Raw genomic sequence first — 115,343 nt, 5'->3', positions numbered from 1 at the left:
GAACTCAAAGTTTTGGTGAACGCAGGCGTCACAGTTAAAGACGTTATCGTTGAGCATCCCGTTTACGGCGAACTAACCGCTGGCATCCACGTTTCAAACGAACGCGAAGTGGAAGCATTTATGCAACGCGTCCGGGACACGGGGGCTAGCTACTTGCTTGAATTGACCGGCGGCTACCACCTCCATACCATTACCGCACCAAACGTTGCCACACTCGAACAAGCCGTATCCGCGATGCGCGCGCATGGTTTCCTATTGGAAGAAACGGAATAAAAGAAGACCAGAATCCGGCTAGCGGGTTCTGGTTTTATTTTCGCAGCAGTGATTTACGTGCACTTACCTAAATTTAAGTTCGTTATTTGTATTTTGTGTGTGATATTTTATATTTATGTGCGAAATTATAAATTTCTGTGTGTAATTACATTTTTTTGTTCATTCCCCTTATTTTAATTAGGTTCCTCATGATTTGCTTGCGCCTCGCCAAATTCACACATTATAAAAGCCCTTCCGCAAAATTCACGGAAGGGCTGCCTTCATTTATACGTATAGTACGAGCCGAGCGTTTTCACGCTGCAGCCGATTGCGCTAAGTTCTTCGAATGCGCCTTTCATCATTGGGACATTTTCGTCTGCCAACACGTCAACGATGAAAAAGTAATTGCCGAGACCCGTTTTAAGCGGCCGAGATTCGATTTTGCTCAAATTGAGCTTGCGCCACGCAAACACCGACAACACTTGGTGAAGAACTCCCGAACGGTCGTCTTCCGGCAAGGAAATCATCAATGTGGTTTTGATTTCTTCATCATGCCCCGCCACGTTCAATTTGTGGTTTGCTTTCGACAGCACAAAAAAGCGCGTGTGGTTAAAATGGAAATCGTGGATATCGCGGTGCAAAATATCAAGCCCGTATTTCTCCGCCGAAAATTCATTGCCGATTGCGGCAATCGGGCGTTCTGGCAGCTCGCTGACCATTTTGGCGGCAGCGGATGTGGAACTGAACTGCTCGAGCGGCGTGCTTCTGTACGTATAAAACAAAAATTTATGGCATTGTGCCAATGCATGAGGATGCGAATAAATTGCTTCAAACGATTCGGCGCCCCGGTTTTCCGGGTGCACCAATAAATGCTGTTCGATCGGCGACAGCACTTCTGCCGTCACGTAAAGCTGCGCTTCATGGAATAAATAATCGATCGTCAGCGGCACTGACCCTTCCAATGCATTTTCCAGCGGCACGACCGCGTAATCAACGCGGTCTTCAGCCACTGCTTCTATGCATTCTGGAATGGTAGTAAACGGAAGCAAGGAGCTTTCTGGAAACACTTTTAAAGCAGCCAAATGCGTAAATGACGCTTCCGGCCCTAAGAAAGAAATTCGGGTTTGCCTTGATTGTTCTGCCATACTACCCCACCTTTATCCTGTTTTAACGGTCACTGGCTCCCCCTTCTGCAAGCGAAAAAACACTGGCCGGTAATCCTTGTTGAAAACGGACATCCAGCAGAGGTAGCGCCCCCACTGAATGTCCGTTTTCTTTTATTAAAATGAGCCACTTGAAACAACGTCTGCCGATTCGACAAAATCGAGTTTTTTCAGCTGCTGCAAAAATGCTTCCAAGTCAATCTCCATCGCCGTTACGTCCAACGACAGCGTGACATTTGCCCGTCCTTGGATCGGAATCGTCTGATGGATCGTCAAAATGTTGCAGCGTGCTTCTGCGACAGACTGAAGGAGGGTCGCAAGCGTCCCTGCCCGGTCCTCCAATTGAAGAAAAATGGTTAAAATCCGCTCTTTAACAATTGAATGGAACGGAAATACCGCATCCCGATATTTGTAAAAAGCACTGCGCGAAAGGCCGGTTTTTGCCACTGCCTCCAGAATCGATAAGTGATCCCGTTGCAGCAGCTTCTTCACTTCAAGCGTTTTTTGCATCGCTTCGGTCAAGACGTCCTCGCGTACTAAATAATACCGTTGTTCCGAGATATCCTTCATTCAAGCAACCTCCAGATCGAGAAAACCTTTGCTAAGCGGATGCTTAGTCCATAAATTCGAATTCAAATTCAAGTAAACGGACCGTGTCGCCGTTTTCAGCTCCGCGTTCACGAAGAGCATCATCAATTCCCATGCCGCGCATTTGGCGGGCAAATCGGCGAATCGCATCTTCATGTGAAAAGTCCGTCATTTTGAACAAACGTTCAATCGCATAACCGCTCAAGACGAATGAACCATCTGGATCGCGTGTAATCGTAAAGCCATCTGCATCGGTTTCGTGCTTGTAAAGAACCGTGCTTTTCGACTCGTCAACTTCTTCGCCGATCAACGGGAATTCCGGTGTCACTTCAATAACATCGGCAATCGCGAACAATAGGTTGCTCAGCCCTTTACGGGATAATGCGGAAATTGGGAAAATGCGGGCATCTTCCGGCAACTTTTTGCGGAATTCTTCCAAGTTTTCTTCCGAATCCGGCATATCCATTTTGTTCGCCACAATCAATTGTGGTCGTTCAGTCAAACGCATATTGTATTGTTTTAATTCTTCATTGATTGTTACGTAATCTTCGTAAGGATCGCGGCCTTCAACGCCAGACATGTCGATGACGTGGATAATAACACGCGTCCGTTCAATATGGCGCAAGAATTGATGGCCAAGCCCAACACCTTGGTGTGCGCCTTCAATCAATCCTGGCAAATCGGCCATAACGAAGCTGCGCTGATCTTCCGTTTCCACCATGCCGAGGTTCGGCACGATCGTCGTGAAATGGTATTCAGCAATTTTCGGTTTCGCAGCCGACACAACCGACAGCAAAGTCGATTTTCCGACACTCGGGAATCCGACAAGGCCGGCATCCGCTAACACTTTCAGTTCCAAAACGACGTTGCGCTCAAAGCCCGGTTCGCCTTTTTCCGATAATTCCGGAGCGGGATTGGCTGGCGTTGCAAAACGTGAGTTTCCGCGTCCGCCGCGCCCGCCTTTAGCGATGATGGCTGTTTGGCCATGTTCAACCAAATCAGCAACCGTTTCGCCGGTATCGGCATCTTTTACAACAGTGCCCGGCGGAACTTTGATGAATGTATCTTCCGCCTTGGCACCGTGCTGGTTTTTGCTCATGCCGTGTGTTCCACGGTCTGCTTTAAAGATCCGCTTGTAACGGAAATCCATCAGCGTGCGCAAGCCTTCTTCAACGATAAAGACGATATTGCCGCCTTTGCCGCCATCTCCGCCGGCAGGTCCGCCGTTCGGTACATATTTTTCGCGGCGGAATGCTACCATGCCATCCCCGCCGTCGCCACCTTTAACATAAACTTTTACGTGATCGACAAACATAATTATCCCTCCATCTGTGCACGGACAGAAAAAATTGTTCTGCCCGACTTACACTCTTTTCCTACATGCAGCTGTGAAAATACCGGCAATTCCATATCCGGCCACTTTCCATCCACTTCTAACTCTATCTTAAACCACGAGCTGTCAGCCGAAACCATCAATTGGCTTTGGTGCTTTTCCCACGGATCCATCTGTTTTATAAGCAATTGGACAACCGCTTCCAGCGCTTCAGCCATTTCAGCATCCCGCTGGACTGGAGCTTTTCGGGCATCGCATGCCAGTTCAAAATGCAATTCTGGGAACCGCCATTTTGAAACCAATAGCCATTCTTCCGTCTTCGGCAGTTTCAATGCCGATAAGCGGCTCAACTGCACAGCCGCTTCAGCATGCGAACGAATTATTGCTTGTGCCTGCTCAATGCGGCCAAGGTCCAAATTCATGTTGATTAATTGCAACTCATTTAAAAAATCATGGCGCGCATGCCGAAGCGATTGTGCCATTGTCAGCGTATTTTCCATACGTCACTTCCTATGCCAGCTTCTCTTCCCAGTATACCAATTTTCGGTTAAAAATTCCTAAAAGAAAAAATAAAAAGGGCTGCCAAAAGCAGCCCCCTTCGTTGTTTATTAAGCTTCTTGTGCTACTGGGTATACGCTAACTTTTTTCTTGTCGCGTCCGTAACGTTCGAAACGTACGATTCCGTCGATTTTAGCAAAAAGTGTATCGTCTCCGCCGCGTCCAACGTTTTCTCCTGGATAAATTTTAGTACCGCGTTGACGGTATAAAATTGAGCCACCAGTAACTTCTTGGCCGTCTGCACGTTTTGCGCCAAGGCGTTTAGATTCTGAGTCACGTCCGTTTCTCGTTGAACCTACACCTTTTTTGGATGCAAAAAACTGAAGATCTAATCTTAACATTCTGTTCCACCTCCTAAGCTGTGAAGGTTATTTTTATATATTTCCCATAATCTTGCTCAATCGTTTTCAATGAAACAATCATCGCGCGCACAAGCAGTTGAACTTGTTCGTCTGTTTTTTCATCCAAGCCTTTCGGAAAAGTGACTTTTAAAAAGCCGCTGTCCGCCTGCTCAATTTCGGGTTCGATTTTCGTCAGCTCCATAATGGCGTTCACCGCTCCAAAAGAGACAGCAGACGCTCCAGCACATACGAGATCTTGTCCGTGTTCAGCAAAGTCGGCATGGCCCGACATTTCAAAAGATGAAATGCGGTTTGACGATTCGATAACGTTGACTCGTATCATTTCTTACAGGTTGATTGCATCAACAGTCAATTTTGTGTATGGCTGACGATGACCTTGTTTTTTACGGTAGTTCTTTTTCGCTTTGTATTTGAAAACAGTAATCTTTTTAGCGCGGCCGTTTTTAACAACAGTTGCCGACACAGTAGCTCCTTCAACAAAAGGAACACCTACTTTAGAATCGTCTCCACCTACAAATAGAACTTTGTCAAATGTGATTACGTCACCAGCTTCTCCGTTCAATTTCTCAACGTAGATCTCTTGGCCCGCTTCAACTTTGATTTGTTTACCACCAGTTTCAATAATTGCGTACATATCCTTGCACCTCCTCTTAGACTAAGACTCGCCTATTCAGGTGATCCGCATCCGCGAACGCTTAATGACCTGATTCGAGCGGTTGTAGCACGGGTGCGCTACAAACATAACATTTGAATAATATCACGTAGACGCACGCGAGTCAACAGTTTTCTTAAGAAGCCCTGTCCCTGGCCATCATGTATGCCGCTCTACTAGCAACAGACCCCTTTTGCTTTTAGATTTCCCGAAATGTCTTGAAGAAAACCTGGTATCTTGAGTACACCGTCAATCTTTCTTCAAAGTAAAAACCTCCGTTTTTCAACGGAGGCTCTTGTTTTATTTCGAGAAAATCGCTTTTATTTTAGAAAACACGCCTTGGTTCTGTTTTTCCATGGTCATCAACGGAACCGATTCGCCAAGCAAGCGGCGCGCGATGTTGCGGTAGCCGAGTGCTGCGCGGTTAGACGGATCCATCACGACAGGCTCTCCGCGGTTTGAGCTCGAGATGACACTTTCGTCATCTGCGATGATTCCCAGCAGATCAATCGACAAATGCGTCGTGATTTCATTGACATCAAGCGCTTCGCCCGCTTTCATCAAATGCGGGCGGATGCGGTTGATGATCAGTTTTGGCGGTTCGATGTTTTCTTCAAGTTCAAGAAGCCCGATGATGCGGTCGGCATCTCGTACAGCGGAAATTTCCGGAGTGGTGACGACGATGGCACGGTCTGCACCCGCTACGGCATTTTTATAACCTTGCTCAATGCCGGCCGGGCAGTCGATGATGACAAAATCATAATCTTCTTTCAGCTCGGACACCAAGGCTTTCATTTGTTCCGGATTGATGGCATTTTTGTCGGTAGTTTGCGCAGCCGGCAATAAATACAGCATGTCTTCAAAGCGTTTGTCTTTGACAAGCGCCTGGTGGACTTTGCAGCGGCCTTCTAGGACGTCTACCAAATCGTAAATGATCCGGTTTTCGAGGCCTAGAATAACATCTAAATTCCGTAAACCTATATCTGTATCGATTAAGCATACTTTTTTTCCTTGAAGAGCCAATGCAGTGCCGAGATTGGCAGTTGTCGTCGTTTTACCGACGCCTCCCTTGCCTGATGTAATAACTATTGCTTCTCCCACATTAGCTTCCTCCTTTAAACGTTGAAATTTCTGGCCGTATATATCGCAATTCCTGCAAACGGTCAATAATGATATGGCCATTTGTATGTAAATAAGCGCATTCCATTTCCGGCTGTTCGGATAATACGGTCAACTCGTCGGTCATAGTCTCCAGCACGTCATCAATTTTGATGTGGGTCGCTTCCAGCCAGGAAGCGGCAATGACCGCTTCCCGGTTGCCATTGGCTCCGGCATGCGCTTGCCCTTTTAATCGGCCCAGCACATAAATATTGCCGCCGGCCACTACTTTGGCGTTCGGGTTCACATCCCCTACAACGACGAGATCGCCTTCTGCTTTTACCACTTGGCCAGAACGCACAATTCCGACATACGTCTCGGATTGGCGCTCCTGGATGCGGCGGTTGCATTCTTCAATGGTGATCACGTCGCTTCTCATCATCGATACGCGCAAATGAGAGTTGCTTTGAATGACCGAGACGAGTTCTTTAAACTGGGCTTCGGTGCAATACCTGTAGCCCAGATTGACTTGTACTTCCGCACTGCCATCAAGCGCAGGGTCTGACACCTTTGCCTGCAGCTCAGCCAACAGATCGGTGTAAGAACACTGGTCATCCAGCTGCAGAACAAGCCCTTGTTTCGTCCCTCTGATATAAACAAGATTCTTCAAAAATGTGACACCTGCGCTTTCATTAAGATAACCTTGGGTTTTTTTCCCGCTCGATTAAACGAGCATCGATAACTGTTTTAAACACCCATCCGAGCAACAGCAAAAACAACGAATTTGCAATCATCGTCGGAAGCAAACGGGTGCTCAAAAATTCATCCAACGGCATTGAGACGAGTGATATAAATCTAAAAAACTGATAAAGTACGAATTCGAACAATGCCGTCAGAACAAGCGTCAGGACCGTAGTCACCAACAAATGGCGGTGTATCGACTTTACGATATACCCTGCGATCAAACAGATGGCAGGATACAAAAAAGAATATAATCCAATAATATCAATGAAAAACACATCATACAAGAGCCCGAAAAATAATCCGTAATAGACTGCATGCTTCATGTCGTAATAAACGGCCACAAAAATCAAAAACATGATAAGGAAACGGGGAACGATGTAATAATAGCCGCCATCAAGCTGCAGCGGCGAAAACAACCCAAAAATCGGCTCCATGAAAAATAAGGCGATGCTGATCAACGGAATCAGGAGACGAATCATGATCCATCATCTCCCGCTTCTTCCGTTTTCCCATTGTCTTCCCCGTTCGCATCAGGCATCACCCGGTCAGCGATCATGACGTGGTTCAGCAATGAAAATTCAGCGGCCGGTTTGATATACGCGAGTTTCGTCAATCCAAACTCATCAATTTCGATTTCGGTAATTTCCCCAATCAGCAAACCTTTCGGGAAAATTCCTCCGAGTCCACTCGAAACGACTTGCTGGCCTTCTTTTAAATCAATGTCAGCATCGATGCGTTTCAATAGAAGTTCCCGGCGTTCCGGATCGTAGCCTTCTATCAATCCGTAAACATCTTGCTTGCCGCCGAGCACCATCGCAGAAACCCGGTAATTCGGGTTTTGCGTGGAAATCAACTCGACGGTCGACGTGAATGACGTCGTTAACGTGACTTTGCCGATCAGTCCTTGCGCAGTCATCACGGCCATGTCTTTTTTAACGCCGCTCGATGTGCCTTTATTCAATATAATTTTTTCTTCCCATTGATCGGGATTGCGGGCGATGACCGTTGCTTGGATTGGATTAAAGTCCCGAAGGTCTTCTTGTTTGCCGACAAGTTCTTTTAGCTCGCTATTTTCTGAGCGCAAATCCGTCACTTCGGCTTGCACGCCGGCAAACTCTTCCAAGCGCGCCTTTAAGTGCTGATTTTCCTCATATGTATTTAAGAGTGAATCAACGTTATCAAAAATTCCAGTTACAAAATGGGATGGGCCCGAAAAAATCGATTGCCCGACGCCCACTGCATCTTTTATGACTTGCTCCGGCAGCGACACATTGTCGCGGTCTCGAAGAGAATACGAAATCAAGGCAACGAGCAGGATGACGCCCAAAAGCAGCAAGATAAGCCGCTTGTTCGAAAAAAACGATGGCATTACGGCAATCCTCCTTATTTCTGTGATTGCAGGCGACGAATTTGATCAATGTTGTCTAACGCTTTGCCAGTACCAATTGCAACACAGTCTAACGGATCATCCGCGATGATAACAGGCATCATCGTTTCTTGAGCGATCACTTTGTCCAAGTTTTTCAGCAGCGCTCCGCCTCCGGTAAGGACGATGCCGCGTTCCATGACATCTGCCGACAATTCCGGCGGTGTCGTTTCAAGCGTCTTTTTCACGCCTTCAACAATCGCAGCTACTGCTTCTTTCAACGCATCTGCAATTTCTTCAGATGAAATTTCAATGGTTTTCGGCAGCCCCGTCAACAAATCGCGGCCGCGAATGTCCATTTTCATGTTTTTCTCAGCGTCCGTTGAAACTTTAGCTGAACCGATTTCAATTTTAATCGCTTCGGCTGTGCGCTCGCCAATCGTTAAGTTATACGTTTTGCGAATGTATTGGCTAATGGCAACATCCATCGCATCGCCTGCCACTCGGATTGATTCGCTAGTTACGATTCCTCCAAGTGAAATGACTGCTACTTCTGTAGTTCCGCCACCAATATCGACGACCATGCTGCCCATAGGTTCCCAAACAGGCAAATTAGCGCCGATTGCCGCCGCAAACGGTTCTTCAATGGTGAATGCTTCGCGTGCGCCGGCTTGGCGTGACGCATCAATAATAGCACGCTGTTCGACAGAAGTAATGCCAAAAGGAACACAAACCATAACACTTGGTTTTTTCCAAGCGCCGCCTGCTGCTTTCATTGCTTCTTTCAAATAGTATTGGATCATTGCAGTGGTCGTATCGTAATCTGCGATAACGCCATCTCTCATCGGACGGATCGCCACGATCGATCCTGGAGTACGGCCGATCATATTGCGCGCATCGTTTCCGACAGCTACAATTTCACCCGTATGTGTGTTTTTTGCTACAACGGACGGTTCGCGAAGAACGATCCCCTTATTTTTAATAAAAACCAGTGTATTTGCAGTACCTAAGTCAATTCCTACATCTTTTGATCCAATTCCAAACACGTGAATTCTTCCCTTCTGTATATGCCTATAAGCCATAGAGTTTGCACAATACTTTTTATTATAGACGATACGAAGAGAAATAAACAGTACTACATATATCCCTTTTCTTTCAAAGATGTGAACTGATGGTCCCCTATGATCACATGGTCCAAAAGTTCAATGCCTATGATGCTTCCTGCTTCCATTAAACGCTTGGTCACGTCAATGTCTTCTGGAGATGGGGCCGGGTTCCCAGACGGATGGTTGTGCGCGCAGACAATCGAAGCGGCCGACCTCCTGACGGCTTCCCTGAAAATTTCCCGTGGATGAACGATTGAGGCATTTAAACTGCCGACAAAAATCGTCTGCCGGTGCATCACTTGATTTTTAATATTTAAAAACAACACGACGAAATGTTCCTGTTTGAGTGAAGTCATGTCCGCCATCAAATAAGAGGCGGCATCTTTTGGAGAACGGATTGTGAACTTGACATCGGTTTGCTTCGAGGATAAGCGCCGCCCAAGTTCTACGGCGGCCAAGAGTTGGACCGCCTTAGCTTGGCCGATGCCTTTGATGGCTGTCATTTCTTCAATGGTCGCGTCTTTCAGCTGCTGAATTTGCTCGAAATGCGTCAGTAAGCGATTGGCTAACAGCAGCACGGACTCTTGCTTCGTGCCCGTACGCAATAAAATCGCGAGCAGCTCTTGGTTTGAAAGGCTAGTAGCTCCTTGGTTGACTAGCCGTTCACGCGGCCGGTCGGCAACATGGACATCCCGGATCATCAGTGTCTGCTCCGTCAGCATTGGACTTGGCTCTTTTCCAGTGAAATATAGCCTGCTTGCGCTAGTTTTTGCGCAAGGCTTGCAATCGGCAAGCCGACGACTGTGTTGTAATCTCCATTTATTTTTTCTACGAATAACTTGGAAGCCGTTTGGATGCCGTATGCGCCTGCTTTATCGTACGGATCGCTTGTATCGGTGTAGGCTTCAATCCACTCTTCCGAAAGCTCAAAAAATGTCACTTTGGCAAGTTCATAGAACGACATTTCTTCTTTGCCATACAGCACTGTAATCGCCGTAATCACGTCATGGCTTCTCCCTGACAACTTGTGTAAAAATTGCATGGCTTGCGCTTTGTCTTTCGGCTTCAGCAAAATTTCGCCATCCAATACAACGATCGTATCCGATCCAATGACCACAGCACTGCGATGCTTTTTCGCCACTTCTTTCGCTTTTTGCGCCGCGCATTCGATTACGTAGCCCATCGCCGTTTTAAAGCCCGCTGGGTCCGGTTCGTCCTTTGTGCTTGGCACCGTTTGAAACGCAAGGCCGAGCGTCTGTAAGAGCTCTTTACGGCGTGGTGATTGAGATGCGAGAACAATTTCGTGGTTAGCGGTAAATTTCATTATGTATTCCTCCTTTTTATTGCATCATACCCAATTCGCTGCAGATTGAAAATTGTCTCTGAAACGCGAAAAATGATTTTTGGCGGATTATCTCCGGACCAAAAATCATTTTTGATGTGGCAATTTTTATAGAAAGCGATGGCGGCGGCTTTTAAAAAAATATTTAAACTTATGGATCAGATGCCTGTAGAAGCAAACGGCAAAGAATTTATTTAGGCATAGGAAAGCAGAGCTGCCTGTTGAAAATTCAGCAACTCAAATAAACAGGAAAAAACCAATAGTTCATCCCAAAATATTAAAATACCAATCCAATACAGCATTTCCGTAAAAATAGACGATCAACGAACCGAGCGCAATCGACGGCCCGAACGGCACAGGCGTCTTTCGCCCTTGTTTCTTGATGCGCATTTGGACAATTCCAGCAATCGCGCCGATAAGCGAAGCAAAAAACAACGTCAGGAGCGAGCCGCTCGCACCGAGTACGAGGCCGATGGCAAAGAACAATTTGATGTCGCCGCCGCCCATGCCGCCTTTTGAAATAATCGCGATTAAAAACAACAGCGAGAAACCAACGACCGCACCAAGCAAACTATTCCACCACGGATCGAGCGGAATAAAAAAACGCAGCACTAATAACACTGCAGCAAACGGCAGCAGCACTTTATCCGGTATCAGCATGTACGCAATGTCCGAAACGGTGATGATGACGAGCAGTGAGACAAAAAGAATCGCGATGATCAATTCCGGCGTAAACCCGAAATGCAAAAACGACAGCGCAAACAAACTCCCCGTGATAAATTCCATCAACGGATAGACCCAGTGAATTTTCGAACCGCAAGTGCGGCATTTACCTCTTAAAAATAAAAACGACAAAACTGGCACCAAATCAAGCGCCGTCAACTGGCGGTTGCAATTTGTGCAATGGGACGGAGGATAAGCGATCGACTCTTTTTTAGGTACACGGAGGCCTACCACATTAAAGAATGAACCGAAAACAAGCCCGAATATAAAAAAGAAAACAGCGTATGTAATAGTCATAGTGACCCCTTTATATAGTAATACAAACCAAAGAATATTAAGAAAGCGCAGGAATAATCAAATCAGTGCCCGCTAAAATTAGCGAGCTGTCCTCCAGGTTGTTCGCTTCTTGGAGAAGCGCCACATACCCGTCATTGCCAAAATACTCAACCGAAATAGCAGAAAGCGTGTCGCCTGCTGCTATTTGATGAATTTTTTCAGTAGAAACGCCCGCAACTTGCGCTTCGGTTTCCTGTTCGACCGAAGAAACTTCATCTTGAGTGGCTTTATCTTCTTCTGTTTCCACTTCTGTTTCAGGAGCCACTGGTGCCGTAGTTGCCCCTTCTGCAGGTGTTGCTGTAGTTGTTCCTGCTTCCGGCGTTGCCGTAGTAGTGGTTGTTTCTGATGAAGGTGTTACGGTTGTTGTTTCCACTTCTTCTTCCTCATCTTCACCAGAAACCACAAGATCCGTGCCATCGTTTTGCGGCAGCGGGTTCTGCTTTTTCGCAGGCGACGGAGAATCGACTTTTGGCAAAGTATCTTGCAATTGAATCAGGTCAGGGCGGAAAAAGGCGGAAAATTGGACCGAAACGGTCAATGGTTCATTTTCTTGAACTTCTTCCGTCACTTCCGGATTTGCTGCAAAATCGATCGAATCGACGATCATGATGCGTTTCATCGCTTCGATTTCTTTAATAAAGGCAGTGATGCCTTTGTAATCTTTCGCATTGAATTCAACAGTCGTCAACACTTCCTGCAGGTTTTCCAAGCCTTCAACCGGCTGCAAAAGCTGCATCGGGCCTTCCGCAAAATTAATCGCAGTCACAAGCGTTCCCGAAATCAACTCCGCTTGCTCGATTTGAAGCAAGATTAAATCGGTCAACGGCTCAACGGAAACTTTTTGCTGCAGCGTGCTCGTGCTGATTTTTTCAGTTGGCGGCGTTGATTTTTGCTGGGCTTGAAGTGCAATCAACACTTCTTTTTCAGAACTTAAAAGCTGCTCAGATTGAACGCGCGCATCCCGTGCTGGTGCATAAAGCGAGAAATACGAATAAGCCGCACTTCCCAACAGTAAAAGAACCGTCAGTACCACTAAGCCAATTTCTTTTTGGCGTTTTGTTAAATTGCTCATTGCGCGGCACCTTCCGTTTCTGTTGGAGCAGCAGCGTCAACTGCTGGCGGCTCTTCTGCTGGTGTTTCTGTTGCTGGAGCTTCTGTTGGTGCATCAGCCGCAGGCACTTCTGTAGTTGGCGTTTCCACAACTTCACCTTCTGCTGTACCTTCTGCAGGGATGCGGTTATCCACATATACCAAGCTATACGTCGCTAAATAACGCGGATTTTCGATGATTTTTTCTTCATCAGTATCCAAATCTTCATCCGTTTCATCTTCAGCTAAAGTTAATTCTTCATTTGTAACAGAATCTAATTTTACAGATGCCAATAATTCCGAAGCTTTTAATTGCGTTAAGTAATAAGCTGCTTCCCGAGCTGTATCGAATTGGATCGTCAAAACGCCTTCATTTGGTTTCGTAAATGAGAACGAATCGAAAAATCCGCGTTCCGGAAGCCGTGAAACCAAATCTTTCAATAAAGGAATGGTATCAAATTGATAGCCTTCCGCCCAATCAACAGTCGCTTTCAATTGCTGTTCCTCGTTCATGCCGACAGACGCTTCCAATTGTTCGCGTATTGCGGCTTGTTCTACTGCCACTTGAGAAGCTTCCGCATTGATTTTCGTTTGTTCGTTAGTTTGAGATTGTGACATAAAGAAAAAGATAGCCCATATGAGAATAGCAACCACTAAAATTCCAAGCGCCGCAAAAAGCATAACAGGACGGTCCCGTTCTTTCTGCGGCAATAAGTTAATATCTACTAACATTGGGTTACACCTCTTTCAGGGCTAAACCGATGGCACGGTTGAAACGCGCGGGCACGTTTGCCGATTGTTCGGAAGGAATGGGTTTTAAAGCGATAGGCAAAACTGGGACAGAAAAACGGGACTCCATGCGAGCTTGAAACACTTTCCACTCGTCAAACGTGCCGTTAACAACAACTTGGGTAATGCCAAAATCGCCGGCATTCATATTATAGCGGTAGAAGTTCCCCAGCTTTTCAGCTTCGGTTTCAATCATTTCCATAATCTCTTCTGGATCGGAAGCAATATCCAATCCTAAATCAAGATCAACTGAACGCATAAATAACGGATGGTGTTCATGGAAAATGGATACCGTCATTTTTTTCGCCTGCAAATCAAGCATCATAATATGTTCGTCTTCTGAAAAATTATGCTGCGCGTAAGCCAGGCGATACAAAGCAAGCGGGGTAATATCAGCAACAGCCGCTTTTAGTTTGGCGTGGTCAAACAATCGTTCGTACGACTGGATTACCGATTCTTTTGAAGCGATGATGATCGCTTCCGTATCAGCGTTGTATGGTACAACATCGAAAACCGGGTCTTCGAATGGCAAATAAAGCGTCGAGCCGATTTCAATGAAGAAATGGCCTTTCAGTTCATCGGCTTTTACATCTTGAGGGAATGGTACTTTGCGGATGATAACGAATTCGTCAGGGGCGAGGAATCGGACTGACTTCTTAGAGAGACCCCACTGATTGACAGCCTCATCGAGTATCGATTCAAGCGCTTCCGCCTTGACAATTTCGCCATCTACAATGATGCCTGACGGAAGAGCAATCTCTTCCGCACGGCTTAATTGAAGCGGTTCTGTAGTTTTTAGCTCTACATACCGGATAGCATCTTCTTCTATTGTAATTGTCACGACACGCGCTTTTTTCGACAAAAACGACAAGGCCATTTTTTCAGCTCCTATAAAAATTATTAAAATCCTTTAAACTTTATGAACCGATAACTTTGGTGGTTACGACTGCACTACCTTTAGTTGGATCGTTATTAATTAATTCAACTGTAGCATTCTTAAACTCAATTGTTTTTTCGCCAGAAAATTTAAAAGGGCCAGCTGTTAAAGTTAATGCTCCAGTAGATCCGGCGGTTGCAGGTTTAGCGACAGTCCCAGAAGCAATTTTTCCTGTTGTTTCTAAAAAGCCAGCTGTTTTCAAGTCGGCAACTGTAACTGTAGCTTTATCAGCATTTTCTGTGTAATACATTTGTGCAGCAGCGATTACATTCAATCCATCTGACTTAACTGCACTATAACGGCTATTTTCAATAATATTCCCAATCGCTGGAATTGCAATTGCAGCAATGATCGCTAAAATTACGATTACTGCTAAAAGCTCGATCAACGTCATCCCTTTTTGTTCTTTTAATTTTTTCTGCATAAACTTCTTCATCTTTATTCCTCCTGTATTTTCCATAAATTTAGAACTTCTTTAGTACAGCTTAATTATATCAATAGTCTTAGATTAATCAATAGAAGAATCTTTGATTTTTAATATTTATTTTTATTGTTTTAGTTATAAATTATCTACATTGTTGAACATTTCGAACATAGGAAGCATTATCGATAAGACAATAGTCCCAACCAAAGCAGCTAACACAACAATCATCAGTGGTTCTATCAACGCTTTCATTCGATCTGTTTCCGCTTCCACTTCTTGCTCATAAAACTCCGCAACTTTAAGCAGCATATGATCCAAAGATCCAGTTTGTTCTCCAATCGAAATCATATGTGGTATGAGCGGTGGAAATGCCCAATGATTTTTCATTGGTTCTGTTAAAGAGCCGCCTCGTTCCAAAGAATCTCTGGAAGCAAGGATGACTTTGGACATGACGGCATTGTCTACTACTTTTTCCACCATAGTCATTGCCTGCAAGATTGGGACAGAACTTGAAAACAATGAACTTAACGTTCTAGTAAGTCTTGCCAACGCTGATTTTTTAATGATTTTTCCGAAGATTGGCATACGCAAAAGCAACGTATCCAATATCATCCTGCCTTTTTCATTCCGCTTCATTACCCAGATTACACCCATAATCAGGAGAACTGATAAAACAATTAAATACCAATAGTCCAAAGTTAAATCACTTCCCATCATGACCAACTGCGTAAGTAATGGAAGTTCTCCACCAAAGCCTTCAAACATTTCAACAAACATCGGGACAATCGTTGCTAAAAGAAAAATAACAACGCCGATTGCTAATACCCCAACAACTACTGGATATGAAAGTGCTGAAACTACTTTTTGCCTCGTTTGATATGCTTTATCGTAATGCGTTGCTAGCCGGTCCAAGGACTCATCAATATTCCCGGACATTTCTCCAGCCTTGATCAAGTTGATCGTCAACGGTTCAAAAATCTTCGGATATTTTGCCAATGAATTGGAAAGCGAATTCCCTTTTCTTAATTCATCCTCAACTGTCGCCAATGCTTTGCTTAACGCCTTAGACTCAACTTGCTGCGAAAGAATGCGTACGGTATCGACAATTGTCACCCCTGCCCGCATCAATGTCGAAAATTGGCGCAAGAACATGATGAAATGATCGCGTTTTACCGGATTCCCGATGTTGATGTCTTTTTGGAGCGTTGTTGTTTCAATTTCTTTTATATCAATGACTTTAATGCCTTCATCGCGCAGCTTAATAATGGCTTCACGCCTATTGCCTGCGGTCATGACGCCCGTTCTTATACTTTTCGTATCGCGCCCTTCGTATTTAAAACGGCCCAAATTATCCTTCCCCTTTCAAATAAGGGTGAGCTGTTTGGCGTGTGATTTTCCCGCTGGTCAAAAGTTCCTGGACCGACGTCGACATCATATGCATCCCTTGCGCACGGTTTGTCAATATCACGTTTGGAATTTGGTGCACTTTTTCGGTGCGGATTAAATTGGCAATGGCGGTGTTGTTAATCATGATTTCCGTCGCAGCTACACGGCCTTTGCCGTCAGATGTCGGCAATAAGCGCTGAGATACTACCGCTTTTAATACACCGCCAAGCTGTGTGCGGACTTGAGCTTGTTGGCCAGCAGGAAACACATCAATGATCCGTTCTATCGTAGAAGCGGCACTGGATGTATGGAGCGTTGCCATAACCAAGTGGCCCGTTTCAGCTGCAGTAATAGCGGTTGTGATCGTTTCCAAGTCCCGCATTTCCCCAACTAATATGACATCGGGATCTTGCCGCAACGCCGCACGCAATCCATTTGCAAAGGAATTGGTGTCAAATCCGATTTCACGTTGGTTGATAATTGAATTTCCGTGCTTATGCAGATATTCAATCGGATCTTCTAACGTGATGATATGTCGAGACATTTCTTCATTAATATGACGGATCATGGCCGCAAGCGTCGTCGATTTCCCGGAACCTGTCGGGCCAGTAACCAAAATCAACCCTTGATGCGTTTCAGCCAGTTCTTTTAAAATAGCAGGCATTTTTAACTGGTTAATAGTAGGAACGCCAGCAGAAATGGTCCGGAAGGCATGCGATACCGAACCGCGCTGCTGAAACGAGTTGACCCGGAAACGAGCGACTCCTGGGAGCGAATAGGAGTAATCCATCTCGCCTTTTAAAACAAAGGCTTCCCAGGCTTTTTCAGGAATCAGCGCTTTGCTGATTTCTTTCGTTTGGTCCGGAGTGACGATTTGGTCTCCATAGCGGCGCAATTCGCCATTCATTCGGAAAACTGGAGGAATTCCGGCAGTTAAATGAATATCCGAAACGCCTAATTTATTGGCTGCTGTTAAAACTTCATCGATAAAAGTTGTCGATATCATAGGTTTAATCTGTCATGGCAACGCGCAACACTTCTTCGGTCGTTGTCATGCCCTCCTTCACTTTTAATAGCCCATCGTCAATGAGGAAAATCGTCTTGTTTTGAACAGCAATTTCGCGAATTTCAGCTGCTGTGCCGTTTCGGTTAATGATGTCTTTGATCGCTTCATCCACAACCAGCACTTCGTGGATTGCCATACGGCCCCGGTAGCCCGTCATATTGCATTGCGAGCAGCCTTTTCCGCGAGAAATTTTCTCTATCGTTAAACCGCGTTTTGCGAAAATTTCTTGTTCGCGCTGAGTCGGTTCTTGGATTTCCCGGCAATCCCGGCACACTTTACGGATTAATCGCTGCGCGACTACGGCATTTAAAGACGCTGTGACTAAGAATGGTTCAATTCCCATATCCATTAATCGCGTAACAGAAGCAATCGAGTCATTCGTGTGAATAGTGCTCAAAACTAAATGTCCGGTTAAGGAAGCACGGATCGAGATATCGGCCGTTTCTTTATCCCGGATTTCCCCTACCATAACGATATCGGGATCCTGCCGAAGGATTGAACGAAGCCCTGCCGCAAACGTCAATCCGACGTTTGTATTCACTTGGATTTGGTTGATGCCTTCGAGCTGGTATTCAACCGGATCTTCAACAGTAATGATGTTGACTTCTTCATTGTTTAATTTGTTGAGAGCTGCGTATAAAGTTGACGACTTTCCGGAACCGGTCGGGCCAGAAATCAGAATAATTCCGTTCGGCTTGTCGATTTCGTTCATAAATCGTTTCATGTTCAAATCGTTAAAGCCGAGTTTTGAAATATCCGTCAAGTTTGCGCTCAAGTCCAAAATCCGCATAACGATTTTCTCGCCGTATACGGTTGGCAAGGATGAAACTCGCAAGTCAATCGCGCGCGTATCAACGTGTGTCTTGATCCGGCCATCTTGCGGAATCCGATTTTCGGTAATGTCCAAGTTTGCTAAGATTTTAATCCGCGCGGTAATCATGCCTTGCATCGCTTTTGGCAAGATTTTCTCGGTTCTCAAAGAGCCATCAATGCGGTAGCGGACAAGAACCCGGTTTTCTTGAGGGTCGAAATGGACGTCGCTTGCCTTTAAAGAAACAGCATTCGAAAGAATTTGATTGACCAAACGGACGATTGGTGCGTCCAAGTCCCCCATCTCTTCCTGCTGTTCTTGCTGCGTTTGGGGCATTTCCCCAATCAAATCGTCAAACGACTCTTCGTCGTAATATTTCGCAATTGTTTTCATGACATCTTCTTTAGAAGCGATGGCCGGCTGAATGTGGAATCCCGTCATCAGCCTAAGATCGTCGATGGTTATAAAGTCCATCGGGTTGGTCATGGCGATGAATAATTTATCGCCTTCTATTTTCAAGGGAACCAATTGATTCCGCTTCGCGATTTCTTTCGGCACCATGTTAAATAAGTTGCGGTCAAATGGATAACGGAAAAGCGAAACGTGGGGTATGCCTAACTGAACTTCCAACGTTTCAATCAATTGCTGCTCAGTGATCAGCCCTTTTTCAAGAAGGGCATCCCCTATTTTTTGTTCCGGCTTTTTGGTTTGCAACGCTTCTAACAAATCATTTTCTGTCAATAAACCATGCTCTACTAGAATATCTCCTAGCCGTTTACGTATTTTCGCCAATCTTTTTTCCTCCTCAAAACCGATCAAGGGGTAATTAAATTTCCGCCTTTATCGTACTCGGGTTCACTTGGCTCCGGTTTGTTATCTGAGTTAGGAGTAGTACCGCCTTTATCTTTATCTGCAGTTCCTGTGTCTGTTCCCGTCGGATCCGTTGCCGTGTCCGTGTCTGGTGTAGTTGTGTCTGGATTTGTTGTTCCTGGAATTACAGTATTTGGGTTGGTCGGGTCAGTTGTACCTGGAACCGCCGGAGTAGTTGAAGTTTGGCCATCTCCAGTTACTGTCCCACCTGTTGTTGTACTGCCCGGGGCAACAGGAGCTGTTTCGTCTGCCGCAGCAGTTAATGGGTAAACTTCAATTCGATGTACCGGTGGATAAAAGTCAGTGGAGACCGTTTCAACTTTCAATTCTTCCCCATCAGCAACAACCGTACGAAGCACTTTCACTCGCACTCCTTCGCTGCCTTCTTCTTGAACCGTAGTTCCACTTGATGCAAACGCACTAAATTGTTTCACTAAGCGCGGCTTCACCTTTTCTTCGCTTCCCACTTTTACGTCATATGCGTATACGAATGGAAACCCGCTAAGCGAAGCTTTCAATGAATCTCCTTGCTTATCAATATTTAATGTAAACGAACTTGAATTTGGATTGGTAAAAACCAAATCCACACCTAAAGCACGATTGATGACTGCTTCTTGCCCAAGCGGAATGGACTTTGGCGCCGATGTTCCAATACTGCGTTCGTCAATTGAGAAATTCGTTTGCAGAACCGAGGAATAGATCGTTGAAGCGATTTCGGTCAGTTCCTGATCGGTAATTTCTCCAAGATTCATCTCCGCAATAAAATCCAAAAATGAGAATTTAGATTCCGGAGCAATTTGCAATTCGTTTAAAGCATCAAGCAAATCATTTACTCCGGCACTTTTTAATTGATAGTCAATCGATGTTTCCGAAACTACCTCCCGATTGACCGACAGCGAATCGTCACTGATAGTTACGTGGGTTTTTTCCAGATTTGATTGAAGCGCTTGTTCCAGTTTCGTTGTCACAGAGTCAACTTCTGCAGCCGAGAATTCCGTTACAGGGAATTGTTCTATTAAAAACGCTTCGGTTGTTTCATTCGACAATTGGTAGATCAAATTGTTTTGCGAACCCGATACGGCTTGTGCTGCCGTATCTTCCGTTAAAATTTCTGCATTATCTAAAGGATAGCTCGCTGTAGCATCTTGGTAAGTTACCAGCAATTCGGCCGTTTGCTTCCATGCTTCTGCATTTCCGGAAAACTGAGCCATCGCACTGGCCACTTCCATATTGGAAACGTCTGTCGTGCCGATATATGTATGCTCGCCGAAGGTTTCAGTCGGAAATAGCCATTTATCAACTGCAGCTGCTCCGGCGTTTGCGACTCCAAAAAACAAGAGTGCTGAAGACATTATTGCCAAAAAAATCAGTCCAAAAACTTTATTATCCAACTTCTTGTTCCTCCTTGACCACAGTGATTGTTTGCATGCCTGTCGTTTTAATCATTGGCTTTTCTTCCACAAGTTCAGCAGCCGCTTCGGGTTGGCTAGGATTCCTCACTTGCTTGCGTGCTCTTTTCTCTTCAAGCAAACGCTGATTTTCCAGCTCTTCTTTTTCCAAAACCTTCATATATACAAGTGCACCTAAAAGCGACACGGCGACGATTGCCAAGAGCGATAAATACAGCGGAAAAGAAAATTGCATAAAAACAGCAATTACTGCTGCGGCAGCCCCGCTTCCCAGGACAATCGTTTTTCTTTTTTGTGGAATGGCTTTTAAAACTAACATTGCTACTGCAAATACGACTGCCACGGCAATGATTAAAATTAGGATTCGGATCATTTGTTTAGCCTCCTGTTTTCTATAGATAGTTTTCTAGACAATTACTTTATTTTCTTAAAATCTCAAGTTCCCTGTATTTCCTTAAAAAATGTTAAATAAAGGATTCATATTAGTAGTTCCCAACTAATCTTTTATAGTTATAATACAAGATAAATGGTATAAATAATAGCAGGTTTGAAAAAATATTAATTAATCCTTATTTACTAGGTCCATTTGAGTTAATATTAAGGATAATATAGTCATCATACTAGGAAAATGGTATAAATAACAGTAAGTTTTAATAATTAAAGTTTTAAACCATTACTTTATACATATTCCTAATTAAAAGATATAAGAGGTGTCATATGAAGAATGAGCAAGGATTTACGTTAGTTGAGGTGTTGGCTTCTCTTGTAATTATTTCAATTTTGCTGATGAGTTTTATGGCGGTATTTGCGAATACGAACAAGGCGGCCGTACATAATAGTGAGAAATTAGTAGTTATTAATTTGGCAGATGCTTATTTAGAGAGAATTCAAGCCTCGCCGAGTGAATTTTTAGGGGCTCTTCCACCTACTCTTACAACATCCGCATGCCAACCATTAGAATCAGGAAAAAAGTGCAAGGTTATTCCAGTAACTCCTGCACCCACTCCAATCAATGGCAAATCATACAATGTCATAGTGAAAGTAAAACAAAGTGATCCGGATAAAACTTTGTCTTTATTAGAAGTGGTGGTAACAGTTGAAGCAGTAAAATCAAAAGTTTCAAGTTCCGTGGAAGGATATGTTTCATATGGCAAATAAAATGAAAGAGGAAAAAGGTATTACGCTAGTTGAATTATTAGCTACTATAGTAATTTTCAGCATCATAGCTGCGCTTGCTTATTCTGTTCTGTTTCAAGGCTATTCGAATTATCAAAGAACCAAAGTTGAAACTGAATTAAGGGATGAGGCTGACCTTATTATGGCAAGTTTGATTTCGGAATTGTTTATAGCTAAAAAATCCGAGGCTGTATTTTCACAATCCTGTAAAAACGGAGTAGTTGAGTCTTATATCAGTAAGAAGAATATTCCGTTATCTCAAACTGGTTTTATTAACAAACAAGTTCAAATCAAAGGAAATGCTATTCAACTGACGAACAATAGCATTTCCCTAGTGACGAATAGCTGCACCGGCAGCGCTTCTGAGACATTAAAGCCAAATATTTCATCTACTGATGGGGTTCATTACAATATAAATTTCTCACTTAAGACCCTTAAAGGGAAACAAAATCACAGTCTCGAATTCAATAATACAATTTCAATCATTAATGACTAATTAGTTCTTTTTTCTTTAAAGTAAATTTAACTATAAAAATGGAGGAAGACTAATGAAGTATATAAAAAACGAAAAAGGATATGCTCTTTTATTAACGCTAGTATTGTTGATCCTATTTAGCATTTTAGGTACCAGCCTTATTGTGATGTCCAGTAATGGGACTGCAAAAAACGAAGTCCGGCAAGATATCACCCAGTCATCCGATTTGTCCCAAAAAGGAATCGATTTAGTCACTACCCAAGTCAATAGTGAACTTACTGCTTTTCTTGGTGCAAACGGAAAACCGCGGACCGAATTTATTTTCCAGCTTGAACGAATATTGGATAGCTATCGTTGTATCGGAGGAACCGCTACATTGCCTGTCAATAACGAAACTGGTACTTATAAGGCTTGTATAGAATCTTATGTAAATACGATCGATAAAGATAATAATCCAAATCCCTTAAAAAAACTTGTTACATTTAAAAGTGTAGGAAAAGCAGGCAATTCGAACAAAACCTTAACAAGCAAGATTGAGATTGGTGCCGCTACAGCTCCAGAGGCATTGCGGTATGCAATCGGAACGAATATGGACACTACAGATGGCACTTCACCCGGAGAGGGCAATCTTCTTATGCACGGAGGCGTTGACATAAAGGGCGACATTAAAGTAGATGGAGATATTGTGACAAGCACGAATGGCTATGCCTATCTTGGAGGAGATAAATGGATTCCCAGCGTTGCACCTTCCGCTATTCCATTGGACGGCACCCCTTCCGCCCGGCTTTTTTTAGGAAAAAAAGCATATGCGATGAATAATAGCATCACTTATTCATCTCACATAACCCGTTCAAATTTTACGGGCAATAGTAATTATGGGGAAAAAAGTAAAATTGAAGATTTGTTTAGGACGGGTTTCGCTCCTACATTGGTCTCGAGAGAACCAGTTCAAAATCCGATTGCTATAAATGCACAAAAAAGCAGTTTTGAATATTACAGCAATGCTGCAGGCGTCAGTTTAGTAAATGCTGGATCTAACTTAACAATCAGTGGACAAAACCTTCCAACTTCTAAAGTATATTTTCATCATGATTACATCAATAGGGTATGCAGCTGGTGGAGTTGCACAGATCAGCGTGTAAATGGAGAAAGCGAAACTTACACGTTAAGTGGTATCAATTCATTTAAACAAGCTTCCACTAAAGGCAGTGTTAACTTAATCAATACCAATACTACATTCAAAACAGGCATGTACGTTAACGGGAACCTTGATATTGGGAATGGCAGCACTTCTTATGACGTTACAAAATATTCCGATGTGACGTTGGATGGTCCAATTTATGTAAATGGAAATTTGACTATCCAGGGCGCAGACTTAAAAAGCAATGCACTGATTTATGTGAATGGAACCGTCAATATTCTCCACTCAAGAATTAACGGCAAATCGCTTGCAAGTTCTAAAACCGGGTCTTTGATTATTTTCTCTAAAGGCAATATAAAAATTTCAAATAACTCGGTCAACTATGACGACCCAAGTTATATTAAAGGATTCTTTTATTCCGAACAAGATTTTGAAATGTTCGGCGTTGGATCGAATATGAAAATTGAAGGTGGAATTTCAGCGAGACGAATTGTATTAAATGCGATTCGGGGCCGTGCGAAAGACTATTCTTTTAGTGGAGCTACAAGAATTTCAAATACGGATTATTTTGAAGGTGTAGCCGTACAGAACAAACCAGAAACACAATCTCGGCTTCAAGTGATTTACGATTTAGACATCATCTCCACCTATTCCGATTTAAAACAGCAGGAACCAGTCATTTATGCTGTCGATACTCCTACCGAAAAAGATAGAGGCTATTAAAAAAGAGTGTATAGCGGAGGCGATTGCCTCTACTATACACTCTTTTTTATTTCGCATAAGCCGCAACCTTATTCCTGCCCGCCTGCTTCGCTCCGATATACAGCGCCCGGTCCGCATTGCGGATTAACGCCATGCCGTCGTCGCTGTCGTCTGGCGCGGTGGAGACGCCGATGCTTAAGGTGATGTTGATGTTCAATGTTTCGCGTGCGTCATCCAAGTCGTTTTGGATTTGGAAGTCGTGTTTTTCGATGCGTTTTCGCAGCGTTTCGGCGAATAGCAGCGCCAAATCTTTTCCGTAGTTCGGCATGAGGACGACGAACTCTTCGCCGCCGTAGCGGGCAACCGTGCCTTCTTCTCCGACTTCTTCTTCAATGAGCCTGGCGAGCTGGATCAAGATGTCATTGCCGCTTTGATGGCCGTATTGGTCGTTGATGCCTTTAAAGCGGTCGATGTCCATCATGACGAGCGACAAGGTTTCCAGTTCCCCTGCATTCACTTTGATCATGCATTTTGCAAGTGCGTTGTCCAAATAGCGGTAGTTGTAGAGCTTGGTTAAGCCGCAGCGTTCGCTGATTTCAATCGCCCGCTGAACGTAGCCCGCTTTTTCAAGCGATACCGCAAAATATGTACTCAAAATATCGAGAATCTGCAGCTGGTGGCTGGCAAATGCGTATTTGTTGCGGGATGCCAGAATCAGCACGCCTTCTGTTTTGTTGTTACGGGCAATAGGAGCTGCCATGATGCTTTCTGAATCGATTGGAATATGTCCGGTAACAATGTCTTTCCACTGGGACTTTTTGTCGTAAATTATTGGCCTATTGTTCAAAATGACTTTGCCGCCGACTCCTGCATTATAGCTCATCGGGGGAACGGTCAGCTGTTGAAATTCTTCATTTTCATACATCCTCAGCATCTGCAGCTGATTATCTCGATAGTCGACCACATAGGCATAATCGACTTTGAACAGCGTCGCCACTTGCATGACAAATTGGTCAAGCACTTCGTCCTGCGAAAGCCTCGCCGCGAGCTGATGGCCAATCTCACCGGCTTTTTTCAAATCGTAATTAATTTTTTCCGAGCTGTTATACATTTTCATTATGGCACTCATAATAAAGAACGGGATGCCGAGCAAAATCAATGCGGAATAGCCGATATAGGATTCGGCGATGTAGATGGCGAGCGCATAAGGGAAAACAAGGAACGTAATGGAAAAATCCCATATGGCATCGATTGAAAAGAACTTGCTGTGTTCGCCGTTAAAATGGTCGTACAAGTAAAAAATAATTTGATTTGTTAATACAGAAGTAAACTGGAAAACAAATCCGAACATGAAGATATGCCAAATGTTTAACGATCCGGTTTGCCCGCCTATTGCGAAAAAGGCCAAGCCGGCCAACGTCGATGTCGTGAAAAACATCATGGAGTTAAACGGTATCCTAAATGACAGCGGTTCTGACGTTCGGCTCCGGAGTACTACTATAAGCATTGCTAATTGAGAGAATACAATTTCTACAAAAATTCCGTATTTAAAAAAGATAGCGATGGTTGCCCATTGAACTAAGTAGGTCGAAGCGCCATTGATATTCATTGGCATCAAACAACTTAAAAAGAAAAAAAGACCATATGCAAATATATTCCAAAAATCCATTTCTGGAGGCGGAAAATTCAGATAAATTAATGTTAAGCCAGGTGGAACGGTTGCCGCCCACAAAGCCCATAGAACTATTTTTCTTTTAGTAGTGATCGGCATGGCATCTTCTCCCCAAATAAAAAACCATATTTACCCTATCATAACTCCTTGCTTGCAGTCGAATAATTTTGAAAGAGTTTATAATTGGAATTGCGAATTGCTGTCAATAAATAAAGTGATCCCGTGACTATTGTCACTTCATTTTCATCTTGTACAGGTAATATATCATACAAAGTTCGAATTGTCTTTATTTTACTTTTACTTTCACTAAATAAACTTTCGGCAGGCAAGGCCCGCTCGAACGGGAAATCAACAAACGTAAAACGGCCAGAAACTTCTTCAAATCGCCGTAAAATTTGTACATAATTTTTGTCTTTCAGCACGCCCATGATGATATGTATCGACCGGTTTGGGTATTCTTCTTTGATGGCAGCTGCTAAGGCATCAATGCTCGCCTCGTTATGTGCGCCGTCAAAAATCACGTTTGGAAAAACTTCTTCAAAACGGTTTGGAATGGCTGCTTTTTCAAGCCCTTTTTCGGCTTTTTGCGCATTATACTCCAGCTGCAAAAGTTCTTGAGCCGCTTCTATCGCAAGTCCGGCGTTTTGGAGCTGGTGCTTCCCTTTCAGCTTCAAGACAGCATTAATCCGCTGGCGGGCTTCGATCACTTCCGCATGCAATTCATCGGCCGTTGCGTGAATAATGTCTCGGGCTTCTGCTGGAAGGTCTCCGATGATGACTGGCTTCCATTTTTTGATAATGCCAGCCTTGTGCCAGGTGATGTCTTCGATGGTTTCGCCTAAAAAATTTGTATGGTCATAGGAGATGGACGGGATAATGGAAATGATTGGATCAATGACATTTGTACTGTCGAATCTCCCTCCCATTCCCGCTTCGATAATGGCTACATCCGGTGCAAATTTATTGAACACTAAAAAAGCTGCTGCTGTGAGCAGTTCAAAATCAGTGAGCGGCGTTTGCAGGTTTGCTAACTGCTTCATCGCTTCATCGAGCTGTTGAGGAGTTACCGGCGTACCGTTCAGCTGGATTTGGTCGTGTATATCGAAAATAGCTGGCGAATAGAAATTGCCGACCGAAAGACCATGCTCTCGTAAAATCGACTTCAGCATGGCTGCGGTCGACCCTTTGCCGTTGGTGCCCGCCAAATGGACAAACTGGCCTTTTTTATGCGGGTCGCCGAGTTCCTCGAGTGCCGCTGTAATGGCGTCTAAACCGGGTTTGATGGATGCGTCTGTCTGGATGTTCCATTTTGCTTTATAGGAGTCTAGCCCGTTTATCATTTCAAGCCTCTTTTCTACTGTAAACATGGTACACTTTATACCATAATTATAACACGAAGGTGGAACCGAAATGACAACTTGTTGGGTTATTTATAACGGCAGCCTGGTATCCGATAAATTTGCTGACCAAGCGAATCTTGTCGCTGAAGCAGCAGAACGGGCAGGCGTTAGAGCGGCAATCAAAAAAAATTACGAAGTGATGATGGATTTATCGGAGGCGTTGGCACTGCCTGACTTTGCGGTCATGCTCGACAAAGACATTTTGCTCGGCTATTTCCTGAAAAGCCGCGGTGTGCCTGTTTACAACGACCCGGCCATCATCGATTTGTGCGATAACAAAGCCACGCAATATATCCGCCTGGCGGAATATGGCTTGCCGATGCCGAAAACCATTATCGCCCCGAAAGTCTACCCGAATTTCTCCATCCGAGACAGCGGCTATTTCGAACGCGTGATTGCACATATCGGTTTGCCAATGATCATCAAAGAAGGCCATGGCTCGTTCGGCATGAAAGTGTATTTGATTGAAGACGAAGCGGCCTTTTACAAGAAAGTTGAAGAACTCAGCGGCGTCGATTTTGTGTTCCAGGAATTTATCGCTTCAAGCCGCGGCCGCGACATCCGGGTCAACGTCGTGGGCGAGAGAATCGTCGCGGCGATGTATCGCCATTCGGAAACGGATTTCCGGGCGAACATCACAAATGGCGGCAAAGCCTCCCCAATTGAACTGACCGATGCGCAACAAAAGATGGCGCTCGATGCTGCGAAAGCGGTCGGTGCTGTTTTCGCGGGCGTTGATTTGTTGTACGGTCACAACGAAGAGCCACTCGTCTGCGAAGTGAATGCCGCAGCGCACATCCGCAATATTTTGAACGTCACCGGCGTCAATGTGGCGGATGCGATGATCGCTTATATTTTGGAGGAATTGCAATGATCTTGTTATACGAATCAAAAGATGCACAGCGCAATAGTGGGTTTATTCAAGAATTGCAGGCGTTTGGCGATTTTGAGCTTGTGGAATGGGACGATTGGTCCCAAGAAGGAATGCTTCAGTTGAGTGAGAAATTGACGGGTTCGCTTGTTTTATTCCGCGCACGGCGTCCCGCAGCGGCGCGTTTTTTGGAAGACCGAGGCATTTATATGGTCAACCGAGCTGAAGTGAACCGCGTGGCGAATGACAAATGGCAAACGCATCAATTGTTTTTGCTGCTCGGTGTGCCGGTGATTCCAACATATCGAGAGGCGCAGAACTTTCCGTGCATTGTGAAGTCGATTGATGGCCATGGCGGCGAACAAGTAGTGAAAATTGAGTCGCAGGACGAAATGCCGGATTTCGGCGCGAACGTCATTTTTCAACCAGTTATCGGTCATGTTGCCGATGTCCGGGCTTATGTCATTGGCAATGAAATCGTCGGCGCCGTAAAACGCAGTTCGGCGGATGGCTTCAAAGCCAATTATTCACTTGGCGCATCAGTTGAAAAATTTGTGGTGACAGCCGCTCAAGCGAAAGACGTGCTGCGCATTGCCCGTGCGTTAAATTGCGATTATGTCGGCATCGATTTTTTATTGCTGCCAGATGGGCAACATGTCTTCAATGAAATCGAAGATCCGGTCGGTGCTCGGTCATTTTATGAGACGCACGATGAAAATATTGCCGAAATAGTGGTCAATCATTTGAAACAGCTTGAAAAACTGGCGCCGTTTCGGAAAAAGGAATAAAGCGGTTTGCTTCGGCAAGCTGCTTTTTTGTGTTATCCGGTAGAAGTGCTGAAACTTCTTGTAGAAAGTTGGATTTTGCAGGTAGAAAATTCAAAAGTGCGTGTAGAGATGTGATGAATGCAGGTAAGAACCGCAAAACTTCATGAAGCAAATATTTCCAGCTCCACACGGTGTACACTCCCTTCTGAATTTATTCACATCAACCGATGCTTACTCCCTTTCTAATCCGGGTAGTTGAGTATAATGAAACCAAATTAGGAGGGATTCGATGAAAATCAAAGCAGCAGTGACGCACGGATTGGGTGAGGACTTCACGTTTGAGGAAGTGGAACTCGCGGAGCCGAATGCCCATGAAGTGCTCGTGAAGATCGTGGCATCGGGCGTTTGCCATACGGACGCTGTCGCGCGTGATTTAGGGCTTTCCCCTTTTCCGGTAGTCCTTGGCCATGAAGGCTCAGGAATTGTCGAAAAAGTGGGATCGGCGGTAACGTCGATCGAAGAAGGAGACCATGTCGTATTGTCGTTTGCTTATTGCGGCCATTGCGAAAATTGCTTGACCGGGCATCCGACCGTTTGCTTAAACTTTAACGATTTGAATTTTGGCGGCCAAATGCAAGACGGCACGAACCGGATTCATCAGCACGACCATGCCGTTTCTACGTTTTTTGGCCAGTCGTCGTTTGGCACCTTTGCCGTGACGAATGAGCGGAATGTCGTAAAAGTCGACAAAGAAGTGGATTTGGCGCTGCTCGGACCGCTTGGATGCGGCATACAAACCGGAGCTGGTACCGTATTGAATCGCCTCAAACCGGAGTTTGGTTCGTCGATTGCGGTATTCGGCAGCGGCGCGGTCGGCCTTAGCGCCATTATGGCCGCGAAGATTGCCGGCTGCTTGAATATCATTGCCGTCGACATCCACGAAAACCGATTGGAGCTGGCAAAAGAACTCGGCGCCACCCATACGTTAAACGGCAAAGAAGTTGATGTCGTAAAAGAAATCAAAGCGATTACGGGCGGCGGCACGCATTTTGCTGTGGAGACAACGGGTGTTCCGCCGGTTGTCAAACAAGCCATCCATTCTCTTCGTCCGCTCGGAAGCTGTGCGATTGTTGGCGTGACGCCCGAAATTACATTTGATGTCCACAACGACATCATGGCGGAAGGGAAAACGATCATGGGCGTCATCGAAGGCGATTCGATTCCGCAAGTGTTCATCCCGCAGCTGGTGAATTATTTCAAACGCGGCATGTTCCCTTTTGATAAATTGATCAAAGTATATGATTTTGAACAAATCAACGAGGCGTTTGAGGATTCGAAAAAAGGCACGGCCATCAAGCCGATTGTGAAAATCGCTGAATAATGAGGAATGCAGCTTGCCAGGAGCAAGCTGCTTTTTTGTTTTGTTCGGTAGAACCGTCGCTAGTGCGTGTAGAGATCCACTTAGTGCAGGTAAGGACTCTAAAAATTCATGAAGCAAATATTTCCAGGCACCAATAAACCCCGCTCTCCAATAAAGGATAGCAGGGTTTATTCTTATAATGCTTTTAATTCTTCGATGCGCTTCTCTACTGTGGAATGCTTCTCCAAGTAGTCGGCTTCTTTTTTGCGTTCTTCGGCGACAACCGCTTCCGGCGCTTTGGACACAAAGCGTTCGTTCGACAATTTGCCTTGAACAAGTTTGACTTCTTTTGCCCATTTTTCGAGTTCTTTATTCAAACGTGCAAGTTCCGCATCGATGTCGATCAAGCCTTCAAGCGGCATGAACAATTCAGCGCCTGACACAACTGCGGACATTGATTTTTCCGGCGCTTCGATGTTTTGGCCAATCGTCAGCGTTTCCGGGTTGCAAAAACGTTCGATGTACGCAGCGTTTGCTTCCAAAATCGCGTGCGTGTTGGCGTCTTTCGCCGAAATCGTCAACGGCACTTTTTTGCTCATTGGCGACTGCACTTCTGCGCGGATCGTGCGAACCGAACGGATAATGTCGACCAACAGCTTCATGCTTGTCGATTCTGCTTCATTCGACAACGACTCGTCCACTGTCGGCCAAGCGGCAATGGTGATCGATTCGCCTTCATGCGGCAAGTTCTGCCAAATTTCTTCTGTAATGAACGGCATGAATGGGTGCAACAAGCGCATTGTGTTATCTAGTACGTACGCTAGAACAGAGCGCGTCATTTTCTTCGCTTCTTCGTCTTCGCCGTATAATGGCAATTTCGCCATCTCGATATACCAGTCACAGAAATCGTCCCAGATGAAGTTGTATAAAAGACGTCCAACTTCGCCGAACTCGTAACGCTCAGCTAAGTTGGTCACTTGCTCGATTGTTTCATTGAGGCGGGTCAAAATCCATGAATCGGCTACCGAGCGTTTGCCGGAAAGGTCGATTTGGTCGTATGTCATGCCTTCCATGTTCATCAACGCAAAGCGTGAGGCATTCCAGATTTTATTGGCAAAGTTCCAAACGCTTTCGACTTTCTCCATTGAGAAGCGCAGGTCCTGCCCTGGAGATGATGCAGTGGCCAGGAAATAGCGCAGCGAATCCGCTCCGTACTGCTCGATGACATCCATCGGGTCAACGCCGTTGCCGAGCGATTTCGACATCTTGCGCCCTTCCGCGTCGCGAACCAGGCCGTGGATCAACACGTCGTCGAACGGTTTTTCACCGGTAAATTCAAGCGCTTGGAAAATCATGCGCGATACCCAGAAGTTGATGATGTCATAACCCGTTACAAGCGCGTCTGTCGGGTAATAGCGTTTCAGCTCTTCGTTGTCCGCATCTGGCCAGCCAAGCGTTGAGAACGGCCATAGAGCCGACGAAAACCACGTATCGAGAACGTCTTCGTCCTGAGTCCAGTTTTCAGCGTCTTCCGGTGCAGTGCGGCCTACGTAAATTTCACCTGTTTCGTTGTGATACCAAGCCGGAATCTGATGTCCCCACCACAATTGGCGCGAAATGCACCAGTCGCGAATGTTTTCCATCCAGTGCAGATAGGTTTTTTCGAAGCGTTCCGGCACAAAGTTGACGCCGTCTTCGCCTTTTTGCAATTTTACCGATTCAGCGGCTAACGGCTGCATGTCGACGAACCATTGCGTTGACAAATACGGTTCAACTACGGCCCCGCTGCGTTCCGAGTGCCCAACCGAATGCAGATGCTCTTCAATTTTGAATAAAACACCTATGTCCTGCAAGTCTTTAACGATCGCTTTGCGGCATTCGAAGCGGTCTAGCCCTTCGTATTTGCCGGCATTTTCGTTCATCGTGCCGTCTTCGTGCATAACCAATACGCGCTCCAAGTTGTGGCGATTGCCGATTTCAAAGTCATTCGGGTCATGTGCCGGCGTAATTTTCACCGCACCGCTTCCGAATTCCATGTCCACGTAATCATCCGCAACGATTTCGATTTCGCGGCCAACGATCGGCAAGGTCACCGTCTTGCCGATCAGGTGCTGATAGCGCTCGTCTTTCGGGTGAACCGCAACAGCTGTATCGCCAAGCATCGTTTCTGGGCGAGTCGTTGCAACTTCGATGTGCCCTGAGCCATCCGTCAGCGGGTAGCGCATATGGTAAAAGCCGCCTTGCACGTCTTTGTAAATTACTTCAATATCGGAAATCGCGGTTTTCGTTGCCGGATCCCAGTTGATGATGTATTTGCCGCGGTAGATAAGTTTTTTCTCGTAAAGCCGGACGAATACTTCCTGCACCGCATCCGATAAGCCTTTATCCAGCGTAAAACGCTCGCGGGAGTAATCGAGGCCAAGGCCCAATTTCGACCATTGCTTGCGAATAAATTCAGCGTATTCTTCTTTCCATTTCCATGATTCCTCAAGGAACGCTTCGCGCCCTAAATCATAGCGCGACTTGCCTTCTTCGCGCAGCTTGCCTTCTACTTTCGCTTGCGTGGCAATGCCGGCATGGTCCATGCCCGGCAGCCACAATGCGTCATAGCCTTGCATGCGCTTCATGCGCGTGAGGATGTCTTGCAGTGTCGTATCCCAAGCATGCCCTAAGTGTAGCTTGCCGGTAACGTTCGGCGGCGGAATCACAATGGTATACGGCTTTTTTCCGCTTTCCGGCTTCGCTTCAAAAAACTTGCCATCTAACCACCACTCATAGCGGCCTTTTTCAATTGCTTGCGGATCGTACTTGGTCGACATTTGTTCAGTCATTGAAATTCCTCCTTTTTTCTTCGTGGACCTCGGGTTCATTAGGTAAATTGGACTAATAAAACCAAATAAAAAAACTCCTGTCGTCTTTAAAGGACGAAGGAGTTGTTCGCGGTACCACCTTTATACACAGACCTTAACAAGCGTCTGGCTCTCAAGTTCGATAACGGATTTCGCATCCGGCTTCCGCTACTGGCATTTCACGGGAACTGCTCAGAGGTGACATTCAAATGCTTGTCCATGAAAGCCTTTCACCAAGCGGCTTTCTCTCTACAATGTACGCACATTCTACTATCCTCTTCAACGCATCTGTATAGAATTACATCCATTGTACTCAATTTCCGGTTTTTGCGTCAAGTTTTTTTACAATGATTGCGACAATCGGCGAAGCAACCAAGAGAATGAAGAACAGCCGGAACAAATGGAACCCCGTAATCAGTGCCACGTCTCCCCCAGATGCCAATGCGGTAATGGCCATTTCCGCCATGCCGCCCGGAGCTGCACTCAAGAAGAAATCCAAAAAGATGTATTCCGGCAGCAAGACCGCGAGCAAATACGCAATTAACACGGAAAAGCCAATCAATAAAACGTTGTTGACAAGAATCGCGATGCCGATGCGCAGATTCATTTTATCCCGCACTTGCTCCATCTGAAGCCCAAGATTGGCGCCTATGAATATTTGAGCGAGTGCAATCAGCCAAAACGGCATATGGAGCAATTGGCTGCCGGTTACCGTCTGGACAGCCGCCATCGTCAAAATCGGCGCCAGCACTTCAGCTGCGGGGAATCTAACTTTTTTCATGAGCCAAAACACAAATATGCCAAGGGCGATGGCACCGATAAATGGCAGCCAACTGAAGGTGAAGGCGTGTTTCGCGATTTCACTTGCGTCTCTGCCGACAAGAAAAACAGCAAGAAACGGCACGATGGAAACCACCATAAAAATGCGGATCGTCTGCATCATGGTCACGACCGTGACATTGGCCGATTTAACGTCTTCCGCAATGACGACCATTTGCGACAAGCCGCCAGGAATCGAACCCAGAAGACTGGTCGCCAAGCTTTCATTCGCCATTCGCTGGAACAACAAGCCGAGAAGCAGCGAAAGCCCGACAATCGCCGCCGTCATGAAAATCATATACGGCAAATCAAACCACATCAGTGCGACCGCTTCTTTCGTAAACGACGACCCGATTTGGACGCCAAGCAAAATCAACCCGGTCGTCCGCAAAATTTTCGGCCAGTATAACGTGATTTTGGTGAATTGATTTAACAAGAGCAGAACGAACATCGGCCCGAGCAGCCACGGCAAAAACATGCCGAATTCTGAAAAAAGCCAGCCCGATGCAAACGCAATCGCTGCGGTTTTTAAAAATAGCATCAAGTGAATTCCAACTTTCGTTTTACGAAATAAATACCTATCATTATTTTACATGAATCGCCTGATGATATCAGCAATTTCGTCAGGTGCAGCAACAAAAAAAGCTGTCACTCCTAAAATCTTTAGGAGTGACAGCTTTAGAGGTTTTATTAACGTGCCAATTTAGCAAACACGGTGTGGAATGCTTCCACGGTTTTTGCGATGTGTTCTTCGGTATGGGCTGTTGACAAGAACATGCCCTCGAACTGGGACGGCGGCAAGAAAATGCCTTCTTCCGCCATCAAGCGGTAGTAATCCGCGAACAATTCCGTATCGGACGTTTTCGCAGTTTCAAAATTAATGACCGGTTCGTTCGTGAAGAAAAAGCCGATCATCGAACCTGCACGGTTGACCGTGTGCGGAATGTTGTATTTTTCTGCTGCTGCACGGAATCCAGCTTCCAGCTGGTCGCCGCGTTCAACAAACGTTTCGTACGAACTTTCATCTAGTCGTGATAAAGTTTCAAATCCAGCCGTCATGGCAAGTGGATTACCCGAAAGCGTACCCGCTTGGTAGATCGAGCCGCTTGGTGCGACTTGCTGCATGATTTCGCGCTTTCCGCCGAATGCGCCAACTGGCAGTCCCCCGCCAATCACTTTGCCGAGACACGTCATGTCCGGCGTTACGCCGAAATAGCCTTGTGCGCAGTTGTAGCCGACGCGGAATCCGGTCATAACTTCATCAAAAATCAAAATCGTGCCGTTTTCAGTCGTCAAGTTGCGCAGTTCTTGCAAGAAGCCTGGCTGAGGCGGAACAACCCCCATGTTGCCGGCAACCGGTTCAACGATGACAGCTGCAATGTCGTCTCCGAATTCCTGAAAGACTAACCGTACGCTTTCAAGGTCGTTGTACGGAACGGTGATCGTGTTTTTCGCAACTGATTCCGGTACTCCCGGAGAATCCGGCAAACCAAGCGTTGCAACGCCTGAACCCGCTTTGATCAACAAGCTGTCCGCGTGTCCGTGGTAGCAGCCTTCGAATTTCAAAATTTTGTTGCGGCCGGTATAGCCGCGTGCCACGCGAAGCGCACTCATTGTCGCTTCGGTGCCTGATGATACCATGCGGACCATTTCGATCGATGGCACGCGTTCTTGAACCAGTTTCGCAAGTTCCGTCTCAAGCAAAGTCGGAGCGCCGAAACTTGTTCCAGATACCGCCACTTCCTGAATGGCTTTGACCACTTCTGGATGCGAGTGGCCCAAAATCAGCGGCCCCCAAGACAAAACATAATCGATATACGTGTTGCCATCGATGTCTGTGATGGTAGCGCCGCTTCCGGAAGCCATGAAAATTGGATCCATATTGACCGATTTAAAAGCGCGGACGGGCGAGTTGACGCCGCCGGGCATTAATTTTTTCGCTTCAGTGAATGCTGCAATCGATTTTTCGTAGCCCATTATTTCTCCTCCAACCAGCGCGCTGCATCTTTCGCATGGTACGTCATCAAGATATCGGCGCCTGCACGTTTCATGCTTAATAATGTTTCAAGAACCATTTTCTTCTCGTCTACCCAGCCGTTGATTGCTGCGGCTTTGACCATTGCGTATTCGCCGGATACGTTGTAAGCGACGATTGGCAAGTCAAAGTTGTCGCGCACTTCACGGATGATGTCCAAATAAGAAAGAGCTGGTTTGACGATCATGAAGTCTGCGCCTTCTTCAACGTCCGATGCTGCTTCGCGCAGCGCTTCCAAGCGGTTTGCCGGGTCCATTTGGTAGGTTTTCCGGTCGCCGAACTGCGGAGTCGAATGAGCCGCTTCACGGAACGGTCCGTAATAAGCCGATGCGTATTTCACGCCATACGACATGATCGGCACGTTTTCAAATCCTGCTTGGTCCAGTCCGAAACGGATTGCTGCAACAAAACCGTCCATCATGTTTGATGGTGCGATGATGTCCGCTCCCGCTTTCGCTTGGGAAACCGCCGTACGGGCCAACAAATCCAACGATTCGTCGTTCAAGATCACGCCGTTTTCGATAACGCCGCAATGGCCGTGGTCGGTGTATTGGCAAAGGCACGTATCTGCAATTACCACTAAATCCGGATGGCGGTCTTTTGCAAAACGGATCGCTTCTTGTGTAATGCCGTGGTCGTGGTAAGCTTGCGAGCCGACTGCGTCTTTTTCATTCGGAACGCCGAAGAAAATGATCGACGGAATGCCGAGCGATACCACTTCATCCAATTCTTCGCCTAAGCGGTCCAATGAAAAATGGAATACGCCCGGCATTGATGAAATTTCTTCTTTTACGTTTTCGCCTTCAACAACAAAAATCGGGTAAATAAAATCCTCTTTTTGCAGGCTTGTTTCGCGGACCATCGAGCGGAGATTAGCAGACCCGCGCAAACGGCGGTGGCGGTTAAATTTCAAATCATTCATTCATACAACTTCCTTTCGCTATTTCGTTTAGCACATTCATTAACGTATATTTTTCGGGAACAAAATCAACATGGCCGGCTTGATCGAGAATCGCTTTTTGCGTGACGTGGCCGATTGCTGCAACACGTATTCCTTGCCAAGCTCCCCCTGCTTTCCGGTACGCCGAAACCGCAGAAGGGCTGGCAAAAATGACCGTCGCGTCTTTTATTGCCAATAGTTTTTTAGCATTTTCGAGCCTTAAAGCCGTTTCGTATAAGACCCACTCGTCTACCGGCATCGGCATGGAAGCGATGGTGTTTTTCGCAAGCGCCCCTTTGACAAACAAACAGCGCGCATTTCCTGCAATCGCCGGAAACTCCTTGACAAACACATCAGCGCTGTAAACACTTGGCATAAAGTCAACCGTGAAGCCGTGAGTTGTCAGCACTTCTGCTGTTTTTTCCCCAACGGCTGCAATTTTACTCTTGACTTCTGCATCAAGCAAACAAAATGCTTCTGCTGAAGTTCGGCTCGTAAAAATAAGCCATTCATAGCGCCCGAAATCCGGCACATCCGACTGGCGGATGGCGGTTTCAATCAGCGGCATATAAATGGCTTGGCCGCCGAGCGCTTCTACTTGACCCATTTCGCCGATGGGCTCAGTCGAACCGGTAAAGACAATCGTTTGGCCTTTTAGCGGCAAGCTTGTCTCACACATTGTTCTCGGCTTTTACTTTTTGAATCAATTCAAAACCGCCTTGTGCAGAAATGCGCTCGGCTACAATGCGCCCAGCTTCCAACGGGTCACGGCTGACGATGGATTCTTTGAATACTTGATCAGCATCGGGTGAAGAAATCAGGCCGGTAAACGAAATCTCGCCATCGTTCACGGTTGCATATCCGGCAATCGGCACTTGGCAGCTGCCGTCCATATCGCGGAGGAATTTGCGTTCAGCCGTTACAGCCAAAGCAGTTTTTTCATCATGGACTTTTGCAAGTTCTGCCAGCAATTCCGCATCATCTTCGCGGCATTCAATGGCAAGAGATCCTTGGCCAATTGCAGGCAGGCAATCTTCGACTTCAAGGAATTCAGTAACCGTTTCTTCGCTCCAGCCCATCCGTTTCAAACCGGCTGCAGCTAGAATGATCGCGTCAAATTCGCCTGACTCCAATTTACCAAGACGCGTGTCGATGTTTCCGCGGATCCACTGAATATCAAGGTCCGGGCGCATCAACAATAACTGCGAGCTGCGGCGCAGCGAGCTTGTGCCGACGACCGCACCAACAGGAAGGTCCATGAATTTCACGTGGCCTTTTGAAATAAATGCATCACGCGGGTCTTCTCGTTCAGGGATGCAGCCGATCACAAAGCCTTCTGGCAAAACAGATGGCACGTCTTTCATGCTGTGGACCGCAAAATCGATTTCTTTATCAAACAATGCTTGCTCGATTTCTTTGACGAACAACCCTTTGCCGCCGACTTTCGACAACATGACATCTACGATGCGATCGCCTTTTGTCACGATTTCTTTGATCTCAAATTCAAACGGCGCTCCTGCCGCTTTTAAAGTTTCGATAAATTGGTTGGTTTGTGTCAACGCCAGTTTACTTCTTCTCGAACCTACAATAATTTTTCTCAAATGAATCCTACCCTTCTTTAATACCAAAAATGAAATTCAGATAGCCGGCTTCCTAAAAAGAAATTGACCAGCAGCAGCAAAAATGCATATATGTGCATCATTGCGTAATTCATGCCATTCAACGAACCTTTGCGGTGCAAGTACAAAATGACGCTGTACACGACAAGCAAAACGAACGAGCCGACAATTTTCAAGTCGAGCAGCGAAAACTCATCGAGTGAAATAACCGCCCATTGAAATCCGAGCACTAACGAAACAAACAACAGCGAAATCCCGACCAAAATTGAAATCGTCATGCCGAGTTCAGTTTGCCCAAGCGATGGCATATTGCTCAGCTGCTTTGTCCATTTTTTCTTTTTCAGCAGCCTGTACAACAAGACGTGCAAAGCCGAAAAGACAAACGACAGCGAAAAAGCGGCATATGACAAAATCGCGAATGTGATATGGATCAACAACAATTCCGACACGAGCGCTTCGCCGACAGGAGAGCGTTCGATCTGCACAGGCGCAAACGTGTGGATTGTCATGAATATAAAACCGATAATGTTAATAAAAAAGACCGCAAAATCAAAACGGTAAAAAATCCTCAAAACAAGCGAAAGCGTCACTAGCAGCCAGGCATAAAAGTAAATGCCTTCAAACAGCGTCAAAATTGGAAAGCGCTGTGTTTCTACAATGTACAACACCAAAAAGACAGTTTGCAGGATCCAAACGAAACCTAGCAGCGCCATCGCAATATGGCTCGCCCGCTTTTCTTTGTATAAATAGTCAAAAAAATAAAAAACAAGGCTGACTGCATATAGAACAACCATAGCTTCGTGCAGCCTTGCCATTGTTATATCAGCCATCCCATTCCCCTTCATTTCCATAATTAAAGGCGCTTCGCCTCTACATTTTAACATATAGATTCGAAAACGCCTCTGTCTGAAAGATTAAAATGAATATCTAGGAGCTTCTTGTTTAGATTGTTTTTTTTCGGCAGCTGCTTTTTCAGCTTTTAGTTGAACTGCTTTTGTTTGGTGTTCGATCTCTACTCCCACTTCGTCTTCAATGCCGAAGATCTGCTGGAACAATTCCAGCTGCTCGCGGGATTTTGGCGCACCGGCCATTTCCTTCGCTTGCAAGATTGGCTCTTTCAACAATTGGTTGATGATCGACTTCGTGTGTTTGTTCAAGATTTTCTTTTCACGGTCCGTCAAATCCGGCATTTTATTTTCAATGCTCGCCATTGTTTCTTCCTGGATCGTCAATGCTTTTTTGCGCAGCGCTGAAATAACCGGAACCACGCCAAGCGTCGTCAGCCAATCGTTAAACTGATGCGCTTCGCGGTCGATCATCGCCATGATTTCACCGGCTGCGCGTTCGCGTTCTGCCAAGTTTGCTTCCACGATTCCTTGCATATCGTCGATGTCGTAAAGGAACACATTCGCCAAATCACCGACCCGTGGATCAATGTCGCGCGGCACGGCAATGTCCACCATGAACAGCGGCTTGCCTTTGCGGAGTTTTTCGATAAACTGCATCAATTCGAGGTCAATGACGAAATCAGTAGCCCCTGTAGAAGAAATCAGGATGTCCGCATCCAATAGCGCGCATTGCAGCTCGCTCATCGGCTTGGCGTTTCCGTCGAATTTCTCTGCCAGAACTTCCGCTTTTTCATATGTACGATTGATGACCGTTACTTGATCGGCTCCGCTGCCTTGCAAATTCTTAATGGCCAATTCGCCCATTTTCCCGGCACCTAGAATAACCACATGCTTGTTTTTCAACGTCCCGAAAATTTTCTTCCCAAGTTCAACTGCCGCATACGAAACCGAAACGGCGTTCTCGCCGATTGCTGTTTCCGAATGCGCTTTTTTTGCCAGCGTAATCGCTTGCTTGAACAACTGATTAAAGACAGTCCCGGTCGTGCCGAATTCCTGGCCAGCAAGAAAACTGTTTCTCACCTGTCCAAGAATTTGCGTTTCGCCCAATACCATCGAGTCGATCCCAGCCGTTACACGGAATAAATGCTCAACCGCTTCATCTTTTTCATGGACAAATAAATATTGCGAAAATGCTTCTTGCGGAATGTCAAAATAATTCGCCAAGAATTGCTTTACGTAATAGCGCCCTGTATGAAGCTGATCGACCACCGCGTAAATTTCCGTCCGGTTGCACGTAGAAACGATCACATTTTCCAATATACTTTTTTGTTCTTTTAACGCTTGCATCGCATTCGGAAGTTCGGTTTCAATAAATGAAAGCTTTTCCCGGATCTCAACGGGTGCAGAGCGATGGTTTACCCCGACTACTAGTGTATGCATGGGTTCAAAACACCTTTCACGTTCCATATTTCATATCTATAAGTATACCACTTATGTTGGTATATAAGCTTTTTAAATGTGAACAAGCCATGAAAATCTACTTGTTTAGAATAATTATAATGTAAGTTTAACAAAGCGTTTTCCGAACAACAAGGATATTGCTCTTATTCGAAGTAGTAAGATAATTAATCGAGTATTACATGTTTTCTACGCGCTAATAGGCAGCTCGGGGGAACTTTTTGCGCGGATATGGCCACGGGATGAGTTTGTATGGAAGAATCCCTGCTTTATTTGTGGAATTTCGGCTTGATTTTCGGGAAAAAGCAATTTGTTTGCGGAATATAAGAGTTTGTTTGCAGAATACGGGGATTTATTTGCGGAATATCAGAGTTTATTTGCAGAATACGAGGGTTTATTTGCAGAAAGCATTCGCCAATAAAAAAAGCGCAGCCGAGGCTGCGCTTTTTCCAACTTACATTCTTTTCTCGATTTCCTGCCATGCAGCGTCTTTGCCGAGGCCGGTTTCGGACGAGAAGACGATTAGTGGATCGTTTTTATCCATATCCAGCGTGTCGCGGACGATTTTCTTGTGCTTGTCCCATTTGCCTTTCGGAATTTTATCCGCTTTGGTCGCAATGATGATGCACGGAATATCGAAATGCTTCATGAAATTGTACATCGCCACATCGTCGCGGCTCGGTGCGTGGCGCAGATCGACGATTTGGATGACCGCTTTTAACGGCTCGCGGCCGGTGATATAGCGTTCGATCATTTTGCCCCATGCTTCGCGTTCCGTCTTCGCCACTTTGGCATAGCCATAGCCCGGCACATCGACGTAAAATAATTTTTCTTCTATTTTATAAAAGTTCAGCGTCTGCGTTTTTCCGGGTTTGGAAGAAATGCGCGCCATGCTTTTGCGTCCGATCATTTTGTTGATGAACGACGATTTTCCGACGTTCGAGCGGCCAGCAAGTGCAAATTCAGGCAAGCCATCTTCCGGGTATTGCTCGGGGCGGACAGCGCTTATGACAAGTTCTACGTTATGGACAATCATTGTGTTTCTCCTTCTATTGCGATTTCTAGTGCTTCATCCGCTTGCGAAACGAGTTTGAATGTCAACTCTTCACGGACCGTTTCCGGAATGTCTTCGATATCCCGTTCGTTATCGATCGGCAAAATGATCGTCGTCAACCCTGCACGGTGCGCACTGAGCGTTTTTTCTTTCACGCCGCCGATTGGCAAGACGCGTCCACGAAGCGTGATTTCACCGGTCATGCCGACTTCCCGGCGGATCGGGCGCTTCGTCAATGCCGAAACAAGCGCCGTCGCAATCGTAATCCCTGCGGATGGGCCGTCTTTTGGAACAGCGCCTTCTGGAACGTGGATATGGATATCTTGCGATTCATGGAAATTCGGATCGATGCCTAGCGACTCTGCTTTAGCACGAACAAACGACAACGCCGTCTGCGCCGATTCTTTCATGACGTCGCCCAGTTTCCCAGTCAACTGCAATTTCCCTGAACCTGGCGATAATGATACTTCAATTTGAAGCGTATCGCCGCCGACGGTTGTGTAGGCAAGGCCGGTTGCCACACCGACTTGGTTGACCGTTTCAGCCATGCCATAGCGGAATTTGCGCTTGCCAAGATATTCTTCCACTTGCTCTGAAGTCACCAATACGCTTTCCTGTTCACCGGAAACGATTTGTTTGGTCACTTTGCGGCAAATAGAAGCGATTTGGCGTTCTAGGCCGCGGACACCCGCTTCACGCGTGTAATAGCGGACAAGAGTTAATAACGCATCTTCATCAAAGTCCAATTGCTCGTCCGTTAAGCCGTGTTCTTTTATCTGCTTTGGAGCCAAATGATTTTTTGCGATTTTTTGTTTTTCGGCTTCGGTATAGCCGGCGATCGTAATCACTTCCATGCGGTCGCGGAGCGGTCCCGGAATGGTGCTTAAATCGTTCGCTGTGGCAATAAAAAGCACATTCGACAAGTCATAGGCTTCTTCGATGTAATGGTCGCTGAACGTGTTGTTTTGTTCCGGATCCAGCACTTCAAGCATCGCGGAAGACGGATCTCCGCGGAAATCATTCGACATTTTGTCAATTTCATCAAGCAAGAAGACGGGATTAACGGTTCCCGCTTTTTTCATTCCTTGAATGATGCGTCCTGGCATTGCGCCGATATACGTACGGCGATGGCCGCGGATTTCGGATTCGTCGCGCACCCCGCCAAGGGAAACACGGACGAAATTGCGGTCAAGCGATTCGGCGATGGATTTGGCAAGCGAGGTTTTCCCGACTCCTGGAGGCCCAACCAAGCAAAGAATCGGCCCTCTCAATGAATTGGTCATTTGCTGCACGGCCAAATATTCCAGTACGCGTTCTTTGACGCTTTCCAAGCCGTCGTGGTCGCGGTCGAGCACTTCTTCGGCATATTTGATGTCCAATCGGTCGTCAGTTGATTCCGACCAAGGAATCGTCACGAGCCATTCGATATATGTGCGGATGATGCCGCTTTCCGCTGACGCAGCAGGCAATTTTTCGTAGCGGTCCAATTCTTTTAACGCTGCTTTTTCGGTCGACTCGGGCATGCCCGCTTCTTCGATGCGTTTTTTCAAATCAACGACTTCGGCTGATTTGCCGTCTTTGTCGCCCAGTTCGGTTTGGATCGCTTTCATTTGCTCGCGCAAATAAAATTCCTTTTGCGTTTGCTCCATCGCTTTTTTGACGCGTTCGTTGATGCGTTTTTCCAAATCGATGACTTCTTGCTCGTTATGCAAACGCATCAACAGCATTTCCAGCCGCTGCGTCACGTTGAACGTTTCAAGCACTTCTTGTTTGCCAGCCAATTTCAACGGCAAATGAGAAGCGACCATATCCGCCAAGCGGCCTGGCTCTTCAATGTCAGCTACGGTGTTGAATGTTTCCGTCGTTACTTTTTTCGATGCTTTCGCATAGGTTTCAAAATGCTCGAGCAGCATGCGCATCAGCGCATCTTGTTCGGCGTCGCGTTCGGTATCGTCTGGGAACGAAGTCACTTCGACAACCGTGAAATTCTCATCTTCTTCGTAATTTTTCCACTGCCCGCGCTCCAAGCCTTCCACCAATACACGAATCGTGCCGTTTGGCAGTTTTAGCATTTGTTTCACGTAAGCCATTGTCCCGATTTTTTGCAAATCGTCTTTGCCGGGTTGTTCTGTGCTCATTTCTTTTTGCGTTGCCAAGAAAACGATATTGTCTTCCAGCAAAGCTTGTTCAAGCGCCGCAACCGACCGTTCACGGCCTACATCAATATGCAAGACCATAGTCGGAAATACGAGCAGCCCGCGCAACGGCAAAAGCGGCACGCGTTTGGATACTTTTTTCTTCGTCATTCAGGAAGACACCTCCGGGTAAAATTGCACTTCTGCTTTTTCATCAAAAAAAGCTGACTTCTGAACGCGCGGATGTGCACGATCAGAGTCAGCCCGTATCATCCATTTTCTCCCGCCTAAACGGTCAACTTCACTTTCTGAAAGCCGAGCTTCCATAAGTTTCAGTTTATGCGGATGTTTTCTCGTTATTGTCTCCAACGTATTCCGTACCATCTTTTAAGATGAGTTTTGGCAGTACGTTATCGGTTACAGTTTCTTTCGTAATGACGCATTCGACGATGTCTTCGCGAGATGGCAAGTCGAACATCACTTCAAGCATGATGTTTTCGATGATCGAACGAAGTCCGCGGGCACCAGTTTTGCGTTCAATTGCCAATTTCGCAATTTCCACCAATGCTGCGTCTTCGAATGACAATTCCACATCATCCAATTCCATCATTTTTTGGTATTGTTTGATCAACGCGTTTTTCGGTTCAGTCAAAATCTGAACGAGCGCGTTTTCATCCAATTGCTCAAGGCTCGCCAATACTGGCAAACGGCCGATAAATTCAGGGATCAAGCCGAATTTCAATAAATCCTCAGGGATCAATTGGCTAAGCAATGATTTTTCATCCAACTCTTCTTTGTTCGGATCTGCGCCGAAACCGATGATTTTATTGCCCAAACGGCGTTTGATGATTTGGTCAACGCCATCAAAAGCGCCGCCTACGATAAACAAGACGTTTGTCGTATCGATTTGAATAAATTCTTGGTGAGGATGCTTGCGTCCACCTTGTGGCGGCACACTTGCAGTCGTACCTTCCAAGATTTTAAGCAAGGCTTGCTGAACGCCTTCACCAGAAACATCGCGGGTAATCGACGGGTTCTCGGATTTACGGGCCACTTTATCGATTTCATCGATATAGATAATGCCTTTTTCCGCACGTTCCACATCGTAGTCCGCTGCCTGGATCAGTTTCAACAAGATGTTTTCAACGTCTTCGCCGACATAACCAGCTTCAGTTAGTGAAGTGGCATCTGCAATAGCGAACGGCACATTAAGAATGCGAGCCAAAGTCTGAGCCAGCAACGTTTTCCCGCTGCCTGTTGGTCCGATTAACACAATATTAGACTTCGACAACTCAACGTCGTCGATTTTGCTGTTTGAGTTCACGCGTTTATAGTGGTTGTAAACCGCAACAGCAAGCGATTTTTTCGCTTTTTCCTGTCCGATTACATATCCGTTGAGAATGTTTAAAATCTCTTTTGGCTTAGGCACTTCTTTAAATTCTACTTCTTCTTCTGTACCAAGCTCTTCTTCTACGATTTCCGTACAAAGCTCAATACATTCGTCACAAATATAAACACCTGGTCCTGCAACCAGTTTACGAACCTGCTCCTGTGGCTTGCCACAAAACGAACATTTTAAATGGTCTTTTTCGTCATTGAATTTGAACAATGTATTCACCCCTATTCAAGCCATTATCTTACAAGATTATATTAATTTGAGCAACTAATAAGATTCAAACTAGTTTCTTCAGTTATGTATGTGCGTCATTGTATTTAACGGTTCTCTTCTTATTGGAAGAAATCCTTAATTATCTTCTATGTAGAGTAAAACAAGGCACGTCTCCGCGCCTTGTTTTATTTAATCCTTATGTCGGTCGATTATTCAGCGTCTTCTGCGTTAGCAACTTCAGTCGTGATGTTGGCGTTTTCCACTAGGAATTCAACCGTGTTTTGCATGCGGATATCGTTTTCAAGCATTTCAGTACCGCCTAAAGCAGTTTTGATTGCTTCGATATCCATGTTGAATTGATCAGCCATTTTCTGAAGTTCTTTGTTGATGTCTTCGCTTGTTACTTCAATGTTCTCAGCAGCAGCGATTGCTTCAAGCGTCAACGAAATGCGGACGCGCGTTTCTGCATCGCCGTGCATTTGGCCGCGAAGAGCTTCTTCGTTTTGGCCAGAGAATTGATAGTAAAGATCAAGGTTCATGCCTTGTTGAGTCAAGCGCTGTTCGAAATCTTGCATCATGCGGTCCATTTCAGTGTGGATCATTGCATGCGGAAGATCGATTGTTGCGTTAGCCGCAGCTTTTTGCACTAGCTCATCGCGTAGTGTCGACTCAGAAGATGTCGCTTTTTCAGCAGCCAAGTTTTCTTTCATTTTTGTGCGAAGTTCTTCAAGAGTTGCAACTTCAGGATCGATTTCTTTTGCAAAATCGTCATCAAGTTCAGGAAGTTCTTTGCCTTTTACTTCGTTGATTTTCACTTTGAATGTTGCAGCTTTTCCTGCAAGTTCAGCAGCGTGGTATTCTTCTGGGAATGTTACTTCTACTTCTTTTTCTTCTCCAGATTTCGCGCCAACTAGTTGGTCTTCAAAGCCAGGGATGAACGAGTTAGATCCGATTTCCAAAGAATAATCGTTTCCTTGTCCGCCTTCGAACGCTTCGCCATCAACAAATCCTTCGAAGTCGATTACAGCAGTATCGCCTGCAACGATTGCTTCGTCTTCTTTGACAACAAGTTCAGCAAAACGGTCTTGGTTCTGTTTCAACGTTTCTTCGATTTCTTCATCCGTTACGTTTGTATCTTGTTTCGATACTTCAAGACCTTTGTATTCGCCAAGCTGAACTTCCGGTTTAACCGTTACTTTAGCTGTGAATACAAGCGGTTGGCCTTTTTCCAACGTTTCGATGTCGATTTCAGGACGGTCAACAGGGTTGAGGCCTGCTTCTTCAACTGCATTCGCATAAGCGTCTGGCAAGATGAAATCCAAAGCGTCTTGGTAAAGTGATTCGACGCCAAAGCGTTTTTCGAACATTTGGCGAGGCATTTTCCCTTTGCGGAAGCCAGGCACGTTAATTTCTTTTACAACTTTTTTGAAAGCTTTGTCTAGTCCTGCATTTACTTCTTCAGCAGACACTTCAACTGTTAATGTTCCAGTGTTACCTTCTTGCTTTTCCCATTTTGCTGACATATATAAGCCCTCCAAACATTTTCTACAGAGTCATACCACGTTTTCTACGGTTTTTGACAACTCCCATATTATATCACACATAGCGGTTTGTTCAACTATTTCTATCCATTGCGCCATTCAAACCATTGTTCGGCGGTAATTACCAGGTTCATTAAGTTTTCGTCGCCGGAAAATGATTCTTCTCCAGTGAACAATAAATCCAAATAACTCATATACGCTTCCGCTACTTCAACCGGTTCAAAGTCATCCCACTGAAACGGATACATCAAGTAGATGTGGCGTTCAAACAGCTCGAGAATCATATCCAAGCGAGTTGGATCTTTCGACAGTGCCTCTTCCATCAAGCTTTTGATTTCATCAAGCCGCTTGCTTTTGATCGGATCCGGAAGCGCGCCAATTGAAAACTCTGCTTCGTAGTTAAACTTCTCGACGCGGACCTTGCCTCTGACTTTTTCTTGGTGGAGCATAAACAATATGTATGTTTTAGTCAGCAAGTCTACATCCGGATGCTCGACAATTTTAATCAATGAGCTTTTCATCGCGTTATAGGAATCTATCGGCAAATCCATAATCAGCCGCTCTTGTTCTACCGGCGACAACGTCAAGAAATGATCCAGCGCAAAAAGCGAAGGTGCGGCTTTTTCAATGGAGGCGTTGGTCACGATGCGTTCATTTAAATCTCGAAGCTGCCGGAACTGCTCGAGCCGCTCCTCAGGCAGCACTTTTTCTTCTATTAAAATTTCAATCATTTGTTCCGCTTCCTGGTATTCGCGGACTTGCATGAGAATGCTTATGTATAATTCCATTGTTTCCAGGTAATGAATCGGCCCGACTTTCAATAGCTCTCGGCACACTTCCAAGGCTTCGTCGTAATCGCCGAGTTCAAACAAACTGTATGCATACGCTCCAAGCGCCGCCGCATTATCCGGTTCATAGGACAACACTTGATACAATTTATCTCTTGCTTCTTCGTATTGTTCGTTCTTTAAAAAATTCATGCCGTCTGTCAGCAGGCGAGTGATCGTAGTCGGGAACACAATCACATTGCCTTTACGCTTTAACTCCCGGTATTTTTTCCGCATCTGCCCACCCCATTTGTACTGATATCATATCACAACGACTTTTTGCGGGAAAATAAAAAAGTGTGAAACAGAAGATTCCTTCTTGAATAATAGAAGAAACACATTTTGCCAACTATAAAGCTTTCCAGATTCGTCCTTTTGTTGTATTAAGAAAAAAACGATCCACAGTAAAAACCGGAATCGTTTGGCCTATGCATTATTTCGTGGGAATTTCACAGCCATTTTCGTCGCAAACGACGCCATCTTGGCCGTGTAAAACCACGATTTCATCTTCAGCGATAATTTTCGTCAACGCCTCGACAAATACATCCGTCGGCTGTGCGCCGGTAAGGGCGTATTTTTTATTGATCAAGTAGAACGGAACTCCGGTTACGCCGTACTGGGCAGCTGTTTGTTCATCACTGCGCACTTCGTCAGCCAGGTCATCGCCCGCAAGCATTTTTTCAACTGCTGGACGGTCAAGCCCGACTTCTGCGGCTAATTCCGTCAATGTTTCGTGATCGCCAATATGTTTCGATTCGGTAAAATAAGCGCGCAAAATTCGCTCGGTCATTTCAGCCATCAAGCCGTGCGCTTTTGCAAATAAAGTCAAACGGTGTGCATCAAACGTATTGGTCAAGATCAAATTGTCCAACTGATAGTCAAGCCCGAGCTCTTTAGCCATCTGCACCATATTTGCCGTATTTGATTTTGCCTGCGCAAGCGTCATGCCGTATTTTTTTGCGAGCATTTCATACATGTTTTCTTTAATGTCCCGCTTCATTGTCGGGTCCAGTTCAAAGCTTCTATACGTCACTTCAATTGGATGGTCAATCTTCTGAATGGCGTCTTCCAGACGCCGTTTGCCAATATAGCAAAATGGTCAAGCAAAATCGGTCCACATTTCAATGTGCATCGGTATCCCTCCAGTTTCTCATGTCACTCTTAGATTAAGCGAAATTCTTGGATTTTTCACGTGATCTGTTTTGCAAACACACAAACTGAATAATGATTCTTCATTTTTTAAGGGCAATAACCGAAGACAAAAAGAAAAACTCCCGATCGGCTAAGATCAGGAGTTCCTTCTATAGTAATATTCCAAAATGTCCCAGGAGGGATTCGAACCCCCGACCGACTAAAAAATACAAAACGCAAACATCATTACTGACGCTTACATATAACTGTATTTTCTTAGTTGGGGAGATTAGAACAATTGTCGAACCATGACCGAAACTACTTTCTAAGGTTAATTATATAGGAAGAAAATGGGTTGTCAACGATTAATAAGGTGCTTCTTTACCAGTTTTAACGAACAATAAACCAAGCAATCCATCTTGCGAAAGGTCTTGTAAATTAACTGCTACGTCCATTCCATTAATCTTATAGACATTGTTGATTTTAAATTGTTCTCTATTCTTGGGATTATCTTGAACGTCTACAAAAAATGAAACGTCCATCATTGTAACAGCAAAAGCATCATTTAAACTACGTTCCCATTGCTTCATAGCGCCCTCAATATAATAAGGATCGGAATAAATATCTTCATAAATTGGTCTACCCATACCATCAGTACCGACTTTAACCCGTTCTATTAAATCACGTACTTCTATTGTTATATTGCAACTTGTCATAGTGGCACGATATTTATTCTGTCTAGGCGTTTTAACTTCCTCAGAAACAATATACATATGCCCTTTGTGTTCTACATAATCCCCACGTTTAATAGGTTCTAGCGTATTGATATGACGATTTTCTACTACTCCTAGATAAGCCATACCAATGATTGCCTGTCTAGGTTCACCATTGATAAGGACTATCTCAGAGAGAGATTTAAAAGTATCGTTTAACAGCGTGTAGTTATCTAATAGATTCATCTAATCTCTCCTTATCTAAATAGCATGAAAAAATCAGATTGGTTAGCATCTGTTCTCATACCACGAATTTTCTTTTCTAGTTGATCTATACGATCAGTTAAATTCTCATGAAATTCTGATACTGTCATATCGTCCATTTTCACATTACGCATCATTTCAGGATTATTAGCTACTGATTCTAATGTAGATAATGCCGTTTGATAGATAGCTTTCTTAGATGATGGAGATTGAGCGTTATATTCATCATGTGGATTTAAACCGTTCTCCTGTAGATAAATTATTAGTTCTTGTTGGGATAAGTCGATCCCCTTTGTTTCCATTTCTAAGCGTTGAATATTCTTCATTTTATCTTTCCTCTCTATTGTCGATATTGAAAGTTTCTACATTTATATTTTCTATATTGATTTGTTCCTTTCATGGTATAAATTCGGATAAAAGAAAACACTCTACAGTAGTAGCACTGTAGAGTGTTTTAAATTCTTCCATATAAAAGCTAAATTCCTTTTCCTTCTAGTATCCTTTTTAGTTTTTCATTTTCAACTTTTAGAGTTTCCACTTTAGAATTAAGTTCTGTCAATTTATCATCTGTCACATTTAACAAACTTCCATATTTATTAATCAGTTCAACAGAATCAATAGAAACTTTTTCAAAGGTAGCAATTTTAGCCCTGTTGGACTTTATGTTAAATATTATTAAAACAATACCTAAAGCTATAATGGTGTATGAGTCACTATGTTTCTTTAACAAGTCGAAGAGTTCAGGAAATACTAAAAAATATACTGGTAAAGCTGTAAAAGAAAACACCCCTAAAAACAAAAGCAATGAGTGTACCATTTTTAATTTCTTCATATTTTCATTAGCTATTTCAACAAAATCTGCATATACGAAAAAGAACCCTGCAAACGAAATACTAACAATGTATTCAACTGGAATTTTGTAAGCTATATTCATCAGTCCTATTAAAGAAAACGATATGCCTATAAAGAAAACTAAAAAATCATGATTAATTGAGTATCTAAATGTTTTAAGATTTTTTTCTTCCTGCAAACTAATCCCTCTCTCAGTGCATAATGACTTCTGAATAATTTTACCATTATTATCTATTTAGGTAACCTGTTTCATGTCGAATTAAATATAAAAAACACCCTCTTATTTTAGAGAGTGTTTAAATTAATTATTTTCGTTGAAAATTAATAGTGTGAGATTGAGCGATTAAAATTAAATTGTCATGGTTGTCGAGGATTCGTTCTTTTATCTCATAGTAAGTACCGGTGCAAAAAGTATTCATTTCATGAGAGGTATTTAGAACAATACTATTAACTGTCTCTAATTCTTTTCTTTCGAATTCCTCCGTTATATCTTTTGGACTGATTAAACTTTCATTTAAATCCACAATGAAAATTTTTCCACCACTTCTTTTCATTTGATTCCAATTTAATTTTTCTAAAAAGGATAAATCTTTTTCCATTTTTATACACACCTCCTATATATACAATACTATATAAGGTATATTAAAATCTCTAAAAAATTTTTAAAAAGCTATAAACTTTTATTCTATTTTAATTGGAAGTCATTTAATATAATTTGATCTCCACAGCTCTTACATGTGAAGCATAAATCGAAATCAGAAGTATCAGCATAAATGTTTTTAGTAATATCATTTACAAGAACCTCAGTAGTTCTTTCTATTGTAGAGGATTCAGTTAGATCAGTCAGGAAATCTTCATTAATATTATCTTTAATTTCATTATCCCAATCTACTCCAACGAGAAATTTATCTTCTATTGTATAAACGCCTACTTCATACATTTCATGTTCTGGTTTATATTCTGCTGCTTGATTACAAGCTTCACACATTACTATGATTTTCATTTCGCACCTTTTTCAGATGTTGGAATACTTACACCTTGTTTCTTTTCCTTCATAATAAAACGGTGATTGTTCAATTCATATACATCATCCATAATTTTTTCAAGAATTTTAATCATGTTATTAAGATTTACAAAATGAGGAATATCAATATCATGAAGTGCGTTATTACCAACTTTTTTTATTTCCAATAATATTAAAGCGTTGGGAAATAAAATATGACCTTTCTCATATAACCCAAAGATTCTTCCACCTAAACTATTTGTATGAATTTCATTATTGTTGTCGTCTAGTTTCCTAGTTTTATCTATCTCATATAAATAGCCATTCTTAATTTTCAGTTCAGAACAAATTCCTTCAATTAAAGCTCTCAATCCAAACGTGGCTAATATATAATGTTGATTATTAAAAGCTTCCACGATTTGTTTATATAGTTCCTTAATGTTTGCTGGTGCATAATGAAAATACTTAGCTTTAATTTCCTTAAAATTACTGAATGGATCATGGGGATCTTCTGCCTTTGGTTCTTCGGGATATACAGTGTATTCGTCATACCATACAGGTTGATTTTCTATAAATTGAACATTATCTTCATCTCCATATTTACGTACAAAAGCTACATAATCACACCCAGCACATTTCACTATATAAAAAGTAGCACGCCAATAGAAATCAGAACGTGGTTCAGCTTCTTCCTCATGACATAAAACAATATAGTGATTTCTTTTGCCCTCACAAAATGAACAATAAACTTGTCTATCCAATTTTTCTAATCTCTCTGTTTCTTTCTGCATAATACACCCCTCGTAAATAACTTTTATATTCACTTTACCATATAAAGGTTATTACGCTTGGTTACTGTTTAAAATTTTCTGTGTGTGAAAAATCGTATGTGGTGGGCGCACCTATTTTGAAGTTAAGGTAACGTGGTGAATAGAATTTGAATAGGAATTTCCTAACTTCCGATAACTTACCTTATGTCAACTTGATTATTCGCTCAATCCCTTGCGGCTCTAAGGTTTGCATATATCGACGTATTTAACGCTTCAAAATGGTTTGTATATATGCCTTTATTAATTCATTAACTTGTATATATCCCATGATTCTTATACATTCCATACATCTAACTCTAAAAGCTAAATTTCAATGAAAATCACGGTACTATAATAAGCATTATGTTACTTTAGACAATTTGACGTTGATATAGCAGCATCTTTGAACGTATAGCGATCATCATTAAAACTTTAAAAATAGAGCTACAATTTCCTCATAAACTCTATTTTTAAAATTTCATCAAAAAAAATTTACTTTTTTAAGCCATGTGCCTATATATAATGAAGAATTTCAACGGTATAACAGTGAAAAAAATTTGATATTATCTCTATCCCGTTTACGCCTTATTTTCCCACTATTTTCAGAATTATTTTCATTATATTTTCAGGATATTTCCCCTACTATTTCCAACCCTTTACGCTAAACACTTCACTCAACTAAAGCGTTAACTTCCTTAACAACTTCATTCACATCAGATACAGGTTTAATCTGTTCATCAATTACAACTGGCTTACTTGCTTCCTCTGCTTTCAATCTAGCTAACTCCATCAATGGATCAGTTGAATAAGGTGACTGTTCAAGCAATGACTCCATAGAGATAGCGTTCATCTCTCTAAGCTCCTTCAAGTTCTTAACCGTCTCTGACTCATTAGAAGGTCTGTTGTATCTAAACAATAGCTCTAGTGAAGCATACTCATCATCAGTGATAGCGATACCTCTATAGCTTAATAGTTTACGAATCTTATCATAACGCTCATATAATCCCTCTTTAAGATAACCCTCATTCTCAGATGCTTTAACCTCAGCCAATCCGAATAGCATTGTAATAGATACCTCAGATAGATTAGATATATCGCTCTTATTCATAGATACGGCAGGAGTACCAGATACATCTAATAAGCTTTGATTCAATTGGTTATACAATGCTTCAAACGCTTTAATATCTAACTGATTGCTCTTGAAATCAAAGGTACTACCATCATCTAAATGTAGTCCACCGTTGACTAATTCTTTCGGCATACCCCCATTATTTAAGCGTTGACCAGTGATAACAGGAATACCTTGAAAATGAGTATAAGTAGCGTCTACGGTCTTAGAAAGCAATAGCTCCATGTTGTCTAAGATGCCAATGAAATCATCTAATACGCTTGATCCTTCAATGTCTGAGTATTCATTATGGGTATGATAATGGATAGGAAGCCCAGAAAGGTTTGCATATTGAGCCGTAAGTTTCACCTTTCCACCCTCATTTGTATATTCCTTAACTACATCTTCCTCATATACTGTGTAATATGAAATTCCATCAAATACATAAGATTGAACGAAAGAAATCATTTCATTATGGTGATTGTATACAGGAGTTCCCTCGTCTGACGGAATAATTTTAGAATCAATATATCCCTTTTTATTTACATAGACGTATTCAGCACAAGATCCGAATTTAAGTAAATTAGATAGAATCTTTAAGTTTTTAGCATTATACTTCCCTAGCTTATTCACCTTCGCCAATTCATCAATCATTTTTTCATTCCCAGTCAATTGAACATCATTTTTCAAAAGAAACTGAGTATGGAAGTTAAGCAATGTTTTAGCGGTCTGCAATACAATCTTACGTGGTGTAATAACTTCACCGTTATACATAAACGATGGTAAGTTTTGAATCTTATGATTGCCCATTAAATAATCTTTCTTAACTTCAATGTTCAATAGACGTTGCTGATTCTGTACTGTATTTACTTCTTCAACGAACCAATGTTCATCATTTTTGTACTTTACTTTTTTATATTGCTCTAAGTTCATCTGTACACCTATCTTTCTTTTTTGTGTACGTCAATTAGACGTACCATTTACCTTCTGCCATTGCGATATTGGAAAGCATCATGCTAATTACTAAATCATCATGGTTTTTCTCTCCACGTTTGTTCCCTAGTTTTCCGTCTTTTTCAACGTATATAGTCATTTGTTCAAGCAAGGTTTTACATTCAATGTTAATCAGGCCTGTCTCAAAGTTTTGTCTGAGCATACTAATACCATGCGTTTTAGTTTGTGCTGTAGAAAGCCACCCTAGCTTTAATTTCTTCTTCCCACGTTCATCAAATGATTTCATTTTGTATAGGTTCATGTATTCATGTACTTCTCTCAATTGCTGCAATACGACTGATCCATAACTATTTCTCTCTACGCAAATAAAACTGTAGTTATACCACTTACCGAGAGAATTAATAATTTCAGCGAAATCATGCGGACTCACTTTATTAGAGTAGAAAGCTAATACTTCCTGTCCATCATCATCAATAATGCTCATGGTTGAATCATCTCCACCTACACCGGCTGCAACGTCCACTCCTGAGAAATAACGTTTTGATTTCTTTGGTAGGTGAAATACTTCTAAGCCACGACCAATAAAGCGAAAAAGCAATTGAGGGATTTCTCCATCAAGCTCATCACGTTCTAATGGTGGGGTTATATAATCCATGCGTTCCAGAATCTTAGATTGCTTGAATAAACTGTTACCAGAAGCTACAAATGATTCATAAAGGGTACTAGGATATTCTTGATGAAACTCTTCTAAATCCATATCAAGTAGTTTAAAACGTCTCCACATTAAACTTCTGATAGCACAACCCTTTTCATGAAGTATCTTTTCATCTTCCTCAAAGTCCTTTGGAGATAATCGAACGCCTTTATTAGTTGATTTAAACCATTCTTCGGCTTCGTCCATTTCAGTCCTCCATTGTTTCAAATACAACTTATGATAAAAAGGAATGAAGTACATCTTGAATCGACTCTTGCCCTTATCAGAGTTCATACAAAGCTCATAGAAGCTATTCATGCCTTTAGCAGTTGATTCTATAATCAATCTACTGTGCTTTCCTTTAGCTAATGATTGGATTACTGAAAGCAACTGTCTATCAATATCATTGTAGAAAGCTAATTCTGATAGCAAACAGAAATCTATTGTTATACCTCGTCCAATATCCTTATCGCCTGCCGTTGTTGATGTAATACGTGAACCATTCTCAAAAAATAGTTCCGATCTATTCTCACGTTTAACTTTAGGAAAAGCGTTAGGATATTTCTCTCTAGGTAAAGTAGAGTTCATATCTTTAAGCTTATCGAATAGTGATTTAGCAGACGCACCTAGATAAGATACAATCAATATATTCTGATTAGGTACTGTACAAGCTAAATGCAATGCCTTAGCCAGCATATAAGTTGTAATTCCTGCCTGTCTGGACTTTGGGACAACTACAAATTTATTATCTTTAAGCAACTTCTCAATATCTCTCTGAGCTTCATTAATAGTGAACTTCTGACGTTCTCCATCATTATTCTGTATCTCTACAAAGTTCTTAGCGAATGCTTCAAAGTCATTTAATACGGCTTCTAGCTTGTTTGTCGGCTTCTTTTCTTTCGCTACTACCATCTATTACAACTCCAAATCATCAAATGAATTAGAATCAGATGGTTTAACATTGCTCGCTGCCTTATTGAAAGCTCTGATTTCCTTTTGAATTTGTAGTAGCAACTTGATGCTCTTTTCATCTGCATCTTCTGCTACAGCACGTTCAGCGGTATTCTTATATACCTTCTCTAAATCATTAGCAAATTTTGATTCTAAATACAGGGAAAGTAACTGTAAATACTGTGGCGTTCGTTCCCATTTTGTATATTCATTAAAGGATTTCACACCTAGTTTTGACATTAACTTTTCTTCTGTCTCTTTTTCTTTGTTCTGGTCATAGCTCAGATCATGTTTCCAACAAAAATACATACGTTTCTTCCAACTTAGTCCCTTTAGTGCTTCATAAATATCCATCTATATCTTCTCCTTCTGATTTTCTGCACAAAAAAAGACCTGTCAGAATATCTCTGACAAGTCCACGTTATGTCCAAATGCTATTGGACGTTTATTTAATTCTATTTCGATTTCATTATCCAATCCCTCAACTCCTATATGTCTCAGAATGGCTAAGGTATTTAATTTATAATATTTCTGCCAAAAGTATTCTGTTTGCTTACCTAAATATTTCTCTTGCCTATACTCAGTTAGTTCTAATAAACGGTCAAAGTATACTTTTTCAAATTCCTCTTTGTTCATGTCTTGTCGGATTGTTTCATCTACAATCTTCACTTGATAACTTTTGTAATAGTATTCTATATCAAAATGAGCTAGTTGTTTTTTTGCAGATTCCAGTATTTCAATTTCTCGTTCACTAGGACGCTTTTTGTTTCTGATTTTATTAAATCTGTGATAACTAGTTTCTTCTTTTTTAAGAAATGAAGTAAATTCTTCGCTCACTTCATCATATTCCTGTTTACTAACTAATTTATTACTACCGTCAATTTTCTTGAAGTTATAGAAAACCTTTAATTCTATTCGCTTATCTTTCTCCAATCGCTGAAAAGCGTTTTCGACAATATCTAAATTTCTTTTAGTAATGGTATGAATAAATTCATCACGAATTTCACTAGCGTTAAAGAGTCCTGGCGTTTCTTCATGAAGCTTACCAATCATATTTACTATCTTTTTTGAATAGAAATTATGGCTTTCAAGAATCTTCAACTCTCTTATCCACGCTCCATAAGCATTAGCCGAATTATCTTTAAGCTCAACTAATTTATTGAAGATATACTCGTCCATTAAGAAATCTTTGCTCGTTGCCCGTCTACCAATGTTTCCACCCATATCTTTAATTGGTTGATCCTTTAGGCCAGTTAAGAAGTATTTGCGAACACTTTCTTTTCCTTCACAAGATACGTTATCAAATAGGCAATTTAATTTACGCAATACGGCTTTATGAGTAGAGCTATTTTTCTTTAATGCTCCACGTTCTTTCCAAACTGCTGTTTCAAACTCTGAGCCATCACTGTAGCTATATAGCATTAACAATTCAATAGCTTCACGTTCCGTATAAAATTCTTTTTCTATAAGTGTCATTCTATAAGTCATCTCAATTCTATAAGTTAGTTTTGTTTTGCGTCCAAGTTTTCAGGAGATTGCTCAAGGATTCATTTTGAGAAAAAATCCAAAATGTCTTTTTTGTCTCTGAATGAGCCATGCAATGGATTGGTATTTGTCCATTCTCCATAAGAAATTTCATTTGTTTATAGCTAAAGCAGTTATAGTTGTTTCTCATAATAATTCTCCTTTGTATAAGTAATATAAAAATAATGAAGGTGCATTAAGCACCGTCTTGAAATCGTGAGCATAGCGAACTATGAAAGACGCTTATATAGTATCGGTTGCAGGTGTGCAACCTCTTTCGCAAACAAGTTTGCTCAGTTGTAATTAAATAATTTATTTTGGACTAAGCTAAGACATATATATAATTATATATTATACCTAAGCTTAGTCCAAAAGTATATTACTTGTTGTATTTATCTAAAGCTCTCTGCAACTGTTCACCTTTTGCATATAACGTGAAGATATTGCTATCGTCCTTAATGCTTTTAGCTTTAATGATATAGGGAATCCCTTGCTCTTTTAGGAATAGCGATAAATTCTTTGTATAGCAGAAAAAGAAATCATTGCTAGTAGCTTCATCTATTCGTTTCATAATTGACTCTCCTTTCGTTCTGAAATCATAATCTTTCTCTTATTAATAAACGCATAACTGAAAGCTCTATCCATTGTCATACTATCTAATTCGTCCCATTCAATAGTTCTAGCAGCAAACTTTTCTACTGTCTCAAATGAAGCTTCTGGAAGCTCTACAGGATAACCTAAATGTTTCTCATACCATTTCAAGTCAATCCGTTGCTCCCACCTTGCTGTTAAATCAGGATTGTTACCAGAAGAATCAAAGCACAACTTCCCTTTGTTTTTGCCTGATTGCTGCAATCTAATACTAATATCCATTTCAGCACGTAGCATGAACCAATACAATTGATCCTTAGTATACATTTCCAATACTTCAACTAACTCCATCATTTCAAACTTCTCTAGGTACGATAGAAAAGTATCTCTAAAGCGTTCATCATAATAACCCTTGAATCCAACGTCACAACAAAGAAGAATCATTTTCCCCTGCACTGTTTCTGGAAGAGGAATATTATACAAAGCATAGAGTTGAATTAGTGTACTCATAGCAAATTTATCTGTGTAGCAATCTCTATGAACATTTGACACTAAGTTGATATTTGCTGATTCAGTATTGAAATAGCTGTTAGCATTTAATCGTGTGAGGTGATTGTCAAAAGTTTTGCCAGTAGCTAATGCTGCATCAACTCCGATAGGTTCACGCTGATCCATAGGGTTAATCTTGCTAATGCTATGAAAGCTAAAGAACGAATTAACCTCTAAGCCGAAATGATGCTTCAAAAACATCGCACTTAGCAAGCTATCCATGTCATTTGTAATCATTAAGTTGTATTTATCTTTATTTAAATCGTTAGTCCAGTTTGCGTATTCTTCTCTAATTTTCTTTTGCATGATGAATGATTCATCAAGATAGTTCCCTTTGGCTGTTGCTTCCTTTTTCTCAATATACTCACTGCATTTTTATAAATACAGAAACAGGCGATTGCCTAATGTAGAGAAAAAGGAAAGCTAAGTTGATTATTCATATTACAACTCCTTCTTATATTGGGATTCTCTTTTATGTGTTTAGTTCTGTTCGATAAATTCTCTATACTTCATTTGCTTATTAACGTCTAGGTTAGCTTTATCATTTTCATAGAGCGATAACATTGCTATAGAACAATCAATGTAATTTGCAATTTCACGAAGCTTGATTCCCTTTTTTCTTCTAAGTAAAAACAGATCAATCTTTTCCATATTAATTCCCTTCTTCCCATTTAAATTTTTGATTTTCTTGTATTAAAAAATGACACTCACCAATTAAGGTAAGTGCCAATTAGTTTAAATTAACCTTCTACGATTTCGAAAGATGCAGCGGCTTTTTCGTTCAACAAAGAAATACCTAGTTGAGTTTCCAAGAATACAGATTGTTTAGAACCTGATACTGGCTCAACTTGACCATGCAAAGGAATAAGAACAGGCATTTCAATATATTCTGGGTTAGCGATAAACATTTTGCCTTTACCAATTTCCTCAGTCAATACAAAAGTAACTTGTCCAAAAACTGTAGAGTAAACATCAGCGTCAAAGCCCATGAATTTCTCTCTTGCAAGGTGAACAACGTTAGCAGAATCAACAAGGTTTTTCTTCATAGATGCTGGAAGGAAAGCAACCATGTTATCAGATACGCCTGCATCATATAGTTTTTCAACTACTGCTTCAAAAGCGTTATCATCAAATACTCCACCAGTTAATTTATTGTCAGTGTCAATTTGCTCTAGGATACCGCTAGTATGGTAAGTACCAGTAGCAGCGTCATAAGAACCGACACCATGAATCAATTTGTTTTCTACACGACGTTTGATAGCTTTAGTTTTAGAATCTACTTCTTTAGCAAGTAAATCATTGATTCCATGATGGCTAGAGTATTGAGCAGTATTAGAAACTGTTGCTGTATTAGCAAAGATTTCAAGGAAAATCTGTTTCAATTCGTTACCGTCTTTAGTGTATTGTGGTGCGTCTCCACCTTCTGCAAGTGTTACTGCCGAATCAGCAATTTCTGTTTGAATCCAAGTGTAAACAGGTGCAGATGCCGGAACTTGTTTTGACAACAAGAACGTTGTAAATGGGTTCTGTTTTTTGTTTACCTCTACCAATACGTCTCTTAAATCAATTACTTTATCTTCTACTTTGAACATTTAATATTCCACCTTTGGGTTTTTTAGTTTTTTAGTCAATTTAAAAAGCACAGATCAGCGATTGCCGAAAAGTGCTTTTATCATTGATTTTGAATCTCCATTTTGTTTTGCTACCGTATATGAATCTTGCTTAGTGTTTTCTGTTGGCTGATATGAAAGCGATACTTTAATGTCATTAACAATTGAAGTGAGTTTTTTGACAGTAGCTTTAAGCTCTGCTTCATTAGAAACATTGATAACTTCTTCAAACTGTTCTAGTCCCGATTCTTTTAAGGAAGCTTTAATCTCACGTTTAAATAGTTCGGCTTCACGAATTTCTAACGCTTTCTGAGCTTCGGCCAGGGAATTAATTTCTTCTGTACCTGCTTGTATATCATCAATAACTTCTGTTTCTGTAATAACCTCAGTAGTTTCAATATCAGTAGCTTCCACTGTTTGTTCTGCTTTGTTTTCCATAATGATTCTCCTTTTTATTAATTAAATTTTAGTTTTACTTCTTGTCGTGATAAGACAGGTTTACCAAAATAAATACCGCTAAACTCAAAGATAAAATCTGAGTCAGCGGTGTAATCGCAGTAGTATGAACCTTGTGAGAGGTCAACAATACCCTCTGTAATCGTCTCCGAAAGAAGTTGTTGCTTATCGTATATTTTGAGTGTTACCTCTTCTGGATCAATAGCATTGCCATGAAAATCCTTGAAGGAAACACACAAGCGAGCCGTATCGCCTTTTAACATTAAATCACGCTCATTTCTGTTGCGTTTTCTCTTAGTTCTGTATTTGTTTCATTGGTCATTAAATTAACGTTTGATTGATTTTCTATAATATAAATCATTGCATATACTGGCTGTTCTTCTTTAAATGGCACAATAATTTCAGTCACAATTCTTACTGGCTGCATAGTTGATTCTACTGTTCTGATAGCTTTAACTATTCGAGAAGCATTAGAACCAATTCCAGATACTTTAGAGGAAACAATGTGAGTTTTAATATTAGCGTTAGCCAATGCTTCAACATTGCTTACAATGTCGTCTATCATGGATTCTGCAATTGCTGTAGCTCTCTTAGAGACGCTTGAAGAGATAGATTGAGTAGATGTTACCACCGACTGCAACTTACGCTTTGAACGACTCAGAGAGCTTAATACAATACCTAAATGGCTAGTAACTGTTGCTGTAACTTTCTTAGCAGGAAGTGACGGAACACCAAAAACTTTAAGATAAGGGTAATCTGCAAATCCCCAAATTGAAGAATCCCAACTAGAAAAATTAGATGGATCAGCAAACTGAGAAGTGGTCAGTGGCGTTCCTGATTGTGATTTAGAATTAGTATCTACGTTATAGAAAGAATCTGTAACGTTATTAGCAGCAGTTGCACCACTTAATAAATCACCAGTTAAAGCCATACTTTCATATCCAGACCCCGTTGCTGTTCCTGTGCCGTAAGTGTATGAGTTTCTTATGAAACCTAATGAATTAGTTATATTTCCGACTAATCCACCTACACGACCAGCACCATCAACTTTACAAGAAGCCCAGGAGTTAGATACTGTTGATTCAACGTGCCACCCAACAAGCCCACCTACTCCATATTGTCCAAAAATTTCACCTGTAACAGAACATTGGTCTATTGTTGATTTACTAGTAGTATATCCAGTAATTCCACCGACATAGTTTGTATCAGATTTTCCTTTTACGGAACAATCCACAAGAGCAAGATTCTTAACTGTTCCTTCTCTTACATAGGCAAACAAACCGATATTTACAGTAGTTTTATAAATGGTGAGATTTTTTATTTTCTTACCGTTACCATCAAATACACCTCTAAAGGAGTTATTATAATCAGCACCGATAGGAACAAAGTTTGCTACAGATGATAAATCAATATCATTCATTAGCTTGTAATGAGCCGTTAAATTATTTCTTACAGCGTTTAAATCTGCAATCGTACTAACTTGATAAGGACTTGCAATAGTGCCTGATCCTAACATTTAATCACCTACAATACTTGCGGTACTTGTAGTTTATGAACGATTGTTAATTCATCATCAGCAGATTCAAATGTAAAGTTAGTGAAGCTTTCTGTTGCAATTGCATTAATTCCAGTTGGGGAATCAAATACAACTGACTTCCCTACTGTTTGATTAGTAAATAAAGCGTCTGAACCTTTAATGACTAGCTTGTATTCGATTGTTGGGGTTGAGCCATTACCTGTGATTACAAGACCGTCAGCAGTCCCAAAACGCTTTAAAACTGTACCGTCTGGTTTGCGAACCTCTAAGTATTTCCAGTTAGCAATTACAAACTCACGAATCTTTTGATAACCGTATTGATTGATTTCTGCCATATAAAATGACCTCTTTTCATTTAAATGTTTTATTGAAATTTTTGATTAATAAGCATAAGAAAAAGAACCTCTAATGGCATTAAGAGGTTCTTAGTAGGGAATAAATAATGACTAAACACGAACTGAGGTCTTGACTCCTCATAGTATTCAGTATGTGTAGCACGTAAATTAATCTGGAGGAAAAAAATACGTGAATGAAGGATAAATTAGTTTGACTAATTCACCCCTACAATAGTACCTAATTATAAACAATAAGTGTTACGTTTTAGTGTTATTAAATAACTGCCTTGTCAGCAGTTGGTAGTTGAGATTTCTCTTCCATACGCTTAATTCTGTTCTTAAATGCAGATTCTTTCATTTCAACTGCTAAAGCAAAGTAACGTTTGTTGTATCCAATGATATTACCATCTACATCAAAAGTGAATGGATCAATGTTAGCAGCGTTAATTTCTTTCTGCATCTTACTCTTTAGCAAATTGTAGAAGCTTGCTTGATTGCGTGTTAATTTACCTTCATCAAGATTCAGAACGCTCGCAGCATTAGTTTTAATAAATTTATTCTTACGGATTTTCTCTTTCGTTACATAATACTTTTCACCGTTAATATGATGGACTTTAGTTTCAAGCAGTTTAGTAAGTTTGCGGTCTACTTTATGTTTTGTGCTGATAGCAATAAAGCCAATAATTTCATCTTCTGTTCTGGTCAAATCAACGCTAGGAAGCACCTCATTTAGAAATTCTAAAATCAAAGGCGAATACTGATCCGCTAACTTTTTCTTCTCTCTATTGATTGCAGGAAGAATATTTAAAAACTCCACAAACTCATGATAAACAGTTCCTTTACCAATCTTGTCCCAAACTTTAGCAGGGACTTTATCAAAATCATCTTTATGATAATGGAAGCCATGCTTTACAAATGTGCTATAAATCAAATGGAGAGCGTCACCATCTTGTATTTCATGTTGGCTTCCTTCAAACAAATATTTCTTTCTCATGCTATTAGATTTCTTAGTATATCTAGCAAGCCATACTTTCACATTGTAAGCCAAGCGATACTCAGCAGTATTTTTCTTTGGTGAATACTTTGGTCTCCACCGATTAAATGTTAATGTGTAATGTCCATCTTCTTCATTGTAAAACTCTTGCTCTACCTGCTTACAGATCATTGTAGTATTAACCATATTTGATTGAGCTAATTCTAATATCTCAGTAGCAAAATCAAATTCCCCTTGTTGATGTGCTTTTATCTTCTCTTTAAAGTTCAATTCTCATTTCTCCCTTATAGCAGGAACGTAAAAAATCCCCACTTTATATATTATATACTGATTTCTTCGATTTATCAACTAGATTTTGTAAAAATTTCATTTTATTGTATATGCGTCTAAAAAACATGAAAAGTAGACATGCCCAAACACCCGTAAAATAGGGCTTTTTTGCATGTCATTTATCCAATAAAACTCATATTTTATTTAAAAATTTAAATGAGATTGTTGTTTATAATCCTCTTCAAGATAGCTTATATAATACCTACAGTTATTTATCTTCTCCTGATCTGAACCATTCACTATCATATTCCATAAGCTTTCTTTCGCTTCCTCAATTTCTTTTTTAATATCCTCCATTGTCTATTCCTCCTATGATAATTTTCTTTATTCTTTCTGTCTATTTACTTGACTTTGACGCTTTTCAACTAGCAGAATGGGGAGCGATTATAGGAAATGTCGATAATTGTTGCCTTACTTTCAAACACAAATAAAACTATGTCTGAAAGTAAAGCAGCAATTCCGTTTTTAACTAGCGTCATGTAGTCGCTGATATATGAGGTTTCTACGACCTTGTTTAATTGGAAACTTTCGTTTCTTATACTCCCATCTGATTACTGCCCCAGATGATTACAGAGATATAATGCTAACGCCTTAACGTTACAGTAATCACACCTAGCCCTTTGAGGTGGCTACCACCTTTCTTCCAACAGGGTAAACAAGGAAACCCTTTAATGTCGGATATATCCCTATTTTTGCTGTAGTTGGGATTCTTGACGTAGGATTTAATGAGGTTTAACGGCAATCCCCTCATGAACCTCCCGTAAAAAGACAATACTTAATAACCCTTGCAATATCACATTTTTTGCGATAACATGAAGGTACAATTTTGAATACGGGAGTATTCTATATTTAGTTAAGGAGATTAGTGACTGCAATCACTGATCTTCTTTTTTTATGCCTATAAATAGGTTCTTAAATTGGTAGCTACTTCACTTACATCTAAATCCAGATATAAATTTGTAACTGCTAAATTGCTATGTCCAAGAGCTTTAGATATTAATGCTACGTTTGCACCCTTCTCTAATAATGCCTTTCCATATCCTCGCCTTATTGCATGAGGATTAATATTCTTCAAGTCAAATTCCTTACTGTACTTATGCAACCTCTTAGAAATCGCATTGTTAGTTGATTTCGTATCAAGGGAAGTTCCCTTTTGGCTAATGAAAAGATAATTATTCTTCTGGTTATATCTCGCTCTGATTTTCTCATTTTGTTGAATCAATACTTTATACAATTTTGCCATCTGTTCATCTATAGGTAATTGCAACATTTTGTGATTCTTCAAGATTGAGCCGTCTAAATTTAGGGTTAAAGTATCAAAGTCGATATGCTTTTCTTCCAACTGACCAAGAGTATTGATCCGAATACCTGTTTTAAATAGCGTAATAATCGCTACAGCGTCTCTCAGGCCTATGAAAGTGTTCAAGTCAAGCAGAGACAGCAGAACGCTTATATCATTGCCTGTAGCACCCTTTTTGACGTTTTTATCTACCTTAACGTTTATCTGCTTCCAAAACTTTGCTTCAAGCCACCCATTATCAAAGAATTTTGAAAGGATAGCTTTAAAGCATTTTAAGCGTGTAAGCTTTGTTTGATTAGATACAGTCATAGAACCTAACCAATCGTAGATACTCTTAGAGGTAATTTCATTTAGATATGTACTACCTGTAATTTCTCTATAATGCTTCATGTGCAATTGATAATCGCTTATTGTCCTTTTGCGAAACCCACTTACTTTCATTTGCTTAATAACAATTTCTAGCGCTTGCTCAATCAACATCTTATTTTCCTTCTGTTGCTTTGTTGGTTCGATTATTCCTCTTACATCAATAGCAACATCAAACACACCACTTTTTTTAGGCAACAAAAAAACCTCCTAATCAATTAGATTAGAAGGTAGTTTCGTTCAACGCATAGTTTAGGGAGATAATTGTTAGGTTAGAATCCTGACCGTTTCCCCTAAAGCTTATAAACGTTGATATATCAATGATTTCGACTATTACCAAAATGTCCCAGGAGGGATTCGAACCCCCGACCGACGCCTTAGAAGGGCGTTGCTCTATCCAGCTGAGCTACTGAGACGCTACTTTCTTAGTGTCCAGACTCCGGCGCCCAGATTCTCGGGATCATAAGCCACTCTGGCTGTGTGGCTGAAAAGATGCCGCTTCACCCCTTCGTCTTATGCCCGTCGAATCTACATGGGCGCCTTCGCTTTTCTAACGAAAGACAATTCTTATTATAGAAATCATTTTAAGAAAAGTCAACGCTATTTCAAAAAAATAATTAAAGAAAGTATTTCCAGTGTTTTATTTTTCTGTTCTCAGCCATTCCGGCATAGCGCGTTCCAATTCACGCAGCGCATTGCCGCGATGGGAAATCGCCGCTTTTTCTTGTGCGGACAGTTCGGCCATCGTTTTATTCAGCGTCGGCACATAAAAAATCGGATCGTAGCCAAAGCCGTTTTCCCCGCGGCGCTCTTTCAATATATGGCCTTCACAAAAGCCGGCGAACGTTATGGTTTCTTGACCTGGAGCCGCTACGGCTAAAACGCAGCGGAAACGAGCGGTGCGTTCTTCGTCAAGAACGCCTTCAAGATTCGCCAAGACTTTGTCGATATTGGCTTCATCGCTTTTTTCTAGACCTGCATACCGTGCGGAATACACGCCTGGCCCACCGTTTAAGGCGTCGATTTCCAAGCCGCTGTCGTCGGCTATTACAGTTGTTTGCAGCGCATGAGCGACCGCTTCTGCCTTTAAGATGGCGTTTTCTTCAAACGTCGTGCCGGTCTCTTCCACATCGAGGTCTTTTGCCACATCAAGCAGCGTCAAGACCTCATAGCCAAGCGGCGACAGCAAGGCTTCAAAATCTTTAGCCTTGCCTTTGTTTTGTGTCGCAATGATTACTTGTTTCATAGGTTCGAGTTCACCTCTTCGCCGATTCGCTCAGCCAACTCTCCCAATACTTCGCGCTGTATTGCAATCAATTGCTGGATGCCTGATTCGCCGAGGTCCAACAATTCGTTCAGCTCTGCGCGTGTAAACGTCGATTCTTCACCAGTTCCTTGAAGCTCGACAAAATGGCCGGCTCCGGTCATGACGAGATTCATGTCGACGTCGGCCGAAGAATCTTCAAAATAATTCAAGTCAAGAACCGCCCCTATTTCCGGAACAACCCCGACGCTTGTTGCCGCCAAGAAATCCGTTACCGGGAAAGCCGACAATTCCAGTTTGCCGATCGCCATCACCATTGCGACAAACGCGCCAGTAATCGAAGCAGTCCGCGTGCCGCCGTCTGCCTGGATGACGTCGCAGTCAATCCAAAGTGTGCGTTCGCCCAATTTTTCCAAGTCGACAACTGCACGCAAAGCACGGCCGATCAATCGTTGGATTTCCATCGTTCGGCCGCCAATTTTCCCGCGGGATGCTTCCCGCTGGTTGCGGCTGTTTGTCGCACGCGGCAGCATGGAATACTCAGCGGTTACCCAGCCTTTTCCTTGCCCTCTTAAAAAGCCTGGAACTTTTTCTTCAATTGTCGCTGTGCAGATTACTTTTGTCTGGCCGACAGTAATCAGTACGGAACCTTCGGGATGAATCAAATATTCAACGTCCATATGCACCGGTCGTAGTTGATTGGCTGTTCGTTCGTCTATACGTGTCATGGGATTTCCTCCTTATGTTTGCTCAATTAGCGTACCATATTTGGTCATGAACGACAAAAAACCCAACAATGGATCGTCAGGTTTTGGAAAAACGAATGGAATGGATCAACGGGTCTTCTATGCCAAGCCATTTTTCAATGATTGTCTGAAAAATTGGCGTAGATCCCGAAGTGTAAAAATGGTGCACAGGCGGTTTTTTTCGTTTTGCCCGGCGGTTAATATAATCCAAATGCCGCTCGACATCTTTGGCGGTTTCTTCTGCAGAAGAAAGCACCCGGACTCCTTTGCCGAACGATTCTTCAATAAACCCTTGCAGTAGCGGATAGTGGGTACAACCTAATATCGCTGTATCAAACGATTCGCCTGCTAGCTGAGAAAGCGTATCTTTCACCATTTCCCTTGCAAATTCGCCTTCGTATTCGTCGCTTTCCACCAGTGGCACAAATCGCGGACACGCCAGCTGGACAACGTGCGAAGACGATACGAGCGATTTGATGGCTTTTTCGTACGCCCCGCTTTGTACGGTTCCGAGCGTCCCGAGTACGGCAATCTCTTTTGTAGAAGAAGAAGTGACAGCAGCTCTCGCTCCCGGAAAAATTACGCCAATCACCGGGATCGGCAAATGCTTTTGCAAGGAATTCAATGCGGCGGCCGTCGCGGTATTGCACGCGATCACCAGCATTTTAATATTTTTCTTCATTAAAGCGGTAGCCATTTGCCACGTGTATTTCCGAACTTCTGCGATTGGACGAGGTCCGTAGGGACATCTGGCGTTATCACCGACATAGTAAATTTGTTCATTTGGCAGCAACTGCATAATTTCTTTAGCGACTGTAAGGCCGCCTACTCCTGAATCAATAACACCAATTGGCGCGTTCACCGTTTATCTCCTCAATCCTTAACTATTTCATGTTGGTATGCAATTTCTCCAGCAAAAATGAAAACTGTTCCACTTCCGGCTCTGAAAAATCAGCCAACACCGTCTGCAAATACTCTTGCCGTTTTTGAATCACTTCTTCAATGATCCGCTCGCCTTCTTTTAACAACTTGATACGGACGACGCGGCGGTCTTGCTCTTCGCGGATCCGCATGACCAAATTGTTTTTTTCCATCCGGTCAACCAAGTCGGTTGTGGTACTGAAAGCCAAGTACATTTTATTGGAAAGATCGCCGATTGTCATGTCCCCATGCTCAAAAAGCCATTGGAGGGCTACAAATTGCGGGGGAGTAATCGTATACGAATTTAAAATTTCCCGGCCTTTTTGCTTAATGATGCCGGAGATGTACCGCAATTCTTTTTCCATAAACGCGATCCGTTCTGGGTCGTGCACCTTGTTTTTAATGTTGTCGGCCATAAATCAATTTCACTCCTTAAATACAATTGTTACTTTCTATAGTGAAGGTTTTTCCCCAATATGGCAAGAAATCCTTAGTTTTTTGCGGATAGCGAGTGCTGCCTTGCAAAAAGTTCTTTTTCTCCCTCTGTCCACGGATGCCCTTTGCCGGTTTCTTTCGAAATTTGGACCATGGCCCCTCTTCCGGTAAAGCACGTTTCCCCTTTTTCATTGGTGACCCAGTAATGAACATCGATTGACGAACGGCCCACTGAATCGACTTTTACATGGACATCCAATAGTTCATCAAAATAGACTTGCTGCGTGTAATCGACTTGTATGTCCGCGACTACCGGAATGCAGCCATTGTCGCCCATCAGCCAGTGCTGCATCAACCCAAGTTCTTTCATATATTCGATGCGTGCAAATTCGAAATACGTAATCGGCACCGTGTTGTTGACGTGGCCGAACATATCGGTTTCCGAAAAACGGACGTGTACAGGAACCGAAAAAGAAAAGCCTTTTTTCCACTCATCTAAATTCTCAATATAACTCGCTTTCATCGTTTAGCCTCCATTTTATCAGTATGTTTTTTTAGTATAGCAAATATGCATGTCAAGGTACGGAATTTCCGCTAAAACAGAACAAAATAAAAACCCCCGCTTAAAGCGGGGGTTTTGAAAACTCCTAGTCAACCATTCTGTCGCTTCCGAAGAAGTTGCGGAACATTTGAACAGTCGTTTCGCGGTTCAATGCTGCGATTGAAGTTGTCAAAGGAATTCCTTTAGGGCAAGATTCAACACAGTTTTGAGAGTTACTGCAGCTTGCAAGCCCGCCTTCGCCCATGATGGCGTTCAAGCGCTCATCGCGGTTCATAGAACCCGTTGGATGCGCATTGAAAAGACGTACTTGTGAAAGTGGAGCAGGTCCGATGAAATCGGATTTATCGTTAACGTTCGGGCATGCTTCTAAGCACACGCCGCACGTCATGCATTTTGATAATTCGTAAGCCCATTGGCGTTTGCGTTCAGGCATGCGAGGTCCTTCGCCTAAATCATGCGTTCCATCGATTGGAACCCAAGCTTTAACTTTTTTCAACGATTCGAACATCCGGCTGCGGTCAACGATCAAGTCGCGGACTACTGGGAATGTTTTCATCGGCTGAAGGCGGATCGGCTGTTCTAACTGGTCAACCAAAGCTGTACACGATTGGCGTGCTTTGCCGTTGATGATCATTGAACAAGCGCCACAAACTTCTTCCAGACAGTTCATGTCCCACGTTACCGGGGTTGTCTTTTTCCCTTCCATGTTAACAGGGTTACGACGGATTTCCATCAATGCCGAGATGACATTCATGTTGGCGCGATATGGTAATTCGAACTTTTCCCAATACGACTCTTCGTTCGTAGAGTTTCTGCGTTCGATTTCAAATAAAACCGTTTTTGCTGCTTCACCCATGGTAAATTAGCTCCCTTCTTAGTGTTTCGCTGAATAATCACGGATGCGCGGTGGAATTAAAGAAACGTCGACTTCTTCGTAATGGAAAATCGGTTCATTATAACCATCGAATTTTGCCATTGTCGTTTTCAAAAATTCCTCGTCATTGCGCTCAGGGAAGTCCGGCTTGTAATGAGCGCCGCGGCTCTCGTTGCGCCGAAGCGCGCCGAGTGTAATTACTCTAGCTAAATGTAACATGTTTTTCAATTGGCGTGCGAACATCGCACCTTGGTTGCTCCAAAGTTGTGTGTCCGTAATGCTAATGTTGTCAAAGCGTTGTAACAATTCCTGGATCTTCTCATCCGTTTTCTGCAATCGGTCGTTATAGCGAACTACAGTCACGTTATCCGTCATCCATTCACCAAGTTCTTTGTGGAGAACATAAGCATTTTCAGTTCCGTCAAGTGCGAGAATTTCTTCCCATTTGCGCTGCTCTTCAGCCACTGCGGCATCGAAGATATCAGATGGAAGATCTTCCGCAAGCGTATCCAAACCATTAATGTACTCGATTGCATTCGGACCTGCCACCATACCGCCGTAAATAGCTGATAGAAGTGAGTTCGCACCTAAACGGTTTGCCCCGTGCTGCGAATAATCGCATTCTCCGGCAGCAAGTACGCCTGGAATACTTGTCATTTGGTGGTCATCAACCCAAAGTCCGCCCATCGAATAGTGGACAGCCGGGAAGATTTTCATTGGAACTTTGCGCGGGTCGTCGCCTGTGAATTTCTCATAGATCTCGATGATTCCGCCCAGTTTAATATCCAATTCTTTCGGGTCTTTGTGTGAAAGGTCCAAGTAAACCATGTTCTCTCCGTTAATGCCAAGTTTTTGGTTAACGCAGACATCAAAAATTTCACGTGTCGCAATGTCACGTGGAACCAAGTTTCCATAAGCCGGGTATTTTTCTTCCAAGAAGTACCAAGGCTTGCCGTCTTTGTATGTCCAAATACGTCCGCCTTCACCGCGTGCCGATTCTGACATCAAACGAAGTTTATCGTCGCCTGGAATCGCAGTCGGGTGAATTTGAATAAATTCGCCGTTTGCGTAATAAGCGCCTTGCTGATAAACGATCGAAGCTGCAGATCCTGTATTGATCACCGAGTTGGTTGATTTTCCGAAAATGATTCCCGGGCCGCCAGTCGCCATGATGACTGCATCGCCGCGGAACGCTTTGATTTCCATTGTCGTCATGTTTTGCGCCGTAATGCCGCGTCCTATGCCGTTTTCATCCAACACAAGGCCAAGGAATTCCCAGCCTTCGTATTTTGTAACCAAGCCGTTTGCTTCTTGGCGGCGAACTTGCTCGTCAAGTGCATAAAGCAATTGCTGGCCAGTTGTCGCTCCAGCGAATGCGGTTCTGTGGTGCATCGTTCCGCCGAAACGGCGGAAATCCAGCAAACCTTCAGGCGTACGGTTGAACATAACGCCCATGCGGTCTAGCAAGCGGATAATTCCTGGTGCTGCTTCCGCCATCGCTTGAACCGGTTTTTGGTTCGCCAGGAAGTCCCCGCCGTAGACAGTGTCGTCAAAGTGAATTGCCGGGGAATCCCCTTCACCTTTTGTATTCACCGCTCCGTTAATTCCGCCCTGTGCACAAACAGAGTGGGACCGTTTTACAGGAACGATCGAAAATAGTTCAACGGGTGATCCTGCTTCTGCAGCTTTGATTGCTGCCATCAAACCAGCAAGTCCCCCGCCGACAATAATAAGTTTGCCTTTCGCCATTTTGGTATTCACTCCTCTTTTAGTTCACCAGTATGGAAGCGTTCTTAAACGAACGCGAACAATGCTCTGATACCAATAATCGATAGTACAACAAAAACTAGAAGCGTGAAATAGTTCGCATAACGCTGTGATTTTTCAGATTGCGTAATTCCCCATGTTACAAGGAATGACCATAATCCATTCGCCAAGTGGAATGTCGCAGATAATACTCCTACAATGTAGAACGCCAACATGAATGGATTCGACAAAATATCCGCCATCATATTAAAGTCAGCTTCTGCCGCATTGCCCACTGCTACTTGGAAACGTGTTTCAAATACGTGCCATGCGATAAACACAACAAGCAAAATCCCAGTGTACCGCTGCAAGACCAAAAGGCGGTTGCGCAAATAGCTGTAATGGCCCACATTGTGTTTGGAAGTAAACGCTATGTATAAGCCGTAGAATGCATGATACACCAACGGTAAATAAATAACGAAAATCTCCAAGAAAATAACGAACGGCAAGTTCGCCATGAAGTGAGATGCATCATTAAATGCTGATTCACCTTGTGTTGCAAAATGGTTGACGATCAAATGCTGCGTCAGGAATAATCCGATCGGAATGATTCCAAGCAAAGAGTGCAACCTGCGCAATAAAAATTCACGATTGTTTTCCAAAATTTTTACCCTCCTCAACCCAATAATAGGCAGCCAACCGAGCTATCGATATGTTACGAAAGCATCCATTGACTGCAACTAACATCATGATACAATAATATGACATATTTATTGTACTCCGCCCCTAAAGGAGCGTCAAGGCAGCGTCAGTTTTTTGAGTAGATTCTTAGTAGAAATTTATTATATTGAAAGTAGGTTTAAAATGACCGTATCAGAAACAACGAATAATGATGATTTTGGTTACGAACTTATTCGGGACCACGTTTTACCAGATATTTTAGGAAAGAACGAAACCGACATCCTGTATTGGGCCGGCAAGTCATTGGCCCGGAAATTCCCGTTATTTGCCATGGATGAAGCCTCTGATTTTTTCCAGCAAGCAAATTTCGGTGAATTAGTGCTCGAAAAAATGTCCAAAGACGAAACCATTTTCGTTTTAACTCCCGTAAAAATCGACAACCGCTGTTTTAAACTGGAAGCCGGATTTCTCGCCCAGCAAAAACAAAAACTCAGCGGCTTTTTGACAGAAGCTTACGAGGAAGTATTTCAGAAAAAGAATATGGTCCGCATTACGTTAAAAACCGACTTGCGTGAGCAAGTGTGATTTCCTCGGGGCTGTCTCAAAAGGAAAAGCCTATGTCCATTTTGCTGGGCGTATACAGCTTTTGAAATTCGGGATTTTGGGCAAAATCAATAAAACGGACGGAGAAAAAGGAATCCTTTCTCTCCGTCCGTTTTATTTTAAAGACTTATTAGACAGCCTTTTTTGTTTTATGTAGGGAAATTAGAATATATGCGCTTCCAAAAGAGTTTGAGTGCTTTCACTTAATCTAAAGTGGCAATAACCAAATTTATGTGCGGAAACATCAGTTTGCAGGCATATGTTAATTCAAGTTAAAACGTTCCTTTTGCTTTTTCGTTTGGCTGCTTTAAGAGATAAACCCGGTTTTTATTAGCCCCTAAAGTGTCCAAATTGACCTCCGCTAACATGCGCCCGGCTACAAATCGGGACTCTATGCCACAAAAGTGAAGGAATTGCTGTGTAGTTAATTGCCTGTCTACAAGTGAAAAATATTCTTCAATGGCTAGTTTGTGCGCTGCGGCATCACGTCCGCCACAGTTAGTACAGAACCACGTTCTATGAAGGCGGCGCATTGAGTGGGAATTACAAGCGATGCAATACACTCCGCTTAATAAATCTTCACGATTTATTTGGAAATATGTACAAGCAGGAATTCTTTCGTAGGGAGTTGTGTTTAGTTCAATCAATTTTTTTATTTTTACAAGTTGAAACAAAGCTGTCTTTTGAGGATGTGCTTGAAGCAACTTATGAAGGTGGTAATGCATTTGATAAAGTTTGCAAATAGGAAAAGCGCCAGGTTTCTCGACGAACTCACAGTTTTCTGAAGTAAAGACAATCAATCCTTGAACTGGCAAGGTGATCTTTCGCTGCTTGAACCATGCTGTTAAAAAGCGAATGTGTTTGTCCATTTGGAAAGTCGGATCTTCCATGACCGCTTTTTCTCCATCGTCATCAATTTGATAAAACTCACCTGTTTCTTGATTAAACGTAATCTTTCCGCCAGTATTTATAGATTCAATGATGATAGCGCATCGCTCGGTCACTAACAAACCGTCGAGTTGCACCTTCCATTCATTCATCTCTAAATTAACATCCCATAACATTTCATAATCCTCTTCCCAATAAAACTCCTTGAAGCCTTCTTGGATTCGTTTTTCCCCTCTTTTTTCAGCTAGCGTGCGGTGAAGTTCAGATTCGATAAGTTTTCGCTGCGAATGTGTTTCATCCAGCCTGCTCAATAAAAGTTTTAAAGATTCTTCCCAAGGCAGCAATTCCACTTCTGTTTTAATAATGTACTCCTCCCTTTTCCTAATGAATTATTTAACCCTCATGCATTGAGCATACCATTAATTGACAGGCAATCGGAGCCTTGGTTTTGATTTTTTATCTAGGTTTCGCTATTGTACTGTCGTTTAAAAATACGATTTGTGTTCATTCTTGTAAATTTGTGTTCGAAATATATAACTTGTGTGCGTTAATTCATTTTTATGTTCGATAATTTACATTTGTTTTCATTTAACGAATTTTTATATGCCAAACAGCTTTTTCCAATAAAAAAAGACCCGTCAATCAACGGGCCTCAAAATAATTTATTAAAACGACAAACCATAAGCATCATGCAACGCATTTGCGGATTTTTCCATGTCGCTTGCCGGCACGACGACGGAGACTTTGATTTCGGACGTGCTGACCATTTTGACTGGAATGTCCTGCACGCGGAGAATGTCGAACATGCGCGCGGCGACACCTGGGTTTGAAACCATCCCGGAGCCAACAATGGAGACTTTCGCCAAACCCACTTCAAAATTGGCCGATGAGAAGCCGATTTCGCTGCGATAAGTTTCCAATACACGTATCGTCTCATCCAAGCTGTCTTCTTTAATTGAGAAGGACACGGACGGCGGCACTTCGTCGGAGATGCTTTGGACGATGATGTCGACATCGATGTGGTGTTCCGCAAGTTTCATGAAAATCTTGGCCAATGAGCCATTGAACGGTTTGTCGTAGCTTGCTGTTATACGGGCGATGCCCGGTTCGAACGCAACGCCTCTGACGATTAGATTTTTTTCCACAGTGATCACCTCTTGTATAGTTGTGCCCGGTTCGTCTGAATAACTCGCTCTCACCGAAAGCGGGACATTGTTGTTTTTGGCAAATTCCACCGCGCGCGGATGCAAGACGCCTGCTCCGAGATTGGCGAGCTCCAGCATTTCGTCATACGAAATTTGTTCGAGTTTCCGCGCACCTGTGACATATCGCGGATCTGACGTATAGACGCCGTCTACATCCGTGTAAATTTCGCATTTTTCCGCATTCAACGCGGCAGCGAGGGCGACTGCAGTGGTATCGGAGCCGCCGCGGCCGAGTGTTGTGATATTGCCGATTTTGTCGACGCCTTGAAATCCGGCAACGACGCAAATAAAACCGCTGTCCAGCACACGTTCCAAGCGCTCAGTGTGAATGTGTTCGATGCGTGCATTGCGCGGAACGGATTCCGTTTCGATTCCCGCCTGCCAGCCGGTAAACGACAGGGCTTCGTGGCCAAGCGATTTGAATGCCATCGCCAACAACGAAATCGTCACTTGCTCGCCGGTTGCGAGCAGCATGTCCATTTCCCGTTTTGGCGGCTCCGTCGAAATTTCATTCGCCAATGCCACGAGCGTGTCCGTCGTTTTGCCCATTGCTGAAACGACAATCACGACGCGGCGGCCCTGCTCTTTTTCACGGATGGCCCGTTTCGCGACTCCAATAATTTTCTCAGGAGTTGCAACCGACGTCCCTCCGAATTTCATCACACTTGTCTCCATTTTATCCACTCCCACAATTTATCCCGTTTTAACGGTCAGTAAGACTCCCGTTGTTCCAACCGGGAGTCCACTGGCCGTAAAAACCCGATTGGATCAACTAACATTCACTGGGGATGGAGCTCCCATTGAATGAAGTTTCTCTTTATGTGGCCCTCAAAAGAAAAAGAGGCAGCCCGCTGCGCTTGCAGCCAACTACCTCTTTTACCATGCACGAAAAACGTCCATGTGAGATAGCCCTCCAGAGATCGACTCTGACAGCCCGGCACTTCTTAAATGCAGAACCAGCATGCGTGTCTACAGCAACATCGCACACTTCGGCGACCGCCCCTTTCCCCATCCTTCATCGACTCTGTCTGTCTCGGAATGGGTACTTTTGACGTTCGCACCTCTATCACCACTCGTTACAAGTGATTCAATTATGCTATTACGATAGCATACTATTTTTCGGTTGACAATGTTTCTTCACTAAAATGCTTTTGAATCGACAACGCTAATCCGACGGGCATTCCCGCTTCTTTCAATTCTTCCACGGATGCCTCTTTTATTTTCTTCACCGAACCGAAATGCTTCAGCAATTGCTGCTTGCGTTTTGGCCCGACGCCTTCTAAATTATCAAGGGAAGAAGTAATGGCGTTTTTCCCCCGCAGCTGGCGGTGGAACGTAATAACAAAACGGTGGACTTCGTCTTGGATGCGCTGCAGCAAGTAAAACGCTTCACTTGTTCGTTTAAGCGGCACCATTTCAATCGGCGAGCCGTACAATAGTTGTGATGTTTGGTGCTTGGCGTCTTTCGCAAGTCCAGCGATCGGAATCGACAAGCCCAATTCGTCTTCCAAAATTTCGCGCGCCGATTCGATTTGCCCTTTGCCCCCGTCAATAATGATTAAATCCGGAAGTGGCAAGTTGTCTTTTAAGACGCGGGTATAGCGGCGGCGGATGACTTCGCGCATCGCTGCGTAATCATCAGGTTTTGACGCATTGCGTGTTTTGTATTTCCGGTAATCTTTTTTAGATGGCTTGCCGTCAATAAATGTAATCATCGCCGATACCGCGTCGGCGCCTTGAATATGCGAGTTGTCAAACGCTTCGATGCGCAGCGGCGTTTCAATGTTCATCGCTTCGCCGAGCTCGACGCACGCACCGATCGTTTTCGTTTCTTGGCGTTCCAACAGCTGGAATTTTTCTTTGATGGCTATTTCAGCGTTTTTCTTCGCGAGTTCAACCAAATCTTTTTTCTTGCCCCGCTGCGGCACAAGCGCCCGGACATCGAGCCACTCCCTTACCAAATCGGCGTCTTCGCCTTCCGGCAATAAAACCTCATTGGGCTTGACGTGGTGCGATTGCTCGTAAAACTGGCCGAGGAATGTCATGAATTCTTCCTGCGGGTCCCGGTATAGCGGGAATAACGAAACGTCGCGTTCGATCAGCTTGCCTTGGCGCACAAAAAACACTTGGACGCACATCCAGCCTTTGTCGACCGCATAAGCAAACACATCGCGGTTGGTGAAATCGTTCATCGCCATTTTCTGCTTTTCCATAACGGTCTCGATATGGGAAATTTGGTCGCGGTATTCTTTCGCCCGCTCGAATTCCAGATTTTCTGCCGCTTCGGACATTTTTTCCACCAACTGCTGTTTGACTTCCCGGAAGCCGCCGTTCAAGAATTTCGTAATGCCGTCAATCATTTCTTGGTAGGTTTCTCGTTCGACCGGTTTGATGCACGGCGCCAAACATTGCCCCATGTGGTAATAAAGGCAAGCCCGGTCTGGCATCTGATGGCATTTCCGCAATGGATACAGCCGGTCGAGCAATTTTTTCGTTTCGCTTGCCGCAAAGGCATTCGGATAAGGGCCGAAATACTTGCCTTTGTCTTTTTTAACTTGACGAGTGGTAATCAGCTTCGGATGGCGTTCCCCCGTTATTTTTAAATACGGGTAGGTTTTGTCATCTTTTAGCATGATGTTGTATTTCGGGTCGTGTTTTTTGATTAAGTTTAGTTCCAAAATGAGCGCTTCTTTATCAGAACTGGTAACAATGTATTCAAAATCCTCGATTTCATTTACCAGGCGCTGTGTTTTCGTATCATGGCTTCCCGTAAAATAAGAACGTACACGGTTTTTCAACACTTTCGCCTTGCCCACATAAATGATGGTATTTTGGCGGTCTTTCATCAAATAACATCCCGGCTGGTCGGGAAGGATCGCCAATTTATGCGATATCAATTCGTTTTTCATCATATCACCCTATTAAAAAACCGGGCCACCCAGGACCCGGTTTAGAATTAATTATGCGTGTTGGTTAACCAATTCAGCTAATGCTTCTTTTGGTCTGAAACCGACTACTTTATCAACTGTTTCTCCGTCTTTCATCAATAGAAGAGTCGGAATTGACATGATGCCGTAGTTTCCTGCTGTTTCTTGGTTTTCATCAACGTCTACTTTGACGATTTTCACTTTATCGCTCATTTCAGCGTCAAGTTCTTCCAATACTGGAGCAATCATTTTACAAGGTCCGCACCAAGTCGCCCAAAAGTCGACTAGTACTAATCCTTCTGCGATTTCTTGTGAAAAGTTCTGATCTGTGCCGTGTACAATTGCCATTAATAATTCCTCCTTATTTGTAAACCATTACTATAATACAGATTATAGCATGCGCTTTTTTCACTAGCTATTTATTTGCCTGTAGTTTATTTACCCGTATTTTTCCAGGATTAAACGAATAAAAGCGGCCTTGCAGTTAAGAAGGCCGCCCCCAAAAATTACATTACTTTACGGAATTCTTCCGTCAGCATTGGAATGACTTCGAACAAGTCACCTACGATGCCGTAATCCGCTACTTTGAAAATGTTCGCTTCTGGGTCTTTATTGATCGCAACAATGACTTTCGAGTTGGACATTCCCGCTAAATGCTGGATCGCTCCGGAAATGCCGGCTGCAATATAAAGGTCGGGTGTTACCACTTTTCCTGTTTGTCCGATTTGCAGCGAATAGTCCACATAGTCTGCGTCACATGCTCCGCGAGAAGCGCCAACCGCTCCGCCTAACAGGTTCGCAAGTTCTTGCAACGGTCCAAAGCCTTCTGCACTTTTCACGCCGCGGCCGCCGGCAATGATAACTTTCGCTTCCGAAAGATCGACGCCTTCCGCTGATTTGCGGACCACGTTTTTGATAATCGTGCGCAAGTTTGTGATGTCGACTGATAGTGAGCTGACGTCGCCTGAACGCTCTTCACGCGCAAGCGGTGCAATGTTGTTTGGCCGGATTGTAACGAAAACTGTACCTTCTTTGATGGTCTTTTTCTCAAACGCTTTACCGGAATAGATCGGGCGAATAAATACAGCATCATCGCCTTCTCCTTCGATTGCCGTTACATCAGAAACAAGGCCTGCTTGAAGCTTCGATGCAATTTTCGGTGATAAGTCTTTCCCGACAGCTGTGTGGCCGAAAACCAAAGCGTCTGGGCTTTCTTGCTCAATAACAGCCATGAACGCTTGCCCGTAACCGTCAGATGTATATGATTTCAAATGCGGATGCTCAACTGTGATGACGCGGTCAGCTCCGTAATTGATAAGTTCAGCTCCAAATTCGCTCACTGCGTCTCCAAGCAAAACGCTGACGACTTCGCCACCGTCTGAAATTTGTTTCGCAGCGGCAATAGCTTCAAATGATACGTTGCGCAATGCGCCTTCGCGCGTTTCGCCCAACACTAATACTTTTTTCGACATAGTCCGTTTACCCCCTAAGTAGATGTGAAAAATTGATTTTATATAAGTTCACCAAAATAAATCGATTATCATTAAGCCGCTTCGGTCACTTTGGGCATGGCTCCCACCAGAAGCCGGGAAGAACATCCGTCTTCTGGCTTCGCCTAGCCCCTGGACGCGCCGAAGCTACAATATTTCTTAATACAAAAAGAGACTAAATGTAAAATTGCTTTCTTATTACTTGTTGGTTAGAAGATATGGAGCAAAACAGCGGAGAAAAACTTACTGCTCCTGCAGTGCTGCGCACTTCGTCGCAAAGACATCGACCGAACTACCTTCGGTCAATGTCTTGCCTGCGGGATAGCGAAGTGCCGAAATCCACTCGGGCGTTTAGCCAAGTCTTGACCGAAGCCTGCGAGGGCAAGGCTTTGCGACGAAGCTAGCGCAGCGATGCAGGAGCACGGGTTTTAGTTAGTTCGGCGCGAGCCCGCGGAAAGCGCAGCTGTTTTGCGGAATATCAGCAATTACAAAAGTTAAATTCAACATATTATAAATATCTCAGTATCTTATTTTTTTATAATCAAATAACTTTCGCTTCGTTGCGCAATAAGCCGACTAGTTCAGATACTTGGTTTGTCAAATCGCCTTCTAATACACGGCCAGCCGCTTTTTTCGGCGGCAGGTAGATTTCAAGCGTTTCTGTTTTTGGTTCAACATCGTCTTCTTCGATGTCCAAATCATCCAATTCCAGTTCTTCAAGCGGTTTTTTCTTCGCTTTCATGATTCCTGGAAGCGACGGATAGCGAGGTTCATTCAATCCTTGCTGCGCTGTTACCAATAAAGGAAGCGACGTTTCAAGTTCTTCTGCGTCTCCTTCGATATCGCGGACGATTGTTACGGTCGTTCCGTCGATTTCAAGGCTTGTGATCGTCGTTACGTAGTTAATTCCTAATAGATCCGCTACGCGAGGTCCGACTTGGCCTGAACCGCCGTCGATTGCCACGTTGCCGGCAAGAATCAAGTCTGCTTCTTTATCTTTCAAGTATTCAGCCAGTATGTATGCTGTGGTATACTGATCCATCTCATCTAAATCGTCTTCCGTGTTGATCAATACGGCTTTATCTGCACCCATCGCAAGCGCTGTGCGCAATTGTTTTTCAGCTTCTTCGCCGCCGATTGTTACGACAGTGACTTCGCCGCCTTGTGCGTCGCGTACGGTAATTGCTTCTTCAATCGCGTATTCGTCATATGGATTGATGATGAATTCCGCGCCATCTTCTTGGATCTTCCCATTAGAAATCACCAATTTTTCTTCTGTGTCAAACGTACGTTTTAACAATACATAAATGTTCATGAACATAAACCTCCCAAGTATTAGTTCCCTTTAAATTGTGCTTCGCGTTTTTCCAGGAATGCCTGGATGCCTTCTTTTGCATCTTCTGAAACAAAAACGGTGCCGAACGATTGGGCTTCTGCCGCAACGCCTTCGTAATAAGAAGCGTGTTTCGCATATTGCAGCATATCGATCGCCGCTTTAACCGAAACCGGGCTTTTCTTCGCAATTTTTTTCGCAATTGAAAGCGTTTGCGGAAGTAAGTCTTCTTCGGCGAATGCGCGGTTAGCCAAGCCAAATTGCGCTGCTTCGGTTCCAGAAATCGGATCGCTCGTCAAGAGCATTTCAGCTGCTTTGGCCACTCCGACATATCTTGGCAAACGCTGTGTCCCTGCAAAGCCAGGAATCAGCCCAAGCTGAAGTTCCGGCAATCCTAGTTTAGCATTTTCGGAGACAAAACGCATATGGCAACCCATTGCCAATTCCAAACCGCCGCCAAGCGCTGCTCCATGAATCGCTGCGATCACCGGTTTGTGGAATTTTTCAACTCGTTCAAATACTTCTTGTCCGCTCGCAGAAAGCTTTGAAAATTCTTCTCCAGAGCTGACTTGCGTAAATTCTTTGATGTCAGCTCCAGCTGAAAAGAACCGGCCTTCTCCATGCAAAACGATGACGCGGACCTCTTTGTCCTCTGCCACCTGGTTCAACAATTCGTCTACTTCTAAAATTAGGGAACGCGATAAAGCGTTTGCAGGAGGGCGGTTAATTGTTGCAATTGCGACGCCATCTTCCTTTTTCCAGCTAATGAATTCCATTTTATAAACCCCTTTCTTCTGAGCGCATGCCTTTCATCAATAAATGATGAACCTTGGGCGCCAATTCGACTAGATTGTACTTATGGTCATTCATGACCCAAGTAGTAATCGTCTCATCCATTGTACCGAAAACCATCTGTCTTGCTAAACGAATATCCATCGAAGGATCAAATTCGCCGTTTTCCATTCCGCTTACCAATATTTTATCCATCAACAATAAATACTCTCGTAAGACGCCATTGATTTTCATACGAATTTCGGTGTTTGATTGCCGAAGTTCCAATTGGGTGACGATGGCCAAATGCAAATCGTTGGCTAATAAATTAAAATGGCTTTCAATCATTAACCCCAATTTTTCCGACGCTTTTATTTCCTGCGTGAGAATTTCTTCTAGTTTGCTGACAAACACACCCATTTTTTCTTGGAAAACCGAAATGAGAATGTCTTCTTTGTTTTTAAAATACAAGTAGATTGTACCATCAGCTACTCCTGCTTGCTTTGCAATTTTGGAGACTTGCGCTTGATGATAGCCGTTTTCTGCAATCACCACGACTGCCGCATCGATGATTTGCTTGTATTTTGGTTTTTCCTTTTTCACCAACTCATCACCACCCAAAAAAATATGAAAATATGAATGGCGGTTCATTCATATTTTCATATTATAGTTAATGCCTTATAGTGTCAAGCTTTATCCAATGCCAGCTTAGAAAGTTGCTGGTTAAGATGGAACCGCTTCGTTTTGCTTCGCGGTTTCTTCGTCAACCAATGCGCGGCGCAGGATTTTGCCTACAGCGGTTTTTGGCAGTTCTTTACGGAATTCATAAATGCGCGGCACTTTGAACGCAGCCAAATGTTCCCGGCAATACAAGTTGAATTCCTCTTCTGTTACATTATACCCTTCTTTTTGCACAATGTAAGCCTTTACTGTTTCTCCACGGTATGGATCTGGAATGCCGGCTACGACACATTCCTGAATCGCTTCATGTTCATACAATACTTCTTCAATTTCCCTCGGATAAATGTTAAAGCCTCCTGCGATGATCATGTCTTTCTTGCGGTCTACAATAAAGAAATGGCCGCTTTCATCCATATAGCCAAGATCGCCAGTTAATAACCAGCCGTTTACGATGGTTGCTGCTGTATCATCCGGGCGTTTCCAATAGCCCCTCATCACTTGCGGCCCTTTAATGGCAATTTCCCCAATTTCTCCGACTGAAACAGGTTCCGTCGTGCCCGGCAAGAAAATCTGGCAATCCGTATCCGGATACGGCAAACCGATAGACCCTTTTGTCCGTTCTCCCCATACCAGATTGGAATGCGTAACTGGAGAGGTTTCAGTCAATCCATATCCTTCAACCAACTTCCCGCCTGTAATCGACTCGAACTTTTCCTGTACTTCTGCCGGCAGCGGCGCTGAACCGCTTAAACATGCTTCGATGGAAGACAAATCGTACTTGGCAATATCCGGGTGGTTCATCAAACCGATGTAAAGCGTCGGCGCTCCCGGGAACAAAGTCGGTTTTTGCCTGTTAATGGTTTTTAATGCCGTTTCCGGTTCAAATTTTGGCAGCAATACCATTTTATTTCCTTGCATCACTGACAAAATAAGAACCGTCGTGAGGCCATAGACATGAAATAACGGGATGATCCCCATAATGGTTTCTTCGCCTTTTTTGCATTTGTACAGCCAAGTGTCGCACATGGTCGCGTTGGAAATTAAGTTTTTGTGCGTCAGCATAACCCCTTTCGGCGATCCGGTAGTCCCACCGGTATATTGAAGCAACGCCAAATCTTCTTCAAAGTCGAACGCCGGTTTTTCAACGGTTGTTGAAGCGGATTTCATGATTTCCGTAAACAAGTGGTTGATGCCGCGATGTTCAACTTTCACGACCATGCCATATTGTTTTTTCTGGATGAAGGGATAAACAATGTTTTTAGGGAATGGAAGATATTCTTTTATGCCGGTAATGATGAGGTTTTCAATATCAGTTTCCTGCACCGCATTTGTAATGCGCGGGAACAAAATATCGAGTGCAACGATGGCACGGGCGCCAGAATCTTTCAGTTGGTAGGCCACTTCTCGTTCCGTGTAAAGAGGATTCGTCATGACGACGACGCCGCCTGCATACAACACGCCATAAAAGCTGATTACCGCTTGTGGACAGTTCGGCAGCATGATGGAAACTCGGTCTCCTTTTTGGATGCCGAGCTTCTGCAAATAATTTGCAAACTTCTGTGCCGATTCAAAGAGCTCTTCGTACGTAATTTCTTTCCCCATAAAATGAATTGCGTTTTTTTCCGGGAATTCTTTGTAGGCTTGGGTCAAATACTCTTGTACCGGAATGCTCGGATAGTCAAGCGTATGCGGAACCTCTGGTGGATAATGGGCAAGCCATGGCTTTTGGGTCATTCTTTCTACCTCCTATTCGTTTTAAATAGCGCAAATATTCCTACTTTTATTATAGTAAATAATGACAACGCTTACAAACTATATTTTAAAAGAAACAAGCGGAGGGCTTTTATGCCCGCCGCTTGTTTCTCTAAATAATAAATAAAAAGACAATCCCGACAAGGATGAACAAGATGCAGCAAACAAACAAAATTTTGATGAGGTTTTCCAATTTGTCCAACTCCTAAGAAATACTTGCCCCGATTACATACGATAATCCAACCGAAATAGTCAATGAGATAAACCCTACCGAGCGATTGTCGTTTTCGATTTCATCGTCCACATTAAATTTAGGTGTTAAAAATTCAAACAACACATAAGCAAAAATGAGAAGCGTAAAACCGTACAGCCCCCAGCCGATCATTTCAAGCAGCGAACTGTGCCGCTCAATCGAAAACCGGAAAATATTGGTGACTCCGAATATTTTGCCGCCGGTTGCCATCGCAACTGCCACATTGCCTTTTTTGATTTCTTCCCAGTTTTTATACTTTGTAATAATTTCAAAAATCACCATCGAAACAATCAAACACAAAACGACTACACTAAAATAGCCGGCGGTTTCGACGAGCGGATGGGTCCAGAATCCAGTTTCCGACATGATCATTCTCCCTTTTCCAAAATCACTTTAACTCAGCAACAGTTACACCAGAGCCGCCTTCACCAGCTTCACCGAAACGGTAGCTTTTGACGCGAGGGTGTTTTTTCAAATATTGCTGCACCCCTTGCCGAAGTGCGCCTGTGCCTTTTCCGTGGATGATCGATACTTGGTGGTAATTCGATAATAAAGCATCATCAATGTATTTTTCAACACGAGCCAGTGCATCTTCATATCGCTCGCCCCGCAAATCAAGTTCCAGCTTCACAGCAGAATCACGATTTTTAAGCGTCGCCATCGTACGGGTTTCTTTTTGTTTTTCTGGTTTGGTGTAAGACAAATCGGATTCCGGCAATTTCATTTTTAAGATCCCAATTTGGACAATCCATTCTTTATCGGATACTTTTTCAACCAGCGTCCCTTTTTGTCCGAATGAAATGACTTTTACTTCATCATTCGCTTTGAGTTCGCGGGTTTGATTGGCTTTCGCTGCTTTTTTCAAGACGCGGTTTTCAGGCATGGCAGCTTCCAGCCGCTTTTTGGCATCGATCAATTGATGCTCTTTGACAGTTGAAGCTTGGTTCATTTGCATTTTGCGCAATTCGGACATGACCGCTTCCGCTTCACGTGTTGCTTGCTCCACAATTTTGCGCGCTTTTTCTTTCGCTTTTTCTTCTAAGCGCTCTTTTTGATTTTCGTATTCTTTTAACTGGCCTTCCAGTTCTTTTTTCAGCCGTTCGGATTCTTGCAGCACTTCGCTTGACTGTTCTGCATCCCGTTCAGCTTCCCGCCGGCTCTTTTCAAGAGACGCGATCATCGAATCCACTTCACGGCGATCGGTGCCCGTAAAGCTTTTCGCGTGCTTGATGATGTGTTCCGGCAGGCCGAGGCGTTTTGAAATTTCAAACGCGTTGCTTCGGCCCGGCACCCCAATCAAGAGTTTATACGTCGGACTAAGTGTTTCCACATCAAATTCCACGCTGGCATTGGCTACGCCTGGACGATTAAAGCCATACGCCTTCAATTCTGGATAATGCGTCGTCGCAATGACGCGCGCGCCTCTTCCATGCACTTCATCGAGTAACGAAATGGCAAGCGCCGCGCCTTCTTGCGGGTCAGTTCCGGCTCCGAGCTCATCAAAAATAACGAGCGAATTTTCGTCGAATTTCGTTAAGATATCCACAATATTGACCATATGAGACGAAAACGTACTCAGGCTTTGTTCAATCGACTGCTCGTCTCCGATATCGGCAAAAATCTGGTCGAATACGGCAAGTTCCGAACCATCGAGCGCAGGGACTGGCAAGCCGGCTTGCGCCATCATCGTGCAAAGGCCGAGCGTTTTCAGGGTGACCGTCTTCCCGCCTGTATTCGGTCCGGTAATAACGATCGCCGTGATGTCGCCGCCGAACTCAATGTCATTGGCCACCACTTCATCGATCGGAATCAACGGATGGCGGGCTTTCCGAAGATTAATGTAGCCGTCTTTGTTCATGATCGGTTTTGAGCATTTATTGGCCGCACCGTATTTGGCTTTCGCCAATATCAAATCGATTTCTCCGAGCACTTCGACCAATACAAACAATTCATGCGCCACTTCCTGCACTTGTGCGGATAACATCAGGAGAATGCGGTCGATTTCTTCTTTTTCTTTTACTTTCAGACGGCGCACTTCGTTGTTCGCTTGCACCACTGCATCCGGTTCAATAAATAAGGTCTGGCCTGAAGACGACGAATCGTGGACAATGCCGCCGTAATGACTGCGGTATTCCTGTTTTACAGGAATCACAAAGCGGTCGTTGCGGATGGTCACGATCGAGTCAGACAGCATTTTTGATGCGTTTTTGCCGCGCACCAAGCTTTCTAGACGTTCCCGAACGCGGCTTTCCTGCGAACGAAGCTGCTGGCGAATGGATCGCAGCGCAGGGCTCGCACTGTCCAACACGCCGCCGTTGTCGTCGATGCACATATTAATGTCGTGTTCAAGCTGAGTCAAAATTGGCATCGCTTCTTTTTTCTCTAGAAAATGCGGAATGTCGATGCCGCCATCTTCGTGGATGCCTTCAAAAAATTGGCGCAATATCCGGCTCGCCCGAATTGTGGAAGACACTTCCATCAATTCCATCGGGCTCAAGCTTCCGCCGATCTGCGCGCGTTTTGCATGCATGCGGATATCGAAAATCCCGCCCATCGGCACATTGCCTTTGACGCGGAGCACATTTGATCCTTCATCCATTTGGTCCAAAAGAATTTGCACTTCATGTATATTCGTAGAAGGAACCAATCCTTCAACGTGCGATCGTCCAAGTGATGAGGTACAGAAACGCGCCACTTCATCACGGATTTTAAAATATTCAAGCGTCCTTAGCGCACGTTCTGCGATCAAAGGAAACACCTCCTACTTTTTCAGGTATTCTTTCAATTTCTCAAGCGGCCATGTGTTGACGACATGGTCTTTTTTCAGCCAAGCTTTTTGGGCATGTTTGACTCCGGTTTCCATCACCGGCAATTGGTCAATGGCATGGGCATCGGTATTGATCGCCACCGGCACCCCTTTTTCCTGCGCCATTTCCAAATGCTCAACCGCCATATCCAAACGGTACGGACTGGCATTCAGCTCTACGATTTTACCATATTCCTTTGCCCAGTTCAGCAATTGCTCCATATCGGGATCATAGCCGATGCGCTGGCCGACAATGCGCCCGGTCGGATGGGCAATCATATCGACATGCGGATTTTTCATCGCCGTAAGCAGGCGTGCCATGATTTGTTCCTGCGGCTGCTGGAAGCTCGAATGGATGCTCGCTATGACAAAATCCAATTGTTCCAGCACCTCATCGTCAAAATCGAGCGAGCCGTCCGGCAAAATGTCCATTTCCGTACCAGACAACACTTCGATATCGCTATAGGTTTTATTCAATTCGCGGATTTCCGCATTTTGTTTTAATAAACGCTCTGGCGACAAGCCATTCGCCACTTTCAAATAATGCGAATGGTCAGTGATGACCATATAGTCGTAGCCGCGGCCGCGGCACGCATCGATCATTTCGGTCAGCGAGTGGGCGCCGTCCGACCACGTCGTGTGCATATGCAGATCGCCTTTAATGTCTTCTAGTTCCACAAGTTCCGGCAGTTCGTCGAGGCGGTCGATTTCACGTCCGTCTTCCCGTACGGTCGGCGGGATAAACGGCAAATCGAAATGCGCGTAAAACTCGGTTTCCGATTTGAATGTCTCGATCGAGCCGTCGGGCTGCTCCACACCGTATTCGCTGATTTTCTTGTTTTGCGATTTTGCCAATTGGCGCATTTTAACGTTGTGGTCTTTCGATCCCGTAAAATGATGCAGCGCCGTCACGAATTCTTCCGGCGCAACCAAGCGGAAATCCACATCGATCATTTCCTGGAACTCTACTGTTACGGACACTTTCGTATCGCCGGAAGCAATCGTTTCTTCAATCGGCAAGGCGGCCAGCAATTGCTCTTTTACTACTGCCGGTTTGGCCGTAGCAATGATGAAATCCAAGTCTTTGCTCGTTTCTTTCGTTCGCCGGTAGCTTCCAGCAACGGAAAACTCACTGATTTCACTAATATTCGCCAACACATCTTCGATAAACGTCACTGCTTCTTCGGTGCGCCAAATTGGATGGCGCCCGGGTTTCGAGTCAAAATCCGTCAATTCTTTCAAAATCTTTTCTTCGGATTTCGGGCCAAATCCCGGAAGCTTTTGAATATCGTGGTTCAGGCACGCCTGCATAAGCGCGTCGGCTGAATCGATGCCAAGTTCCTTATACAGCTTGGCAATTTTCTTGCCACCCATCCCTTGCAGTTTCAAAAGCGGAACGAGCCCTTTTGGCACTTCTTCTTGAAGTTCTTCCAGCACGGCCGATTTGCCCGTTGCCATCAAATCCAAAATAACGTCTCCGGTTCCTTTGCCGATGCCTTTTAATTTGGTGACGTCTTCAATTTCATCCAGGCTTCGCTGATCGAGTTCAAGCGCTTGCGCAGCTTTCCGGAATGCGGATACTTTAAACGGATTTTCTCCTTTTAATTCCATATATAATGCAATTTTCTCAAGCGTTCTGATGATAATTTTTTTATTCATGCAGAATCCTCCTGTTTTAGACTTGAAAAAAACTTCCCTCGGTAAGAGAGAAGTTCCTACTTACATATAAATATACCACCATTCTTTCACTTTCTCGGAGAAATAAGGCGTGTGTTCAATCATTGTTTGCGCAATTCCTGAATTCTCAATTTGGTTTTGGACCGCCTCGATTGGCAACAGCGCCAAAATGTAAATGAAAATGAACAAAATTATGTACACTTCAATTAATCCAAGAATGGCTCCAAGAATTTTGCTGGCAAAGCCAAGAATCGGCAAATACTTTAAAAAATCGAGCATGGACGCAATCAATTGCAGCCCAAACTTCACGGCAAAGAAAATAAGCGCAAACGCAAACAGCTGATAAAATGTCTGGTCCAAATCCAGCTGCTCAATTGCAATCGTAAATTGCGAATCATCGCTGACCGCTGGATACGGAATCCACAGCACAAAATATTCAGCTAACGGTTTATAATAAAGATAGGCCACACTCAGTGCGATGATAAATCCGACCATATGGATAAGCTGGACGATGAGTCCACGCTTTGCCCCAACAATGAGGCCGCCAACCAATAAAATTAATAACAATATATCTAACATGCAACGTCAACCCTTCAGTTTTCGGAGTTCAAATTCCAATTGTTCTACTTGCTCTTTCAGTTTAAGATAGTCATGTACGGCATTTACAGCAGTTAACACAGCAAGCTTTGAACTGTCGAGTGATGGGTTCATTGCATGGATCTCCCGCATTTTCTCATCTACCATCGATGCCACTAGCCGCATATGGCCGGAAGTTTCGGTGCCAACCATTTTGTAAGTATGGCCATATATTTCAACTTGTGTGCGAATTTTTTGTTGATCCGACAATGCTCCATCCCCCTTATCAATTATGCCTCGGCATAATTGCGTCTGGATTTTGAATGGCGTTTGCGCCATTAACTCCTTTCAAAATCCGTGACATCCGCCGGAGGCTCAACTTGCAGCAGCAAGTTGTTCTATACATCATCATACCATGAACACAAGCGGATTGTGAATCATAAGAAAGGAGACTCGCCTGTGCCAAACATTGTATTTAAACTTCCTGAGGAAAGTCTTCTTCAAATCATCACCCATTACAAAAGCAACGAAGCTCCCATTAAAGCGCCTTATGTCCGTTTTACCGCCAAATTGCCGGATGCCGTCATTACGGTTTATACTTCCGGCAAAACGATGTTCCAAGGAAACGGAGCTGAACGTGAAGCGGCCAAATGGGGGCAAGCCGAAAATTTCCCTGAAAAAACCATTTCGACAAAAGGCGATCAACTTCCTGCGGGCTTTGCAAAAAAATCCGTACTCGGGTCAGACGAAACCGGGACCGGCGACTTTTTCGGACCGATCACCGTGGCGGCTTGTTTTGTGCCAGCCGAAAAAGTGGAACTTGCGCACGAACTGGGTGTAAAAGATTCGAAGCTATTGACTGATGACTACATGCGAAAAATCGCACCGGATTTAAAAGAAGCGTTTGTCCACAGCGTCTTAGCCTTGAAAAATGACAAATACAACACCGTGCAAAGCAAAGGCTGGTCGCAAGGAAAAATCAAAGCCCTTTTGCATAACCAAGCATTAAAGCATGTTCTCAAAAAAATGGCGCCGAACAAACCCGATGCCATTCTGATCGACCAGTTTGCCGAGCGCAGCATTTATTACAACCACATCAAAAACGAACAAGACATTGTCCAGGAAAATGTCTTGTTTTCGACGAAAGCGGAAGGCCTCCACGTGTCGGTCGCCTGCGCTTCCATCATCGCCCGAGTCGCTTTTCTGGAAGAAATGGACCGCATGAGCAAAGAAGCAGGTGCCACATTGCCAAAAGGCGCAGGCAAAATTGTCGACGAAGCCGCGGCCAAAATTCTATTGAAACGCGGACCGGATTATTTAAAAACATTGACGAAGTTTCATTTTGCCAATACGAAAAAAGCGATGGACTTGGCGAATAAAAGACGGGGATAGAAATAGAAAAAAGGCGGAATCGATGAGATTCCGCCTTTACCCATTTTTAGCTTCTTAATTCCGCTCCGACTTCTGTCAGGGCATGCAATACTTTTTCGTGTACCGTTGCCACTTCTTCGTCCGTCAAGGTTTTCTCAGGGTCGAAATACGTCAGCGAGAACGCCACGGATTTTTTGCCTGCTTCCATGTTGTCGCCTTCGTACAAGTCGAAGACGCGGACATCTTTCAGCAATTTGCCGCCTGCCACACGGATGACGTTTTCAACGGTACCCGCTTCAACAATTTTAGAAAGCACAAGTGCAATGTCGCGTGAAATGGACGGGAAGCGCGGCACTGGCGTGTAAACAAGTGCTTCCGAACTGCGGTTTAGCAATTCCGCCAAATCCAATTCCATGACCATCGTGTTTTTCAAATCGCGCGCTTTTTGTTCGGTCGGATGAAGCTGGCCGATGACGCCGATCCGGTTGCCGTCAAGCATAATAAATGCTGTGCGCCCGGGATGCAAGCCGTCCATTACTCCGCGTTCAAACGTCAATTCGATGCCTAGTTTTTCAGCGAGCCCTTCCACAATGCCTTTCAGCACGAAAAAGTCGACGGCTTTCTTCTCGCCTTGCCAGCTGTTATCCAACCATAATCCGGTCATGGCGATTGCCAAATGTTCTTCTTCGTTTAACAGCTCATCTTCCGTCTTTAAGAAGACCGATCCTGTTTCGTACAACGCAACTGAATCGCTTCTTCTCGCCGTGTTGTACGACACCGATTCCAATAAATGCGGAAGCAGGCTTTGGCGCAATGTGCTGCGCTCTTCGCTCATCGGCATCAACAAACGTGTCGTATCCGTTTCCGTCAACGCAAAGCGCTTCGCCGATTTTTCGCTCGTCAACGAATAAGTTGTCGCTTGCAGCAAGCCGGCGCCTTCTAGAAAAGCCCGTACGATGCGGCGTTTTGCCTGGTAAGGCGTCAAGCCGCCCGGTGTGGTTTCCATTTCCGGAAGCGTCGCTGGAATTTCGTCATAGCCGTACAAGCGGGCGATTTCTTCCACGACGTCTTCTTCAATCTGAATATCTTGCCGGCGCGTCGGCACGGAAATAACCAATTGGCCGTTTGCAGCTTCTGTTTTGAATTTCAAACGGTTTAAAATATCGAGCATGTCTTCAAAGCGGATTTTCATTCCCAAACGCTGGTTAATAAAATCCGGAGACACAGTAACGATTTTTTCTTCCCTATTTAATTCGTCAAAAATCACGGATCCCTTAAGTACTTCTCCACCTGCAAGTTCTGCCAATAAGCCAGCCGCACGTTCTGCTGCCGGAATGACGCGGTTCGGATCGACGCCTTTTTCATAGCGTGAACTCGCATCGCTGCGAAGCCCATGGTCTTTCGACGTTTGGCGGATCGAACCCGCTGCAAAATAAGCCGATTCGATCACGACAGTTGTTGTGGCTTCGCTTACTTCAGAGTTTGCTCCGCCCATAACACCCGCAAGCGCAACCGGTTTTTCGCCATTTGTGATGACTAAGTTATGCACAGACAAAGTACGTTCTGTATCATCTAATGTAGTAATTTTTTCGCCTTCTTTTGCTTGGCGCACAGTGATGTTTCCTGTTTCCAGGGAATCATAGTCAAATGCGTGAAGCGGCTGTCCGTATTCCATCAAAATGTAATTTGTTACGTCAACCACGTTGTTGTGCGGACGGACGCCAGCTGCCATCAAGCGCTGCTGCAGCCACATCGGCGATTCCTGGACTTTGATGTTGCGCACCACTTTTGCCACATACAAAGGATTGGCTTCTGGCGCATCGATGTTCAACGTCAGCATCGATTCAGCTGAATCGGCCGCTTCTGTGTAAGTGATTTCCGGCAGCTCGACTTCTTCTGAAAGAATGGCTCCGACTTCGTAAGCCACACCGAGCATGCTCATGGCATCTGCACGGTTTGGCGTAAGGCCAAGTTCCAAGACGGTGTCGTCCAAATCAAAATTGGCAATAACGTCCGTTCCCGTTTCGGCATCTGCCGGCAACACGTAAATGCCTTCTGCATATGCTTTCGGGACCAGTTTTCCTTCAATGCCAAGTTCTTGCAGCGAGCAAATCATGCCGTTCGATTCTTCGCCGCGCAACTTCGCTTTTTTGATTTTAATGCCGCCAGGAAGGTTCGCGCCGGGACGTGCCACGATGACTTTTTGGCCAGCAGCGATATTCGGTGCGCCGCAAATGATTTGCGTTGTTTCTTCGCCGACATTTACTTGGCAAATGGACAGTTTATCTGCTTCCGGGTGTTTTTCGCACGATTCCACGTAGCCGACCACAACATTGGTCATGCCATGTGAACGGTCGATAACGGCATCGACTTCAATGCCGGAGCGCGTGATTTTTTCAGCCAGTTCGTTGGCTGGCAATTCTTGCAGGTTTACATAGTCTTTTAACCATTTTAAAGATACGAGCATATGATTTTCCTCCTTAAACTTCAGTGCGTTGGAATTGGGATAAAAAGCGGACGTCGTTCGTATAGAAATGGCGAATGTCTTCCACGCCGTATTTCAGCATGGCAATCCGCTCCGGCCCCATGCCGAATGCAAAACCAGTTAAACGTTTTGAGTCATAACCTGCCATTTCAAGCACGTTTGGATGCACCATTCCAGCACCTAAAATTTCGATCCAACCGGTTTTCTTGCAGACATTGCAGCCGGACCCGCCGCACTTAAAGCACGAAATGTCCATTTCCACAGACGGTTCCGTGAATGGGAAGAAGCTTGGGCGAAGGCGGATTTCACGTTCATCGCCGAACATTTTCTTCGCGAAAACGGAAAGCGTTCCTTTAAGGTCGCTCATGCGGATGTCTTCCCCGATGACCAATCCTTCAATTTGGGTGAACTGGTGGGAATGCGTCGCGTCATCGTTATCCCGGCGGTACACTTTCCCCGGGCAAATGATTTTGATCGGTTCGCCGCCTTTCGCTTCCATCGTCCGCGCTTGGACAGGAGACGTGTGCGTGCGCAGCAAAATGTCTTCTGTAATATAGAAGGAATCCTGCATATCGCGAGCTGGATGGCCTTTCGGCAAGTTCAGCGCTTCAAAATTGTAATAATCTTTTTCCACTTCCGGGCCTTCTGCAATGACGTAGCCCATGGAAATGAACAAATCCTCGATTTCTTCAATGACGCGCGTCAACGGATGCGAATTCCCAGTTTTCACCGGACGCCCTGGAAGCGTAATATCAATTGTTTCGCTTTGAAGCTTTTCGTTGATCGCCGCTTCTTCCAGCAGGACCATGCGTTCTTCCAATAAAGCCGTCACGTCTTCACGGACAACGTTGACAAGCGCTCCCATTTTCGGACGCTCTTCAGCAGGCAGTTTTCCCATACCTTTCAACAAATCCGTAATCGGCCCTTTTTTACCAAGATATGCGACACGCACATCGTTCAATTCTTTCACATTTGTCGCTGATGCGATTTTTTCTAACGCTTCGTTTTTCAACCCTTGCAATTGCTCTTCCATGTTTTCTCCTCCTTTGAACGTAAAAAAGCCCCATCCCTAAAAAGGGACGAGGCATTATTCGCGGTACCACCCTAGTTATTGCGCAAGCGCAATCACTCATTTGGATAACGGCTCTTCACCGGCCCATCTTTACAGCAAAATTGCTGGTCCCGTCAGGCAGCTCGCGGGGTGAACTTCCAATACGGTTGCATATCCGCACTTTCAGTCGAGGCGCAGATTTCCTTGGATGCAAGGGCGTGTTGTACTTTTCCCGGTCATAGCTTTTTGTATTTCGTGCTCCGGCGCTTTACGGGCGCCTTCGCTTTTCTTATTCACTCATTAATTATACGAGACTCATCATTCAAATTCAACTTTAGCTTTTGGAAACAAGGCTGTACAGCAAAATGCCGGTTGCCACCGCGACGTTTAGCGACTCAGCAGGGCCATAGAGCGGCACGACCAAATTCTGATCAGTTTCTTTTAACAGTTGCGGATCGACGCCGCTGCCTTCATTGCCAACGATCAATGCAAATTGCTTTTGGCTTTCAACTTCGTGGACCGGTGTCGCATTGAGCAGTGCTGTACCAAATAACGGAATGCTGCGCTCTTTCAACTCGCTGATCCATTCAGGCAATTCGCCTTTGACGACGGGAATTTGAAAATGCGATCCTTGAGCCGAACGCACCGTTTTCGGACTAAATGGATCGGCGCATCCTTTGCCGAGAACGACAGCGTCCATGCCGCTCGCTGATGCAGTGCGGATCATCGTGCCGATATTGCCTGGATCTTGAACCGCGTCGATCAGCAGCAGTTTGCTCCACGTTTGCTGTTCATCTTCAGTAAATTCCGGCTGTACACAATGGGCGAAAATGCCTTGGGAATGTTCCGTTTCGGAAATTTCCTTGGCAACTGCAGCAGTCACCGAGTAAACCGGCACGTCTTCTGCATCCCAGTCTTCTGGAATGTCGACGCCTTCACGAACAACCAATGATTTTACCAAACTTTTGTTTTTTAACGCTTCTTCCGTCAAATGAAAGCCTTCCACAAAAAACTCCGCGAATTTATCGCGTTCTTTTCGTGTAGTGCCAAGCTTTTTCCAATGCTTGACGAGCGAGTTTTGGATCGATTCAATTCTTTTCATTCATGTTTCACGCCTTTATTTCAGAATAGCTCAAGTATAGCACATAGAAAGCTGGAAGCTGGACAAGCTCACAGTTCTCTTGTGAAAAAGTCGAAGCCAAGTGCCGTTAGGATGCCGAACGCGAGCGTCCAGACACCGATCGAAATGGTCAGCCAAACCGTCGTGTTCTTTTTTGTCGCGCCAAGCGTCATACCGATAAAAGCAGCAATGTGCGTCCCGATCAATACGGGTCCAAGCATGGCAAGTCCAGGCAAGCCGTATTTATTCCAAATCTGTTTTGCGCGCTCACTTTTTTTATTGACCGGCTTGCCTTTCGCTTCTTGGCGTGCGTTGTACCAGTCGCGGAAACGGTCAAAACCGATAATCAGCGCGAGCACCGTCACCATATTGCCGACAAATGCCAAAATCATGACCCAAATGGGAGACAGGCCGGCGACAATGCCGAGCGGAATGACTAGTGCAATTTCCAACCAGGGAATCGCAGCTCCTAGAAAGACCAGGAAGTACTCATAGATCATTCGTTTTCCTCCTTAAAATGCTTGCGGATTTCTCGGTAATAAATAACGTATTGAAGAAACGCAATCAGCAGAATGCCGTAGATGATCGTCAATCGCGACAACGGTAAAATGATGATGATGGCCGTGAACAGCGGCAGCGCCCATGTGTAATACGTGTAGACTTTTTGCACAGCCATACGCGTGATGTAAGTCATGCCTTCATCTTGCTCCAAATATTCGGGTGGGCGGATCGACCAAAGTGCGATTTTTTGGTTCGGGTTTTCGCTATTGTGTTTTTTTACTTGAGACAAAAAGATTGTCAACAATACAAGGTAGACAAGCAGCGCCCCGAAAATGAGCAACATTTCAAAACCGCCTACTTCGACGATCACACTTCCCCCTGTATCCGTAGTTGTTCTTTTCGTACTTGATGAATTGAGGCCATACGCAAAAACCCCCAGCAAGGCAATAAATGCCATCATCCACAATGGATATTTCAAACGAAAATCAGTTTTCATCTCGTTCCTCTCCTTCCAGCCAAAATAAGTCGTCCACTTTCGTCTGCAATGCCTGAGCCAGTTTTAACGCCAGCAAAACCGACGGCGAGAATTCGCCTTTTTCAATAAACGCAATCGTTTGCCGCGTCACATCCACCCGCTTGCCCAAATCACTTTGCGTAAACCCATGCCGTGCCCGCAACTCTTTCACCCGATTCCGGAGCATATGCCTCTTCCTCTCTTTTTGTTCGGTTTATATAACATAATGTAATGTATACATAACATTATGTCAAGTATGCATAACCTGTTTTATGTGTTGAAGTTATACTCTATTGGGGGGCTTCAGGAAAGCTCTCAGGTGTGTTAGTGTTTATTTGCGGAATGTGGCTTGTTGTTTGCGGAATTTCTCGGTTTATTTGCAGAAAAAATAGTTTGTTTGCAGAATTTCCGGTTTTATTTGCAGAATTCCGCCCGTTGTTTGCAAAACAAAAAACTTCTCGTGTAAAGCACGAGAAGCCTTCATTTCTTTTTCATTTGATACGTCCGGTTTCGCAAAGCCCCGCTCGCTTCCAAATCAAATGTTCCTAACAAGCGGGAAGCCGTATAAAGCGATTCAATCTTGAAAAATTCCCTGAACTTGCTGTTGCTGATTTCGGTATGTACCAAGGAAAAGTATTCCCGAAGCGCAAATTCAAGTGCTTGTGGATCGATATTTTGGCAGGAGGAGCAACTCCAACCGGTTTTGTGTCTTCGAATTACAGTATGCTGTTTGCACTGGAAACAAAGAATTCCGGGTTGAAGGTCTTTAGCGTCAACATAATACTGCTGGCATAAGGGAATCCGTTTAAAAGGGGTTTGCTGTTTTTGAAGCATTTTAACGATTTTCGAAACTGAAATTTGTGCAGATTCTACGGGGAATTGTTGAAGGATGCGATATAAATACTCGATCAATTGATAGGTTTTGCAGACGTAATGGTGTTTCGGTTTTGTTAAAAATTCGCATTGTTTGGAGGTAAAGACGATCAGGACGGCAATTGGCAAATCGATTTTTTTCAAGCGAAAAAATTTCGTCAAAAAGCGAATGTGTTTGTTTAGCTGAATGGTGGGGTCTTCCATTACTGTTTTAACGCCTTCCAAGTCCGTTCTTGAAAACTCGCCGGTTTCTTCTTGGAAATAAAGCTGCCCGCTGATGTTCTTGGATTCGATGATGATTGCGCCTCGTTCGGTTACTAATAGCCCGTCGATTTGCACTTTCCAGTCACCCAGCGATAGATTGATGTCCCGCAAGAACTGGTGGTTTTCTTCCCAATCGAATTCTACAAACTTTCGCTCGATACGGTCTTCCCCCCGCTTTCCTGCTGCACTTCTAAACAATTCCACCTCTAGAAATTTTCGTTGTGCGTGTTGTTCTGGAAGCCGGTACAGCAGCCTTTCGAGTGATTCTGTCTCCGTCAATAAATTAATTTCTTTTTTGCTCATTGAACACCTCCTGAATTTATTAATTGAAGTATACCATTGAAAATTCACTAGTCTATCATTAATTTTCCAGCATTTTCCACCTTGTTTAGCGCATTTAGCTGTAAATGACGGTGAACCTAATTTTTATTTGCGGAAAAAATAGATTTATTTGCAGAAAACGGGCGTTTGTTTGCGGAATTTCCGACTTTATTTGCAGAATCCAGCCCGTTATTTGCAGAACGCAAAAAACCCCCGCCAACCGGCGAGGGCAAAAACTTCTTATTCGTACGTGATGCGAGCGACTGTGTCTTTATCCAGTTTTTTGATCACTTCGATGATCAATTTCACTGCATTTTCGTAGTCGTCGCGGTGCAGGATTCCTGCATTTGAGTGGATGTAGCGAGTTGCTACACCGATTGCAAGCGATGGTACGCCATTTGCAGTCAAGTGGATTGAACCAGCATCTGTTCCTCCACCTGCAATTGTCTCGAATTGGTACGGGATGCCTGCTTCTTCAGCTGTATCCACAACCAACTCGCGCAAGCCGCGGTGTGAAACCATTGATGCGTCGAATAGCAGGATTTGCGGTCCGTCACCCATTTTGCTGTTGGACTCTTGAGACGTGATTCCCGGTGTGTCACCAGCGATGCCGACGTCAACGGCAAAGCCAATATCCGGTTTGATTTTAGCTGCTGCCGTTTTCGCTCCGCGAAGGCCGACTTCTTCTTGAGCCGCTCCCACCCCATAAACGATGTTCGGGTGGTCTTGGCCTTTCAATCCTTTTAAAACATCAATTGCGATAGCGCAGCCGATGCGGTTGTCCCAAGCTTTCGCAAGAAGCATTTTTTCGTTGTTCATGACGTTGAATTCGAAATAAGGAGTGACCATGTCACCCGGTGTGACGCCCCACTCTTTCGCTTCTTCACGGGAAGATGCGCCGATATCGATAAACATGTCTTTGATTTCCACCGGTTTGTTGCGCGCTTCCGGAGGCAAAATGTGAGGCGGTTTTGAACCGATCACTCCTGTAATTTCTTTTCCGCTGCGCGTTGTAATAGTTACGCGCTGTGCCAGCATTACTTGCGACCACCAGCCGCCGACCGTTTGGAATTTCAAGAAGCCTTTGTCGTCAATTTGCGAAATCATAAAGCCGATTTCATCCAAATGTCCAGCAACCATGATTTTCGGTCCGTCCGCTAATCCTTCTTTCACAGCGATCAAGCTGCCAAGGCCATCTGTTTCCACAGAATCCGCAAATGGCTCTATGTATTTTTTCATTACTTCACGAGGCTGGCGTTCGTTTGCTGCAATACCATTCGCGTCCGTTAACTCTTTGAGCATTACCAATGTTTCGTCCATGTTTGACATTAGTTCGACCTCCTAAATAATTCGTACTTGTTCATTATAAATGAAAGCCTTGCCATTATCAAAAAATTCTTTCACCAATTTAGTAACCGCTTTTTTGTCGCTCGTAATTGGTTTCGTTTTTCTCGATGTACGCTTCAAGAACTTCGCCGTAGCTAAATTTCAATGCGACTGCAATGCCACCGTACCAGCTCCAAAGCACTTTAAAATTTTCCAGCGACGCATCCTCTAAAAACGTGTGGACCGCACCAAACGTTCCCAAAAACAACTCATTCAGATCCTCTTCGGCTGCCGGCGCTGGCCATTCTTCCAGTCCGTCAAACTTTTTTTCAATGCCCAGTGACAATAAAAAGTGGATTGAATCCACATATTCTTCTAAAATTATTGAACGCTCGGACATGCCTTTTGTGCTCCAAAACTTGAAACATCGGGTTTCATTCGCCAGTTCCGCGAGCTCCACCAGCAGTGCCAATCCTTTTTTTCGGAAGACATCTTCTTCTACCTCTCGGTTTTTTTGAATAAACCGGTCCAACGCTTCCTGCATTTCGAACAAATTCCGCAGTTTCATGAAACCCCTCCTTATTTTTTGAAACCATTCGTGCTTCCGTTCGTATTATACAGTAGATTATGGAGCAATAGGGGGCAATTAGCATGGCATTTCTGATCCGCATCATCGTTTTTGCACTTATATGTTATATCATTTATCGACTTGTCCAGTATGTTATGGACCCGAACCGGAAACTCGATGCGGCCGTTAAAGCCAAACAATTTTATTTTCACGATGATATTCAAAATGCCCGGAAAAACTTCTTCATTGCATACAAAGGCGTGCTTTTCGAAGGGGAAAAATATATGGGGACCGAGGGAGATTCATTGCAAGTCGTTTCCATTTTCATCATGACCCACGAACTCAAAATGCTGTTGGATTTTACAAAAGAGGATTTTTATTTTTTGGAGAATGCAATTGCCACCAACTACCCAGCAGCCAAAATCAACTGGAAAAATCCAATCGAGCAGTTAATGAAAAAAGAAGGGTGATTTCTCACCCTTCTTAAAACGTTTGGTAGCACCAAACAATCAACGCCGCATCAATGACCGCGAGCATCAAAAAGCCGACGCGGAAATTGGTGTGTTTTGTTTTGTGGCGAAACATCATCATGCCTAGGTATGCGCCGATACCGCCTCCAAAAATAGCGGCTGCCCAGAGGTTTTTCTCCGGAATGCGCTGACCGTGGCGGCGCGCTTGAGCTTTATCGATGCGCATCATGATGAAAGCCAGAATGGACAACACAGCAAAATAGCCGAGGATAATCAAAAACATCGAGAAATTCCTCCAATAAAAAAAACTGACGAAAAATCGTCAGTCTTTTATTTGATTACTTGTTCATTGCGTTTTTCGCAGCGTCAGCCAAAGCTGTGAATGCAACAGCATCCGATACAGCGATTTCAGCTAGCATTTTGCGGTTGATATCGATTCCAGCAACTTTCAAACCGTGCATTAAACGGCTGTAAGAAATATCGTTCATGCGAGCTGCTGCGTTGATACGAGTGATCCACAATCTGCGGAAGTCACGTTTTTTGTTGCGACGGTCACGGTAAGCATAGTTACCTGACTTCATTACTTGTTGGTTAGCTACTTTGAAAAGGATGTGCTTCGCACCATAATAACCTTTTGCTAATTTAATGACCTTTTTACGACGCTGGCGCGTCACTGTTCCACCTTTTACGCGTGGCATAATACATTACCTCCTGCTTGAATATAAAGAATTCGATTTTTATTAGGGTTTTATTCAGACTCATCGAATCTGAACGGAATCTTACTTCATGTTGTAGATCAAAGATTTGATGCGTTTCAAGTCGCCTGCAGAAACAAGTTTCCCTTTGCGTAGGTGACGTTTTTGCTTAGTTGATTTGTTTGCGAATAAGTGGCTTGTGTGTGAACGGTTGCGTCTTACTTTTCCAGTTCCAGTTTTCTTGAAACGTTTCATCGCACCGCGGTGGCTTTTCATTTTCGGCATTTGGAGTTCCTCCTAAACAATTGTTCTATTATTCTTTTTCGTTCTTCGGCGCAAGCATCAAGAACATGCTGCGGCCATCCATTTTAGGGCGCTGTTCAACTGTCGCTACTTCTGCGCACGCTTCTGCAAAGCGTTCGAGAACTCGCTGACCGATTTCTTTGTGCGTAATTGCACGGCCTTTAAAGCGGATTGAAGCTTTTACTTTGTCGCCTTTTTCAAGGAACTTGATCGCATTGCGAAGCTTCGTATCAAAATCATGAGCATCAATCGTTGGGCTCAAACGAACCTCTTTCAATACGATGACTTTTTGATTTTTACGAATTTCCCGATCTTTTTTCTGCTGCTCAAACTTGAATTTACCATGGTCCATGATACGAGCGACCGGCGGTTTAGCCTGTGGAGCCACAAGTACAAGATCCAAATTGACACGAGCTGCAATTTCAAGTGCTTCAATGCGCGTTTTAATCCCGAGCTGTTCACCGTTTTGATCAATAACCCGTAACTCACGTGCACGAATACCTTCGTTTACATTAATGTCTTTGCTAATAGTAATCCACCTCCGGATAGTGTCGCGAATATCTTAAATGCGTGAACCGACGACGTTGCCGGCTTACAGGTCCGATCCAATAAAAAACGGATGAGCCACAGAGGCTCACCCGCATAATATGACAACACGCATCGATGCGTGTAAAAGTCAAAAATCGTGTCTACCTGGCAACAATTCGTCAATCAGGTGAGAAGCGGGTGCTCCTGCTTGCACATATAAGTATTCTATAACCTTACTTATAATATCATTGACTATTGCCACTGTCAACTATTTAATTTGAACTAAGTATTCAACCTGTCGATATTCCGCAAAACAGCTGCGCTTGCCGCGGGCTCGCGCCGAACTAACTCGGGCTTTTTGCCCGAGTGGATTTCGGCACTTCGCTATCCCGCAGGCGTCTCCGCTGTGTTGCTCCATATCTCTAGCCTGCTAGCAGTATTAGAACTTTCCTGCTGTTCATCTCTTCTGGTAGTAAGAAATCTCTTAGCTTCGGCGCGTCCACGGGCTAGGCGAAGCAATAAGACGAGTGGTCTTCTCGGCTTATTGCGGGAGCCATGCCCAAAGCGACCGAAGCGGCTTATAAAAAAGCACCTTCTTTAGTTCAACTTATATAGTTTATCTAAGTTCACTTTGAACCAGTTTCAAGAAGTCTTCAAACGGCATGCTTTCTGAGTTTTGTTCGCCGTATTTGCGGACATTGACTGAACCGTTTTCCATTTCTTTGTCGCCGATTACGAGCATGTACGGAATTTTTTGCATTTGTGCTTCGCGAATCTTATAGCCGAGTTTTTCATCGCGCTCGTCGATGTCGACACGCAATTTGTGATCCTGCATTTTTTCCTGCAAGCTTTTCACATAATCGCCATGGACATCAAGCGATACCGGAATCATTTCGATCTGCACCGGCGCCAGCCAAGTCGGGAATGCCCCTTTGTATTCTTCGATCAAGAAAGCCACAAACCGTTCCATAGTAGAAACGACGCCGCGATGAATAACGACCGGACGGTGCTGTTTGCCATCTTCTCCGATATAAGACAGGTCAAAACGTTCTGGAAGAAGGAAATCTAGCTGGACAGTCGACAATGTTTCTTCTTTGCCCAGAGCTGTTTTCACTTGGACATCCAATTTCGGGCCGTAGAATGCCGCTTCTCCTTCTACTTCCACGTACGGAAGGCCCAAATCATCCATTGCTTCTTTCAGCATCGCTTGTGCACGTTCCCACATCGCGTCATCGTCAAAGTATTTTTCAGTGTCTTCCGGGTCGCGGTAAGACAAGCGGAATGAGTAATCGCTAATATCGAAATCTTTGTAGACATCTACTACTAAATTGACGACACGTTTGAATTCGTCTTTGATTTGGTCCGGACGAACAAAAATGTGCGCGTCATTTAACGTCATGCCGCGTACACGCTGCAGGCCTGACAAAGCGCCTGACATTTCGTAGCGGTGCATCAGTCCAAGTTCGGCAATGCGCACCGGCATTTGGCGGTAGGAGTGGATGCCTTGTTTAAAAATCATCATATGGTGCGGGCAGTTCATTGGGCGAAGCACCAATTCTTCATTGTCCATTTGCATAACCGGGAACATGTCTTCTTGGTAATGATCCCAATGGCCGCTTGTTTTGTACAAATCGACGCTTCCCATGACCGGAGTATAGACGTGGTCATAGCCAAGACGCTCTTCTTTGTCGACAATATAGCGTTCGATGATGCGGCGGATTGTTGCGCCTTTTGGCAGCCACATCGGCAGCCCTTGGCCGACTTTTTGAGAGTTCATGAACAAGTTCAATTCTTTTCCGATTTTGCGGTGGTCGCGTTCTTTCGCTTCTTCCAAAAAGGCCAGATGCGCTTTTAATTCTTCTTTTTTAAAGAAAGCAGTTCCGTAGATGCGCTGCAGCATTTTGTTGTCGCTGTCGCCTCTCCAATAAGCTCCTGCTACGCTCAACAATTTAAATTCTTTCAATTTCCCTGTAGACGGCACATGCACGCCTCGGCATAGATCGAAAAATTCGCCTTGCTCGTAAATCGACACTTGGTCGTCTTCTGGAATCGCTTCAAGAAGCTCCAATTTGTACGGGTCTTCAATTGCCGCAAAACGTTCTTGCGCTTCGGCGCGGGACACGTCTTGACGCACAATATCCAAATTCTCATTGATGATTTTTTTCATTTCTTTTTCAATCACTTGCAAATCTTCTGCAGTAATCGGCTGATCGCTGTCGATGTCATAATAAAAGCCGTTTTCAATTACCGGCCCTACGCCCAGTTTTGCATCCGGGTACAAGCGTTTAACCGCTTGCGCCAACAAATGTGCAGTAGAGTGGCGCAAAATCTCCAACGCTTCTTCTGATTCCGGAGTAATGATGGCAATTTCACCTTCTTCAGCAATCGGTGCTTTTAAATCAACCAATTTGCCGCCTACTTTGCCTGCCAACGCTTTTTTGCGAAGGCCTGGGCTAATGGAATGCGCGATGTCTTCAGTAGTTGTTCCGCGCTCGAACTCCTTTACTGCGCCATCTGGAAATGTTAATTGAATCATGTCTGCCATTGCAATCTCCCCTTTTATCGTTGTCTAGCTAAGGCTCCTAGCCCTTGATTTCAAAAACTTCCAAGGTGCCCTCGCTTCCATCGAACTGCAGAGCCGGGTGGACGGCGCTTTCGCTTTTCTTGTCCAGCTTCAGCGCCTAGTCCCTCGGGGTCTTAAGTCAGCCCACCTGTGCGGCAAAAAGCGCCGCTTCGGTGTTCTGCCTTAAGCCTGTCGGGACTTAACAGGCGCTTTCGCTTTTCTTGTCCAGCTTCAGCGCCTAGCCCCTCGGGTCTTAACAGGCGCTTTCGCTTTTTTTGGGGCAAACAAAAAAAGCCTCCTCCCAAAGGGACGAAGCTTTAGCTCGTGGTTCCACCCTTCTTCTGTTTTAAACGGATCCTATCCATTTAAAACGAAGCTCTGCATCGGCTAACGGGCCGGTACCGTCAACTGCTACTTGTTTCACAGCTGCTGCTCGAAGGTGGTAAGCGGTTTGCCGTACTAAGAAGCTTGCAGCCATGGCTTCTCTCTCTAAAAGTCGTACAAATTCGCTCATGTCCTCGTCATTGCATTTTAAATCAATTTTCGATTGTATTTACTATACGCCGTACAGAAAAAAAACGCAACAGCCTTCTTGCAAAAAAGAGAATATTAACCAATAAAAAGGGCGGTGACTATTAGCCACTAAATGCCGCTTCACCAAACCCCCTTATACCCATCGAAGGCCCACAAGATGTGGGTTAGTTAACCGTTGCGACAGAAAGTCGTGTTCTTAGGTTAACTTCTGCTTTTGGGCGCCTTCGCTTTTCTTTGTCCAGACTCCGGCGCCCAGATTCTCGGGGTCATAATTGGCATTGGCTGTGCGGCTGAAATCATGCCGCTTCGCCCAATCGTCTTATGCCCGTCGAAGGCCCACAGGATGTGGGTCAGTTAACCGTTGCGACAGGAAGTCGCGTTCTTAGGTTAACTTCTGCTTTTGGGCGCCTTCGCTTTTCTCTTTACTTTCTCCGGTTGCGGCCGTCCATTTTCACAGGGATCGTCAACGCACGGATGCGTTCCATGATGCGCGCCGCTTTCAAATCTTCTTTTTCGCCGCGCTGAGAATACGTCAAGTGGTGCTGCAGTTCGGAATAGCTGAAATTCGACGTCATAAACGTCGGCAGCTTTTCCGCCATCCGGTAATGCAGAATGGTGCCAAGCACTTCGTCGCGCGTCCAGCTCGACATCGCTTCTGCGCCAATATCATCCAGCATCAGTACATCCGCTTTTTTCACGTAGTCGACTTTTTCCTGCAAGGTTTGATCGCCGATTGCTTGCTTCATTTCACGCATGAATTCCGGTACAAAGACCAAAATCGTTTTGACGTTCATATCGGCCAATTGATTGGCTATAGCACTCAGCAAATAGGATTTGCCGATGCCGAATTTCCCATAAAGGAATAAGCCTTTTTCTGGCAATGAATCCGGGCCGGTCGCTTCGTCTAAAAATGCGCCGACAGCACGGAAAGCTTCTAAGCGGCTGTCATCCACTTCAAAGCCCGAAAGCGTTGCTTGCATCACTTCTTTTGGCATGTACATGCTGTGAATCATCGAAGAAGACTGGCGTTTGTTGTCGTGTTCCGTTTTCAACCGGCATTTCGTATAATCAATGCCAATCGTCCCCCGCTCCAATACCAGATTCGGCTCGAAACCCTTCAAGTGGTTTATACATTGCCCGAGGGCTGGGCATTTATTGCAGTCGTGCGACTGGTCGATGTACTCATACAACTTGTGCATGCCACGGTCGACGATGCCTTTGTCAATTTCATCACTGTGTTTTTCCAAAAACTGTTGAACACCTGGATTCTCCAGCACTTCTCTTCGCATTTCGTTATAACGCTCGGAGAAAGCCGGGGCGTTGACGACGCGTTTAAGTGTTTCGCGAATCGGTTCCATTTATTCACCTTTGCCTTTCTTCATCGCCAGTTTCGCGAGAAGTTTTTGTTTTTCCACTTCAAACTGATCGTTCGGCGCATCCGCTTTAGCAGCAGGCACTTCATCTTTTTGATAAAACCACTCCGGCAGCTTTTCTTCCCGCACCGGTTTTCGGCTGGACGACGCCGAGGTTTTGGCAGTTGACGGTGAGCCTTCCGCTTTCCATTTCATGTATTGGGCATGTTCAATGCGCGCAAGTTCCATGGCGTCTTTTGCGGTCGTCACTTTTTTGCGGAGCCAGTGCGAAGCAATTTTCTCCACATAAGCTTTGGTCAATTTCATATCCGTCCGAAGCAGGACGTATTGAAGCAGGACGTTGACGACTGCCGGCTCCATGCCGTGCTGCATGACCAGCTGATTTGCTAATTGGACATCTGACGGGAGCGGCTCGTTGCCGTTTGCTATATCCCGCAGTACTTCGACCGGAGAAGCAGATTCCAAATACAGCAGCAGTTCTTCTTGCTTTGTTTTCGGCGGCTCTTCCACTTTCGGCTCCGTTTTATGTACTTGCACAAGTTTCGGCGCTGTAGTGGTCACCGTCAATTTGTAATAATCCGACGCGGCTTTTTTCACACCGTCCACTGTCAGTTTGTAATCGTCGTCAATGGCCAGCAAAATGACTTTTTGCATTTCCAATGGACCCCAGCCATACAAAAACGCCAGTTTCGCAATGGTATCTTTTATCGCAACAGTTAAAACGCGCTTTGGCACCAATTGTTCAGATAAGCCTTGGCGCAATAATTCAAAATCAAAGTCAACATCGGCCGAGTAGCCCGCTTGTTTGCGTTCATGCAACTCCGGCTGTTCTGCCGGATAACCGGCTTTTGCATGGACCGGCTGAAAAATATCCGTAAACGTCCGCGAGACTTCTTCAAAGCCCACCATGTCATCGGAATGGATCAAAAATCGGTCCCGTGCTCTGCGATAGGCTGCTTCTCCAATTTTGCTGAATAAAAACATCGACAATAGCGGATCGGAAAAGAAAGTCTTTGGATCTAATGGCGGGCACAACTCGTAAATAAACGTCCGGTTTTCTGCGTCTTTGCGGTATGTCTTCAGCAATCCGATTGCTTCCAGTTGAATCCGCGATTCAAAAATCTTCGCAATCGGCACACCTAACAGATTCATCAATGTATAATGGGCGGCTTCTTCTTTCATCGTTTCGCCTTCTGCCCAAAGTGTCATGTAAAAAGCGACCGCTTCTGCTCCGATCATCGGCTGATACAAAAGCGTCAGCAACTGCCGGTCGTAATCTGAAAACGGATATGGCAGCCGGATTTTATAGGCATCTGCCGCTTGCAATTCTTTATAAAGTGCTGTCATAAGCCACCGCCTTACTCGGTTTTCTTTTCTTCAGGACTTCTTTTCAGCAAATCCTTCAATTCATCAATGAAAACCGTAATATCTTTGAATTGGCGATAAACACTTGCAAAACGGACGTAAGCCACTTCGTCGATTGCCGCCAGGCGGTCCATCACCATCTCGCCCACTTCTTCCGATTTGACTTCGGCATTGCCAATGCGGCGTAAATCTTTTTCAATGGTGAAAACCAGTTCTTCCAGCTTTTCTAAAGGCACCGGACGCTTCTCGCATGCACGTATGAGCCCACGCAATACTTTTTCGCGGCTGAATTCCTCGCGGGAACCGTCTTTTTTCACAACGATCAACGGCATTTCTTCCACTTTTTCAAATGTTGTAAAGCGATAGCCGCACTCTTCGCATTCTCTCCGCCTTCTTATGGATTTATTTTCATCAACTGGCCGCGAATCGACGACGCGCGTTCCATTGTGTTGGCAAGCCGGACACTTCATTTTGACATCTCCCTAAACGTACAATCTCTTCTGTCTATTATAACAAAAATTCCTTCAGAAAATAGAAAAAGCAGAGGATTTTATCCCCTGCTTTCGTGTTTTCCAATTTTAATGGATTATGCAGTTACTGAAACTTTGGTTTTTCCAGCACCGATTGGTCCCATTCCACGCGGCAATTCTGTTACTTCACTCGCTTGCGAGTCAAGCGCTTTTGCAATATAATCAGCTGCAATTGTCGGATCTAGATCGCCGCAAGTATAAACATCTACACTTGCATAGCCGTGTTCCGGAAAGCTGTGGATCGTTAAGTGCGATTCAGAAATGATCACTACGCCGCTTACGCCTTGTGGTGCGAATTTGTGAAAAGCTACCTCTCTGATTTCTGCTCCGGATTTGAGTGCTGCATCAACAAAAGTTTTTTCGATATAATCCATATCGTTTAATTTGTCAAAATCACACTGCCATAGTTCTGCAATTACGTGACGTCCCATTGTTTCCATGGTTCGTTTCCCCCTTTGATATCATTTTGTTGGTTTGCTCAAAATATTCAAAGTTGACTACCACGGGGGAAAGTTAGTCCTAAGAGGTCCTAACCCTTTAAGCAGTCATGTGAATAAAAATGATTCCGTACGCTCCGTGACTTGAACTGATAGTACAGACGTTTGAGGCTTATTTCTTAGCCACGAATCATAGTATATGATGGATTAGAATCAAATGCAACAATTTTATCTTTTTAATTTATTCCCGTTAATTAAAAACTCTCTATAAAAAATTGCCTCTCCGTTTGCGCCGGAGAGGCAATTTCCATTTTCCTGATTAAACTAGCGATACCAAAGCAGCCGCTACTTTTTTTGTTAAGTCGATCACGCGTGCAGAATAGCCCCATTCGTTGTCATACCACGCAAGAACTTTTACTTTGCGGTTGCCAATGACCATTGTGGAAAGTCCATCAATGATTGCCGACTGAGAATTTGTATTGAAATCAATGGACACTAACGGCTCCATCGTCAAACTTAAAATTCCAGCCATCTCGTTTTCAGAAGCTCGTACGAAGGCAGCGTTTACTTCTTCTGCTGTTACGTCCCGCTCTAAATCAACGACCAAGTCCACCAGTGAAACATTCGGAGTTGGCACGCGAAGAGCCATGCCGTGCAGTTTCCCTTCTAGTTCCGGCAAGACGAGTGACAGCGCTTTCGCAGCGCCCGTCGAAGTAGGAATGATGGATTGTGCACAAGAGCGTGCTCTGCGAAGATCTTTGTGTGGATTGTCCAAGTTTTTTTGGTCATTCGTATATGAATGCACCGTAGTCATCAAGCCGTTTTCAATGCCAAACGCGTTGTGAAGCACTTTGGCAACTGGAGCCAAACAGTTGGTTGTGCAGCTGGCATTGGAAATAATATCGTGTTTTTCAATATCCAATTTACCTTCGTTCACACCCATTACCACTGTAATATCTTCGTTTTTCCCAGGTGCTGTCAAAATGACTTTTCGTGCACCCGCTTCCAAATGAAGCGCCGCTTTTTCGCGCGAATTGAATTTTCCGGTTGCTTCTATAACGATATCAATGCCCATTTCTTTCCATGGAAGCAGCAATGGATCCCGTTCGTTGACGAGTTGAACCCGTTTTCCGTTAACAATCAACGCATCATCATCGGCAAAAATGTCGCCTGCGAAGGTGCCGTGATTTGTGTCATACTTTATTAAATGAGCTAACGTCTCAGCAGGATAACTCGCATTTACAGCCGCAATTTTTACATCATCCATTAAAATTGCCTGTCTAAAAACCATACGGCCGATACGGCCAAATCCATTAATCGCAATAGAAACAGTCATTTTATACGTCCCCCATTAAATAAGTTATACTTAAAAATTCCTTTTAGATATATAGTATAACACATTATCCGAATTAAGGAACCTTAATCCCAAAAGACAAGCTATTCTTTTCGTTCCAAAAGATGCCAATTCTCTAAAATGCGTTGCAGCTGCATGTGAGTTTCTTCTATTGAACCGTGGTTGTATATGACTGCATCCGCCCCTTTTTCTTTTACCGACATCGGCAATTGCGATGCGATGCGGGCGCGGGCTTCTCTTTCCGAAAAGCCGTTGCGCATCATCAATCGGGCCAATTGGGTTTCTTCATCTACCGATACAACCAATATTTTTTCGGCAAAATTCAAAAGCTTGCTTTCAAATAACAATGGAATATCCAAGACGACTGTGTCGTTGCCCGTAGCCAATAAATGGTCACGCTGGCGCAATAATTCTTTCCGGATGGCTGGATGAATGACGTCATTCAGCTTCTGGCGGCTAGCTGGATCGTTAAAAATGATTTCCCCCAATTTTGTCCGGTCCAAGCCCCCGTCTGGCAACAGAATGCCGCTTCCAAAGATTTCTTGGATTTCCTTTAATGTCGGGGTTCCGGGTTCCACGACTTCACGTGCCACTAAATCTGCATCGACAACGGGAAATCCGAAATCGCTTAACATTTTTGATACTGTACTTTTACCGCTTGCAATGCTGCCCGTTAGTCCGATAATCATCTTAAGCCCTCACTTTTGGCAGGTCGGACAGTACACCGACGCCCTTCCGCCGATTTTCAACGTTTTGGTAGCGGTGCCGCATGTTAGGCAGTGCTTTTTCCCATACATGCCAAAACGGTTCTGCATGTTTCCCGATTCCCCGTTGACGTTCCGGTAATCTGAAATTGTACTGCCGCCAGCCTCGATGCTTTCTAGAAGTATGGCCACAATGGTTTCAAACAACTCGATCTTCCGCAACCTGCTGATTCTGCCGGCTGCTCTGTTCGGGTGGATTTTCATTTTAAAAAGTGCTTCAGTAGCATAAATATTGCCGCATCCCGAAATCACTTGCCCGTCCATAATCACTTCTTTGATTGGTTTCGCTTTGTATTTCGGGCTTTCCGCCATTTCTAGAAAATGCGTAAGCGCCCCTTTTTCAAAAGGTTCGGGAGCCATCAAAAGAAGCGGAGGAAACTCCGCTTCTTCCTTTAAGACACGCATTTCGCCAAAACGCCGGATATCCGAATACGCCAATAAATTTCCGTCGCTCAGCGTTAGCACTACATGGACATGGCGGCGGAATTTTTCTTCTGCAATAGACAAAAGCTGGTCCACATAGAACCAAGCTCCCGACATTCCTAAATGATTAACGAGCAAAAATTCGTTGCCCGCTGTTTTTAACGTGAAATAAATGTATTTGCTTCGCCGCTCCACACTAACAATCTGCGCACCGATCAAACTCTCGATAAACCGGTCCGCTTCCATCCGTTTAATGATGGCTTCTTTGCCATTCGTTTTTGAAAGGCGAATCGTCTCGGACACATAAACGTCTCGAATTTTCTTTCCGAGAGCCGCCGGGCGAATTTGGCGGACAACGCCTTCCACTTCTGGAAGTTCAGGCATTAGCGCCAACTCCTCTCATCATTTTGTATCATACCAAGTATCACCGAATGCAAAGTCGACTTTTAGCGGCACGTTCAACGCCATCGCCGATTCCATCGCTTCCGGAACTAAGGTTTTTAGTTTTTCAAGCTCTTCTGGCGGCGCTTCGAAAATCAATTCATCATGCACTTGCAAAAGCATACGGGTTTGCATGCCTTCCCGCTCCAATGCTTCTGCCATATTGATCATCGCTTTTTTAATGACGTCTGCTGCGCTTCCTTGAATCGGCGTGTTCATCGCCGTCCGTTCCGCAAAACTTCGCAAATTGAAGTTCGAGCTGTTGATATCCGGCAAGTATCTTCTGCGGTTCATCAACGTCGTGACAAAGCCGTCTTTACGTGCTTTTTGTACGATGTCTGTCATATACTTCTTGACGCCTGGGAAACTGGCCAAGTAGCGGTCAATAAACTCTTGCGCTGCTTTTCGGGTAATCGTCAAGCTTTGCGATAAGCCGTAATCACTGATGCCGTAAACAATTCCAAAATTTACTGCCTTGGCTGCACGGCGCATATCGCTTGTCACTTCTTCCAACGGGACGTGGAAAACATCTGCCGCTGTGGCCGTATGGATATCCTGATCATTTTGGAACGCTTCGATCAGCCGCGCGTCTTCTGACATGTGCGCCAGCACACGCAATTCAATCTGGGAATAATCTGCAGCGACCATTACCCAATCCGGTTCGGAAGGAACAAACGCTTTTCGAATTTTCCGTCCTTCCTCTAGGCGAACTGGAATGTTTTGCAAGTTCGGATTAATGGAACTCAGTCTTCCGGTTGTCGTCAACGCTTGCTGGAATCGGGTGTGCACTTTTCCATCTTCGTGGATTTCTTTTAACAAGCCCTCGATATACGTAGACAATAATTTGCCTAGCTGGCGGTAAATCAGGATTTGGGAAATAATTTCATGCTGCCCCTCTAACTTCTCCAGCACATCGGCTGCGGTGGAATAGCCGGTTTTCGTTTTTTTCAATACTGGAAGCCCAAGTTTTTCAAACAACACTACGCCCAACTGTTTCGGGGAATTGATGTTAAATTTCTCTCCGGCAATCCAATGAATGTTTTTTTCAATTTCAGCAAGCTTTTCGGATAACTCTTTGCCCATATCGGTCAATTGCCCTTTATCCACTTTTACACCGAACGATTCCATTGCACCGAGAATCGTTGCAAGCGGCAGTTCCAGTTTGTCGTATAAGTCAAACTGGTCGTTTTCTTGAAGTTTTCTCACCACTTCTGGCCGCACTGCCCAAATAGCCCGAGCTTTTCGTGCCAAATGTTCATGCAAGACGACCTCTTCCGGAACCGCTTTTTTAGCGCCTTTGCCGTAAACTTGTTCATTTGTCGAAACGTCCGTATAGCCGTATTCTTGTACAATGCTCGCCAGGTCAGTATACGTCAACGATGGATTGACAATATAGGCACCCAGCATCAAATCAAAATCAACGCCGTTCAACTCAATGCCGCAACGGAAAAAGGCAGCCGTCGCCGCTTTTGAATCGGCCATAAATTTCTTTTTCACAGGATCGCTCAGCCACGCTTGGAACGCTTCTGATTTTTTGACCAAGTCCATAGGAATCACGTATGTTTCTTCAGCAGTCGCAAGCGATACACCGAGCAAATCGCATGTATGGTATTGCTCATCGTAAAGCTCTAAATGAACCGCCATTTCGCCGGTTAAAATCGATGGATCAATATCATCCATTACGGTAAAGCGCAGCTCTTCTTTGACCGTTTCTTCCGTAGTGTATTCCATTTTTTCCAATAGCGATTTGAACGCCAATTCGTTCCAAATCTTAATCAACTCTTCGTTATCCGGTCCGGAATACGTTAATTCATCAATAGATACTTCAATAGGCGCCTGGCGTTCAATCGTCGCCAGTTTTTTGCTGATGTAAGCCAAGTCTTCATTTGCTGCCAGCTTTTCTTTCATTTTGCCTTTTTGTTCATCGATGGCCGCGTACACGCCTTCGACCGTTCCATAAGCAGCGAGCAATTTCAAAGCGGTTTTCTCGCCTACACCAGGAACACCCGGGATATTATCCGACGCGTCGCCCATTAGACCTTTCATATCAATGATTTGCTCTGGAGCCAAGCCGTATTTTTCACGGATATGTTCGACTGTATACTTTTCGATATCGGTTATGCCTTTTCTCGTAATATACACCGTGGTAGACGGTGAAGCCAACTGCGTCAAATCTTTGTCTCCTGAAATGACAATGACTTCGTCGCCCGACTTTTCGGCTTCAAGGCTTAGCGTTCCGATAATGTCATCCGCTTCGTAGTTCGGAAGCTCATAGCTTTTAATTTGATACGCTTCAATCAATTTTCTTAAGTACGGAAATTGTTCAGACAACTCAGGCGGCGTTTTTTGGCGCCCTCCTTTGTATTCACTGAATGTTGCATGGCGGAACGTTGTTTTTCCGGCATCAAAAGCCACCATCATATGGGTCGGCTGTTCTTCTTCCAAGATTTTTTGGAGCATCATTGTAAAGCCGTAAACAGCATTCGTATGAACCCCTTGTTCGTTCGTTAAAAGCGGCAAGGCAAAAAATGCCCGGTATGCCAAACTGTTTCCGTCTAATAATAATATTTTCTTCGCCACAAAAATTACCCCTTTCACTAAAAAGCCCTCATTCTCTTTAGTTTACCATGCAGGCAAAAAGAAAAGAAATGAAGGCCCATACTTCTGCCAAATATGCAGGCAGCAAAAGAAAAAGAGCCCATTTTTGGGCTCTTTTCAAATCTTGCGGTTTAAGGGGGGTTCTTCTATACCTTAACAAGCGAATGTGAAGAACGTGTTAAGCTAGTGTAAACTTTCTATAAACTTGGAAATTTTTTATAGTTTGGTTAATGGCAAGTAGAAGGTGAAAGTCGTGCCTACTCCTACTTTGCTTTCCACTTCCAGCTTCCCGTGATGGGCTTCAATCAAATGTTTAACGATAGACAAACCCAGTCCCGTACCGCCGGAATTGCGGCTGCGGGCGCGATCCACCCGATAAAACCGTTCAAACAAGCGGCCGATTTCCGAAGCTTCCACGCCAATTCCTTCGTCTTTTACTTTTACAACTGCTTGATCGCGCTTTTTATACAACTGAACCGTAATTGTCGTATTAGAAGAAGAGTACGTAATGGCGTTGACCAATAAATTCATCATTACTTGAATCAGCCTGTCTGCGTCTCCGTATACCGTTACCGTCTCCAGCTCGCAAGTTAAATGAATGGCCTTT

117 protein-coding genes, 1 tRNA gene, 1 riboswitch and 3 other annotated features (2 of these 122 cut by a window edge) are annotated in these 115,343 nt (G+C 44.0%); of the genes, 10 read left to right on the top strand and 108 right to left on the bottom strand.

Going from position 1 to position 115,343, the window contains the following annotated elements; genetic code table 11:
• Positions 1-273: the 3' portion of a transcription repressor NadR gene (locus ACRRQV_RS01210; protein WP_432526825.1), read on the top strand. 261 nt of this gene lie to the left of the window's left edge; only the last 273 of its 534 coding nucleotides appear in the window; the start codon falls outside the window, past its left edge; it ends in the stop codon at positions 271-273.
• 260 nt (positions 274-533) lie between these two features.
• On the opposite strand, the gene pheA is transcribed toward ACRRQV_RS01210, so the two are convergent.
• From pheA to ACRRQV_RS01090, 24 genes are all read right to left on the bottom strand, one after another.
• Positions 534-1,397, bottom strand: coding sequence for a prephenate dehydratase (pheA, locus tag ACRRQV_RS01205; RefSeq protein WP_432526823.1), 864 nt, complete (start codon positions 1,395-1,397; stop codon positions 534-536).
• Between the two features lie 135 nt (positions 1,398-1,532).
• Positions 1,533-1,985, bottom strand: coding sequence for an ACT domain-containing protein (locus ACRRQV_RS01200; protein WP_432526821.1), 453 nt, complete (start codon positions 1,983-1,985; stop codon positions 1,533-1,535).
• A 43-nt stretch (positions 1,986-2,028) separates the two neighbouring features.
• On the bottom strand, positions 2,029-3,318 hold the full coding sequence (gene obgE, locus ACRRQV_RS01195; RefSeq protein WP_432526819.1) for a GTPase ObgE: 1,290 nt from the start codon (positions 3,316-3,318) through the stop codon (positions 2,029-2,031).
• Positions 3,319-3,320: 2 nt separating this feature from the next.
• A complete protein-coding gene (locus ACRRQV_RS01190; protein WP_432526817.1) occupies positions 3,321-3,836 on the bottom strand; it encodes a Spo0B domain-containing protein in 516 nt (171 codons plus the stop codon).
• A gap of 108 nt (positions 3,837-3,944) precedes the next feature.
• Complete coding sequence (rpmA, locus tag ACRRQV_RS01185; RefSeq protein ID WP_078080321.1) at positions 3,945-4,235, bottom strand: 50S ribosomal protein L27; 291 nt, start codon at positions 4,233-4,235, stop codon at positions 3,945-3,947.
• Between the two features lie 13 nt (positions 4,236-4,248).
• Entirely contained in the window at positions 4,249-4,578 is a 330-nt protein-coding gene (locus ACRRQV_RS01180) for a ribosomal-processing cysteine protease Prp (RefSeq protein WP_432526815.1), read from the bottom strand.
• Positions 4,579-4,581: 3 nt separating this feature from the next.
• Positions 4,582-4,890, bottom strand: coding sequence for a 50S ribosomal protein L21 (gene rplU, locus ACRRQV_RS01175; RefSeq protein WP_235198996.1), 309 nt, complete (start codon positions 4,888-4,890; stop codon positions 4,582-4,584).
• Between the two features lie 14 nt (positions 4,891-4,904).
• Positions 4,905-4,984, bottom strand: a sequence feature (ribosomal protein L21 leader region).
• Positions 4,985-5,208: 224 nt separating this feature from the next.
• Positions 5,209-6,009, bottom strand: coding sequence for a septum site-determining protein MinD (gene minD, locus ACRRQV_RS01170; protein WP_432526812.1), 801 nt, complete (start codon positions 6,007-6,009; stop codon positions 5,209-5,211).
• 1 nt (position 6,010) lies between these two features.
• Positions 6,011-6,676, bottom strand: coding sequence for a septum site-determining protein MinC (gene minC / locus ACRRQV_RS01165; RefSeq protein ID WP_432526810.1), 666 nt, complete (start codon positions 6,674-6,676; stop codon positions 6,011-6,013).
• A 22-nt stretch (positions 6,677-6,698) separates the two neighbouring features.
• The gene (gene mreD / locus ACRRQV_RS01160) at positions 6,699-7,229 is read right to left on the bottom strand and encodes a rod shape-determining protein MreD (RefSeq protein WP_432526808.1); all 531 of its coding nucleotides are present in this window, start codon (positions 7,227-7,229) and stop codon (positions 6,699-6,701) included.
• Entirely contained in the window at positions 7,226-8,119 is an 894-nt protein-coding gene (gene mreC, locus ACRRQV_RS01155; protein ID WP_432526806.1) for a rod shape-determining protein MreC, read from the bottom strand. The genes mreD and mreC overlap by 4 nt, the downstream gene beginning before the upstream one ends.
• A gap of 14 nt (positions 8,120-8,133) precedes the next feature.
• Complete coding sequence (locus ACRRQV_RS01150) at positions 8,134-9,162, bottom strand: rod shape-determining protein (RefSeq protein ID WP_432526804.1); 1,029 nt, start codon at positions 9,160-9,162, stop codon at positions 8,134-8,136.
• A gap of 89 nt (positions 9,163-9,251) precedes the next feature.
• Positions 9,252-9,944 (bottom strand): RadC family protein, encoded by a 693-nt coding sequence (radC, locus tag ACRRQV_RS01145; RefSeq protein WP_432526802.1) that lies wholly within the window; start codon positions 9,942-9,944, stop codon positions 9,252-9,254.
• Positions 9,938-10,546, bottom strand: coding sequence for a Maf family protein (locus ACRRQV_RS01140; protein WP_432526800.1), 609 nt, complete (start codon positions 10,544-10,546; stop codon positions 9,938-9,940). The genes radC and ACRRQV_RS01140 overlap by 7 nt, the downstream gene beginning before the upstream one ends.
• A gap of 282 nt (positions 10,547-10,828) precedes the next feature.
• Positions 10,829-11,584 (bottom strand): prepilin peptidase, encoded by a 756-nt coding sequence (locus ACRRQV_RS01135; protein ID WP_432526798.1) that lies wholly within the window; start codon positions 11,582-11,584, stop codon positions 10,829-10,831.
• A 37-nt stretch (positions 11,585-11,621) separates the two neighbouring features.
• Positions 11,622-12,695, bottom strand: a complete 1,074-nt coding sequence (locus ACRRQV_RS01130; RefSeq protein ID WP_432526796.1) for a LysM peptidoglycan-binding domain-containing protein — start codon at positions 12,693-12,695, stop codon at positions 11,622-11,624.
• Complete coding sequence (locus ACRRQV_RS01125; protein ID WP_432526794.1) at positions 12,692-13,444, bottom strand: PilN domain-containing protein; 753 nt, start codon at positions 13,442-13,444, stop codon at positions 12,692-12,694. Before ACRRQV_RS01125 ends, ACRRQV_RS01130 begins: the two co-directional genes overlap by 4 nt.
• Positions 13,445-13,448: 4 nt before the next feature.
• Positions 13,449-14,378, bottom strand: a complete 930-nt coding sequence (pilM, locus tag ACRRQV_RS01120) for a type IV pilus biogenesis protein PilM (RefSeq protein ID WP_432526792.1) — start codon at positions 14,376-14,378, stop codon at positions 13,449-13,451.
• Positions 14,379-14,418: 40 nt separating this feature from the next.
• The gene (locus ACRRQV_RS01115) at positions 14,419-14,874 is read right to left on the bottom strand and encodes a prepilin-type N-terminal cleavage/methylation domain-containing protein (RefSeq protein ID WP_432526790.1); all 456 of its coding nucleotides are present in this window, start codon (positions 14,872-14,874) and stop codon (positions 14,419-14,421) included.
• A 123-nt stretch (positions 14,875-14,997) separates the two neighbouring features.
• Complete coding sequence (locus ACRRQV_RS01110; RefSeq protein ID WP_432526788.1) at positions 14,998-16,209, bottom strand: type II secretion system F family protein; 1,212 nt, start codon at positions 16,207-16,209, stop codon at positions 14,998-15,000.
• 1 nt (position 16,210) lies between these two features.
• Positions 16,211-17,254, bottom strand: a complete 1,044-nt coding sequence (locus ACRRQV_RS01105; RefSeq protein ID WP_432526786.1) for a type IV pilus twitching motility protein PilT — start codon at positions 17,252-17,254, stop codon at positions 16,211-16,213.
• Between the two features lie 4 nt (positions 17,255-17,258).
• Positions 17,259-18,917, bottom strand: a complete 1,659-nt coding sequence (locus tag ACRRQV_RS01100; RefSeq protein WP_432526784.1) for a GspE/PulE family protein — start codon at positions 18,915-18,917, stop codon at positions 17,259-17,261.
• 23 nt (positions 18,918-18,940) lie between these two features.
• Positions 18,941-20,386, bottom strand: coding sequence for a hypothetical protein (locus ACRRQV_RS01095; protein WP_432526782.1), 1,446 nt, complete (start codon positions 20,384-20,386; stop codon positions 18,941-18,943).
• Positions 20,379-20,777 carry a hypothetical protein gene (locus ACRRQV_RS01090; RefSeq protein WP_432526780.1) on the bottom strand — a complete coding sequence of 133 codons (399 nt, stop codon included), beginning with the start codon at positions 20,775-20,777 and terminating at the stop codon, positions 20,379-20,381. Before ACRRQV_RS01090 ends, ACRRQV_RS01095 begins: the two co-directional genes overlap by 8 nt.
• 344 nt (positions 20,778-21,121) lie before the next feature.
• On the opposite strand from ACRRQV_RS01090, the gene ACRRQV_RS01085 reads away from it, so the two are divergent.
• The 3 genes from ACRRQV_RS01085 to ACRRQV_RS01075 are packed head-to-tail and all read left to right on the top strand — an operon-like array spanning position 21,122 to position 23,919.
• On the top strand, positions 21,122-21,562 hold the full coding sequence (locus ACRRQV_RS01085; protein WP_432526778.1) for a type IV pilus modification PilV family protein: 441 nt from the start codon (positions 21,122-21,124) through the stop codon (positions 21,560-21,562).
• Positions 21,552-22,076 (top strand): PulJ/GspJ family protein, encoded by a 525-nt coding sequence (locus ACRRQV_RS01080; RefSeq protein WP_432526776.1) that lies wholly within the window; start codon positions 21,552-21,554, stop codon positions 22,074-22,076. Before ACRRQV_RS01085 ends, ACRRQV_RS01080 begins: the two co-directional genes overlap by 11 nt.
• Positions 22,077-22,128: 52 nt before the next feature.
• Complete coding sequence (locus tag ACRRQV_RS01075; protein ID WP_432526774.1) at positions 22,129-23,919, top strand: hypothetical protein; 1,791 nt, start codon at positions 22,129-22,131, stop codon at positions 23,917-23,919.
• A gap of 46 nt (positions 23,920-23,965) precedes the next feature.
• Here ACRRQV_RS01075 and ACRRQV_RS01070 read toward each other — a convergent pair whose 3' ends face one another.
• Positions 23,966-25,339 (bottom strand): sensor domain-containing diguanylate cyclase, encoded by a 1,374-nt coding sequence (locus tag ACRRQV_RS01070; protein ID WP_432526772.1) that lies wholly within the window; start codon positions 25,337-25,339, stop codon positions 23,966-23,968.
• Positions 25,340-25,707: 368 nt separating this feature from the next.
• The gene (locus ACRRQV_RS01065; RefSeq protein WP_432526770.1) at positions 25,708-26,910 is read right to left on the bottom strand and encodes a bifunctional folylpolyglutamate synthase/dihydrofolate synthase; all 1,203 of its coding nucleotides are present in this window, start codon (positions 26,908-26,910) and stop codon (positions 25,708-25,710) included.
• A 70-nt stretch (positions 26,911-26,980) separates the two neighbouring features.
• Here ACRRQV_RS01065 and ACRRQV_RS01060 point away from each other — a divergent pair, with 70 nt between their 5' ends.
• From ACRRQV_RS01060 to ACRRQV_RS01050, 3 genes are all read left to right on the top strand, one after another.
• Positions 26,981-27,844 carry an ATP-grasp domain-containing protein gene (locus ACRRQV_RS01060; protein ID WP_432526768.1) on the top strand — a complete coding sequence of 288 codons (864 nt, stop codon included), beginning with the start codon at positions 26,981-26,983 and terminating at the stop codon, positions 27,842-27,844.
• Positions 27,841-28,629, top strand: a complete 789-nt coding sequence (locus ACRRQV_RS01055; RefSeq protein WP_432526766.1) for an ATP-grasp domain-containing protein — start codon at positions 27,841-27,843, stop codon at positions 28,627-28,629. The genes ACRRQV_RS01060 and ACRRQV_RS01055 overlap by 4 nt, the downstream gene beginning before the upstream one ends.
• A gap of 268 nt (positions 28,630-28,897) precedes the next feature.
• A complete protein-coding gene (locus ACRRQV_RS01050; protein ID WP_432526764.1) occupies positions 28,898-29,989 on the top strand; it encodes an NAD(P)-dependent alcohol dehydrogenase in 1,092 nt (363 codons plus the stop codon).
• A 173-nt stretch (positions 29,990-30,162) separates the two neighbouring features.
• On the opposite strand, the gene ACRRQV_RS01045 is transcribed toward ACRRQV_RS01050, so the two are convergent.
• From ACRRQV_RS01045 to ACRRQV_RS00830, 44 genes are all read right to left on the bottom strand, one after another.
• Positions 30,163-32,799: a valine--tRNA ligase gene (locus ACRRQV_RS01045; protein ID WP_432526762.1), complete on the bottom strand. Its 2,637-nt coding sequence runs from the start codon at positions 32,797-32,799 to the stop codon at positions 30,163-30,165.
• 86 nt (positions 32,800-32,885) lie between these two features.
• Positions 32,886-33,109, bottom strand: a binding site (T-box leader).
• A gap of 21 nt (positions 33,110-33,130) precedes the next feature.
• Entirely contained in the window at positions 33,131-34,177 is a 1,047-nt protein-coding gene (locus tag ACRRQV_RS01040; protein ID WP_432526760.1) for an AbrB family transcriptional regulator, read from the bottom strand.
• 149 nt (positions 34,178-34,326) lie between these two features.
• Entirely contained in the window at positions 34,327-35,613 is a 1,287-nt protein-coding gene (gene hemL, locus ACRRQV_RS01035; RefSeq protein ID WP_432526758.1) for a glutamate-1-semialdehyde 2,1-aminomutase, read from the bottom strand.
• Complete coding sequence (hemB, locus tag ACRRQV_RS01030; protein ID WP_432526756.1) at positions 35,613-36,593, bottom strand: porphobilinogen synthase; 981 nt, start codon at positions 36,591-36,593, stop codon at positions 35,613-35,615. Before hemB ends, hemL begins: the two co-directional genes overlap by 1 nt.
• Positions 36,586-37,290, bottom strand: coding sequence for a uroporphyrinogen-III synthase (locus tag ACRRQV_RS01025; RefSeq protein WP_432526754.1), 705 nt, complete (start codon positions 37,288-37,290; stop codon positions 36,586-36,588). Before ACRRQV_RS01025 ends, hemB begins: the two co-directional genes overlap by 8 nt.
• Positions 37,283-38,212, bottom strand: coding sequence for a hydroxymethylbilane synthase (gene hemC, locus ACRRQV_RS01020; RefSeq protein ID WP_432526753.1), 930 nt, complete (start codon positions 38,210-38,212; stop codon positions 37,283-37,285). The genes ACRRQV_RS01025 and hemC overlap by 8 nt, the downstream gene beginning before the upstream one ends.
• Positions 38,213-38,229: 17 nt before the next feature.
• Positions 38,230-39,060 carry a cytochrome c biogenesis protein CcsA gene (gene ccsA / locus ACRRQV_RS01015; RefSeq protein WP_432526752.1) on the bottom strand — a complete coding sequence of 277 codons (831 nt, stop codon included), beginning with the start codon at positions 39,058-39,060 and terminating at the stop codon, positions 38,230-38,232.
• Positions 39,061-39,144: 84 nt separating this feature from the next.
• Positions 39,145-40,518: a glutamyl-tRNA reductase gene (gene hemA, locus ACRRQV_RS01010; protein WP_432526750.1), complete on the bottom strand. Its 1,374-nt coding sequence runs from the start codon at positions 40,516-40,518 to the stop codon at positions 39,145-39,147.
• Between the two features lie 472 nt (positions 40,519-40,990).
• Positions 40,991-41,572 (bottom strand): ribosome biogenesis GTP-binding protein YihA/YsxC, encoded by a 582-nt coding sequence (yihA, locus tag ACRRQV_RS01005; RefSeq protein WP_432526745.1) that lies wholly within the window; start codon positions 41,570-41,572, stop codon positions 40,991-40,993.
• Complete coding sequence (gene lon, locus ACRRQV_RS01000; RefSeq protein WP_432526743.1) at positions 41,569-43,896, bottom strand: endopeptidase La; 2,328 nt, start codon at positions 43,894-43,896, stop codon at positions 41,569-41,571. The genes yihA and lon overlap by 4 nt, the downstream gene beginning before the upstream one ends.
• Positions 43,897-44,062: 166 nt before the next feature.
• A complete protein-coding gene (gene clpX, locus ACRRQV_RS00995; RefSeq protein WP_432526741.1) occupies positions 44,063-45,334 on the bottom strand; it encodes an ATP-dependent protease ATP-binding subunit ClpX in 1,272 nt (423 codons plus the stop codon).
• 209 nt (positions 45,335-45,543) lie between these two features.
• The gene (tig, locus tag ACRRQV_RS00990; protein WP_432526739.1) at positions 45,544-46,857 is read right to left on the bottom strand and encodes a trigger factor; all 1,314 of its coding nucleotides are present in this window, start codon (positions 46,855-46,857) and stop codon (positions 45,544-45,546) included.
• 101 nt (positions 46,858-46,958) lie between these two features.
• Positions 46,959-47,939: a tetratricopeptide repeat protein gene (locus ACRRQV_RS00985; protein WP_432526737.1), complete on the bottom strand. Its 981-nt coding sequence runs from the start codon at positions 47,937-47,939 to the stop codon at positions 46,959-46,961.
• Positions 47,940-48,135: 196 nt separating this feature from the next.
• Complete coding sequence (locus ACRRQV_RS00980) at positions 48,136-48,789, bottom strand: DsbA family oxidoreductase (protein ID WP_432527703.1); 654 nt, start codon at positions 48,787-48,789, stop codon at positions 48,136-48,138.
• Between the two features lie 409 nt (positions 48,790-49,198).
• Positions 49,199-49,792 carry a hypothetical protein gene (locus ACRRQV_RS00975; RefSeq protein ID WP_432526735.1) on the bottom strand — a complete coding sequence of 198 codons (594 nt, stop codon included), beginning with the start codon at positions 49,790-49,792 and terminating at the stop codon, positions 49,199-49,201.
• An 11-nt stretch (positions 49,793-49,803) separates the two neighbouring features.
• A complete protein-coding gene (locus tag ACRRQV_RS00970) occupies positions 49,804-50,136 on the bottom strand; it encodes a hypothetical protein (protein WP_432526733.1) in 333 nt (110 codons plus the stop codon).
• A 149-nt stretch (positions 50,137-50,285) separates the two neighbouring features.
• Complete coding sequence (locus tag ACRRQV_RS00965) at positions 50,286-50,840, bottom strand: hypothetical protein (protein WP_432526731.1); 555 nt, start codon at positions 50,838-50,840, stop codon at positions 50,286-50,288.
• Between the two features lie 127 nt (positions 50,841-50,967).
• A complete protein-coding gene (locus ACRRQV_RS00960; protein ID WP_432526729.1) occupies positions 50,968-51,261 on the bottom strand; it encodes a hypothetical protein in 294 nt (97 codons plus the stop codon).
• An 86-nt stretch (positions 51,262-51,347) separates the two neighbouring features.
• A complete protein-coding gene (locus tag ACRRQV_RS00955; RefSeq protein ID WP_432526727.1) occupies positions 51,348-51,665 on the bottom strand; it encodes a hypothetical protein in 318 nt (105 codons plus the stop codon).
• On the bottom strand, positions 51,662-52,456 hold the full coding sequence (locus tag ACRRQV_RS00950) for a DUF4145 domain-containing protein (protein WP_432526725.1): 795 nt from the start codon (positions 52,454-52,456) through the stop codon (positions 51,662-51,664). The genes ACRRQV_RS00955 and ACRRQV_RS00950 overlap by 4 nt, the downstream gene beginning before the upstream one ends.
• Before the next feature lie 688 nt (positions 52,457-53,144).
• Complete coding sequence (locus ACRRQV_RS00945; protein WP_432526723.1) at positions 53,145-54,515, bottom strand: phage portal protein; 1,371 nt, start codon at positions 54,513-54,515, stop codon at positions 53,145-53,147.
• Between the two features lie 34 nt (positions 54,516-54,549).
• Complete coding sequence (locus tag ACRRQV_RS00940; RefSeq protein ID WP_432526721.1) at positions 54,550-56,142, bottom strand: DNA packaging protein; 1,593 nt, start codon at positions 56,140-56,142, stop codon at positions 54,550-54,552.
• A 3-nt stretch (positions 56,143-56,145) separates the two neighbouring features.
• Positions 56,146-56,535, bottom strand: coding sequence for a hypothetical protein (locus ACRRQV_RS00935; protein WP_432526720.1), 390 nt, complete (start codon positions 56,533-56,535; stop codon positions 56,146-56,148).
• Positions 56,536-56,577: 42 nt separating this feature from the next.
• Entirely contained in the window at positions 56,578-57,657 is a 1,080-nt protein-coding gene (locus ACRRQV_RS00930; RefSeq protein ID WP_432526718.1) for a hypothetical protein, read from the bottom strand.
• A gap of 427 nt (positions 57,658-58,084) precedes the next feature.
• A complete protein-coding gene (locus ACRRQV_RS00925) occupies positions 58,085-58,276 on the bottom strand; it encodes a hypothetical protein (RefSeq protein ID WP_432526716.1) in 192 nt (63 codons plus the stop codon).
• Complete coding sequence (locus ACRRQV_RS00920; protein WP_432526714.1) at positions 58,273-59,151, bottom strand: hypothetical protein; 879 nt, start codon at positions 59,149-59,151, stop codon at positions 58,273-58,275. The genes ACRRQV_RS00925 and ACRRQV_RS00920 overlap by 4 nt, the downstream gene beginning before the upstream one ends.
• 174 nt (positions 59,152-59,325) lie before the next feature.
• The gene (locus ACRRQV_RS00915; RefSeq protein ID WP_432526712.1) at positions 59,326-59,496 is read right to left on the bottom strand and encodes an XRE family transcriptional regulator; all 171 of its coding nucleotides are present in this window, start codon (positions 59,494-59,496) and stop codon (positions 59,326-59,328) included.
• A gap of 89 nt (positions 59,497-59,585) precedes the next feature.
• A complete protein-coding gene (locus ACRRQV_RS00910) occupies positions 59,586-60,437 on the bottom strand; it encodes an SU10 major capsid protein (RefSeq protein ID WP_432526710.1) in 852 nt (283 codons plus the stop codon).
• A gap of 54 nt (positions 60,438-60,491) precedes the next feature.
• A complete protein-coding gene (locus ACRRQV_RS00905) occupies positions 60,492-60,893 on the bottom strand; it encodes a hypothetical protein (RefSeq protein ID WP_432526708.1) in 402 nt (133 codons plus the stop codon).
• A gap of 17 nt (positions 60,894-60,910) precedes the next feature.
• Positions 60,911-61,174, bottom strand: coding sequence for a hypothetical protein (locus tag ACRRQV_RS00900; RefSeq protein ID WP_432526706.1), 264 nt, complete (start codon positions 61,172-61,174; stop codon positions 60,911-60,913).
• Positions 61,174-62,427, bottom strand: a complete 1,254-nt coding sequence (locus ACRRQV_RS00895; protein ID WP_432526704.1) for a GLUG motif-containing protein — start codon at positions 62,425-62,427, stop codon at positions 61,174-61,176. Before ACRRQV_RS00895 ends, ACRRQV_RS00900 begins: the two co-directional genes overlap by 1 nt.
• An 8-nt stretch (positions 62,428-62,435) precedes the next feature.
• Positions 62,436-62,783, bottom strand: coding sequence for a hypothetical protein (locus ACRRQV_RS00890; protein ID WP_432526703.1), 348 nt, complete (start codon positions 62,781-62,783; stop codon positions 62,436-62,438).
• A gap of 274 nt (positions 62,784-63,057) precedes the next feature.
• Positions 63,058-64,047, bottom strand: a complete 990-nt coding sequence (locus ACRRQV_RS00885; protein WP_432526702.1) for a hypothetical protein — start codon at positions 64,045-64,047, stop codon at positions 63,058-63,060.
• A gap of 204 nt (positions 64,048-64,251) precedes the next feature.
• Entirely contained in the window at positions 64,252-64,404 is a 153-nt protein-coding gene (locus tag ACRRQV_RS00880; RefSeq protein WP_432526700.1) for a hypothetical protein, read from the bottom strand.
• 601 nt (positions 64,405-65,005) lie between these two features.
• Positions 65,006-65,971, bottom strand: coding sequence for a tyrosine-type recombinase/integrase (locus ACRRQV_RS00875; protein WP_432526698.1), 966 nt, complete (start codon positions 65,969-65,971; stop codon positions 65,006-65,008).
• Between the two features lie 144 nt (positions 65,972-66,115).
• A tRNA-Arg gene (locus ACRRQV_RS00870) sits at positions 66,116-66,189 on the bottom strand.
• A 224-nt stretch (positions 66,190-66,413) separates the two neighbouring features.
• Entirely contained in the window at positions 66,414-67,019 is a 606-nt protein-coding gene (locus tag ACRRQV_RS00865) for an XTP/dITP diphosphatase (protein WP_432526696.1), read from the bottom strand.
• Positions 67,016-67,765, bottom strand: coding sequence for a ribonuclease PH (rph, locus tag ACRRQV_RS00860; protein ID WP_432526694.1), 750 nt, complete (start codon positions 67,763-67,765; stop codon positions 67,016-67,018). The genes ACRRQV_RS00865 and rph overlap by 4 nt, the downstream gene beginning before the upstream one ends.
• Before the next feature lie 76 nt (positions 67,766-67,841).
• On the bottom strand, positions 67,842-68,645 hold the full coding sequence (racE, locus tag ACRRQV_RS00855; protein WP_432526692.1) for a glutamate racemase: 804 nt from the start codon (positions 68,643-68,645) through the stop codon (positions 67,842-67,844).
• A gap of 22 nt (positions 68,646-68,667) precedes the next feature.
• Positions 68,668-69,120 (bottom strand): MarR family winged helix-turn-helix transcriptional regulator, encoded by a 453-nt coding sequence (locus tag ACRRQV_RS00850; RefSeq protein WP_432526690.1) that lies wholly within the window; start codon positions 69,118-69,120, stop codon positions 68,668-68,670.
• A 74-nt stretch (positions 69,121-69,194) separates the two neighbouring features.
• The gene (locus ACRRQV_RS00845; protein ID WP_432526688.1) at positions 69,195-69,662 is read right to left on the bottom strand and encodes an acyl-CoA thioesterase; all 468 of its coding nucleotides are present in this window, start codon (positions 69,660-69,662) and stop codon (positions 69,195-69,197) included.
• Positions 69,663-69,786: 124 nt separating this feature from the next.
• Positions 69,787-70,557 (bottom strand): succinate dehydrogenase iron-sulfur subunit, encoded by a 771-nt coding sequence (gene sdhB, locus ACRRQV_RS00840; protein ID WP_432526686.1) that lies wholly within the window; start codon positions 70,555-70,557, stop codon positions 69,787-69,789.
• A gap of 18 nt (positions 70,558-70,575) precedes the next feature.
• On the bottom strand, positions 70,576-72,324 hold the full coding sequence (gene sdhA / locus ACRRQV_RS00835) for a succinate dehydrogenase flavoprotein subunit (RefSeq protein ID WP_432526684.1): 1,749 nt from the start codon (positions 72,322-72,324) through the stop codon (positions 70,576-70,578).
• 44 nt (positions 72,325-72,368) lie between these two features.
• Positions 72,369-72,983: a succinate dehydrogenase cytochrome b558 subunit gene (locus ACRRQV_RS00830; protein ID WP_432526682.1), complete on the bottom strand. Its 615-nt coding sequence runs from the start codon at positions 72,981-72,983 to the stop codon at positions 72,369-72,371.
• Between the two features lie 202 nt (positions 72,984-73,185).
• Here ACRRQV_RS00830 and ACRRQV_RS00825 point away from each other — a divergent pair, with 202 nt between their 5' ends.
• Positions 73,186-73,587: a YslB family protein gene (locus ACRRQV_RS00825; RefSeq protein ID WP_432526680.1), complete on the top strand. Its 402-nt coding sequence runs from the start codon at positions 73,186-73,188 to the stop codon at positions 73,585-73,587.
• Positions 73,588-73,877: 290 nt separating this feature from the next.
• On the opposite strand, the gene ACRRQV_RS00820 is transcribed toward ACRRQV_RS00825, so the two are convergent.
• From ACRRQV_RS00820 to zapA, 14 genes are all read right to left on the bottom strand, one after another.
• Positions 73,878-74,843, bottom strand: coding sequence for a nuclease-related domain-containing protein (locus tag ACRRQV_RS00820; RefSeq protein ID WP_432526678.1), 966 nt, complete (start codon positions 74,841-74,843; stop codon positions 73,878-73,880).
• Positions 74,844-75,158: 315 nt separating this feature from the next.
• Positions 75,159-76,373, bottom strand: coding sequence for an aspartate kinase (locus ACRRQV_RS00815; RefSeq protein WP_432526676.1), 1,215 nt, complete (start codon positions 76,371-76,373; stop codon positions 75,159-75,161).
• A 223-nt stretch (positions 76,374-76,596) separates the two neighbouring features.
• Positions 76,597-76,772: riboswitch (Lysine riboswitch) on the bottom strand.
• A gap of 38 nt (positions 76,773-76,810) precedes the next feature.
• A complete protein-coding gene (gene uvrC / locus ACRRQV_RS00810) occupies positions 76,811-78,607 on the bottom strand; it encodes an excinuclease ABC subunit UvrC (protein ID WP_432526674.1) in 1,797 nt (598 codons plus the stop codon).
• Between the two features lie 51 nt (positions 78,608-78,658).
• The gene (gene trxA, locus ACRRQV_RS00805; protein WP_106533870.1) at positions 78,659-78,973 is read right to left on the bottom strand and encodes a thioredoxin; all 315 of its coding nucleotides are present in this window, start codon (positions 78,971-78,973) and stop codon (positions 78,659-78,661) included.
• 158 nt (positions 78,974-79,131) lie between these two features.
• A complete protein-coding gene (locus tag ACRRQV_RS00800; protein WP_432526672.1) occupies positions 79,132-80,097 on the bottom strand; it encodes an electron transfer flavoprotein subunit alpha/FixB family protein in 966 nt (321 codons plus the stop codon).
• A gap of 559 nt (positions 80,098-80,656) precedes the next feature.
• Positions 80,657-81,430 (bottom strand): electron transfer flavoprotein subunit beta/FixA family protein, encoded by a 774-nt coding sequence (locus ACRRQV_RS00795; protein WP_432526670.1) that lies wholly within the window; start codon positions 81,428-81,430, stop codon positions 80,657-80,659.
• Positions 81,431-81,450: 20 nt separating this feature from the next.
• The gene (locus ACRRQV_RS00790; protein WP_432526668.1) at positions 81,451-82,224 is read right to left on the bottom strand and encodes an enoyl-CoA hydratase; all 774 of its coding nucleotides are present in this window, start codon (positions 82,222-82,224) and stop codon (positions 81,451-81,453) included.
• A 1-nt stretch (position 82,225) separates the two neighbouring features.
• Positions 82,226-82,822 (bottom strand): TetR/AcrR family transcriptional regulator, encoded by a 597-nt coding sequence (locus tag ACRRQV_RS00785; protein ID WP_432527701.1) that lies wholly within the window; start codon positions 82,820-82,822, stop codon positions 82,226-82,228.
• A 120-nt stretch (positions 82,823-82,942) separates the two neighbouring features.
• Complete coding sequence (locus ACRRQV_RS00780; protein ID WP_432526666.1) at positions 82,943-84,634, bottom strand: AMP-binding protein; 1,692 nt, start codon at positions 84,632-84,634, stop codon at positions 82,943-82,945.
• 223 nt (positions 84,635-84,857) lie between these two features.
• Positions 84,858-85,271, bottom strand: a complete 414-nt coding sequence (locus ACRRQV_RS00775; RefSeq protein WP_432526664.1) for a DUF350 domain-containing protein — start codon at positions 85,269-85,271, stop codon at positions 84,858-84,860.
• A gap of 22 nt (positions 85,272-85,293) precedes the next feature.
• Positions 85,294-87,654 carry an endonuclease MutS2 gene (locus ACRRQV_RS00770; protein ID WP_432526662.1) on the bottom strand — a complete coding sequence of 787 codons (2,361 nt, stop codon included), beginning with the start codon at positions 87,652-87,654 and terminating at the stop codon, positions 85,294-85,296.
• A 12-nt stretch (positions 87,655-87,666) separates the two neighbouring features.
• Positions 87,667-89,370 (bottom strand): DNA polymerase/3'-5' exonuclease PolX, encoded by a 1,704-nt coding sequence (gene polX / locus ACRRQV_RS00765; RefSeq protein WP_432526660.1) that lies wholly within the window; start codon positions 89,368-89,370, stop codon positions 87,667-87,669.
• Between the two features lie 60 nt (positions 89,371-89,430).
• Positions 89,431-89,967 (bottom strand): CvpA family protein, encoded by a 537-nt coding sequence (locus tag ACRRQV_RS00760; protein ID WP_432526658.1) that lies wholly within the window; start codon positions 89,965-89,967, stop codon positions 89,431-89,433.
• Between the two features lie 6 nt (positions 89,968-89,973).
• A complete protein-coding gene (gene zapA, locus ACRRQV_RS00755; protein ID WP_432526656.1) occupies positions 89,974-90,234 on the bottom strand; it encodes a cell division protein ZapA in 261 nt (86 codons plus the stop codon).
• 189 nt (positions 90,235-90,423) lie between these two features.
• On the opposite strand from zapA, the gene rnhC reads away from it, so the two are divergent.
• Complete coding sequence (gene rnhC / locus ACRRQV_RS00750; protein WP_432526654.1) at positions 90,424-91,356, top strand: ribonuclease HIII; 933 nt, start codon at positions 90,424-90,426, stop codon at positions 91,354-91,356.
• 46 nt (positions 91,357-91,402) lie between these two features.
• Here rnhC and pheT read toward each other — a convergent pair whose 3' ends face one another.
• The 9 genes from pheT to ACRRQV_RS00705 all read right to left on the bottom strand — a co-directional run bounded on the left by pheT (position 91,403) and on the right by ACRRQV_RS00705 (position 100,358).
• Positions 91,403-93,802, bottom strand: a complete 2,400-nt coding sequence (pheT, locus tag ACRRQV_RS00745; protein WP_432526652.1) for a phenylalanine--tRNA ligase subunit beta — start codon at positions 93,800-93,802, stop codon at positions 91,403-91,405.
• Between the two features lie 13 nt (positions 93,803-93,815).
• On the bottom strand, positions 93,816-94,853 hold the full coding sequence (gene pheS / locus ACRRQV_RS00740) for a phenylalanine--tRNA ligase subunit alpha (protein WP_432526650.1): 1,038 nt from the start codon (positions 94,851-94,853) through the stop codon (positions 93,816-93,818).
• Positions 94,854-94,892: 39 nt separating this feature from the next.
• Positions 94,893-95,120, bottom strand: a binding site (T-box leader).
• A gap of 85 nt (positions 95,121-95,205) precedes the next feature.
• A complete protein-coding gene (locus ACRRQV_RS00735) occupies positions 95,206-95,973 on the bottom strand; it encodes a TrmH family RNA methyltransferase (RefSeq protein WP_432526648.1) in 768 nt (255 codons plus the stop codon).
• A gap of 68 nt (positions 95,974-96,041) precedes the next feature.
• Entirely contained in the window at positions 96,042-96,491 is a 450-nt protein-coding gene (locus tag ACRRQV_RS00730) for a small multi-drug export protein (RefSeq protein WP_432526646.1), read from the bottom strand.
• Entirely contained in the window at positions 96,488-96,988 is a 501-nt protein-coding gene (locus tag ACRRQV_RS00725) for a hypothetical protein (protein ID WP_432526644.1), read from the bottom strand. The genes ACRRQV_RS00730 and ACRRQV_RS00725 overlap by 4 nt, the downstream gene beginning before the upstream one ends.
• Positions 96,978-97,193 carry a helix-turn-helix transcriptional regulator gene (locus tag ACRRQV_RS00720; RefSeq protein WP_432526642.1) on the bottom strand — a complete coding sequence of 72 codons (216 nt, stop codon included), beginning with the start codon at positions 97,191-97,193 and terminating at the stop codon, positions 96,978-96,980. The genes ACRRQV_RS00725 and ACRRQV_RS00720 overlap by 11 nt, the downstream gene beginning before the upstream one ends.
• 293 nt (positions 97,194-97,486) lie before the next feature.
• Positions 97,487-98,446 carry a nuclease-related domain-containing protein gene (locus ACRRQV_RS00715; RefSeq protein WP_432526640.1) on the bottom strand — a complete coding sequence of 320 codons (960 nt, stop codon included), beginning with the start codon at positions 98,444-98,446 and terminating at the stop codon, positions 97,487-97,489.
• Positions 98,447-98,704: 258 nt separating this feature from the next.
• Positions 98,705-99,793, bottom strand: a complete 1,089-nt coding sequence (locus ACRRQV_RS00710; protein WP_432526638.1) for a M42 family metallopeptidase — start codon at positions 99,791-99,793, stop codon at positions 98,705-98,707.
• Positions 99,794-99,872: 79 nt separating this feature from the next.
• Positions 99,873-100,358 (bottom strand): dUTP diphosphatase, encoded by a 486-nt coding sequence (locus ACRRQV_RS00705; RefSeq protein ID WP_432526636.1) that lies wholly within the window; start codon positions 100,356-100,358, stop codon positions 99,873-99,875.
• Between the two features lie 83 nt (positions 100,359-100,441).
• Between ACRRQV_RS00705 and ACRRQV_RS00700 the strand changes: the two genes are divergently transcribed.
• Positions 100,442-100,828, top strand: coding sequence for a sigma-w pathway protein ysdB (locus tag ACRRQV_RS00700; protein ID WP_432526634.1), 387 nt, complete (start codon positions 100,442-100,444; stop codon positions 100,826-100,828).
• Positions 100,829-100,841: 13 nt separating this feature from the next.
• Here the strand turns inward: ACRRQV_RS00700 and ACRRQV_RS00695 are convergent, their stop codons facing one another.
• From ACRRQV_RS00695 to pnpS, 15 genes are all read right to left on the bottom strand, one after another.
• A complete protein-coding gene (locus tag ACRRQV_RS00695; protein WP_432526632.1) occupies positions 100,842-101,111 on the bottom strand; it encodes a DUF1294 domain-containing protein in 270 nt (89 codons plus the stop codon).
• A 55-nt stretch (positions 101,112-101,166) separates the two neighbouring features.
• Positions 101,167-101,526 carry a 50S ribosomal protein L20 gene (rplT, locus tag ACRRQV_RS00690; protein WP_432526630.1) on the bottom strand — a complete coding sequence of 120 codons (360 nt, stop codon included), beginning with the start codon at positions 101,524-101,526 and terminating at the stop codon, positions 101,167-101,169.
• An 81-nt stretch (positions 101,527-101,607) separates the two neighbouring features.
• Complete coding sequence (rpmI, locus tag ACRRQV_RS00685; RefSeq protein WP_432526628.1) at positions 101,608-101,808, bottom strand: 50S ribosomal protein L35; 201 nt, start codon at positions 101,806-101,808, stop codon at positions 101,608-101,610.
• A gap of 28 nt (positions 101,809-101,836) precedes the next feature.
• Entirely contained in the window at positions 101,837-102,355 is a 519-nt protein-coding gene (infC, locus tag ACRRQV_RS00680; protein WP_432527699.1) for a translation initiation factor IF-3, read from the bottom strand.
• Positions 102,356-102,970: 615 nt separating this feature from the next.
• The gene (gene thrS, locus ACRRQV_RS00675) at positions 102,971-104,899 is read right to left on the bottom strand and encodes a threonine--tRNA ligase (RefSeq protein ID WP_432526626.1); all 1,929 of its coding nucleotides are present in this window, start codon (positions 104,897-104,899) and stop codon (positions 102,971-102,973) included.
• A gap of 364 nt (positions 104,900-105,263) precedes the next feature.
• Positions 105,264-105,431 (bottom strand): hypothetical protein, encoded by a 168-nt coding sequence (locus ACRRQV_RS00670; protein ID WP_432526624.1) that lies wholly within the window; start codon positions 105,429-105,431, stop codon positions 105,264-105,266.
• 442 nt (positions 105,432-105,873) lie between these two features.
• Positions 105,874-106,809, bottom strand: coding sequence for a primosomal protein DnaI (gene dnaI, locus ACRRQV_RS00665; RefSeq protein WP_432526622.1), 936 nt, complete (start codon positions 106,807-106,809; stop codon positions 105,874-105,876).
• Entirely contained in the window at positions 106,810-108,171 is a 1,362-nt protein-coding gene (locus ACRRQV_RS00660) for a replication initiation and membrane attachment family protein (RefSeq protein WP_432526620.1), read from the bottom strand.
• 11 nt (positions 108,172-108,182) lie between these two features.
• On the bottom strand, positions 108,183-108,659 hold the full coding sequence (gene nrdR / locus ACRRQV_RS00655; RefSeq protein WP_432526618.1) for a transcriptional regulator NrdR: 477 nt from the start codon (positions 108,657-108,659) through the stop codon (positions 108,183-108,185).
• A 116-nt stretch (positions 108,660-108,775) separates the two neighbouring features.
• Positions 108,776-109,159, bottom strand: a complete 384-nt coding sequence (speD, locus tag ACRRQV_RS00650; protein ID WP_432526616.1) for an adenosylmethionine decarboxylase — start codon at positions 109,157-109,159, stop codon at positions 108,776-108,778.
• Positions 109,160-109,475: 316 nt separating this feature from the next.
• Complete coding sequence (locus ACRRQV_RS00645) at positions 109,476-110,492, bottom strand: glyceraldehyde-3-phosphate dehydrogenase (RefSeq protein WP_432526614.1); 1,017 nt, start codon at positions 110,490-110,492, stop codon at positions 109,476-109,478.
• Between the two features lie 101 nt (positions 110,493-110,593).
• On the bottom strand, positions 110,594-111,199 hold the full coding sequence (gene coaE, locus ACRRQV_RS00640; RefSeq protein ID WP_432526612.1) for a dephospho-CoA kinase: 606 nt from the start codon (positions 111,197-111,199) through the stop codon (positions 110,594-110,596).
• Positions 111,200-111,208: 9 nt separating this feature from the next.
• Complete coding sequence (gene mutM / locus ACRRQV_RS00635) at positions 111,209-112,081, bottom strand: bifunctional DNA-formamidopyrimidine glycosylase/DNA-(apurinic or apyrimidinic site) lyase (protein WP_432526610.1); 873 nt, start codon at positions 112,079-112,081, stop codon at positions 111,209-111,211.
• An 18-nt stretch (positions 112,082-112,099) separates the two neighbouring features.
• Positions 112,100-114,718 carry a DNA polymerase I gene (gene polA / locus ACRRQV_RS00630; protein WP_432526608.1) on the bottom strand — a complete coding sequence of 873 codons (2,619 nt, stop codon included), beginning with the start codon at positions 114,716-114,718 and terminating at the stop codon, positions 112,100-112,102.
• Between the two features lie 234 nt (positions 114,719-114,952).
• A protein-coding gene (gene pnpS / locus ACRRQV_RS00625) for a two-component system histidine kinase PnpS (RefSeq protein ID WP_432526606.1) crosses the window boundary here: on the bottom strand, positions 114,953-115,343 show its final stretch. The gene runs 1,010 nt beyond the window's last position; 391 of the gene's 1,401 nt are visible here — the last part of the coding sequence; its start codon lies off the right edge, out of view — the gene reads right to left on this strand; its stop codon occupies positions 114,953-114,955.

Source organism: Planococcus sp. YIM B11945, assembly GCF_050864155.1.
In the GTDB taxonomy this organism is placed as follows: domain Bacteria; phylum Bacillota; class Bacilli; order Bacillales_A; family Planococcaceae; genus Planococcus.
Note: the sequence above shows the minus strand (reverse complement) of the source record. Positions and strands in the feature narration are given on the sequence as shown.

Coding starts and splice junctions, on each gene's coding strand:
- pheA (WP_432526823.1), bottom strand. CDS start 1,397: ATGGCAGAACAATCAAGGCAAACCCGAATTTCTTTCTTAGGGCCGGAA.
- ACRRQV_RS01200 (WP_432526821.1), bottom strand. CDS start 1,985: ATGAAGGATATCTCGGAACAACGGTATTATTTAGTACGCGAGGACGTC.
- obgE (WP_432526819.1), bottom strand. CDS start 3,318: ATGTTTGTCGATCACGTAAAAGTTTATGTTAAAGGTGGCGACGGCGGG.
- ACRRQV_RS01190 (WP_432526817.1), bottom strand. CDS start 3,836: ATGGAAAATACGCTGACAATGGCACAATCGCTTCGGCATGCGCGCCAT.
- rpmA (WP_078080321.1), bottom strand. CDS start 4,235: ATGTTAAGATTAGATCTTCAGTTTTTTGCATCCAAAAAAGGTGTAGGT.
- ACRRQV_RS01180 (WP_432526815.1), bottom strand. CDS start 4,578: ATGATACGAGTCAACGTTATCGAATCGTCAAACCGCATTTCATCTTTT.
- rplU (WP_235198996.1), bottom strand. CDS start 4,890: ATGTACGCAATTATTGAAACTGGTGGTAAACAAATCAAAGTTGAAGCG.
- mreD (WP_432526808.1), bottom strand. CDS start 7,229: ATGATTCGTCTCCTGATTCCGTTGATCAGCATCGCCTTATTTTTCATG.
- mreC (WP_432526806.1), bottom strand. CDS start 8,119: ATGCCATCGTTTTTTTCGAACAAGCGGCTTATCTTGCTGCTTTTGGGC.
- radC (WP_432526802.1), bottom strand. CDS start 9,944: ATGCTGACGGAGCAGACACTGATGATCCGGGATGTCCATGTTGCCGAC.
- ACRRQV_RS01140 (WP_432526800.1), bottom strand. CDS start 10,546: ATGAAATTTACCGCTAACCACGAAATTGTTCTCGCATCTCAATCACCA.
- ACRRQV_RS01135 (WP_432526798.1), bottom strand. CDS start 11,584: ATGACTATTACATACGCTGTTTTCTTTTTTATATTCGGGCTTGTTTTC.
- ACRRQV_RS01130 (WP_432526796.1), bottom strand. CDS start 12,695: ATGAGCAATTTAACAAAACGCCAAAAAGAAATTGGCTTAGTGGTACTG.
- ACRRQV_RS01125 (WP_432526794.1), bottom strand. CDS start 13,444: ATGTTAGTAGATATTAACTTATTGCCGCAGAAAGAACGGGACCGTCCT.
- pilM (WP_432526792.1), bottom strand. CDS start 14,378: ATGGCCTTGTCGTTTTTGTCGAAAAAAGCGCGTGTCGTGACAATTACA.
- ACRRQV_RS01115 (WP_432526790.1), bottom strand. CDS start 14,874: ATGAAGAAGTTTATGCAGAAAAAATTAAAAGAACAAAAAGGGATGACG.
- ACRRQV_RS01105 (WP_432526786.1), bottom strand. CDS start 17,254: ATGATATCGACAACTTTTATCGATGAAGTTTTAACAGCAGCCAATAAA.
- ACRRQV_RS01090 (WP_432526780.1), bottom strand. CDS start 20,777: ATGATCCGAATCCTAATTTTAATCATTGCCGTGGCAGTCGTATTTGCA.
- ACRRQV_RS01085 (WP_432526778.1), top strand. CDS start 21,122: ATGAAGAATGAGCAAGGATTTACGTTAGTTGAGGTGTTGGCTTCTCTT.
- ACRRQV_RS01080 (WP_432526776.1), top strand. CDS start 21,552: ATGGCAAATAAAATGAAAGAGGAAAAAGGTATTACGCTAGTTGAATTA.
- ACRRQV_RS01075 (WP_432526774.1), top strand. CDS start 22,129: ATGAAGTATATAAAAAACGAAAAAGGATATGCTCTTTTATTAACGCTA.
- ACRRQV_RS01070 (WP_432526772.1), bottom strand. CDS start 25,339: ATGATGTTTTTCACGACATCGACGTTGGCCGGCTTGGCCTTTTTCGCA.
- ACRRQV_RS01065 (WP_432526770.1), bottom strand. CDS start 26,910: ATGATAAACGGGCTAGACTCCTATAAAGCAAAATGGAACATCCAGACA.
- ACRRQV_RS01060 (WP_432526768.1), top strand. CDS start 26,981: ATGACAACTTGTTGGGTTATTTATAACGGCAGCCTGGTATCCGATAAA.
- ACRRQV_RS01055 (WP_432526766.1), top strand. CDS start 27,841: ATGATCTTGTTATACGAATCAAAAGATGCACAGCGCAATAGTGGGTTT.
- ACRRQV_RS01050 (WP_432526764.1), top strand. CDS start 28,898: ATGAAAATCAAAGCAGCAGTGACGCACGGATTGGGTGAGGACTTCACG.
- ACRRQV_RS01045 (WP_432526762.1), bottom strand. CDS start 32,799: ATGACTGAACAAATGTCGACCAAGTACGATCCGCAAGCAATTGAAAAA.
- ACRRQV_RS01040 (WP_432526760.1), bottom strand. CDS start 34,177: ATGCTATTTTTAAAAACCGCAGCGATTGCGTTTGCATCGGGCTGGCTT.
- hemL (WP_432526758.1), bottom strand. CDS start 35,613: ATGGGCTACGAAAAATCGATTGCAGCATTCACTGAAGCGAAAAAATTA.
- hemB (WP_432526756.1), bottom strand. CDS start 36,593: ATGAATGATTTGAAATTTAACCGCCACCGCCGTTTGCGCGGGTCTGCT.
- ACRRQV_RS01025 (WP_432526754.1), bottom strand. CDS start 37,290: ATGTGTGAGACAAGCTTGCCGCTAAAAGGCCAAACGATTGTCTTTACC.
- ccsA (WP_432526752.1), bottom strand. CDS start 39,060: ATGGCTGATATAACAATGGCAAGGCTGCACGAAGCTATGGTTGTTCTA.
- hemA (WP_432526750.1), bottom strand. CDS start 40,518: ATGCATACACTAGTAGTCGGGGTAAACCATCGCTCTGCACCCGTTGAG.
- yihA (WP_432526745.1), bottom strand. CDS start 41,572: ATGATTGTCCATAACGTAGAACTTGTCATAAGCGCTGTCCGCCCCGAG.
- lon (WP_432526743.1), bottom strand. CDS start 43,896: ATGACGAAGAAAAAAGTATCCAAACGCGTGCCGCTTTTGCCGTTGCGC.
- tig (WP_432526739.1), bottom strand. CDS start 46,857: ATGTCAGCAAAATGGGAAAAGCAAGAAGGTAACACTGGAACATTAACA.
- ACRRQV_RS00985 (WP_432526737.1), bottom strand. CDS start 47,939: ATGCGGAAAAAATACCGGGAGTTAAAGCGTAAAGGCAATGTGATTGTG.
- ACRRQV_RS00975 (WP_432526735.1), bottom strand. CDS start 49,792: ATGAATCTATTAGATAACTACACGCTGTTAAACGATACTTTTAAATCT.
- ACRRQV_RS00970 (WP_432526733.1), bottom strand. CDS start 50,136: ATGAAGAATATTCAACGCTTAGAAATGGAAACAAAGGGGATCGACTTA.
- ACRRQV_RS00960 (WP_432526729.1), bottom strand. CDS start 51,261: ATGGAAAAAGATTTATCCTTTTTAGAAAAATTAAATTGGAATCAAATG.
- ACRRQV_RS00955 (WP_432526727.1), bottom strand. CDS start 51,665: ATGAAAATCATAGTAATGTGTGAAGCTTGTAATCAAGCAGCAGAATAT.
- ACRRQV_RS00950 (WP_432526725.1), bottom strand. CDS start 52,456: ATGCAGAAAGAAACAGAGAGATTAGAAAAATTGGATAGACAAGTTTAT.
- ACRRQV_RS00945 (WP_432526723.1), bottom strand. CDS start 54,515: ATGAACTTAGAGCAATATAAAAAAGTAAAGTACAAAAATGATGAACAT.
- ACRRQV_RS00940 (WP_432526721.1), bottom strand. CDS start 56,142: ATGGTAGTAGCGAAAGAAAAGAAGCCGACAAACAAGCTAGAAGCCGTA.
- ACRRQV_RS00935 (WP_432526720.1), bottom strand. CDS start 56,535: ATGGATATTTATGAAGCACTAAAGGGACTAAGTTGGAAGAAACGTATG.
- ACRRQV_RS00930 (WP_432526718.1), bottom strand. CDS start 57,657: ATGACACTTATAGAAAAAGAATTTTATACGGAACGTGAAGCTATTGAA.
- ACRRQV_RS00925 (WP_432526716.1), bottom strand. CDS start 58,276: ATGAAACGAATAGATGAAGCTACTAGCAATGATTTCTTTTTCTGCTAT.
- ACRRQV_RS00920 (WP_432526714.1), bottom strand. CDS start 59,151: ATGCAAAAGAAAATTAGAGAAGAATACGCAAACTGGACTAACGATTTA.
- ACRRQV_RS00915 (WP_432526712.1), bottom strand. CDS start 59,496: ATGGAAAAGATTGATCTGTTTTTACTTAGAAGAAAAAAGGGAATCAAG.
- ACRRQV_RS00910 (WP_432526710.1), bottom strand. CDS start 60,437: ATGTTCAAAGTAGAAGATAAAGTAATTGATTTAAGAGACGTATTGGTA.
- ACRRQV_RS00905 (WP_432526708.1), bottom strand. CDS start 60,893: ATGGAAAACAAAGCAGAACAAACAGTGGAAGCTACTGATATTGAAACT.
- ACRRQV_RS00900 (WP_432526706.1), bottom strand. CDS start 61,174: ATGTTAAAAGGCGATACGGCTCGCTTGTGTGTTTCCTTCAAGGATTTT.
- ACRRQV_RS00895 (WP_432526704.1), bottom strand. CDS start 62,427: ATGTTAGGATCAGGCACTATTGCAAGTCCTTATCAAGTTAGTACGATT.
- ACRRQV_RS00890 (WP_432526703.1), bottom strand. CDS start 62,783: ATGGCAGAAATCAATCAATACGGTTATCAAAAGATTCGTGAGTTTGTA.
- ACRRQV_RS00880 (WP_432526700.1), bottom strand. CDS start 64,404: ATGGAGGATATTAAAAAAGAAATTGAGGAAGCGAAAGAAAGCTTATGG.
- ACRRQV_RS00865 (WP_432526696.1), bottom strand. CDS start 67,019: ATGAAACAAGTAATCATTGCGACACAAAACAAAGGCAAGGCTAAAGAT.
- rph (WP_432526694.1), bottom strand. CDS start 67,765: ATGACACGTATAGACGAACGAACAGCCAATCAACTACGACCGGTGCAT.
- ACRRQV_RS00850 (WP_432526690.1), bottom strand. CDS start 69,120: ATGGCCGACAACATTAAAAACAAGGTGCACGACCCAGAACGGATCGCG.
- ACRRQV_RS00845 (WP_432526688.1), bottom strand. CDS start 69,662: ATGAAAGCGAGTTATATTGAGAATTTAGATGAGTGGAAAAAAGGCTTT.
- sdhB (WP_432526686.1), bottom strand. CDS start 70,557: ATGGGTGAAGCAGCAAAAACGGTTTTATTTGAAATCGAACGCAGAAAC.
- sdhA (WP_432526684.1), bottom strand. CDS start 72,324: ATGGCGAAAGGCAAACTTATTATTGTCGGCGGGGGACTTGCTGGTTTG.
- ACRRQV_RS00825 (WP_432526680.1), top strand. CDS start 73,186: ATGACCGTATCAGAAACAACGAATAATGATGATTTTGGTTACGAACTT.
- ACRRQV_RS00815 (WP_432526676.1), bottom strand. CDS start 76,373: ATGGAGACAAGTGTGATGAAATTCGGAGGGACGTCGGTTGCAACTCCT.
- uvrC (WP_432526674.1), bottom strand. CDS start 78,607: ATGAAAAACGAATTGATATCGCATAAATTGGCGATCCTTCCCGACCAG.
- trxA (WP_106533870.1), bottom strand. CDS start 78,973: ATGGCAATTGTACACGGCACAGATCAGAACTTTTCACAAGAAATCGCA.
- ACRRQV_RS00800 (WP_432526672.1), bottom strand. CDS start 80,097: ATGTCGAAAAAAGTATTAGTGTTGGGCGAAACGCGCGAAGGCGCATTG.
- ACRRQV_RS00795 (WP_432526670.1), bottom strand. CDS start 81,430: ATGAACATTTATGTATTGTTAAAACGTACGTTTGACACAGAAGAAAAA.
- ACRRQV_RS00790 (WP_432526668.1), bottom strand. CDS start 82,224: ATGGAATTCATTAGCTGGAAAAAGGAAGATGGCGTCGCAATTGCAACA.
- ACRRQV_RS00780 (WP_432526666.1), bottom strand. CDS start 84,634: ATGACCCAAAAGCCATGGCTTGCCCATTATCCACCAGAGGTTCCGCAT.
- ACRRQV_RS00775 (WP_432526664.1), bottom strand. CDS start 85,271: ATGTCGGAAACTGGATTCTGGACCCATCCGCTCGTCGAAACCGCCGGC.
- polX (WP_432526660.1), bottom strand. CDS start 89,370: ATGAATAAAAAAATTATCATCAGAACGCTTGAGAAAATTGCATTATAT.
- ACRRQV_RS00760 (WP_432526658.1), bottom strand. CDS start 89,967: ATGTTAGATATATTGTTATTAATTTTATTGGTTGGCGGCCTCATTGTT.
- pheT (WP_432526652.1), bottom strand. CDS start 93,802: ATGCTCGTATCTTTAAAATGGTTAAAAGACTATGTAAACCTGCAAGAA.
- pheS (WP_432526650.1), bottom strand. CDS start 94,853: ATGGAAGAGCAATTGCAAGGGTTGAAAAACGAAGCGTTAGAAAAAATC.
- ACRRQV_RS00735 (WP_432526648.1), bottom strand. CDS start 95,973: ATGAAAAGAATTGAATCGATCCAAAACTCGCTCGTCAAGCATTGGAAA.
- ACRRQV_RS00730 (WP_432526646.1), bottom strand. CDS start 96,491: ATGATCTATGAGTACTTCCTGGTCTTTCTAGGAGCTGCGATTCCCTGG.
- ACRRQV_RS00725 (WP_432526644.1), bottom strand. CDS start 96,988: ATGAAAACTGATTTTCGTTTGAAATATCCATTGTGGATGATGGCATTT.
- ACRRQV_RS00720 (WP_432526642.1), bottom strand. CDS start 97,193: ATGCTCCGGAATCGGGTGAAAGAGTTGCGGGCACGGCATGGGTTTACG.
- ACRRQV_RS00715 (WP_432526640.1), bottom strand. CDS start 98,446: ATGAGCAAAAAAGAAATTAATTTATTGACGGAGACAGAATCACTCGAA.
- ACRRQV_RS00710 (WP_432526638.1), bottom strand. CDS start 99,793: ATGTCAAACATGGACGAAACATTGGTAATGCTCAAAGAGTTAACGGAC.
- ACRRQV_RS00705 (WP_432526636.1), bottom strand. CDS start 100,358: ATGAAACTGCGGAATTTGTTCGAAATGCAGGAAGCGTTGGACCGGTTT.
- ACRRQV_RS00700 (WP_432526634.1), top strand. CDS start 100,442: ATGGCATTTCTGATCCGCATCATCGTTTTTGCACTTATATGTTATATC.
- ACRRQV_RS00695 (WP_432526632.1), bottom strand. CDS start 101,111: ATGTTTTTGATTATCCTCGGCTATTTTGCTGTGTTGTCCATTCTGGCT.
- rplT (WP_432526630.1), bottom strand. CDS start 101,526: ATGCCACGCGTAAAAGGTGGAACAGTGACGCGCCAGCGTCGTAAAAAG.
- rpmI (WP_432526628.1), bottom strand. CDS start 101,808: ATGCCGAAAATGAAAAGCCACCGCGGTGCGATGAAACGTTTCAAGAAA.
- thrS (WP_432526626.1), bottom strand. CDS start 104,899: ATGGCAGACATGATTCAATTAACATTTCCAGATGGCGCAGTAAAGGAG.
- ACRRQV_RS00670 (WP_432526624.1), bottom strand. CDS start 105,431: ATGAGCGAATTTGTACGACTTTTAGAGAGAGAAGCCATGGCTGCAAGC.
- dnaI (WP_432526622.1), bottom strand. CDS start 106,809: ATGGAACCGATTCGCGAAACACTTAAACGCGTCGTCAACGCCCCGGCT.
- ACRRQV_RS00660 (WP_432526620.1), bottom strand. CDS start 108,171: ATGACAGCACTTTATAAAGAATTGCAAGCGGCAGATGCCTATAAAATC.
- nrdR (WP_432526618.1), bottom strand. CDS start 108,659: ATGAAGTGTCCGGCTTGCCAACACAATGGAACGCGCGTCGTCGATTCG.
- speD (WP_432526616.1), bottom strand. CDS start 109,159: ATGGAAACAATGGGACGTCACGTAATTGCAGAACTATGGCAGTGTGAT.
- ACRRQV_RS00645 (WP_432526614.1), bottom strand. CDS start 110,492: ATGACTGTTTCTATTGCGATTAATGGATTTGGCCGTATCGGCCGTATG.
- coaE (WP_432526612.1), bottom strand. CDS start 111,199: ATGATTATCGGACTAACGGGCAGCATTGCAAGCGGTAAAAGTACAGTA.
- mutM (WP_432526610.1), bottom strand. CDS start 112,081: ATGCCTGAACTTCCAGAAGTGGAAGGCGTTGTCCGCCAAATTCGCCCG.